Source organism: Pseudomonas sp. NFIX49 (assembly GCF_900115915.1).
Lineage (GTDB): Bacteria > Pseudomonadota > Gammaproteobacteria > Pseudomonadales > Pseudomonadaceae > Aquipseudomonas > Aquipseudomonas pharyngis.
In genome coordinates, this window is the sequence record NZ_FOYE01000007.1 from 339,943 (window position 1) to 453,303 (window position 113,361).

The window sequence follows — 113,361 nt, forward strand, 5'->3', positions numbered from 1 at the left end:
GCTGACATCGGTGTACGCCACTTTCAGGCGATTGGGGCCTTCGCGCAGGTCCATCGGGTAATCGTGATAAACCAGACCGGTCTGGATGCTCGAATCGTCGTCGATGTAGTACGTGGTCTTGTTGCCGATGAAGGTGCTGCCGGGTTGGTCGCGGCTGTCGTTACGCGTCACGTACGCCGGGTTGGCTGCGCGCGGATCGTGCTCGATGGAGTGTTTGGTCACCCGGCCGGCGAGGTCGTTGTCGGTCTCGCGGTGACGAATGTAGAAGCGGGTTTCCAGATTCGGATTGAAGCGATAACCGAAGTTGGCGATCACGCCCTGGCTCTTGCTGGCGGTGTGATCCTGATAACCGTCGGAATGCGCGTCGGTCATCGACAGGTAGTAATCGAAGTCACCCAGCACCTGGCCCGAGCTGACTTGCCGCTGAAAATAACCGTGGCTGCCCATGACATAGCGCACATTCAGCAGTGGCGCGTTATAGCCCGTGTGGCTGACGTAATCGACGGCGCCACCGAGGGCCAGCGCACCGCGATCAAAACCGTTGGCGCCGCGCAGCACTTCCACATGATCCAGCCACAGCGGCTCCAGCAGTTCATAAGGCGTGCCGCCGGGGCCGGTCAGCGGCAGACCGTCGAGCATCGTGTACAGCCCCGAGGCGTGAGCGCCGGGAGCGCGGTTGATGCCCGAGCCACGGATCGAGATTTTCGTCCCTTCGTTGCCCGCCGACTGGGCATAGACACCCGGTTGATACGCCAACACATCCTGATTGCTCGCGACCCGGCCCTGCAACGGCTGGCGCATATCGACCACGTTGCTGCCACCCGGCACCTGGGCGAGACGAGCCTTCGCCTCTTCCACCGACGCATCTTCACCGCTCTGATCCTCGGCCCCGATCAGCACTTGCCCCAGTTCCAGCCCCTGGGATTGCGCCTTGACCGGACAGACAAGGGCCAGCCCCAGCAAGGCAGCGGGCAGGGTTTTGAGCGAAGGCATCGGGTGAACTCCAGACAGGCGGGAACGGGCAGTGACAACTGCGACGTATGAAAGAACGAAGGAAACACATGGCGATTTGGTTTTTTGTCAGGTAAACAGGCGGCTGAAATGCCGGGCTGTGATTTGAACAAGGAGATGCAGGGATGGCCGAAGAAGTTCTGAAGTCGAAGATGGTCAACTTTCTGGTGACCGATGCTGAACTGAACTACGACGATGTGGGCGAATTCTACGAGGTCGTGGGGAGCGGCAATGTCGGCATACTGGCCGGGATGCTCGAGGGATTCAGAAATCACTATGGCGGATTGTGGGTGGGCGGCAGAGTCACCGTCACCGAAAACGCCGTTTACTTGAATGCCAATGCCATGAACCGCATGGTTCAGGACGGGACACTGGATGTCGAGATACCAATGCCGGCGATCCGCAAGGTCACCGTCGAAGGCGGTTTCGTGACAAAGATCGTCCGTCTCGACACAGACGCCTACAGTGTCAAATTCCGCTGCTACGGTGCCAAGGACGTTGCCTCACTGATCGCCAGACTGGCCCTTTCGCAGTCGTTGAAACGCGCGCGGTAGTGCTGGTCTGAAGACAACAGCGCCACCGGCCTTTGAGGTGGCGACTGGGTCCCCCGTCAATTCTTGCACTTGGCCAACACCACCTGACAGGTATCGGGCGTTCCGCCCGAACGTCCGGCATAGCGCACGCAGTTATTCATGGATTTTTTTTGCGCGATACCCAGGAAGTCGCTCCCCACGCGAGACCACCCTCCCCTGACGTCGGCACCGCTTTGGCATAGCAGCGATCACCGGTGCTCGCGTAATGAGCCTTGCTCGAACAGGACGCCGTCAGCGTCAGCAGGATCGCGCACAGGCCATACGAGCATCGGCGTACCCAGAATTCGCTCATCTCGTTTCACCTGCAGCAAGTGGGGCTGACCTGTTCAGTCTAGCCGCAATGACTCGCAAGCCGCTCATTGCTCTGTCGCCTGCCGGTACTGACGCGGGGTGAACCCGGTCGATGCCTTGAACTGGCGAGTGAAAGCACTGTGATCGGTGTAGCCGCATTGCAGCGCCACCTCGGTGATCGGCAGCTCGGTGTGCAACAGGCGATGGGCATGTTCCAGCCGCACTTTCTGGATCATCTGCCGGGGTGTCAGATGGAAGACCCGTTTGCAGTAGCGCTCCAGCTGTGCCACCGAAATACCGGCGATCCGGGTCAGTTCGCCCAACGTGACACGCCGATTGAAATGCGCGCGGATGTGTTCGTCGACCGCCGCCAGTCGCTGGAACGCCGGGTGGGTTTCGCTGGCCGATTGCAGATCCACCGAAATCCCCGCGAGGCCGATGATCTCGCCGTCGCGGTTGTACAGCGGACGCTTGTGCGTCAGGCACCAGCCCGGTTCGCGACTGCCGTACAGATGCAACTCCAGCTGATCCTCCAGCACCAATCCCTCTTCCAGCACCCGCCGATCCTGCTCGGTATAACCCGGCCCCAGTTGCGCCGGAAACACCTGCGCACTGGTTTTGCCGAGCAGCGGTTTCAGGTCTTTCAGGCCGCAGCGCTGCACCAGCGTGCGATTGGCCAGGACGTACCGCGCCTGCACATCCTTGATGAAAATCGCCGCGTTCGGAATCACGTCCAGCATCGGCAACAGCGGCGCCACCCCCGCCAGCAGCGCCTCGAGGGTGTAGGGACGATTGTGCGCATCGCCCTGGCTCAGGATCGCAAATGCGTTCTGCATGGTGACGGTTTTCCCCGGTGAGTGGATCGGGCTGAGGCGTTCGCGTGCAGATTGCAGCAACGTTTGCGGCGTGTCGAGCGCCGCTGGCTTTCTTCACAACTGTGCCGAATTCGTCATCCGCAGCTGCGCAAAACATCAATCGCCCGACGCCCGATGAGTTCACTGTTTAGCCGTTCCAGTGACTCACACCTGCCTATCCAATAACTCACAAGAAGGCGATGCCATGTCAGGCCAAGGCAAGTTCAAAAAACAACTTTCATTGATCGACCTCACCTTTATCGGGCTGGGGGCGATCTTCGGTTCCGGCTGGTTGTTCGCGGCCAGTCACGTGTCGGCGATTGCCGGGCCGGCGGGGATTTTTTCCTGGTTGCTGGGCGGGTTCGCCGTGTTGCTGCTGGGCATCGTTTACTGCGAACTGGGCGCGGCATTACCACGCGCTGGCGGTGTGGTGCGCTACCCGGTTTACAGCCACGGGCCGCTGCTCGGTTACCTGATGGGTTTTATTACGCTGATCGCGTTTTCCAGTCTGGTGGCGATCGAGGTGGTCGCTTCGCGCCAATACGCGGCAGCCTGGTTTCCGAGCCTGACCAAGGCCGGCAGCGGTGACCCGACCCTGCTCGGCTGGCTGGTGCAGTTCGGCCTGCTGTGCGTGTTCTTCCTGCTCAACTACCGCAGCGTGAAGACCTTCGCCAAGGCCAACAATCTGGTCAGCGTGTTCAAGTTCATCGTACCGCTGCTGGTGATCGGCGTGCTGTTCACCTTCTTCAAACCGGAAAACTTTCAGGTTCAGGGCTTCGCCCCATTCGGACTCTCGGGTATCGAGATGGCCGTCTCCGCCGGCGGTGTGATCTTCGCCTATCTGGGCCTGACCCCAATCATTTCGGTGGCCAGCGAAGTGAAGAACCCGCAACGCACCATCCCGATTGCGCTGATCCTGTCGGTGCTGCTTTCCACCGCGATCTACGTATTGCTGCAAACGGCCTTCCTCGGCGGCATCCCGACCGAACTGCTCGCCAATGGCTGGGCCGGGGTATCCAAGGAATTCGCCCTGCCGTACCGCGACATCGCCCTGGCACTGGGCGTGGGCTGGCTGGCGTATCTGGTGGTGGCGGACGCGGTGATCTCCCCCAGCGGCTGCGGCAACATCTACATGAACGCCACCCCTCGGGTGATCTACGGCTGGGCGCAGACCGGCACCTTCTTCAAGGTCTTCACTCACATCGACGCGAAGTCCGGCATCCCGCGTCCGGCGTTGTGGCTGACCTTCGCCCTGTCGGTGTTCTGGACTCTGCCGTTCCCATCGTGGGAAGCGCTGATCAACGTGGTGTCCGCCGCGCTGGTGCTGAGCTATGCCGTCGCCCCGGTGACCGTCGCGGCGCTGCGTCGCAATGCGCCCGACATGCCGCGCCCGTTCCGGGTCAAGTGCATGGGCGTGCTGGGGCCGGTGTCGTTCATCATCGCTGCGCTGATCGTTTACTGGTCGGGCTGGAACACCGTGTCCTGGCTGCTCGGCCTGCAAATCCTGATGTTCGTCGTCTACCTGCTCTGCGGCCGCTTCGTGCCGACCGCCCACCTCAGTCTGTCCCGGCAAGTGCGCTCGTCGGCGTGGCTGATCGCCTTCTACGCGGTGACCATCGTCCTGTCGAAACTCGGCACCTTTGGTGGTCTGGGCATCCTCACCCATCCGTTCGACACCCTGGTCGTCGCAGCCTGTGCGATGGGCATCTATTACTGGGGCGCCGCCACCGGCGTACCGGCACACCTGCTGCGTCTGGAATCGGAAGAGGATGAAAGCGAAGTCGCTTCGCCGCCCCCCGCCTCCGCCGCCAATCCTCGCGCTGCCGGCGCTTACTGAAATCACTCAACGGGACCTGTCCATGAAACGAATACACGTCATTGATTCCCACACCGGCGGCGAACCCACGCGTCTGGTGATGAAAGGTTTTCCCGACCTGCCGGGCCGCACCATGGCCGAGAAGCGCGATGCCCTCTGCAACCAGCATGACCAATGGCGCCGCGCCTGCCTGCTGGAACCGCGTGGCAACGATGTGCTGGTGGGCGCGCTGTATTGCGAGCCGGTTTCGCCGGACGCCACCTGCGGGGTGATTTTCTTCAACAACGCCGGTTACCTCGGCATGTGCGGCCACGGCACCATCGGCCTGGTCGCATCGCTGCAGCACCTGGGGCTGATCGCACCGGGGGTGCACAAGATCGACACACCGGTCGGCCCGGTCAGCGCAACGTTGCATGAAGACGGTGCCGTGACGCTCGGCAACGTGCCCGCCTATCGCTCACGCAAACAGGTGGCGGTGGAAGTGCCGGGGTACGGCCGCTTCCTCGGTGACGTCGCCTACGGCGGCAACTGGTTTTTCCTGGTCTCCGAACACGGCCAGACCCTGACGATGGACTACGTCGAAACCCTGACCGACCTCACCTGGAAAATGCTCAAGGCCCTCGAGGACCAAGGGATCCATGGCGAGGACGGCGCGCTCATCGACCACATCGAACTGTTCGCCGATGACGCCGAGGCCGACAGCCGCAACTTCGTGATGTGCCCCGGCAAAGCCTACGACCGCTCCCCTTGCGGCACCGGCACCAGCGCCAAACTCGCTTGCCTGGCCGCCGACGAAAAACTCGCGCCGGGCGAGCGCTGGGTGCAGGCGAGCATCACCGGCAGCCAGTTCGAAGGCCGCTTTGAATGGGAAGGCGATCGCATCCGCCCCTACATCACCGGCCGCGCCCACATGACCGCCGACAGCACGCTGCTGATCGACGAAACCGATCCGTTCGCGTGGGGCATCTGAGCCGCTGCGCTGCACTTCAAACCCCTCTGAATGACCGTTCCAAGGAGAACAATAATGAGCGACAACATCTTCACCGGCTGCATGCCCGCCCTGATGACCCCGTGCACCGCCGCGCGCAAACCGGACTTCGATGCGCTGGTGGCCAAGGGTCGCGAACTGATCGACATCGGCATGAGCGCGGTCGTGTATTGCGGCTCCATGGGCGACTGGCCGCTGCTCACCGAAGCCGAGCGTCAGGAAGGCGTGGCGCGGCTGGTGGCGGCCGGGATTCCGACCATCGTCGGCACCGGCGCGGTCAACACCCGTGAAGCGGTGTCCCACGCTGCCCACGCAGCCAAAGTCGGCGCGCGGGGCTTGATGGTGATTCCTCGGGTGCTGTCCCGTGGCGCTTCGGCGGCGGCGCAAAAAGCCCACTTCGCGGCGATTCTGCAAGCCGCGCCGAACCTGCCGGCGGTGATCTACAACAGCCCTTACTACGGCTTCGCCACCCGCGCCGATCTGTTCTTCGAGCTGCGCCGTGAATACCCGAACCTGATCGGTTTCAAGGAATTCGGCGGTGGCGCCGATCTGCGCTACGCCGCTGAAAACATCACCTCCAAGGACGATGACGTGACCTTGATGGTCGGTGTCGACACCCAGGTCGTGCACGGTTTCGTCAACTGCAACGCCACCGGCGCCATCACCGGCATCGGCAACGCCCTGCCCCGCGAAGTGCTGCAACTGGTGGCCCTGAGCAAGCAGGCCGCCAAGGGTGACGCCAAGGCCCGACGTCAGGCCCGGGAGCTGGAATCGGCGCTGGCGGTGCTGTCGTCCTTCGACGAAGGCACGGATCTGGTGCTGTATTACAAACACCTGATGGTGCTCAACGGCGACAAGGAATACACCCTGCATTTCAACGAAACCGATGCCCTTAGCGACTCACAGCGTCGTTACGCAGAAGCCCAGTACGCGCTGTTCCGTCACTGGTACGAAAACTGGTCGGCGGAACAGAACTTCGCCTGACCTGCCGCTGCGCTCCAGCCCGCCGCCACCCACGGCGGCGGGCCTTATTCGTGACCTGTTTTATTGATAAGGAATGCGCCATGACTCTGACGGGCCAACTGCTGATCGGTCAGCAAACCCTCACCGGCGACCGCGACGTCATCCACGGAATCAACCCCGCTACAAACTCGCCTTTGCAACCGGCCTACGCCGGCGGCTCTGCCGAACATGTCGAGCAGGCCTGCGCACTGGCCTGGGCGGCGCTCGACCATTACCGCGAGACATCGCTCGAGGCACGGGCCGAATTCATTGACACCATTGCGAGCGAAATCGAAGCGCTGGGCGACGAACTGATCGACCGCGCCCTGGCGGAAACCGGCCTGCCGCGCCCGCGCCTGCTGGGTGAACGGGGCCGTACCTGCCAGCAACTGCGCTTGTTTGCCCGCACCGTACGGGCCGGTGAATGGCTGGATGTGCGAGTCGACAGCGCGCAACCGCAGCGCCAGCCAATGCCGCGTTCGGATCTGCGTCAGCGCCAGATCCCACTGGGCCCGGTGGCCGTGTTTGGTGCGAGCAACTTTCCACTGGCGTTCTCGGTGGCGGGCGGCGATACCGCTTCGGCACTGGCCGCTGGCTGCCCGGTGATCGTCAAGGCTCACGGCGCCCATCCCGGCACCAGCGAACTGGTTGGCCGTGCCGTTGCGCGGGCGGTCAAGGCCTGCGGCTTGCCGGAAGGTGTGTTCTCGTTGTTGTACGGCTCCGGCCGTGAAGTCGGCATTGCGCTGGTCAGCGATCCACGGATCAAGGCGGTCGGCTTCACCGGTTCGCGCAGTGGCGGGCTCGCGCTGATCAAAGCGGCCCAAGCCCGGCCCGAGCCGATTCCGGTGTACGCGGAAATGAGTTCGATCAACCCGGTGTTGCTGTTTCCGGCAGCGCTGCAGAATCGCGCCGAGGCGTTGGCCCAAGGGTTTGTGGCTTCGCTGACGTTGGGCGCCGGTCAGTTCTGCACCAATCCCGGCTTGGTGATCGCCCGCAAGGGGCCGGTGTTGGACGCCTTCATTGGCGCCACCACCGAACTGATCCAGCGCAGCCCCGCGCAGACCATGCTGACGCCGGGGATTTTCAATGCCTATGAGTCCAGCGTGAATGCCCTCGCGGAAAATGCCCGGGCGCGTATTGCCGCTGTCGGCCAGCGCGCGACGGAACCGAATCAGGGCCAGGCTCATGTGTTCATCACCGACGCCGCCGACTTCCTCGCCGATCATTCGTTGCAGGCCGAAGCCTTCGGCGCCGCGTCCTTGATCGTGCAATGCGCCAGCGACGCTGAAATCCGTCAGGTGCTCGAACAGCTGGAAGGCCAGTTGACCGCCACGCTGCACTTGGATGACGAGGATCTGCAACAGGCCCGCGCCTTGCTGCCGACCCTGGAGCGCAAGGCCGGACGCCTGCTGGTCAACGGCTGGCCGACCGGCGTTGAAGTCTGCGATGCGATGGTGCATGGCGGGCCGTTCCCGGCGACCTCCGATTCGCGCACCACCTCAGTGGGCACGGCGGCGATCCTGCGTTTTCTGCGCCCGGTCTGCTATCAGGATTTTCCCGACAGCCTGTTGCCCATCGCGCTCAAACACGCCAATCCACTGTCGCTGCGTCGCTTGCTCGATGGCCAAAGGGAAACCGCGAAAAATGCCGAATAACCCGCACGACATCGCCGTGGTCGGCGCCGGTATCATCGGCGTCGCGAGCGCCATGCGCCTGGCCCGTCAGGGTTTGCGGGTGGTGGTGATCGATCCGCAGGAACCGGGCCACGGCGCCTCGTTCGGCAACGCCGGGCATCTGGCGACCGAGCAGGTGTTTCCGATTGCCGACAGCTCGATCCTCAAACGTCTGCCGGCCATGCTCATGGACCCGATGGGGCCGCTGCGCCTGGACTGGAAATACCTGCCCCGCGCCCTGCCCTGGTTTGCGCGGCTGTTGCTGAACCTGCGCTCGGCGCCGTTCCAGCGCACCGTTGCCGGATTGCGGGCACTCAATGAAAGCTCGCTCGACGCCTGGCACCGCTTGCTCAATGACATCCAGCTCCCCGAGCTGTTGAAGATGGAAGGTTCGCTGCTGGTGTTCGAACGACCCGACTCACACCCGGCACTCGAAGCACTGCAGCGACGCATGCAACAGCAACAAGTGCCAGTCGATTGGTGGCAGGCCAGAGCGGTACGCGAGACCGCGCCGCAACTCAGCGAACGGATTCAGGGCGGACTGTTTTTCCCGAACACCGGGCATTTCATCGATCCCTACCGCGTCGTGCGTGAGTTGGTGGAAGCGGCGAAAGCCAGCGGCGTGCAGTTTGTGAAGCAGGCGGTTCAGGGCGGGCAACTGCATGAGCATGGCGTCAGCCTGATGACCGGAACCGGCACCCTGTCCGCTCGCCAGGTACTGATCGCCTGCGGCGCCCACTCGGCAAAACTCACCGCTGCACTGACCGGCAAAAAAGTCCCGCTGGACACCGAGCGCGGCTACCACCTGATGCTGCCTCACGAACACAACCGGCTGCCCTTCCCCGTCACCTCGCTGGAACGCAAATTCATCATGACCCCGATGTCCGAAGGGCTGCGCCTGGCCGGTACCGTCGAATTCGCCGGCCTCGAAGCCCCACCGACCATGGCCCGAGCGTGGCAGTTGCATCGGTTGAGCAAGGGGTTGTTTCGTGATGAATTGAGTGTCGAGGCGGCCACACCGTGGATGGGGTTTCGGCCGTCGCTGCCGGATTCGCTGCCGGTGATCGATCGGGTGTGTGACGGGAAGGTGTTGCTTGCGTTCGGGCATCAGCATCTGGGGCTGACGCAGGCGGCGGTGACGGCGGAGATGGTTGAAGAGATGGTTTCACCATCGGCGCAGGACACGGCTCGTATTCTGCCGGTGCGCGAGCCCTATCGGCTGGATCGCTTTTGAGTGGCCGTCTATCGGGCGCCCTGCTGATATTCACGGGGCGTACACCCGAACTCTCGGCGGAACACCGTGTGCAGGTACTGCGCGGATTTGAAACCGCACGTGCGGGCAACGTCCGCAATCGCCGTGTCGGTTTTTTCCAGCCCGCGGGTGGCCGCCGCCAGTTTGAAACGCAGAATCTCGTCATGCACGCTGCAGCCCCGCGCCGCGCGAAAATGCGACTCCAGCGAGGAACGCGACACGCCGACATAAGCCGCCACTTGCGCGGTCTTGATGCCCTGGCAGGCATATTGGCGGATGAACAGCAGCGCCTGCATCACGTAGGGGTTGCCCAACGGTTGATGCAAGCTCGACACCTGGACGTTGATCGCTTCGGGCGGGATCAGGACATGCACGCCCGTTGACGGTTTGCCGTGGAGCATCTGGTGCAGCAGTTGCGCGGCGGTGCGGCCCATGGTTTCAGTGCCCTGGATCACCGAACTCAGGGGGACCCGGGTCAGGCTGCGGGTCAGCGGGTCGTTGTCGATGCCGATCAGCGCCACCTGCTCCGGCACGGCGATGCCGGCGGTCAGGCAGGCTTGCAGCAACTGCCGGGCGCGGGCGTCACTGACCGCGATGATGCCAATCGGCTTGGGCAGGCTTTGCAGCCAGGCGATCAACTGTTCGACGGCGCTGTCCCACAGTGGTGCGCTGGTGCCCATGCCGCGATAGACCTCGGCGTGCAAGCCGTCCCGTTGCATCAATCGTAGAAAGGCTTTTTCGCGCTCCTGAGCCCAACGATTGGCCTGCGCCTCAGGCAGGCTGAAGCAGGCGAACCGTTGCAGCCCGGCCTCGATCAGGTGCTCGTAAGCCATGGTGATCAGCGCGTTATTGTCGGTCGCAACGTACGGGATACCTTTGGGATAGGCCCGTTCATCCTGATAAGAACCACCCACCGCCACCACCGGCAACTTGATGTCGGCCAGCGCCTCGCCGATCAACGGGTCGTCGAAGTCGGCAATGATGCCGTCGCCCTGCCAGCGCTCGATGCCCTTCAAGCGGCAGAGAAAATCCTCTTCCAGAAACAGATCCCAGGACGCGCGCGTGCTGCTCAGGTAGTTGCCGATGCCGCTGATGATGCCGCGGTCATAGATCTTGCTCCCGTTGAACAACAGGGCGATACGGTGAACAGGCGGTACGGTTTTCATTGTTTTCAGGCTTGTTCCGGGCCCCTTGCCGTAGAGGCGGTCTGCACAGACTAGGCGCGCAGAGGGCGAATCTCAATACGCAAAATCGCACTGCGTGTTGGTGATTTTCGCAATCGGCAGGCACGGGGCCGTTGCTAGTATCGGGACACGCCCCAAGAACAACAACCGAGAACAACAACCAAGAACAACAAGGACATTGCCAATGCCGTACTTCCCCGATGTCGACCGGATTCGCTACGAAGGTCCTGCCAGCGATTCTCCCCTTGCCTTCCGTCACTACGACGCCGACAAAATCATCCTCGGCAAGCCCATGCGCGAACACCTGCGCATGGCCGCCTGTTATTGGCACACCTTTGTCTGGCCGGGCTCCGACGTGTTCGGCGCCGGGACGTTCAAGCGCCCGTGGCAACACGCCGGTGACCCGATGGAACTGGCCATTGGCAAGGCGCAGGCCGCGTTCGAATTTTTCTCCAAGCTGGGTATCGACTACTACTGCTTTCACGACACGGATGTCGCCCCCGAAGGCAATTCGCTGAAGGAGTACCGCAACCACTTCGCCCAAATGGTCGATCACCTGGAACGCCATCAGGAAGAAAGCGGAATCAAGCTGCTGTGGGGCACCGCCAACTGCTTCAGCAATCCGCGCTTTGCCGCCGGCGCCGCCAGCAACCCGGATCCTGAAGTGTTCGCCTGCGCCGCGGCCCAGGTTTTCAGCGCCATGAACGCGACTCAACGACTAAAGGGCTCCAACTATGTGTTGTGGGGCGGTCGCGAAGGCTACGAAACCCTGCTCAATACCGACTTGAAACGCGAGCGCGAACAACTGGGTCGTTTCATGCGCATGGTGGTCGAGCACAAGTACAAGATCGGCTTCAAAGGTGACCTGCTGATCGAGCCCAAACCGCAGGAACCGACCAAGCACCAATACGATTACGACAGTGCCACCGTATTCGGTTTTCTCCAGCAGTTCGGTCTGGAAAAGGAAATCAAGGTCAACATCGAAGCCAACCACGCGACCCTGGCCGGTCATAGTTTCCATCACGAGGTGGCGACGGCCGTCTCGCTGGGGATTTTCGGCAGCATCGACGCCAACCGGGGCGATCCGCAAAACGGTTGGGACACCGATCAATTCCCCAACAGCGTCGAGGAAATGACCCTCGTCACTTATGAAATCCTCAACGCCGGCGGCTTCGGCAATGGCGGGTTCAACTTCGACTCCAAGGTGCGCCGCCAGAGCCTCGACGAAGTCGATCTGTTTCACGGTCACGTCGGGGCCATGGACGTCCTCGCCCTGTCGCTCGAGCGGGCCGCCGCCATGGTCCAGAACGACCAGCTGCAACGGCTCAAGGACCAACGCTATGCCGGCTGGCAGCAGCCCTTCGGCCAGTCGGTGCTGGCGGGTGAGTTCAATCTCCAATCCCTGGCCGAGCACGCCTTCGCCAACGAACTGAACCCGCAGGCCGTCAGCGGTCGGCAGGAAATGCTCGAAAACCTCGTCAACCGGTTTATCTATCGCTGATCGCCAATGAGGACTGCGGACGCTGTGACATTTGCGCGACAAATCTGTAGTCCGTTTCGCCTGCTGATTCTCTACAGTTCCACCAGCCCGATATTCATCGTCAGGCCGTGTCTTTCAAACAAAAATAAAAGGACGCACCACCATGAAGAACGTAAAACGCACGCTGTTTGCCGGCGCCCTGGCGTTGCTTTCGCTGCCGGTTATGGCCGACGCCGCCCACCCGAAAATCGGCTTCTCCATTGATGACCTGCGGCTGGAACGCTGGTCCCGCGATCGGGATTACTTCGTTGCTGCGGCAGAAAAAATGGACGCCAAGGTCTTCGTGCAGTCGGCCGATGCCAACGAGCAGAAGCAGATTTCGCAAATCGAAAACCTGATTTCCCGTGGTGTCGATGTCATCGTCATCGTGCCATTCAACGCCACCGTGCTGACCAATGCCGTGGCCGAGGCGAAGAAAGCCGGAATCAAGGTCGTGTCCTATGACCGTCTGATACTCAACGCCGATATCGACGCCTACATTTCCTTCGATAACGAAAAGGTCGGCGAGATGCAGGCCAGCGGCGTGCTGCATGCAGCGCCCAAGGGCAATTACTTCCTGCTGGGTGGCGCGCCCACCGACAACAACGCGAAAGTGTTGCGCGAAGGTCAGATGAAGGTGCTGCAACCGGCCATCGACAAGGGTGATATCAAGATCGTCGGCCAGCAATGGGTGAAGGAATGGAACCCTACCGAGGCGCTGAGCATTGTTGAGAACGCCCTGACCCGCAACGAAAACAAAATCGACGGCATCGTCGCCTCCAACGACGCCACGGCCGGCGGCGCCATTCAGGCCCTGGCCGCTCAGCAACTGGCCGGCAAAGTACCGATCTCCGGACAGGACGCGGACCTGGCAGCAGTCAAGCGGGTGATTGCCGGCACGCAAACCATGACGGTGTACAAGCCGCTGAAACTGATTGCCTCCGAAGCCGCCAAACTCTCGGTGCAACTGGCGCGCAATGAGAAACCCGCCTACGGCTCGCAGTACGACAACGGCAGCAAAAAAGTCGACACCATCCTGCTAACCCCGACCCCGTTGACCAAGGACAACATCGACCTGCTGGAACAGGACGGCTTCTACACCAAGGCGCAGATCGCCGGACAGTGACACTCACTGAGTGATGCCCCCCGCAGGCGTTCTGCTCCTGCGGGTTCAGTCCCGTATCTGCCGCTTATGAGCCTCTGCCATGTCCGACTACCTGCTGCAAATGAACGGCATCGTCAAAACCTTCGGCGGTGTCAAAGCGCTCAATGGCATCGACCTCAAGGTCCGGCCGGGGGAATGCGTCGGGCTGTGCGGCGAGAATGGCGCCGGCAAGTCCACGCTGATGAAAATCCTGTCTGCGGTTTATCCCCATGGCACCTGGGACGGTGAAATCCTCTGGGACGGTCAGCCGCTCAAGGCGCAGTCGATCAGCGAAACGGAAGCCGCTGGTATCGTCATCATTCACCAGGAGCTGACGCTGGTTCCCGACCTCTCGGTGGCCGAAAACATTTTCATGGGCCATGAGCTGACGCTGCCGGGTGGGCGGATGAATTACCCGGCGATGATCCACCGCGCCGAAGCTCTGATGCGTGAACTGAAAGTGCCGGACATGAACGTTTCGCTGCCGGTTTCGCAGTACGGTGGCGGTTATCAGCAACTGGTGGAAATCGCCAAGGCCCTGAACAAACAGGCGCGCCTGCTGATCCTCGATGAACCTTCGTCGGCCCTGACCCGTTCGGAAATCGAGGTGTTGCTGGACATCATCCGCGACCTCAAAGCCAAGGGCGTCGCCTGCGTCTACATCTCCCACAAGCTCGATGAAGTGGCCGCTGTCTGCGACACCATCTCGGTGATCCGCGACGGCAAACACATCGCCACGACCGCCATGGAAAACATGGATATCCCACAGATCATCACCCAGATGGTCGGCCGGGAAATGAGCAACCTCTACCCCACCGAACCCCACGACATCGGCGAGGTGATTTTCGAGGCGCGCCACATCACCTGCTACGACGTCGACAACCCCAAACGCAAACGGGTCGACGACGTGTCCTTCAGCCTCAAACGCGGGGAAATCCTCGGCATCGCCGGGCTGGTCGGTGCCGGCCGCACGGAGCTGGTGACCGCGCTGTTCGGCGCCTACCCCGGTCGCCACGAAGGCGAAGTCTGGCTGGACGGCAAACCCATAGACACCCGCACGCCGCTCAAATCGATCCGCGCCGGCGTGTGCCTGGTGCCCGAGGACCGCAAGCGTCAGGGCATCATTCCCGACCTGGGTGTCGGCCAGAACATCACCCTGGCCGTGCTGGACAGTTTCTCGAAACTGACCCGCATCGACGCCGAAGCCGAACTGGGCAGCATCGATCGGGAAATTTCCCGCCTGCACCTCAAGACCGCGAGCCCGTTCCTGCCGATCACCAGCCTGTCCGGGGGCAATCAACAGAAAGCCGTGTTGGCGAAGATGCTGCTGACACGGCCCCGGGTGCTGATTCTCGACGAGCCGACCCGAGGGGTGGACGTCGGCGCCAAGTATGAGATCTACAAGTTGATGGGGATGCTGGCCGCCGAAGGCGTGTCGATCATCATGGTGTCTTCGGAACTGGCCGAAGTGCTCGGCGTTTCCGACCGCGTCCTGGTCATCGGCGAAGGCCAACTGCGGGGTGACTTCATCAACCATGAACTCACCCAGGAACAGGTGCTCGCCGCCGCACTCAGCCAGCCTGACAGCCATAACAATAAAGATCGGAAATCCGCGTAAATGAATCAGGTCAAACAACTTTTCACCCGCTACAAGATGCTCGCACTGGTGTTTGCCGTGGCGTTGATCTGGCTGTTCTTCAGCTGGCAGACCGAGGGCGGATTTCTGACGCCGCGCAACCTCTCCAACCTGCTGCGCCAGATGTCGATTACCGGGATCCTCGCCTGCGGCATGGTGCTGGTGATCATCAGCGGCGAGATCGATCTGTCCGTCGGCTCATTGCTGGGCCTGCTCGGAGGCGTGGCAGCCATTCTCGATGTTGTCTATCACATACCGCTGCTGGCGAATCTCAGCCTTGTGGTGGTGTGCGGACTGCTGATCGGCCTCGCCAACGGCTACATGGCGGCCTACCTGCGCATTCCGTCGTTCATCGTGGGGCTGGGGGGCATGCTGGCTTTTCGGGGGATTTTGCTGGGGATCACCGGCGGCACGACCATTGCGCCGGTGTCGCCGGAACTCGTCTACATCGGCCAGGGTTATCTTCCACATGCGGTTGGCGCAGGTCTGGGCGTCCTGCTGTTCGCACTGACGTTGTTCCTGACCTGGAAACAACGGCGCAATCGCGCCCTTCACGGTCTGGCAGCGCACTCATTGGTGCGTGACGTGGCACGCGTGTTGCTGATCGGCGCGGTGCTGGCCGGTTTCGTCCAGACCCTCAACAGCTATGACGGCATTCCCGTGCCGGTCCTGCTTCTGCTGATCCTGCTGGGCGGCTTCAGCTACGTGACCAGCCAGACCGTGTTCGGCCGACGCGTCTATTCCGTGGGCAGCAACATGGAAGCGACGCGCCTGTCCGGTATCAATGTGCAGGCCGTGAAACTGTGGATCTTCGGGATCATGGGCGTGATGTGCGCCCTCGCCGGCGTGGTCAACACCGCACGCCTGGCCGCAGGCTCACCCTCGGCCGGCAGCATGGGCGAACTCGACGCCATCGCCGCCTGCTTCATCGGCGGCACCTCGATGCGCGGCGGTTCCGGCACAGTCTACGGCGCCCTCCTCGGCGCCCTGGTCATCACCAGCCTGGACAACGGCATGTCCATGCTCGACGTCGACAGCTACTGGCAGATGATCGTCAAGGGCAGCATTCTGGTGTTGGCTGTCTGGGTGGATGTGAGTACGCGGACTGGGCGACGGTGACAGGCTGCTGCCATCCCAGGCCTTTATCCGGAGCGGGCCAAAGCCTAAATTGGCGTCCATGGCACCGGATCAAGTCGGTGCAATTTCATCGATAACCGAGGAAGTACAGATGGCACGCATTGTCAGGATTCATGAATACGGTGACGCGAGCGTCCTCAAACTGGAAAACGTCGACGTCCCGGCGCCCGCAGCGGACGAAGTGCAGATCGAGGTCAAAGCCTTTGGTCTGAATCGCGCCGAAGTGATGTTCCGCAATCACGCCTATCTGCAGGAAGCAGAGTTTCCCAGCCGTCTCGGCTACGAAGCTGCAGGCGTGGTGGTCGCGGTTGGCGCCAACGTCAGTGAATTCAACATCGGTGATGCCGTCAGCCTGATTCCGCCGCTGGACATCGCGCGCTGGGGTACTTACGGCGAACTGGCCAACGTGCCCGCCCACCTCACCGTCAAACACCCGCAAAACCTGTCGTTTGAACAAGCGGCGGCGTCCTGGATGCAATACGTCACCGCGTGGGGTGCGCTGGTCGAACAGGCCAAATTGCAAAAGGATGATTTCGTGATCGTCACCGCCGCCTCCAGCAGCGTCGGCCTGGCAGCCTTCCAGATCGCGAAAATGGTCGGCGCTACTTCGATTGCCGTCACCCGCACCCGCGCCAAGAAACAGGCCTTGCTCGACGCCGGCGCCGCGCACGTGATCGTCAGCGATGAAGAAGACATGGTTGCAGCCGTCATGGCGTTGACCGACGGCAAAGGCGCGCGGGTGGTGTTCGATCCGGTGGGCGGCCCGTCGTTCGAACCGCTGACCCAAAGCATGGCGCGCGGCGGCATCCTGCTGGAGTACGGCGCATTGAGCCCTGAGCCGACGCCGTTCCCGCTGTTCACCGTGTTGGGAAAATGCCTGACCCTCAAGGGTTACCTCTACTCGGAGGTCGTCTCCGACCCGGCCACCCTGGCACGCGCCAAGGTTTTCATCGGCGACGGGCTGGCTTCAGGTGCGCTGCAACCGATCATTGCCAGGACATTTGGTCTGGATGACATTCAGGAGGCGCATCGCTTTCTTGAGGCCAATCAGCAGGTCGGGAAGATTGTCGTCACGGTTTGAGGTGACGAGTCCCCTGCTCTACTGTTTGCGGTAGAAACGACGAAAGCCTGCTTTTTTCAAAGCAGGCTTTCCTCTGTTAGTAAGCATTAGTTTTTGGTTGGCTGCGAGCTTGCGTAACCGTTCATCAGGCTGTGGCAGTTCGGGATGCGCCGGCTGGAAAATCTGCGTGACCGGCGTCATGCTATGCTCAGAGCAAGTGAACAAGGGCTTTCATAATGACTAAACCAGCCACTGACAGCGTAGCAACCGAGGTTCGTCGGCTTGCCAAGGCACATCACGTTACCGCAGACCGTGACAGCATGAGCTGCATGGCGGTTACCATCACTCGTCTGGCAGGAGATGTTGTCGAGCTGGACGGCGTTGAGCAATTGCTCGTCAACCTCAAAAAGAAAGGTGTGCTGAACAAGTCCGAAATCATGTCGTACCAAGGACGCTACCTTATGGAAAAGAGGCGTTCGAAAAAGAAGCTTAGTGCATGACATTTGATCCTTTCGGCGATTTCGAAACAGCGGGTTACCTTCAAAACTCGCTCAAGCTCAAAGACCCCACTGAAGTAAAAGAGTCCGAGCATCTCGCCTTCGAAGCGAGTATCGAAGACGCTCTGGCCTATCTGGCCAAGAAAAAAACCATCGATTTCAAATCCGTTCTTAAGACACATGAAATCCTGTTCTCAGGTTTTTATCCCTGGGCGGGAAAAGACAGGAACGAACTGGTACCCCACCTCGCTGTTTTCAAGGGATCGAAAGAGGATCCTCACCACACCGTCTTTGAACGTCCCGACCTCATTAAAAGGTCCGTCGAGTACGCTCTTGAACTTGCAGCAAACAAGAAACGCTTCAGAGATCGTCCAGGGGAAGTGATGGGGCAGCTCGCCTCTGCTCACCCGTTTCTGGATGGCAATGGCCGCACAATACTGCTTGTGTACATGGAACTGTGCTATCGGACGAGGTTTGCCATCAATTGGTCAAAAACCAACAAGGACGAATATCTCCGCGCACTCAGCAATGAAATTCAAGATCCATTCAAAGGGCATCTCGACACCTACCTGTTACCTTTCGTCATCGACATCTCCAGCCGTGACGAATGGCCGGAGATGATCGGCGGCATAAAAGGATTGGATGGCCTGGACAAAGAAGGCATTTCGTATGGGAACCTTGATGATCCGGAGGTTCAGCAGCTCTATAAAATCTATAGAGCTCAGCTAATCGAATGACGAACGCGTCCGGAATAACGCAATAAAAACGAAAGCCTGCTTTTTTCAAAGCAGGCTTTCATCTATCCAGCATCCGGTTATTTCTGATGCGCCGTCAGTGCGGCATAGCCGTTCATCAAGTTGCGGTAGTTCGGAATGCGCTGGGACAGCAGGTTGCCCAGGCCTTCGATGTCGTTGCGCCAGTCGCGGTGCAGTTCGCAGGCTACCGAGAACCAGTTCATCATCTGTGCACCGGCCTGGGTCATGCGGTTCCACGCCGCTTGCTGCACGGTGGTGTTGAAGGTGCCGGAGGCGTCGGTCACCACGAACACGTCAAACCCTTCCGCCAGCGCCGACAGGGTCGGGAACGCTACGCACACATCGGTCACGACACCGGCAATGATGATCTGCTTGCGGCCGGTGGCCTTGATCGCCTTGACGAAGTCTTCGTTGTCCCATGCGTTGATCTGGCCTGGACGGGCGATGTATGGCGCGTCCGGGAACATTTCCTTGAGTTCCGGCACCAGCGGGCCGTTCGGGCCTTGTTCGAAACTGGTGGTGAGGATGGTCGGCAATTCGAAGAACTTGGCCAGATCGGCCAGCGCCAGCACGTTGTTCTTGAACTCGTTTGGCGAGAAGTCCTGAACCAGAGAAATCAGACCGGTCTGGTGGTCGACCAGCAGAACTACGGCGTCGTCTTTGTTCAGGCGGTTGTAGGTTGGAGTGCTCATGTGTGAATCCCTTTTTAATTGTGGAAGTTCGTTTGCGTTCAAGATGGGCACAGATTACTGACTCGCCTGAAAGCGATAAATCGTCTGAAAAGCGTTTCACCGTCAACTCAAAACGGACAATTCGCTCAAACTGCCGAGCAGATCACACAGCCAGCCCGACCTTCCCCCCGATCCTTGTCATACTGTTCACTCGCTCACAACGACAGCCAGGGAATGTTGATGCCCGGACGCAACACGCAAGCGCCCACCCCAGATGAAACACCGCGCGCGCCTCGTCAAGGCGTGAAGGCCGGTTCGACCTTTCGCCTGACCGTCAGTTTCATGCTGATGGTGGTCGTGGCTTTTCTGACCGTCGAGAGCTGGAGGACGTGGCGTGACTATCGTTCGGTCTTTGCTTCCGCGCGTGATTCGGTAACCAACCTCGCCCGCGCCACGGCGCAACATGCCGAGGACACCATCCGCCAGGTCGATGTGCTGACTGCGGGGCTAGCCGAACGGGTCGAAGGCGATGGTTTGCAGAACCTGGATGTGGCACGGATTCACAAGCTGCTCATCCAGCAGTCGAAAATCATGCCGCAGCTGCATGGCCTGTTCATCTACGGCCCGGACGGCCAGTGGATCGTGACCGACAAGGAGGTCACGCCCGAAACCGCCAACAACGCCGACCGCGATTATTTCCAGTACCACCGCACCCATGAAGACCGGCACGTGCGCATCGGTCAGGTGGTGGAAAGCCGTTCCACCCATGACCTGATCATTCCGATCTCGCGGCGTTTGAACAACCCCGACGGCTCGTTCGCCGGTGTGCTGCTGGGGACGGTCAAGGTCAGTTATTTCGTCGACTATTACGGTGACTTCCGCATCGATGATAAAGGCGCGCTGGTGCTGGCGATGCGCGACGGCACGATCCTCGTGCGCCGGCCGTTCATTGCCTCCGTGGTCGGCAAAAGCCTGGCGAACAGCGAGATCTTCAAGACCTACCTGCCCAATGCCAACCAGGGCATTGTCCAGATCAGGGCGGTGGTCGACGACACCGAACGCCTTTATGGCTATCGCGCGCTGACCACCTATCCGCTGGTGGTCGAGGCCGGTTTGTCCCGTGACTCCATCATCGCGCCGTGGCGCCAGGACCTGCTGAAAAACGGATTCGTGCTGGTGTTCCTGATTCTGGTCCTGGCCTGTTTCGGGCTCATCGTTCTGAGCCAGTTGCGTCAGCGGATGGCGATGGAACGGGAGATCCGTTCCGCGCACAAGACCATGCGCGACATGGCGCTGACCGACAGCCTCACAGGCCTCGGCAATCGCCGACGCCTGGACGCGGCGCTGACGGACGAGATTCGCCTGGCCCGGCGTCAGGGTTCGCCGCTGTCATTGATCATGCTCGATGTCGACTACTTCAAGCGCTACAACGACCAGTACGGTCATGCCGCCGGCGATGACTGCCTGATCGCGGTCGGCGACGGCATCCGCAAAGCGGTCAAACGCCCCTCGGATCTGGCCGTGCGCTACGGCGGCGAGGAATTCACCGTGCTGTTGCCCAACACCGACAACGCCGGGGCGATTCAGGTGGCCGAAGACATTCTGCAGACCATTCGTTCACTGGAGCTTGAACATGCCGGGCATCCACTGGGATACGTCACCGCGAGTGCGGGGATCACCACGCGCTATCCGGTTGACGATGCGGTGACCCCGGCCACTTTGCTCAAGTCGGCGGACACTTGCCTCTATCAGGCCAAGCAACAGGGCCGGAATCGCTGGTGTTCGGCGCAGGCATCCCGGCAAATACAGCCGATTGCGGCCATGCCGCGTACCGATCGCTGAGAGCAACTACCACCCGCCAATTCCAGCGTCCTTCAAGTACATAAGCAGCGTCCTACATCAGCCGTCCCTCACGCCTGATTACGTGGGCGCCCTCGCCTTCGATACCGTCTGCTGCCTGATCCGGACAGAACACAGACGATGCGAAGAAAAGGCAAAGGTACCGAACTCCGAAACCAAACGCTCAAATCAGAAGCCCGCAAACTTGCGCATGAAACACTTTCCATGGATCCAGGAGCTCTGGCAGCCGGGATTAATGCTCAGTTGCTCAGGATCGACCCGATCACGCCCTTGGCAATCAACGCATATCATCAGTGGAGCGGGCCCATTGGGTACCCATGGGATGATGTACTTGAGTGGAAAACAAAAGATGCAAAAGGTCTGGACTTGGCTTTCTGGTACGAAGATGAGCTGTGCGGTTTGTGCTATGCAACGCCACGAAAAAGCACAATCTGCATAAAAATCGTTCTTTTGCAGGGTCACACCTGCAAGGCCCATACCCTGCGAGGCTGGATCGCACCAATGGCACTACTGACAACAGAGTTCTATGCCCGAAAGCTGGGATGTACCGAAATTGAAGTTCAAGAACCTGACTCAGGTGCTATCTCCTACTACCAAACGCTTGGATTTTATTTTGACACGACTGACCGCCTTGTCTTTCCACTGGCCCCCCCATAAGATCGACTCAAGCAACCAGACACGAGAGGTGTCCATGAAACACAAGAAGCCAAAAGCTCAACCAGCGCTTGCTTCCAGACTTCGTGCCGAAGAGCCCGGTTTGCCCATCAGGGTTTCCGCTAGTCAGCGGCACTTTTTGAAAGTAGCCGCAACGTGTGGCAAAGAAATGGAGCCTGATGGTTGGCTCGCCGGTGGCAGAACCTGAATCCCGCTTTGAAAAAACCGCCTGATTGGCGGTTTTTTTCGCTTCAATATTGGCGCGCCCCGCGCCGGGCGCTCCAAAGACAGTGACGTGAAGCAAAAGCAGGAGAATTCCGAAAGCCCGCGCTTCATGATTTATTTACCGGCTCAACCTTGGAATCGGCCCACACTCCCTCATATCAAGGAACATCTGCGACCCATTCGAGAGGAAGGACATGCCATGACCACTCAAACCGAAACTGCGATTCTCGCCGGCGGCTGCTTCTGGGGCATGCAGGATCTGTTGCGCCGCTACCCCGGCGTGCTGCAGACGCGGGTCGGTTACACCGGCGGCGACGTGCCGAACGCCACTTACCGCAATCATGGCAATCACGCCGAAGCCATCGAAATCGTCTTCGACCCTGCCGTGATCAGCTATCGGCAGATCCTCGAGTTCTTCTTCCAGATCCACGACCCGAGCACACCCAACCGCCAGGGCAACGACCTCGGTCCGAGCTATCGTTCGGCGATCTACTACCTGAACGAGCAGCAACGCGATATCGCCGAAGACACCGCTGCCGACGTCGACGCATCAGGCCTGTGGCCAGGCCGGGTGGTCACCGAAATCGAACCGGCGGGCCCGTTCTGGGAAGCGGAGCCGGAGCATCAGGATTACCTTGAGCGCATTCCGAATGGCTACACCTGCCACTTCATTCGCCCGAACTGGAAGCTGCCGAAACGCGGTTGAGGTGCAGCGGGGTCTGTGTGCAACGCGGTATTGGTCGCGTTGTGCCTGATCCCTTTCTTCGTCGTACCTGAGGTGCGAGCACCAACAACCCCTCAGCTTGATCTAGCCTTGGAAATGCCCCCCTTCATATCTCTTTATGAGCAAGACCCGATGACCTCGAAGCTGACCGTCGCAAAACTTTTAGGCCCTTGGTCAGGAGATGCCCCGACAGGGCTCACGCAGCGCTGCAGAGAGGCCTGGGACACACCCATCGAGCAGTTGAGTGACCTGATGGTCGCGACTTTTCTGAATCAGGATATTGCTTTCGAGCAGATGCTCATTGAGGCGAAACGGCGCATGGACGCTGATGAGCGTGATGACACCGAATATTTTGATGGGCAGCTTTTGGAAGCAATGACACGAGTGCCAAAACCGTAAAGAAACACCAGTACTCCGGATCTGCCACCTGACCACCCGTAGATGGAATGCCTATGTATGGGGCGACGCAAAATGAAAGGGTCGTACACCGAGGGGCCTTCGGCGCGTCCCCCTTTTTGTGCTTGGTCCTTTGCTTGACGCTTGCAGCACCAGCCCAGGCTGACACCTGCCCCGCCGGCGAAAAACAAGTGTGTCTCGACAGCTGCATTTGCCTGCCGGACCCGGGGCGTCTGTCTGAAGACCTGTTCCTGATCGCGGCACCCGCTCTGGCGATGGGATTGACCCAGGCCCGCGCCGAAGCCGCCAGCACCGAGATCAAACCGATTCCCCCGCACATCCGGGAGCAACTGTTGCGCTGGTATGACCCCGGCGTCCTCGATGCCGTGCACTACAAAGTCACCAACGGCGGCCAATACAACGCCGCCACGGCCATCCTGCAAAACCCGGATGTCGGCGCGGTGACGCTGATCGACATCATCCTGTTCCGCGATGCTGAAACCGCAGAACACAACTTCGCGCTCTGGGCCCACGAACTGAAGCACGTGCAGCAGTTTCAGGAATGGGGAGTCGACGGGTTTGCGCAGCGCTACACGCAGGATTTCAATGCGGTCGAGGCACCGGCGTATGCGATACAGGGCGAAGTCAGACGTTGGCTGCGAGCCGAAGCCCGGTGATCGGACATCCCCTGCGTCCATGCCGGGGCCAGCCCCACCGTTCAAGCACCAGAAACACCTAGGCCTTGCCCGCTGAAACCGCCACCCTCGCCTGTCCATGCTGGCGCGTGGTCACCAGACCGATAAAGGAAATCGCCAGCGCCAGGCCGATGGTCGACGTCACTTCCAGACGATGCTCGGGCGTGACCATCATCACCGCCAGCGCGGCGCAGATGAACGCGATCACCAGCCACGTCAGCCATGGAAACAGCCACATGCGAAACGTCAGCTCGACGTTCTGCCGACGCAGCATCCGGCGCATGCGCAATTGCGAAACCGCGATCACCAGATAAACCAGCAACGCAATCGCACCGGAACTCGCGAGCAGAAACTGGAACAATCCGGCCGGCATGAAATAGCTGAACAGCGTCACCCCGGCACCGATCACGGTGCTGGCGATCACCGCCGACCTCGGCACGCCCGCCGCGGAGGTCACTTTCAGCGGTTGCGGAGCATCGCCACGACGACCCAGCGAGAACAGCATCCGCGAAGAAATGTAGATCGAGGAATTCATGCAACTGGCCACTGCGATCAGCACGACCACATCGACCAGGAATTTGGCGTTGGGAACGTTCATCAACTCCAGCGCGCGCTGGTAAGAACCGACGGACGCCAGCAGCGGATCGTTCCACGGCACCACGGAAATCACCACGAAAATCGACAGCAGATAAAACACGCCGATGCGCCAGATCACCGAGCGCGTGGCCTTGGCGATGTTCTGCGCCGGGTTGCTCGATTCGGCGGCCGCGATGGTCACCGCTTCGGTTCCGATAAAACTGAACATGATGGTGATGAACGCCCCGACCACCGCCGACAAGCCATTGGGCGCAAACCCGCCATGCTCTTCCATCAACCGGCTCAACCCGCTGGCCTCACGCTCCGGAATCCAGCCCATCAACACCGCGAAACCCAGCCCGATGAACCCGATGATCGCCACCACTTTGGCCATCGCAAACCAGAACTCGAACTCACCGTACTTGGACACGCTGAACAGGTTGGTCACCACCAGCAAAATGATCGACAGCAACGCAAACAACCACGCATCGACCTGAGGAAACCACTGATTCAAGACATGCCCGGCGGCCAGCGCTTCGATCGGAATGACCAGCACCCAGAACCACCAATACAACCAACCAATGGTGAACCCCGCCCAGCGGCCGATGGCCTGATCGGCATAGGTGGAAAACGATCCCGTGTCCGGGTGAGCCACGGCCATTTCACCGAGCATGCGCATGACCAGCACGACCAGCAGACCGGAGAAGAGATAAGCGAGCAAGACGGCCGGGCCGGCGGCGGCAATGGCGTGGCCGGAGCCGACAAACAGCCCCGCACCGATGATGCCGGCAATGGAAAGCATGGTGACATGACGCGGCTTGAAGCCCTGCGCCAACTGACCGTTCGAGTCCTTCGAGTTCAGGCTATTCATTGTTTTTGTTGTTCTCTGGTGATCGACGTTTGGGCGTACTGACGACGTGTCAGGCGATCATCATTTCTTCCTCTTGCCCTGCTCCAGAGCGGCGCACCTCAAGCGCTGCAGCGTTACAAATCGGTCGGACGACGACGCAGGGCGATGAAATGATGCGTCACCTTACGTGCCCGGCGTTGATCGCAAATAGCCTGGGAGCGGCACGACGGTGTCTGATTTCGACATGGTGAATAGCGTTCGGGCCCGTTCGAGAGCGCCTTCACAAAATTAAAAAAGGTAAAAAAGGGTAAAAAAGGGGACTGATTTATTTAGGAAAAATGACTAAAAAAGGGGACTAAAAAAGGGGACTGATTTATTTAGGAAAAATAGATCAGTCCCCTTTTTCACGTCCCCTTTTTCACAAGCCGATGTCGCTGAACAGTTGAGCGACCGCCGGCTTCAGCTCTTGGTCAGATCAACCAACGGTGTCTGCCGCACCTCGGTCTCCCGCCCGGCCTGAATGTCGCTCACCTGCTTCAAGGCCTTGTCCACGGCCGCCTTATCCGCCAACAAGCTGTAGCTGATGCGGAAGTTTTTGTGTTCCTTCGGCCCGATTGTCGGTACCAGGTTCAGTGGCCGCTGATAACGGCGGTTGTAGGAAAAACTCGTCCCCGGCTCCAGCCCGGTGACATAACCCTGGCGTTGGGTATCGGTGTTCTTCCACAGGGAAAACACCGGCAACGTCTGCGTATTGAAGCCAACCGAAACGCCCAGGCTGCCGGCCTTGTTATGCAACACGGTCAACGTATCGCCCTTGGCATCGGCATACGGCACGACGTTGTAAACAGTTTCGTCGTAGTCCTTGGTCGGTGCGCGGTAGGTTTGCCATTCGGGCAAATCGCCCTTGGCTTTGTCGTTGAACGGCGACACTTGTTTCACAGGCGCGGCGAAACGAGCGCCCTGCTCCAGAAACGGGGTGCTGAAGTTGCTGTGGTACAGCGCCTGGTATTCCTTCGGATAGTCACCGTTGTTGGTCAGAGTGTCGTTAAGCGCGAACACTACGCTGCCGGGTTCGGTGACCAGTTCGGTGGCGACGGAGAAGTCGACTTTCTTGAACGCCTGCTCTTTCAGCTCACCGCGCAGGGTAATGGCGTACGGTGGCGTTTCATCGATGTGCAGAGTGACTTTGTTCGCAGGAATGTTGGCGGCCCGGCCGTGCAGGGTCAGCAGTTCGCCGTTGTCGACGCCGGGGTGACCGACCCATTCGTATCCGCAGCGGGTCACCAGCTCATTGAAACCTTCGAGCCAGCCCAGACCACCGCGACCATTGAGTTCGATGAAGGACGGATTGACCACTTCCTTGACCGGCGAATCCCAGCCCATGCGCACGTCGCCGACCGAGGCCTGCAAGACATTCATTCCCCGCGTCGGCACCACCGAGAGTTTCATCGTGCCGTTATCGATGTCGACAATGCTGACGCCCTCCTGCCGACCACCATGCAAGGTGCGCAGGCTGACGCTGAAGGGTTTGTCGGTTTTCACGCCGAGTTGCTGGCTGGTGATCTGCCAGTTTTGAGCAGCTTTGTCGGTGTCGAGCAGAACGTAATCCCAGGCCATGGCATGGGAGGCAGCGGACAGTGCGCTGAGGGCAACAACGAGTTTGAGCGGGGTCATGGGAGCAGCCTTTCTTGGAGTTGTGTCGTTTTTATAAACCTGCTGAAACGATTCATCAAGCTTAAAAAGTGATGCGCGCTGGTAGGTGCCGAGAAAGAATGGGTACGGACTGGAAAATTGAAATCGATGTGATTGCGTTATCCCGCAGACTGGAATCCGCTTTCATTCAGGAGCGGCATGGGGTCTGATTTCGACATGGCGAGGGCAACGTGTTTAAGCGTTTTTTGAATGGTGTTTAGAAACGCCCGGCATTACTTCCCCACGGCTACAGCGTCTTGCGTCATTGCCTACGACTACGCCAGAATCCGCCGGCTTGTGCGTCTGGGGTGCGGGTTTTATCGTTTCCGGGTCACTGAAAAACAGTGATCGGGTTTGGTAGCCCGCAGCGCTGACGCATTGCGTCACCTATGCAGTTGCATTCATGCGACTGGATTTATGGTGGCCATGCTCAGGGCTTCTTCGGAAGCGCCGGTTCCAGTGCTCCGGTCTACCAACCTGCGTATGGTCGCCACCCCTCGTTTGGTAGCGAGAGTGGATGACTCCCATTTAATAAGTGCTGGAGATTCATCTATGTTCAAACCAACACCGAACCCACCGGAAACCGATCCGGTTTCCCCGTACAAATTTCCCGACTCCCGAACGCTCAACGAAGCGGCCGAACGCGCGCTCGATCACTACCTCACACCGCAGCAACGGATCATGGGCAGCCATCACAAACACGACCCCATGTACATGGCCAACCCGGCCTACAACACCGAATCACTCCTGGCCAACGCCAGCGAATCATTGGGCTCGGCCAGCGAGATGCTCAACAACTTCGCTGCGACGCTGGAGCCGGCCCATCGCAAGACTGCGATCGGGATTGCGCAGTTGGTGATGTTGAGTGAGTTGGCGGTGAACCAGGCGTTGGATCATGTTGAGGTTAAGAGCTAAACCCCTACCCTCTTAACGTCCGGATAGCACGCATCGACAGAGGGAGTGAGCGTTGCCAATAGCTGCCATGGTAAATGGCAGCTATTGGCCAAAAAGAGACAGTGGACATTACCTACGCCAAGGCGCTAGCGTCAGCCCCTTCAATGTGAGGGCTACAACATGGACGCTATTGCCGACTACTCAAATGAACACCATCGCCGTTGCGTCGTGGAACTCTGGCAAACCGTTTTCGGCTACGAAACCGCGCACAACACTCCCAGCCTCGCTATCGACAAAAAACTGGCCGCAGCGGATGGCCTTTTCTTTGTTGCCCTGTCAGGAAATGAAGTTGTTGGCACCGTTCTCGCCGGATACGACGGCCATCGTGGATGGTTGTACTCGGTGGCGGTGCACCCGTCGTACCGCAGAAAAGGCATAGGGATGAGTCTGGTCCGTCATGCAGAGGGGGCTTTGACGGCGCGAGGCTGCATGAAAATCAATCTGCAAATCGTCAGCTCAAATGAAAGTGTCAAAGCGTTTTATGAGTCTCTGGGCTACTCGACCGAACCTCGCATCAGCATGGGGAAGAAGATCGAGTCGAATATAGTGGTTCCTGAAGAGAAGCCCTTTTTTCGGTAAACGCCCGGTCAAGTCGCCTTGACTTAAGTGCCGGGAGAGAATGACGCTGACGCAGGTGTGAGCAGTGGCCATTTTTCTCGTCCCCATTTTTTCTAGCCGTTAGTTTCATCACACCCCATAAGGACATGCCCTTGCGAAGATTGCGCCTCAGTAACAAAAAACTCCGAAACATCCCCCGCCATCTCCGTGCATTGGAATACTGGGCCGCGAGTTTCAACGGTGAGTTCCATCCTCGCTTCGATGAGCACGAGCGCTACTCAAACTGGAAAATCCCGGTAATCAACACCCTCGTTCAAGGTCCGCAAGCACGTATCGAAGTGCAGGCCTTCTGTGTTCAGCAGTTGCTCGAAGCAGCAGCCCACCTTTCACGCGCGGCGGATCGCAGCCAAGGCTACTACCGCGTCGCCTGCTTATTGACTTGGCCCTGGTTACACCAGAGTGAAGTGACTGTGTTCTATGATCGTGAGTACTACTTGAGTTTTCTGGGGCAGCAGAACTCGCTTGCCCCGATACACTTGAGCGATAGGCTAGCCTTGGATTTGCCCGAGCAATTCATTGAGCATGGACATGATGTAACCCAGGACGATGATGAAGTTGACGTTCAGTGGTGGTGTATCGGGGAGCGTGCCTGACTAATGGCTCGATCCGACAACGGGGACTGCTTTGCTTCAGAAAAATAAATCAGTCCCCTTTTGTTCTTAGGTTCGGTCCCCTTTTGTTCGCTAGGCCTGATTCGGGTGATTGGGACGGGTAGTAGACAAGCTAATGGCAAAATAGTAGCTTCCGAACAGCACTGCCGACCAACCATACGGGTTCTACCCAGAAAGGATTTCAGATGGCTGATTTCGCCAAAAAGATTCAATCTAAATACATTGAAAAAAACCGGTATTCAAACTTCGGATCTAGTTTGAGGAAAGTCGTTATAGAAGGATTCAGGGGAATTTCATCGCTCGAACTCAACCTTGATTATCCGATTACTGTAATTTCAGGACTCAATGGAGCAGGCAAAAGCACTTTGGGGCAACTTGCTATTTGTGCATATAAGAAGCCTTCCACCGCAACCGATTACAAAAGGCAATACATCAAGGATTTCTTTCCGGTTTCACCAGCTGACCCAAAGCCAATATCTGATGACGCAAAAGTAACTTACTTCTATGAAACAGACGATCATAAAAAACCACAGGAAGTTTCTGTTGCCCGCGCCAAATCTGCGTGGTCAGGATATAAAAGACAACCGGAGCGACACTGTTATTATGTAGGATTTACCGTTTACATCCCAAAGGTTGAAAGACGAGACCTAAGCATTTACGGGGGCGCGCGATTACTGTTCACCGATAAAAGAGAGATAGAAGAAGACATCATAAAAAAAATGGCTAAAATCATAGGCCACAAATATGACGATGTTAACTTTCAAGGAATTTCTCACAAAGGAAAAGAGCTTGAAGTCGGGATCGCATCAAGGCTGGGATATTCTTACTCTGAAAACAATATGGGCTTTGGGGAAGGTCGCATACTTTACACGGTAGATGCATTAGAGACATCGCCAGAGCAAAGCTTGTTTATTCTTGAAGAGCCTGAAACATCATTGCACGAAAGTGCTCAGTACGAATTTGCGAAGTATCTTATAGATGTATGCAACAGGCGCCACCATCAAATTATCCTATCTACACACTCTAGCGTTATTATTGGAGCTCTACCATCTGAAGCAAGGAAATTGATTCTTAGAGACGAAAACGGAGTGGAAATAATCGATCGAATCTCATCCAATCAGGTGAGGTCTATTCTTTCATCGGGACATGTCCGTCAACTCGATATTTGCGTCGAAGATATTTTTGCTAAAGTTTTGTTAACAGAAGTCATCAGATTAAAACGGAAGGAATTATTAAAAACCGTTGCGATTCACGACATAGGAGATAAAGACGCTGTACGCGAAGCCGTTCGCGTTCTTCAAAAAACCGGCAAAAAAGCCATTGCCGTAAGAGATGCTGATGTTGGCAGCGCTCCTCAAGAAAGTTTGTACTCATTTCCTGGTAGCCGCCCTCCAGAAGTAGAAGTATTTCAGCACCCTGACATTCAAAACTTTCTAAAGAAGAAATATGGCCTGGACGTGAACTGGGTGCTTGAGAAAAACAGTATCACGGACCACCACAAATTCGCACAATGTTTAGCTGCAGAAGCAGAAACCGAAGAGAGTGTTATCAGAACAAATGCAATTGAACAGTATATTTTAAGAATCAGCGATGAGTTTGATACTTTAATAGAGAGCATTGAGCGCCACGTAAACTTGTGAAACCTAATTTGCGATAAAGTGGGGCCCACAAATCCCACACCCTTTTTAGATGATCCCAAGCAACTTGGAATCGTCCATGGCAGCTTCAACGTCGACATTGTTCAAAAAAAGGGGATGATTTATTCTTCAGAATTAAATCAGCCCCTTTTTTTTCGCTTTCAACAACTGGTTCTCACCAACAAACGCTATTGAAGGTGATCTTATTCTACCTAGAATTCTCCCGTAAACGGTCGTCCGCTCTTGGCCGTTAGCGATCACGTCTGACCGGCTGCGTGCCCCATTTCAAGCCATTTAGCGCCACTATCAACTGTTGTTCAGTGGGCATAACGTTACGAATCTTTATTGATTTCACTGGAATTCCGCAGCTTTTGGCCATTTTAATCTCCCATTGAACCCATTGGGATTGTTCAACAGATGCCGTTTCCAGTAGCAGTAATAGGCTTGAGTTCTGTAATTCGGATTTTACGCGAGCCTGTTTCATTGGGGAGTCATTATGGATAAGGTCAATAAAAGGTTTACCTAGTGTAGAAATGATGCTCAGCAATGATGCCAAGGACTCTTTATTTATGATCGAGTCCCGGGTCGTGTAGCTGACAAATATTTTGCTGTTTTTATTCGAGCATAAATCATGAGATTTTTTCATAAATAACGCCCCCAAAACTAAGTATCAATGCATAGAAGTACAGACTCATTGATCGATTAAAAAATGCGCTCCCCCAAGAGTTTTCAAGCTTTGAAACATGCTCTTGCTTGTTTGAGTTTCGGGTTCTTATTTGATCGACAAGTTTGTTTATTTTCTGTCTGTTCGCCCTCTGATAGTAGTACGCATTAGCATCGCACAACCAAAAACCAAAGCTTATTGCGGCGCATATATGCGAAATCGAACTCCAGCTTGTCGGGGTTCCGAATTTAAGCAACGCCGCGATAACAATTCCAATTACACCAACACAAAGTTTTTTATATTCAAAGCATTGATTACTTATTTGTAGAGTTGCTTCATGAAGCTGCTCAATTGATGACCAATCAAGTTCGTCTTCATGGCATTTTTTGTACTCATTTCTTTCCATTATACAAGCCTTGATATTTTTCGGCGAAATGGTAATCGCGACTAACGAAGGATAGCGATTTATGATTGCAGAAACGCATATGCCAAGCAATCAAGAAAGAGGCAAACTCGAATAACCTTGAATTCACCGAAAAAGTGCACAACTGTCTGCTTTTGGCCGATAGCATTCACTCGCAAGCACCGTCACTCCCACCCAAACCGCCCCACCGAAAACAACGAAAGATCCAGCTCACTCTCCCCCCGCAAACACCACTGCGCAAACGCCTCCCCCAGCGCCGCCGAGTGTTTGAACCCATGCCCGGAGCACGCAGACACCACCAACGTGTGCTGCAACCGTGGATGCTCATCAATGATGAAATGCCGATCCGGCGTAACGGTGTAGGCGCAAACCGCTGACTTCACCACCCGATCCGTCAGCCCGGCAATCCGCCCCTTCACCTGCTGTTCGTACATCTCGCGTTCTTCCTCGGCCGAGACTGTGCGATCCAGAGTTTCAGGCGTGGATGCGCTGTGATACTGCGCCGTCGCCACCTTCAAACTGCCCTCCCCCGGCAATGCGGGGAAGCCATAGAAATCGTCGTCCGGGCCGTGAGTGAAGATGAACGTGGGTGAGTGGCCGACCAGTTCCGCGTCGGGCTCGGTTTCGAACCAGAACAGTTTTTGCCGATAGACGCTGAGCAGTCTGTCGAACGGTGCGCCGAGCAAGCCGCCCGCCCAGTTGCCGGCGGTGACCACCAGTTTTTCCGCTCGCACGGTGCGCTGGTCGGTGGTGACGGTGACGCCCTGTTCGTCCGAGCTGATGTGGGTCACGGTCTCGCCCTTGTACAGCGTGGCGCCGTGTTGTTCGGCCAATCTGAGTTGCACGTCGATGCAGCGTTCGGGCCGTACAAAACCGCCTTCGGGCTCGAAGTAGCCAATGGCGTCGTCGCGCACCTGGGCAAACTGCGGGAAGCGCTGGCGGATCTGGGCGGCGTCGAGGACTTCGTGTTCGATGCCGTAGGTCTGTGCCAGGGCGATGGTGCGCAGGGTGAAGTCGGTTTCGTCGCCGGGATCGAAGTCGGGGCTGGAGGTCAGCACCAGCAGGCCGGACTGTTCGAACAGGGACTCGCCCGACAGCGCTTCCAGTTCGCGCCAGATGCGGTGGGAGTTGCGCACGATGGGCACGTACTGCGCGCCCTCGCCCACGGACAGCCGGGTGATGCGGGTGTCGCCATGGCTGGAGCCGAACGTGTGCGGCGGATGGTGGCGGTCGATGCCGACCACGTTGACCCCGGCCTTCGCCAGTTGATACACCGTGGCCGCGCCCATGGCGCCGAGGCCGATGACCAGTGCTTCGCATCGTTCCATGATTGATTTCCGCTCAGACAAAAGAGCCACAGTGAAGCGGATCAGGCGATGGAAAACAATCCGTTGAGCGCCGCGCCCAGGCAAAAATGCGGGAGCCGGGCTAATTCAATCAGGTTGTCTGTCGGTACTAACTGTAATCAAGCGAAATTTGAGGTTGGGAACCCGGGGAATGTCCTTTTGACCAGCCACTGATTGTCCTTTCGTCCATGCATCGACAGCCCCTCGCAAGGGGCTGCACGACGTTAACGAAGCAGGAAAATCGGGGCTGTAGGACGCGTCTCTAAAAACGTGGGGATTGTTCGACGTGAACGGATTGCATCTCGCCAACCACAGCCTCAATCACACACAACGCCGTCGGCGACAAGCTTCTACCCTGCAAACTCACCACCCCGATTTCAGAATGAAATCCCGGCCTGTCGACAACATGAAGCTCGATCAAACGCCCCACCCGAATGTCTTCAGCTACGGCGCCATGGATAACGCCGAGGATGGTGTCAGTCGAGCCGGCCACGGTCTTGAGCAACGCCACGTCATCACACTCCAGCACGATGGGCAGTGCCTGGCGGGTGGAGATGCCGAGGGTTCGGGCGGTCTCGAGCTTCACCACTTCCGGCAGGCGCGTTGTGGCGATGCCGTAGCCTTCCAGTTCGCCCATCGACACCTGGCGTCCGGCCAGCGGGTGCTCCGGTCGTACGAAAAAGCCTGCCGAGACTTGGCCCAGCGAACGGATCAGCAGGTCGGATACCGCCGTGAAGTTGCGGATATCAGCAACAAAGAATTCGATCGCCTCAGCGCGCAGTCGCGCTTCGAGAATCTGCCAGTTGTTCACTTCCACGCGCAGGGTGACCGCCGGGTGATCCAGGCGCAGTCGCGGCACTACTTGATGCATCAACATGGCCGCCGGGAACGGGCCGACGCCGAAGGCGAGGCTGCCCAGTTGGCGATCGCTGTAGAGCGCCATGTCCCGCTCCAGCGAACGGGCATCGAACAACAGCCGCCGCGCCCGCTCGATCAGAAACTCTCCCGCCGGTGTCGGGCGGACGTCGCCGGTGTCGCGATCGAACAGGCGCTGCCCGGTTTCGCTCTCCAGCGCCTGAATGCTGCGGCTCAGGGCCGGCTGGCTGAGGTGCACGCGCTCGGCCGCGCGGCCGAAATGGCGTTCATCGGCCAGTGCGAGAAGGTGTGACAGTCGTTTAAGGTCCATTCACGCGATGCTAGCGACGCATTATCCGGATGTAAACAATGCATTGGATACATCGCTGCCCTGCCCCTAGGCTGGAGCGCATTCGCCCCTCGGAGAACAACAAGAATGAAACCGACCCTTTACACGATCCTCGCCCTGACGCTGGTGTCCCTCGCCGGCTGCGACAACAAGCCCAGCATCGCAGCCGGCGACGCCACGCCCGCCACGGCCGCGCTGATCCAGGCGTCGATCAAGGGCCTGGATCTCAGCGACAACCGGGACATGGAAGATGCCCAGCGCGGTTTCATCGCCCGGCCCACCGGCAAGATCCTCGGCGCTGACGGCAATGTCCTGATCGATTTCGATGCGTACCGCTTCGTCGAAGGCCAGGCGCCGGCCACTGTCAACCCGAGCCTGTGGCGGCACGCGATGCTCAACGCACAGATCGGTCTGTTCAAGGTTCGCGACGGGATTTACCAGTTGCGCGGTTTCGACATCGCCAACATGACACTGATCGACGGGCAGACCGGCTGGATCGTGGTCGACCCGCTGACCTCCCGGGAATCTGCCGCAGCGGCGTTGGCATTTGCGCGCGAGCATCTGGGCAACAAGCCCGTCACCGCGATCATTTTCACCCACGACCATGCCGACCATTTCGGCGGTGTGCTGGGCATCACCTCGAGCAGCGAAGTGGCCCAGCGCAACATTCCCATCGTCGCGCCCGCCGGTTTCATGGAGGAAGCCACCAGTGAAAACATCCTGGCGGGGCCGGCGATGGCGCGGCGTTCGATGTATCAGTTCGGCAAGAACCTGACGCCGGGCGCCACCGGCATTGTCGACACCGGGCTGGGCAAGAACGTCGCTTACGGCAGCATGGGCATCCTGCCGCCGACGCAGATCATCGACCAGCCGATCCAGCCGCTGGTGCTCGACGGCGTCAGCTTCGTGTTCCACAACATGCCCGGCGCGGAAGCCCCGGCCGAGCTGACCTTTTCGATCCCCGCGCTCAAGGCATACGGCGGTGCGGAGCTGCTGACGCAGACCATGCACAACCTGCTGCCGATCCGTGGCGCCAAGGTCCGCGATGCGCTGCGCTGGTCCGACTACATGCAAATCGCCCTCGACGAACTGGGCGACACCGAGGTCTATTTCGGTCAGCACAACTGGCCGATCTGGGGCAACGAACGGATCCGCGAATTCATCACCAAGCACCGCGACGTCTACAAATACCTGCACGACCAGACCGTGCGCCTGATGAACGCCGGCTACATCCCCAACGAGATCGCCGACAAGATCCAGCTGCCGGATTCGCTGGCATCGTACTTCGGCACCCGTGGCTATTACGGCGACCTGCGCCACAACGTAAAAGCGATCTACCAGATGTACCTGGGCGCCTACGACGGCAACCCCGCCCACTTGAATCCGCTGGTGCCAAAGGAATCGGCAAAGCGCTACGTCGAATTGATGGGAGGCAATGCCAAAGTGATCGAAGCCGCCCGCGTGGCCTATGACAAGGGCGAATACCGCTGGGTCGCCGAGCTGCTGGATCAGGCCGTGCTGGCCAAACCCGACGACACGGCGGCCAAGGAACTGCTGGCCCGCGCGTACGAACAGATGGGCTATCAGGCGGAATCGGCAACCTGGCGCAACAGTTACCTGACGGCGGCCATGGAGCTGCGCAACGGCCCGCCGGCCAAGGGCGTCAAACGCTCCGACCTGATCGAGCTGATGAAGCAGACGCCCACCGAACGTTTCCTCGAAGCCATGGCTGCGAGCCTCGACGGGCCGGCGGCGGATGGCAAGCACTGGACGTTCAATCTGGTGCTGACCGATACGAATGAATCGTTCGTGCTGTGGATCGAGAACGCCGTGCTGCACTACCGAAAAGGCCCGACCGCGGCGAACGCCAACGCAACGCTGACCGTCACCAAGGACCTGTTCGTCCAGCTGCTGGGCGGCGCTGCCGGACTGAAGGAAGCGTTCACCTCCGATGATCTGAAGGTGGATGGCAGCAAGGTCGATCTCGTGAGATTCCTGGGGCTGCTGGAAAAGGCGTCGGGGAATTTTGCGATAGTCGCCCGGGCAGGAAACTGACCCACCGAGGCCATCGATTGATCAAACTCCCGGTCGATGGCCTCTGGACGCTTACCCAAGCAAAATCCAATGAAAACCGGAGGCTCGGTCAAAGCTTTCCATTGGATTGTTCAGCATCCTGCGCAACCCGATCGCCGCGAAGCCATCCAGCGTATGGACGTAGAACTTGCACCCGAGCGAAACCCCGAATCCATCGTTTTCATCATTGATGATGACGCTCCTCTACGTGAGGCGCTTGGCAGCCTGCTGCGCTCCATCGGCCTGCGCGTCGAGCTGTTCGGATCGGTCGCCGACTTCATGCAATACCAGCGACCTGACCTGCCCAGTTGCCTGGTGCTCGATGTGCGATTGCAAGGCACCAGCGGGCTGGTCTTTCAGCAGGCGCTCGCCGACGCCAACATCCATCTGCCGATCATTTTCATGACCGGGTACGGCGACATCGCCATGACCGTTCGCGCCATGAAAGCCGGTGCCGTCGATTTCCTGGAAAAACCGTTTCGCGAGCAGGCAATGATCGACGCCGTGGTCGCCGCGCATACGCGGGACAGGTCACGCCGCGAGTGCGAACGCCGCCAAAATGAATTGCGCACACGCCATGGGACACTCACGGTCAGAGAGCAAGCGGTGATGGCGCTGGCCGTCTCGGGTCTGATAAACAAGCAGATCGCCAGTGCCATCGGCCTGAGCGAGATCACCGTGAAGATTCACCGCAGCCAGGCCATGCGCAAGATGCGCGCGCAGTCGTTTGCCGATCTGGTTCGAATGGCCGAAAGTCTGGGCATTAACCATTAGATGTATCGCCCTTATGCGGCGCGCATAGAGTTGTTTATATACGTTGGTATGACTTCTCCATACGCTGGCAGGATAAAACCAAACTTATGCAACATGGTTGATCCCTACCGCCAACAGTAAAATCCCTCCATCAAATGCGACGGCCGGCAAAGTTATTGACTTCGTGGTTTCCTCGCGCGCCGACACTTGTCGATCCACTCATTGACTCAGGGATGACTGATCAACATGTATGACTTTTTTGAAGACTCGTACCGCGTGCTGAAGTTGTCCCACGTGTTGCTGGCCGGTGGCCTGGGCATGTTGATGGTGGGGATTTTCCTGGCTTATGTGTTTGACGCTCACTTGAACTTGCCCACGCTGGTCGGCGCGCACGGGATGACGATCCTCGGGCCGACCGCGATCAAGCTGGGCTACGTCATGCGCTTGATTGCGTACAACCGTATTCGCCTGGCAGCACAGGAACATGGAGTTTCCCATTAGAAGTATTCGATTGAGTTCAGACCTGTCTGGTTGCAACCGGAAGTTCATTAACGAAATCCCACTACGACTCAGGATGATCATGATGAAAACTATTGGATTGGTATTACCCGTCGCCATTGTTTCAGCCACCTGGATAGTTGCCACTCATGCATTCGGCGCAAGTTGCCTGCCCGATATGCCGGTGGCGAACAGGCAGGAAACCAGTGCTCCGGATTCAGAAACTTCATCAGTGCAACAGCACCGGGCCAGAAAGGCGCCGACCCAGATTGCTGAAGGGGGGGCGGATCGGCTGATGGAGCGTCGTGTTGCCGAGGGCGGTTCGGATCGCCTGATCGAACGCCGGGTGGCCGAAGGCGGCTCAGATCGCCTGCTCGAACGCCGGGTAGCCGAAGGAGGCTCAGATCGCCTGATCGAACGCCGGGTAGCCGAAGGAGGCTCAGATCGCCTGATCGAACGCCGGGTAGCCGAAGGAGGCTCAGATCGCCTGATCGAACGCCGGGTAGCCAGCAATCAGTACGATGCCGCGATGAACATGCAAATGCATTTTTCGATGGATTGATTGGCCGGCTGAGCCCTTACTCCGGCAACCCCGCCAACCGCAAACCTTCGGCAAACCGGGCAATGTCTTCAGGTCGTTGAATGGGCAACCACGCGCGCAGGCTGGACACCCGCAACGTCGGGTCCAGCTGACGCACCCGTTCCATGGCCTGCCCGGCTTTGTCGGCTCGTTCATTGAGCGCGTGGCTGGCGGCGATCAGGGCCGCCGCTACCAGCAGACTGGGCAGGTTTCCCTGCGCTTTCTCGGCCCAGGAAACCGAACATTCGAAGCGACCGGCGAAGAAGTGCGCCAGCGCCATCCCGACCTGCATGCGGAACATTTCCGGATCCAGCGGGCTCAGGCGTACGGCATGTTCAAGGTTGGCAATGGCGGCTTCGGTTTCGCCACCCAAGGCGCGCAGGATGCCACCCAGATACCAGGCCGGCGCCAGATTGGGGTTGAGCAATCGAGCTCGATCAAGCAGGGCGATGCCGCAGTCGACATCCCCGGTCAGATGGGCCAGGGCATGACCGCAACGGGTCAGCGCCACGGCGTCATCGCGCCCCAGTTCCACACCCATGCGCGCCAGCCGCGCACCTTCGGCGATTTCCCGGGGCCGGTCGGTCATCCAGCCGTTGAGCTTGCGCCAGAAGTGGCACCACGCAGCCATGCCATACGCCGAGGCAAATTCCGGATCCAGTTCGATTGCCCGGTAGAACAGCGCCAGTGACTGCTCGATCGCCTCTTGAGTGCCGATGTGCAGCTTGGCCGTGCCCCGCAGGTAGTAATCGTAGGCATCGAGGCTGTCGGTGGGCTTGCGTTTGGCCCGCTCGATTTCCGCGCGCTCGAGCTGCGGCGCGATGGCGCCCACAACGCTTTCGGCCACCTGATCCTGGAGTTCGAAAATATCGTCGAGCAGGCCTTCGAAGCGCTCGGCCCACAGATGCGTGCCGCTGCACGCATCAATCAACTGGCCGGTGATGCGGATCTTGTTGCCGCACTTGCGCACGCTGCCTTCCAGCACGTAACGCACACCCAGTTCCTGTCCCACGCCCCGCGCGTCGACCGCCCTGCCCTTGTAGGTGAAGCTGGAGTTGCGGGCGATGACGAACAGCCAACGCAGGCGCGACAGCGCGGTGATGATGTCTTCGACGATGCCGTCGGCGAAGTAGTCCTGCGCGGGGTCGCCGCTGAGATTCTGGAACGGCAGGACGGTGATCGACGGCTTTTCCGGCAGGACAAGTGTCGTGGCCACTTCGGGTATCGCAGGCGCTTCGGGCGCATTGACGGGGCTGTCGCTCAAGGTGATTTCGCCGACGAAGCGATAGCCCTTGCGCGGCACCGTACGCACCATGCGCTGCTGCTCACCGGTGTCGCCGATGGCCTTGCGCACGGCGTTGATGTGGCTGGTGATGGTTGATTCGGAAACGATTCGGCCACTCCACACGACGCTCAATAGTTCGTCCTTGCTCACCACCCGCTCACGGTTGCTGACCAGTAACAGCAACAAGTCAAAGACCTGCGGCCCGACAGTCACGACTTGCCCGCGCCAGGTCAGTTCCCGGCGCTGCTGGTCGAGCAGGTAGTCTTCAAACACAAATTGCACGGTGGCTGTTCTCTGGTCTGGCGCCCCCGACTCCGTGTCCGAGCGGGCGATTGTCGTGCGCCCAATGATACGGCAGACCCTGGGCCGTCGCACCGGTCTGGGCATTGGTCTACGCATCTGCCGACGGATTGGCCTGTCTGGACAAAAAACCAAGGCAAATCCAAGGTCATCACAAGGATTTGCCCGAGCGCCGCAAGCATGCTCAACCCACATCGACAGCAACGGTTGCGGTCGGCAAGTGGAGAGATGCCATGAAGATAGTCGTAATCGGAGGCACCGGCCTCATCGGATCGAAACTTGTGAACAATCTGCGCGAACGCGGCCACGATGCCCGCGCCGCCTCCCCTAATACCGGCGTCAACAGCATCACCCGCGAAGGCCTGGCCGAAGCGATGGACGGCGCCCAGGTGGTGGTCGATGTGTCCAACGCCCCTTCGTGGGAAGACCAGGCCGTACTCGACTTTTTCGAAACCTCCACCCGTAACCTGCTCGCCGCCGAAGCCGCCGCCGGGGTTCGCCATCACGTGGCGCTGTCGATCGTCGCCAGTGAGCGCTCGCCTGCCAACGGCTACTTCCGTGCCAAGGTCGCGCAGGAAAACCTGATCAAGGCCTCGAGCATTCCGTACACCCTGCTGCGGGCCACGCAGTTCTTCGAATTTGTCGGCGGCATTGCCCAGTCCGCCACCGTCGGCGAGGAAGTGCGCCTGTCGCCGGCGCTGATCCAGCCCATGGCTTCTGACGACGTCGCTGCTGCGCTGACGGATGTGGCACTGGCAGCGCCGATCAACGGCACACAGGAAATCGCCGGTCCCGAAGCCATGCCGCTCGACGAGTTGGTCCGGCGTTTTTTCCGCGCCACCCACGACACCCGCAAAGTGATCCCGGACGTCCACGCCCGCTACTTTGGCGGCGAGCTCGACGACCAGTCGCTCACCCCCGGCAGCAGCAACCCGCGCCTGGGCCCGACGCGCTTTGAAGACTGGCTGGCGAAATCGACCCAGCACTGAAACACCCCACCTATTTCAAGGAGTATTGCCATGTTCAGCCGAATCCTGCTGGCCGCCACGTTTGCGGCCCTTTCAATCTCATCCGTCTCGGCCGCCGAGCCGCAGGCAGGCAAGGTCACCGTGGTGTTCGACCGCGCCCTGCCGAACGTTCCGGGAAAATCCATGAAGGGCGTGCTGGTGGAATACGCACCCGGTGGTTCTTCGCCGGCGCACTTTCATCCGAAGTCCGCGTTCATCTACGCCACGGTGCTTGAGGGCGCCGTGCGCAGCAAGGTAGGCGACGGGCCGGAGAAGGTCTACAAGGCCGGGGAAAACTTCGTCGAACAACCGGGCGACTTCCACGCGGTGAGCGCCAATGCCAGCACCACCGAACCGTCACGTCTGCTGGCAGTGTTCGTGCTCGACAGCAACGAGACCGACCTGGTCAAACCGGTCAAGCCGTAACCGATCCATACGCCAAACCACCTCCGGCAGCGCGGCTGCCGGAGAGCACCGCTAAGGGGCGCGTTCAAGGTCGGCGTTGCAAAACATGGCCGATCAAAACATTGATCTTTCGCCCCACACCCAGTAAAAAACCGTCTTCCCTTTCCGCCCTTGCAAGGAGCAGCGGATGCTCGAACTCGCCACGCAACGCCTGGACCTGCGCACGATGGTCGAATCCGACTGGCCGCTGTTCCTCAGGCTGCATTCCGAGCCGCAGACCATGCAGTACGTGTTCGGTGAAATTGCCGAAGAACAGGTACGCAAAGGCTTCGAGCATCGGCTTCCGGCCTGGGGGCCGCAGTCGGATCACTGGTTGTGTCTGGTGGTGACCGACAGGGCCAGCGGGCAGGAACTGGGCGTGACCGGTTTTCGTATCCTGTCGCCAGGGCATGCCGAGGTGGGTTGCCTGCTGTTGCCCGAGCATCAGGGCAAAGGCTTTGGCACCGAGTCGCGGCAGGCGATCATCGACTATGCCGCCGCCATCGGCCTGGACTCATTGGAGTCGACCGTGACCGACGGTAATATCGCGTCCTGCAAGGTTTTGGAGAAATGCGGTTTTGTATTCGAGCGCCGCGTGCCGCAGGCCTATCAGATTGGAGATCGGTGGTTTGACGACCTGATCTACCGCTATCAAATCAGTTGACCCCGTTTTATCAGCGACCGCCAAGGAGGCCCTCGTCGTGAATCCTTATCAATGCCTGCCACCCCGCGCTTTCTGGCGCACCGCCGTGGCTGACAAGCCCGCGCTGAACATCGATCAACTGTGGACGCCGCAGTTCGAGATCGGCAACAAGGACGCCATCGTCACCGCCGGCTCGTGTTTCGCCCAGCACATCGGCCGGGCGCTGGGCGAACGCGGCATGAACTGGCTGGATGCGGAACCGGCCCCGGCCGAACTGCCCGCAGCCGACTGGAAGGCCCACAACTACGGGGTGTTCTCGTTCCGCACCGGCAATCTGTACACCCCGGCGATGCTGTGCCAATGGCTCGAATGGGCCTTGGGCGTGAGCCTGCCACCCGACGAAACCTGGGCCCATGACGGGCGTTTCTTCGACCCATTCCGCCCCGCCGTGGAGCCCGACGGCTTTGCCAGCGAGGACGCGCTGTTCACCTCGCGCGAAGCCACCCTCGACGCCATTCGCAGCGCCCTGCGCCGAGCCAAAGTGTTCGTGTTCACCCTCGGTCTGACTGAAGCCTGGCAGAACCGTCAGACGGGTCTGGTGTATCCCGTGTGCCCCGGCACCGTGCGTGGCACTTTCGATCCGCAGCTGCACCGTTTCTGCAATTTCGGCTTCATGGACACCTATGGCGACATGGTGCGGGCGCTGGAATTGATGCGTTCGATCAACCCGCAGCTGCGCCTGCTGCTCACCGTGTCACCGGTGCCCCTGACGGCGACGGCCACGGGCGAACATGTGCTGAGCGCCACCACCTATTCCAAATCGGTGCTGCGCGCCGTCGCCGGGCAGCTGTGCGAAGACCTGCACGACGTCGACTATTTCCCTTCTTACGAAATCATCACCGGCACACCGTTCAAGGGCGCGTTCTACCAGCCCAACCAGCGCGAGGTCACGCCCGAAGGCGTGGCGTTTGTCATGCAGCAGTTTTTTGCCGGGCTCGATGCGGTTCAACCGGTGCAGACGCCGGTCAGCGTGCCCTCCACCTGCGTGTCCAGCGAGGAGCTTGTCTGTGAAGACGCCGTGCTCGATTACTACGCCTAGGTTTCTGCTGCTGGGCGACTCCCATGCCGGGGTCATCGGCAAAGCCGCGCAGGCCCGCGAGTTGCCGTTCAGCGGCGGCCCGCTGGGCACCGGCAGGGATTTCGCGGTGGATTTTTTCAGCCTGACCCGCCATGACGTGCTGTTTCGGGACGCCGAGATGGAACGTCTGTATCGCCAGGCCCTGGCGCCTTTCGAAGTGCCGCAGCTGGCGAAGGTCGGGGTGCCGCTGGTCAGCACCCTCGGCCTGAGCCTGCACTACCTCGCCACCGCGCCGAACTGGACGTGCTACCAGACACCGGACGGCGAATTCGACGAAGGTTTTCTCGCAGGTCCCCTGTTCGAATCCATCGTCGACACCTTGTCCAAACCTGCGCTGGCGTTCTATGAACAGGCCCGGGCGATGAACCTCAAGGTGTTCGCCGTGCTGCCGCCGCAGCGGGTGCCAGAGTTGTCCGATCCGCGGGTGTTCATGGCCGCGCAGGCGCTGCTGATCGAGCGCCTGCAAGGGCTCGGCATCGAGCTGATCGACGTGCGCGCGGCGGCGAACGATGAGCAGGGTTTTCAGCTTCCGGCGTACTGCGAAGTGGATGACCCGTTGCACGGGAATCTGGCGTTTGGCGAGCTGATCGTCGAGCAACTGCTCAAACAAGGTCTGTAAATGAGCGGTGGGAACGGCCCCCGCTCCCACCGTTTTTTTAGACTCAAGCCTTTGGCTGCGTCCCCAGAATCGTCACCCGCTCGCCATACCGCGAGTGCGGGAAATAATCCCAGACCGCATGGTGTTGGGTGCAGCGGTTGTCCCAGAACACCAGACTGTTCGGCGCCCAACGCACGCGGCAGCTGAGGACCGGCTCACGGGCCACCAGATCGAACAGCATGTTCAACAGCACCTGACTTTCGCCGCCAGACAACTGGACGATGTGCGAGGTGAACCCGGAATTGACGAACAGTGTTTTACGCCCGGTTTCCGGGTGGCGAACCACCACCGGGTGCTCGGTTTTCGGCAGGTTGGCCGGCGCCTCATAGCCCTTCCACGGAATCGCACCGTCATGGATCGCGGTCAATTCGCCGAGAAACTGCTGCATCGTCGGCGACAGCATTTCCAGCGCCAGGTGCATGTTGGCGAACAGCGTGTCGCCGCCGGTGCCGATGGCCGGGGTTTCCTTGACGTACAGCATCGAGCCCATGGACGGCGCCAGATCGGCGGTGCCGTCGGTGTGCCAGGTTTCGCCGGCCACATAGCGCGATTGCGCATTGGCGCGGATCACCACCAGCTCCGGGTCATCGCCGTCGATGTCCTCCACCGGCAGCGCCCGCAGCTCACCGAACAGCCGGCCAAACGCCTTGTGTTCGTCCACCGTCAGGTGCTGATCGCGGAACACCACCACGTGATTCTCCAGAAAGGCCCGGCGGATTTCCGCGAGCTGCTCGTCGCTCAGCGGCTGCGAAAGATCGACGCCGCCGATCTCGGCGCCGATGATCGGCGTGATCCGCTCGACCGTGATGTGTTGATACGGCGCGCGCCGTTCGGCGGCGATGCGCTCGATTGCCTTGAGTGCCAACTGATCCATGTTCCCTCACCCTTTTTATTGGAACGACGCTGATGACTGCTCGCGCAGCGAACGCGGGCGCATGTCGATCCAGTGTTCGTTGATGTAATCCAGACAGATTTGGCGTTCGCCGCGCATCCCCGCCTCGCTCCAGCCGCTGGCCATCGGCTTGCCCGCCGGCCACAGGGAATACTGGCCCTGAGCGTTGATCACCACATCGAATTGCAGGTGTGCGTCATTCATGTCGTTCTCCTGTTGAACGGGATTGCAGCGTGGCCAGACTCCGGTCGAGCCCGGCGGCGAGATGGTTGAGTGCGGCCTGCCGCTGTTCGTCGCTCGAAGCGCAGGCCCCGACGTAAACCCGCACGGACGCCCCGCAGACCTGAGCGCAGGTGTCTGCATCGTCGTCCGCGAAAGCCCGGGCCGACACCTCGGCATTGGCGCTGGCATGAGCCTGGGCAAACGCGGTGGCGGCCGCCTCGGTATTGAGTTGCGCGTAGTACTCGGCGAACGCCTCGGCATCGCCGAAGTGCTCGGCAATCATGGCGATGTTGGCCGGTGCGAGGCCGTAGGCCAGCGCACTGGCGTGAGCCTTGGCATACGCCGCGTTATAGGCGTAGGCCTTGCGATACAGCGCCAGCAACACCGGTTTGAGCGTGGCCCGCCATTCGCCCTGACGCCCGAGCACGCCGAGCGCCGCCCGCTGATGCAGGCTTTGCAACGCGAGCAGCGCCTGCCGGTGTTCCGGCAAGGCTTCGCCGAGCATCGGCATGACCACGTCGGCCTGCCAGCGATGAAACAGCTGAAACGGCACCTGACCCTGCAGTTGCCTCAAGCGCAAGGCCGCGTTCGGCTCGGCTTCGCACAACACCTTGGTCAAGGCCAGCCACCATTGCGGCATCGAGATCGGTTCATTCATGGCGCCGGCTCATCCGTACCGATGACTTCGGCCATCAACCGCGCCCAGCGGCCCGCGACGATGCCGTAGTGATCGGTGTCGAGGGTTTGCCAACTGCGCAACTGCGGCAGCAAGGCCTGCCAGTTGCGTTGCAGGTCATCCGGATTCCAGGCATTGCCCAGCCCGTAAGGATTGGCGTGCCCGGCGATGAACAACCGCACCGCTGTGGTCGCCAGCTCTGGCGGTCGGAAGACGACCATGCTGGCCATGTTATTGCGGCAGCACACGGTCAGCCGTTGCAGATACGCCTGACGTTCCTCGGCCATGCCCTGCCCTTCGACCTCCGGCCAGCGCTGGGCGAACTCGCGCTGGAACACCTGCTCGATGGTCTGCTCGTCGATGCCGGCCAGTTGCGCCCCGGCATCCGGCGCGGGTGGGTCGATCAGGTACAACAATGGCTGCCTGAAGCCGTCGACCTGGGCCTGTTGACACAGCGCCTGCGCCACCCATGCGCCGAACGACCAACCGGCCAGACGCCAGGTGCAGCCGTGCGGAAGATGGACCTTGATCGCCGCCAGATACCAGCGTGCACGCTCCTCCACGCTGATGTTCGGCAACTGCGGCAGGCGCAGCGCCGGGTCGGCGATCACGCAAACGCCCAGCTCCGCCGGCAGCGCCGAGACCAGTTCCCGATAGGCCTGAACATCGCCACCCACCGGGTGGATCAGGTACAGCCAATCACGGCCGGCACCGGCATGCCACTGATCGATCCGCACCGCGTCGTGCCAGCCGTGCGGTGCAGCAGGGGGCGCCTCTTCAACCGTGGCGGTCGAGACCAGCCCCAGCACCTCGCTCAGGCTGACCTTGTGGCTGAATTGCGACAGCTGGAATACCTCACCCGTGGCCGCTTGCAGCTCGTCGATCAGGTCGAGCAGCGTCAGCGAATCCGCGCCCAGGTCGTACAACGAATCGTCATCTTCCAGCTCGGCCACACCGAGCCACTTGCACAGGCACTCACGCAGGCGCGCCGACAGATCCACGCCCTTCGGCGCCTCGACCGCTGCGGCCACGGCACCGTGGCGAACCGGATAAAACCGCCGCGCCGTGTCGATGCCGGTGGTGGAGATCAGCAACTGAGGCAACTGCGTCGCCATCGCCAGATCGAACACCCGACAGCCCTCTTCCGCCGACAGGCCAACCGTCAGATGCTCCAGATGCGCGGCGTCTCCACCGTTGCTGGTGGTGGCCATGCCGATGTCGCGCCAGATGTCCCAGTTGATCCCCAGTCGCAAGCAAGTGTCGGCGGGGTTCGGGCAATAGTGAGTGAAGCCGTCAAGTACCCCGCTGGCCGCCGCGTAGTCCAGATGCCCCGCGCCGCCGAACAGTGCCGACATTGACGAGCAATACAGGACAAAACCCGGTGTCAGGTGTTCGATCAACGCCTCGACCGCCAGCATGCCGCGAGTCTTGGCGGCCATGGCCTCGGCCATTTGTCGGGCATTGCGGAGGCGAATCAGACTGCCCGCACCGACGCCCGCCGCATGAATCACCCCGCTCAGACGACCGTAACGAACGGCCAGTTGATCGAGTACCTGCGGCCAGCGCGGCAGGTCGGCGATGTCCGCTTTGATGCAGTCGATCCGCGAAGCGTAAGCCGTCAGAGACGCAGGCAGTTGCCCCTGACGCGAGAGCAGCACCACTCGGCGTGCAGGCGCCTGCAGCAGGTGTTCGCACAAGGTCCGGCCGATGCCGCCGCTGCCGCCCAGCACGAGAAACGTGCCGTCTTCCGGCAGAAGCCCTGATGTCGTTGCTGGGCCGGTCAATGGCTGAGGCAGCAAGCGTGGCTGCCACAGGTAACCATCGCGCACCGCCATTCGCCGAGGCAATGAAACCGGATCGGCAAGCAACGCTGCCAACTCGCCGGCCTGCGTTTCGAGGCGTGACGAAGGCCAGTCCAGCCAGTGGCAACGCACCGGGTATTCCTGCGGCACCACTTCAGTGATGCCGGCCAGCGCTGCCAGTTCGGGGCGCTGAACCTCGCCGTCCACCGGGCATGCCTGCCATGACATCAACCACAACCGCAGCCGTGTCGTGCGCGGTGTTTGCCCCCAGACCTGCATCAGCGCACTGACCGTGTCCAGACAGGCCCACTGCGCCAGATCCAGCGATTGCTCGTTGACCGCGCCCGACACCGCCAGCGGCAAGGCATGCAGCCAGTCGAGTTCGCCGAGTTCAGGTTCTGCGACCTCGGCGAGCACGCGGTTCAGGGCTTCGATGTCCAGCGGATCAAGCTCGAAACGGTCCGGGCTCAAGCGCTTGAAGCCATTGCCCGCGCGCACTTGAATCACGCGTCGATAGACAGTGTGCAGGCTCGCCAGCAACGTCGATTCCGGCGTTTCATGGCTGCACAGAATCAGCACCTCACGGGATTGCGCCGTCGCTGTCGCGCTCAGGCGCCGGGTGCGCACCCATTGTCGTTGGTGAAACCAGTCCGCCAGCGGTTGTCGCGCAAGGGCTGGCGCTTCAGGTTCAGCAGCCACAGGCGTCTGGAAACGATAGGTCTGAAGATCGAACGATGACGGCGGCAAATCCCACGGCGGCGGTGCCGAGCGTTGCGGCCACTGGATATTCACACCTTCGTACCAGGCGTCCAGCAGATCCTGCGGCGATTGATCACGCGAGATCAACTGCGCACTTGAGACCGTGACCTCTTTGATCGCTGTTGGCTGCAACGGAATGTCGTCACCCGGCCGGCAGACCATCGCGAAGCGCCAGCGCAATTGCCGGCGACCTGACTGCAAGTGCCGCAGCAACGCGGTGTGCTGCTCAGGATTGGTTTGCAAATATTCACGAATCACCGCGATGTCACGCAGCAACTCCGCTCGGCTGTGAGCCGAAATCATCAGCAACGGCAGCGTTTCCTCGACCCCTTCCTGAGCCTTGGGCGCAGCACCAACGATGACATGCGCATTGGTCCCGCCAATCCCGAAACTGCTGACACCGGCCAATCGTCGCCGCCCTTGCGGCCATGGCCGGGACGTGGTCGGCACATAGAACGGCGAATGTTCCAGATCGATCTGCGGGTTGATCCGGCCAAAACCAAGGTTCGGCGGCAGCACGCCATGGAACACCGCGAGGCTGGCGCGAATCAGCCCGACTACCCCCGCCGCCGCGCCCAGATGACCGATCTGGCTTTTCACCGAGGCCAGCGCGCAATGGCCGGCAGGTGCGTCACCGAAAGCCTTGGTCAACGCCGCGACTTCGATCGGATCGCCCAGCAAGGTGCCGGTGCCGTGGGCCTCGATGTAGCCGATGTCGGCACCGGTCAACCCGGCCCGGTTCAAGGCATCGCGGATGACCGCGCTCTGCCCCGCCACCGACGGCGCGGTGTAACTCATCTTGGCCCGGCCATCGTTGTTCAACGCCGAGCCCTCGACCAACGCATAGATCCGGTCACCATCGGCCCGCGCCTTGGCCAGCGGTTTGAGCACCACCACGCCGTAGCCACTGGCGCCGAGGGTGCCGCTGGCGTCATCGCTGAATGGACGGCACAGACCGTCGGCGGAAAAGATGTGCTGCGAGCGATGCCGATAGCCCTCGGTCAGGGTCGGATCGATCAGCACCCCGGCCGCGAGCATCACGTCGCTGTCGCCCTGGCGCAGCATCGAACTGGCCAGGTGCACGGCGATCAGCGAACTGCCACACGCAGCCTGCACGCTCAGGGCCGGGCCGTTGAGGTCCAGGTGATACGCGGCTTTGGTCGCCAGAAAATCCTTGTCGTGGTGCAGCGCCAGTTGAAAACCGTCCGGCAGATCGTCGTCGGCGGTTTCGCGCAGCATCTGCTGGAAGTACGTGGTTTCGCCGCAACTGGCGATCAGACCGATGCGCGGACCATCCGCCGACGGGACGATGGCCGCGTGTTGCAGGGCCTGCACGCAGGCCATCAGCAGATGCCGCTGTTGCGGGTCCATCAGCCGTGCTTCCTGACGGCTGATGCCGAAGTACTCGGGATCGAAATCGAGCATGCCCGCCAGTTGGCTGCGGGCACCGACCAGGCCTTCTTCGGCAGCAAAGTGCTCGATGCCCAGCTCATTGCCTTGCACCATGGCCCAGAATTCGGACAGATTCTGCGCCCCGGCCACATTGACCGCCATGCCGATGATCGCCATCGGCTGATGGCCTGCATCGGTCTGCCGTATACGCTCCGCCGCTGCCACCGGCGCCGTCGACAGGTGCGCAGCCAGACGCCGCACCGTGACGTGTTCGAACAGATCGGCCATCGTCACCTTGTGCGGCAGTTCTTCGGCGTAACGGCCATGCAAACGCATGAGGCCGAGGCTGGTGGCGCCGGCCTCGAAGAAGGTCTGTTCCGGCTCGATGTCACGGCCGATCACAGCCTGGAACAACTCGCTGAGTTGCCGTTCCAGTGCACTCAGTTGAACAACCGGTTGTGGCGTGCTGCGCCGCTCCATCGCCTCGCCCAGATTCGGCAAGGCCTTACGGTCGATCTTGCCGCTGGGGGTGCGTGGCCAGAGGTCGATCCGCCGGTATTCATCGATTCGCACATGGGCCGGCAGCCACCGTGCAACCTGACGATCCAGCTCGCCGGATGTCGCAGGTTGACCATCGAGTTGCAGCCAGGCAATCAGCCGTGGCGGATCGGCCTGCACCGCGACCACCGCGTTGACCACTTCCGGCATCTGCATCAGCGCCGCCTCGATCTGCCCCAGTTCCAGACGATGGCCGCTGAGTTTGATCTGCTGATCGTCACGCCCCAGGTAATGCAGGCAGCCCCGGGCATCGGCCCACGCCAGATCGCCGGTGCGGTAGTACAAACAGCCGTCTGCCAGCTCGACAAACCGTGCGGCGTTCAGGGCAGGATCGGCCAGATAACAGCGGGCAACCATCGGCCCGGCCACCAACAGATAGCCGCGACTGCCGATCGGCACCGGGCGGTCGTGCTCATCCACCAGCAGCAACCGCGCATTGCCGACGGCATGGCCGATCGGCGCGCGCAATGGCCAGTCCCGCGCCACGGGCGGCAGGCGCAAGGCGCTGACCACGTGGGTTTCGGTCGGGCCATAGTGGTTGAACAGCGACGCGTGCGGCATGCCGTCGAACCAGTTGCGCAGCGCGTCGGTGCAGAGCAATTGCTCGCCGGCCGTGATCACCTCACGCAACGCCAACGGGTAAATGCCCCGACTCACGGCGGTTTGCGCCAGATGCTGCAAGGCCACGTACGGCAGAAACAGGCGCTCGATTCGCGCCTCGACCATGTAATCCAGCAACGCCTCGGCGTCCTGACGCCAGCGCGGCGTGATCAGGTGATAACAGCCGCCGCCGCACAGGGTGCTGAAAATCTCCTGGAACGACACATCGAACGACAGCATCGAGAACTGCAGGGTCACCGCTTTCGCCGGCAACTGCCCTCCGGTGCGCTGCCATTGCAGCAGGTTGCACAGGGTGCGTTCCGACACCTTCACGCCTTTCGGTGTGCCGGTCGATCCGGAGGTGAACAGCGTGTACAGCGGCCGTTCGCCAGCGTGGCGTGGACGCTCGAACGTTCCGGCATCGGCGCGCAGATCGACCCGATGGGTGGCGAATCGTCCGGCGTTCAGGTCATCCAGTGCAGCCTTGGTCGCGTCGCTGAACAGCACACACAGAGGCTGCGCCTGCTCCAGCACCTGACGCTGGATCGCCACCGGATAAGCAGGGTCGAGCGGCACGGCGGTCAGGTTGAGTTTGGCCAGCGCCAGCAAGGCGACGATGTGTTCTACCGAGGCATCGAGGAACAGCACGACATGCAGCGGCGCGTTCCCGGTCGCCAAGGGATGACGCTCGATCAGGGTGGCCGCCAGAGCATCGGCCAGCGCATTCAGCTCGCTGTAGTTGAGGCGGTGCTGGCCTTGAACCAGCGCGACCGCCTCCGGCATGGAATGCACTTGATGCTCGAACCCATCGGCCAATGTGTTGAACGGCAGCGCAATCTGCGGACCTTCGCTGGCGGGTGGCAGGCTGCGTCGATACGGACCGAGCAAATCTTCGAGGTTGGCCGCCGGGTTTTCCAGCAACAGATCCAGACCCCGGCGGAACAGCGCGTTCAACGCCCGCATCTGTTCGGCATCGAAATAGCTGCACTGATATTCCCACCAGCACTCCAGCTGCGAACCGCTGCCCACCATCAACAACGTCAACGGGCACTTGGCATGTAACTGCTCGTTGAATGCCAGCGTGGCGCGCAGGTTTGAGTCGGCCAGTGCGGCGTAGTCAGTGTTTTCCAGCACGAACATGAAGTCGAACAGCGAGGGGCTCGACGACAGCCGCAGGTCTTCCACCAGATCCGCCAGCGCCACGTCCTGCAACGCCAGCACTTCACGCACGGTGGCAGTCTGTTTGCGCAACTGCTCGCTCAGGGGCAATGCATTTTCAACGGCGGTGGGGATCAGCACGGTATTGGCAAACATGCCGACGGTGTCTTCGAACTCCGCCAGTGGCCGGTTGGACACCGGGCTGGCGATCCGTGGCCGCTCGCACCCGGTCAGGGCGTACAGGCTCCAGGCGAAGACACTGAACAGCACTTCGAAACGGGTCAGCCGTTGTTGGGTGCAAAAGCGCTCAAGAGCCGCACTGCGCAGGGTGCCCAAGGGTTCGCGGTGCAACCGGGCGTCCGGGCTGAGTTCGCGCATTGGCATCAATGCAGGCGACGGTTCTTCCTGACGGCGATGCAACTCGGCGAGGGCGCGGCGCTGGGCGCGATAATGCGGATCGACGCTCCACTGACGCTGCCACTGGCCAAACTCCAGCGTCGTCAATCGGGCGGCCGGTTGCAGGCTGTCGCGGCCTTGCAGGGCATCGGTGTAAAGCTGCGCCAGATCCTCGAACAACAGGTTCACCGACCAGCCATCGACGATGATGTGATGCAGGTTCAGCAACAGCCGGCAACTGCCATCGGCGAACGGCAACAGCCAGGCCTTAAACAGCTCCCGGGTGGTCAGATCGAACGGCGCGGCGAACACCAGCTCGGCGAAGGCCTGCCAGTTGTTCTCGGTGAAATGCCCGACCGCGAAGGTGCGACAGGTCGACCCCTGCTCGGCGATTACCTGATCCAGTCCATCGGCACCCGCCACAAATGCCGTGCGCAACCCCGCATGACGCTGCACCAGACGCCCCAAAGCCTCGGCCAGTGCCGCAACTTCGACACCTGCCGCCAGATGCAGAATCAGCGGCACGCTGTAGGCGGTCGAGGTCGGCGAGCGCTGTTGCAACAGCCACAGGCGGCGCTGTTCGGCGGTGGCCGGCAGGCGTCTGGCGCTGCTGATCGGAGGCGCGGGTGGGTAAATCGACTCGCCGTTCGTCTCACCGCTCAGTTGTGCGGCCAATGACGAGAAAGGCTCGTTGAGCAACGTGTCGATGGCGATCTCTCGCTGCCAGCGGACACGGATCGCCGAACGCAGGCGCAGGGCCTTGAGCGAATCGCCGCCACTGCCCAGCCAGTCGTCCTGCGCGCTCAGGGCCGGTTGGCCGAGCAGCGAGCGGGCCTGACTCAGCAACCAGTCCAGCGCCGGTGAAGCGTTTTCGTTATCCGTAGCCGCCAGGACTGGATGCCACGGACTCAACCCTTGGGCCAGCAAGCCATCACGATCAATCTTGCCATTGGCCGTCAGCGGCAGGCGCTCCAGCAGAAACAACTGGTGCGGCCGCATATACGGCGCCAGTTGTGCCCGCAGATGGTTTTCGAAGGCGTGATAGTCCAGATCCCCGCGCGGCACGATGAACGCCAGCAACTGATGATCTTCAGCCGCCTGACGCCGGGTGCAGACGTACACCTGCGCCACGCCTGGATGCTCCAGGATCCGTTGCTCCACCTCCCCCGGTTCGATCCGGAAGCCGCGAATCTTCACCTGCCGGTCGACCCGCCCCAGGTACTCGATCAAGCCTTCGGCATTGCGTCGCACCAGATCGCCGGTGCGGTAATGCACCTGCGCGCCACCGTCGAGGTCGGGCAAACGGACGAACTGGCGAGCAGTTTCTTCGCGCCGGTTGCGATAGCCACGAGCGACACCGCTGCCACTCAAATACAGCTCGCCGACTTCGCCCGCCGGCACCGGCCGTTGCTGTTCATCCAGCACCAACACGCCAGTGTCCGGCAACGGTCGGCCAATGGGCGCCGAGTCACCGGCAAAATCGCGGCTGATCGGCCAGCACAGGGCAAACGTGGTGCATTCGGTGGGGCCGTAGACGTTGAAGATCCGGCAGCGGCTCTCAGGGTTGGCCCGATACCAGCCGCGCACGGCGGCAGCGCTGATCTGCTCACCGCCGATCAGCACCTGACGCACGCTGGAAAAACACGACGGCCACTCGGCAATCAACGTATTGAACAGCGACACGGTCATGAACAGATTGTCGACCTGGGTGCGCTCCAGCACCTCGGCCAGTTGACGCGCATCCAGCACGTCCTCGTCGGCGATCATCACGCAGCAACCGCCGTTGAGCAGCGCTGCCCACAGTTCGAAACTGCACGCATCGAACGCCGGGTTGGACAGGCAGGCAAACCGGTCCGTCGGGCGAATCTCGATATAGCCGTCGGTGTGCGCCAGACGCAGCAGGCCGCGCTCACCCACCTCGACTGCTTTTGGCGTGCCGGTGGTGCCCGAGGTGTAGAACAGGAACATCACCTCGGCAAAGTCTTCGGCCAGTGTTTGCGGCGGAGCGTCCGGCTGATCGAGCAAGGCCTCGACACTGGTTTGCCACAGTGACGGCGACCACAGCGGTTCTTCGTCCAGGGTAATCAGGCCGACACACGCCGCATCCGCCAGCATCAGTTCCCGGCGTTTGCGTGGGCTGGCGCGATCCAGCGGCACCACCACCGCGCCGACTTTCAGGGCGCCGAGAATCGCCGCCAACCATTGCCAGCAACGCGGCATGCACAACGCCAGCGACTGGCCGGGTTCGACACCGCGCGCCAGCAATCCTCGGGCGATACGTTCGCTCGCGCTGGCCAGTTCCGCGTAAGTCAGCGTGACCGACTGATCAATCACCGCCGGCGCTTGCGGATTACGCCGCACTTGCTCGGCGAAACGCACTAGCAACGGCATGTCTTTGGACGCACTCATCATTTCGCCTCCTGCGCGTCGAAGCGTTGCAGCTCCCGACGGATGATTTGCGAGACCCGGTGGATTTCCGCGCTTTCGAGCATGTCCCAGTGCCCGCCGCTGACCAGTTTCGCCAGATAGCCACTGCCCGCGCGGCGACGCCAGAAGCCACGCAATTCATGCAACTGATGGCGGCTGAAATCTTCCCGCGCCTGGATCAGCACCACGCGGCCGGCGCGCGGCGCGCACTCATAGGCGGCCATGGCCAGGCGGTTATGGTTGTAGATGTTGAAGTAGCGCTCGACCTGCGCGTCTTCGATGCCGGGGTACATGCCGTTGAAACGCACCAGTTTGTCGCGAAACTCGGCCATGTCCACGGTGCCGATCTGCTCGCGGAAACCGGGGTCGTCACTGCCCTGGGTGTCGAGCAGCACCACCGTCACCTGACGATGCCCCGCCGCCGTCAACCGCCGCGCCATTTCATAGGCCACCAGGCCGCCGAACGACAGCCCGGTGAGGATCAGCGGTTGCTCCGTCAGCGGTTCGATCTGGCGCAAGTAAGCCTCTGCCATCGCTTCGACCGTCGGCTCGGTGCTCTCCCCCGGATTCAGTCCCGGCGATTGCACCCCGTACACGCCGGTTTCATCCGGCAGCACCTTGGCCAGCGACAGGTAACAGAACGCCGTACCGCCCGCCGGGTGAATGCACACCACGTTGTGCTGGCCGCTGCCGCGACGGAATTCGATCAGGTTGCTCTGGGCCAGCGCCGGATTGGCCCCGACCCGCAGCCAGCCCCCCAGCGCTTCAATGGTCGGGTAGCTGAGCACCACGCGCACCGGCACTTCGACCGCGAACTGCTGGCTGATTTCATGAGCCATCTTGATCGCGGCGATCGAGGTGCCGCCGACGTTGAAGAAGTTGTCGCGAATGCCGATTTGCGGCGCCAGCAACAGGCTTTTCCAGATCTGGTACAGCGCCAGCTCGACGTGATCGCGCGGGCTGCTCAGGTTGACCTGACGGTTGACCATTTCTTCGTCCGCCAACGTGGTCAGCGCGGCGCGATCAACCTTGCCATTGGCGGTCAGCGGCAGCGCGTCGAGCCACAGATAGCTGCCGGGGATCACCGCTCTGGGCAGTGTCGTCGCCAGATGGACGTGCACCGCTGCTTCGTCCACGGTCTCGGCCACCACGCAACAGGCAACCAGCCGCTGGTCCTGCGCCGCTTCGCCGACCATCAGCACCACGGCGCTGCGGATACCCGGAAACGCTTCGAGCCGGGCTTCGATCTCGCCCAGCTCCAGGCGTACGCCGCGCAGCTTGACCTGAAAATCGTTGCGACCGAGAAACTCCAGCTGACCGTCCGGGCGATAACGCGCCAGATCGCCGCTGCGATAGAGCCGATCGCCTGCGACAAAGGGGTTGTCGATAAAGCGCTCGGCACTCAGTTGCGCCAGCCCCAGATAACCACGGGCCACGCCGACGCCGCCAATGTGCAGATGCCCGGTCACGCCCACCGGCACCGGCTGGTCGCGGTCATCGAGTACGTAAAAACGGTTGTTGGCAATCGGCCGACCGATCGGCAGTTGCCGGGCCGGCACCTCGGCGCCGGGCTCCAGGGTCCAGATGCTGTTGATCACCGTGGTTTCGGTCGGGCCGTAGACGTTGTGCAGCCGCGCATGGGGCAGACGCTCCTGAAAGCGCCGCGCCAGGGCTGGCTGCAGTTCACCGCCGCCGCTGAACACATCGGTCAGCGACACACACTGGCTGACCTCGTCGACTTCCAGAAACAGCTGCAACATCGCCGGCACGAACACCAGCGCCGTGACCTTCCGTTCGCGCACCTCGCGGGTCAGATACGCCGGTTCGTAATGCCCGCCGGGTCGCGCAATAACCAATCGCCCGCCGGTTGCCAACGGCCAGAAGGTCTCCCAGGCCGAAGCATCGAAACCGAACGGGATCTTGTGCAGCATCGCCCCTGCTTCGCCGCAGACCTGCAAACACCACAGCAGCAGATTGCTCAAGCCACGGTGGGCGACCATCGCGCCCTTGGGCAACCCGGTGGTGCCGGAGGTGTAGATCACGTAGGCGAGATGGTCCGGGGTGACGCCGACATGGCGCGGATCAAGATTGTCGGCCGCCAACGACGCCCAGCTCGCGGCATCTTGTTCAAGGTCGAGGATCGGCGCTTCCCAGTTCGAACCCTGCACGGCCTGACGCAAGATTCCGTGCGCCGAACCAAGGGTCAGCAGCACCGCCGGCGTGCTGTCGCCGAGCATATGACTCAGGCGCCCCAACGGATAATCCGGATCCAGCGGCACGTAAGCGCCGCCGGCCTTGAGCACCGCCAGCAGCGCCACCGGCAACTCCAGCGAACGCTCGATGCACACCGCCACGCGCACATCAGGGCCGACGCCCAAGGTGCGCAAGTGCCGCGCCAGCCGATTGGCTTGGGCATTGAGTTCGGCGTAGCTCAGGGATTCGCCCTCGAAGACCACTGCGCAGGCCTGAGGGTTGCTCGCGGCCTGCGCTTCAACCAGTTGATGCACGCAGGGCGCCGTTTGCGTCAGCGGCGCGGCGCGGTTGAAGTCCACCAGCACCTGCTGGCGCTCAGCCTCGTTCATCAATGGCAAGGCATTGATCGGTTGCTTGGCGTCGGCGGCGATCTGTTCGAGCAGATGTCGGTAGTGCCCGCTCAGGCGTTGGATGGTCGCGATGTCGTAGAGGTCGGTGTTGTATTCCACCAGCAAGTCCAGCCGCCCTGCCCGCTCGACCCATTCGAACGCCAGATCGAACTTGGCCGTGGCGCTGCTGGTGCCGTACGGCGCGAGTTCCAGGCCGGGCATCTGCACCGCGTTGCCCGGTGTGTTCTGCAACACCAGCATCACCTGGAACAACGGCGAATGACCGGGATCGCGCGGCGGGTTGACGGCTTCGACCACGCGGTCGAACGGCACGTCCTGATGGGCGTGGACGTCGAGCATCTGGCCACGCACCTCGCGCAGCAGTTCGGCGAAGGTCTGCTGTGGATTCAGGCGCTGACGCAGCACCAGCGTGTTGACGAAATGGCCGATCAGCGGCTCGACTTCCGGGCGATTGCGGTTGGCGAACGGTGTGCCGATGCACAGATCCTGCTGACCGCTGTGGCGCCACAGCAGCACCGCTAAAGCACCGAGCAGTACGTTGAACAGCGTGCCTTGGGTCTGCCGGGCCAGCGCCGTGAGTTCACGCAAGGTGCCGCCATCGACGGAGGAACTGAACGTGGCCCCGACATAGCGCTGCGCCAACGGGCGCGGCCGGTCGGCGGGCAAGGTCGACAACAGCGGCGCGTCGTCCAGGGTGCGACGCCAGTAATCGAGTTGTGCATCCAGCGCCGCACCGCCGATGCGCTGCTGCCAGCAGGCGTAGTCGGCGTATTGCACCGGCAACGGCGCAAGCGTCGGGGTTTCGCCACGCAGATAATCGCCGTACAGCGTGGCGACTTCGTGCAGGATCACGCCCATCGACCAGCCGTCGGCGATGATGTGATGCACGCTGTAAAGCCAAAGGTATTCATCGTCGGCCACGCGCAGTAACGATGCCCGCAACAATGGGCCGGTGGCCAGATCGAATGGCGCCCGGGCATCCTGTTCGACGGCGAATCGCACCTGTTGCTCACGCTCGTCGGCAGGCAATTGGCGCAGATCCGTCACCGACAACGACAGCGGCATCGACGAATGCACCACCTGACGCGGTTCACCGTCGACGCGGCAAAACGTCGTGCGCAGGACTTCGTGGCGGGCCACCAGTTGGTTCAGCGCCCGCTCCAGTTGCGCGACGTCCAACTGCCCTTTCAGCGTTACCGCCGTCGGCACGTTGTAGAACGGGTTGCCGGGTTCCAGTTGATCGAGAAACCACAATTGCCGCTGCGAGAAGGACAACGGCCAGGACGTGTGCGTGCCGGATCGGCGGGGAATCGCCGCGTCATCGTGCCCGCCGAGCAAGGCGATCAGTTCCTGTTTGTGACGTTTGAGCGCCTGGGTCAGCTCTTCGGTGAGAAACCCGCGCGGCGCCTTGCAGCGCAGCCTGTCACCGTCCACTTCGAGCACCACGCCATGGCGAGCGAACAACGCCAGCAATTGATCGGCATTCATACTTCGAACTCCTCCATGTCTTCGTCGTCCAGACTTGCGGTCACAGGCTCGATGGCAAACGCCTCGACCGGCGCGCGGTGTTGTTCATCGGCCGTGCGCAGCCCGCCGATCATCGAGTAGATCAATTCATGGCTAGGCCCGAGGTCGAACAGTGTCGTCAGTTGCTGCTCCTCGACCGAGCCGATACCGCAAAGGCCCAGGCCGTGCTCGACGGCGGTCATGCTCAGCAACTGGGCCATGGCGCCGCTTTCGATGTGGCAGAAGTCGCGGCTGCGCTCGCCATACAGCGGGCGAATCGCCGCCATGTCGGCGATGAAAAACAGCGAGAACGCGGCGTTCTCATACACCGGACGGTTGACGAAATAGTCGTAGGTGTCCGGGTCGAGCGCTCCGCTCTGGAGCGCCAGCAGACGATGCTGGCGGGGATCGTAGTAATACGCGCCGCCAGGCACGCCGAGCACGCGATCCGCTTTGATGTAGAGGTAGGCCTGAATCGGGTACAGCCCGCCCGCCGACGGGAACTGGTATTTCACTTCGCCGTCGAGTTGCCCCTGGGCCAGCGCTGCCAGTACGTGGGCGAAGGCCTGGGTGGCGATCGGTTGCCGATCGTATTGACGCACCGAGCGGTAATCACTCAAACGCCGGGCGAAGGCCGGGTCCTGCGGCAGATCCAGTGCCACTGCCGGCAAGGCTTGAGCAAAGTCACGACGCCCACGCTGTTCGGCTTTGAACTGCGCCCGCTGCTGGGGATCTTCGATGATGTCCTGCGCGGGCTCCGGGGCCTGCTGCACGTTGCCGAGCAGATCCTGCCGCGCCCGATTCTGTCGATACATGCCGAGCAGATGCAGCAACGTCGGCTGGGCCAGCAGTTGCGCCACGTGCGGGCGGAACTGCAAGGCGCCGGACAAGGCGTTGCTGATCCTGACGATATCGATCGACGTTGCGCCGAGGTTCAGCAGATTGGCGTTGGCGGCAATGGAATCGCGCTTGAGCACGTCCTGCACGATTTCCACCAGCCGTTGCTCCTGCGGGCCCTCGACTTCGAGCGCCGGCCCTTGTTCCTCGATCTGCTCCGGTTCCGGCAGGCGTTTCTTGTCGACCTTGCCGTTGGACGACAACGGCCAGGCTTCAACAAAGGTGAACGACGGCGGAATCATGTAGGCCGGCAGCTTGTCGCTCAGGTACGCGCTGAAATCGCTGGCCTGCAACGCCGGATCGGCCTTGAGCACGTAACCCGCCAGACGCTTCTCGCCCAGCGTGCTGCCGAGAATCCGCACCACCGCGCTCTGCACGCCGGGATGGCGATTGAGCGCGGCTTCGATCTCGCCCAGCTCGATGCGATAGCCCTGGACCTTGACCTGATTGTCTTCGCGACCGAGGAATTCGATGTTGCCGTCCGGCAGCAAGCGTCCCAGGTCGCCCGTGCGATACAGCCGCTCGCCGGTCAGTGGATGATCGAAGAAACTGCCAGCGCTGAGTTTTTCATCGCGCCAGTAACCTTTCGCCAGACCGATACCGCCGATGTACAGCTGCCCCGCGACCCAGGTCGGGCGCACTTGCAGCGCTTCGTCCAGCACATAGAAGCGCTGGTGATCGAGGGCCTTGCCGTAGGGAATGCTGCGCCAGGCCGGGTCGACGTGCTGTACCGGGTAACAGATCGACCAGATCGACGCTTCGGTGGCACCGCCCAGGCTGATCAACTGCAAATCCGGCTGCAAGGCCCAGGCCCGTTCGGGCAGGGTCAACGGGATCCAGTCGCCGGACAACATCGCCACCCGCAGGCTGGCGGGCAACGTGCCGCCCTCGCCCTCTACGTACTCGACCAGCATGCCGAGCAGCGCCGGCACCGAGTTCCACAGGCTGACCCGATGACGTTCGATCAACGCCATCCAGTGCGCCGGATCCAGCGACAGTTGCGGTTCGAGGATGACCACCGCCGCGCCCACAGCGAGGGTGCCGAAGAAGTCATAGACCGACAGATCGAAGCTCAGCGACGAGATCGCCAATACCCGGTCAGTCGGGCCGACGGCAAAGCGCCGGTTGATGTCGAGCAAAGTGTTGACCGCACCGCGATGGTCGATCACCACGCCTTTCGGCTGGCCGGTGGAGCCGGAGGTGTAGATCACGTAGGCGAGGTCGCTTTCGTTCACCTGCACCGGTTGCAGTGGCAGTTCATCGTTCGAGATTTCATCGGCCACCGCGATGGCCGTCACCTGCGCCGGCCATTCGACTTTGTCGAGCAGCGCCGGTTGGGTCAGGGCCAGACTCGCCTCCGCCCGTTCCAGAATATGCCGCAGCCGTTCCGCCGGCTGAGTCGGCTCGATCGGCAGGTAAGCGCCGCCGGCATACAGAATCGCCAGCGTTGCGACCACTTGCTCCCAACCGCGCTCCATCACCACCGCCACCAAGCGGTTCGGCAGGACACCCTGCGCTTGCAGTCGGGCGCCGAGTTGCCGGGCCTCAAAGCGAAGCTGGGCGTACGTCAGTTGCCGCGTACCGATCACCGCCAGGGCATCCGGTGTGGCGCGGGCCTGACGTTCGAACAGTTCGTGCATCAATGGCAGCGTTTGCTGACGGTCGACCGGTGCCGGCAAGCGTGCCTGCGGCAGCAGTTGTGGCGTATTCGCGCCCCAGGCTGCCGGCTCGCAAAGGCTGTCGAGCAGGGTGTTATAGGCGACGAACATCTGCTCGATCATGCCTTGCGGGAACAGTTCGTCGATGCTGTCCCAGTTGAACAGCAGGCGCCCTTCCAGCTCCAGCAACGTGTGGTCGAGCCACACTTGCGGGGTCTGGGTGATGCTGTGCATGTGCCGCGCGTTCAACGCGTCGGCGAGGTTGAATTCGGCCAGTTCCGGCGCCGCTTCCGAGAGCGTGCTGTTGAACACGATCGGCATCGCCGTCTGCTGCACGCCCCGGGCCTGGGACAATTCGCGCAGTACCCGCACGCCGCTGACCACCGAATGGTCGATGTCGCGCCACAGTTGCGCCTGCACCGCGCGGGCCTTGTCGGTGAAGCTCTGCGAACCGTCGATACCGACTTCCAGCAGCACCAGCGAGGTGAAGTCGCCAATGATTTCGTCGACATCGCTGTGCAGCGGCATGCGGTTGAACAGCGGCAGGCTCAGGGTGAAACGTGGGGTGCGGCTCCACAGCGCCAGCACTTCGCTGAACGCGGTCAGCAGCATCACCGATGGCGTCACGGCAAACTGTTTGGCCACGGCTTTGAGCTGCGTCCACTGCGCCGCCGACATGTCGCGGTCGCGGCGGGTGAAGTGCGGGTTGGCGATGCTTTCCGGCTGGCGTACCAGCGGCAGGTCCGGCGCCGGGGCCAACGTGGTCACCCGCTCACGCCAGTAGCCCAGCGCCTGCTCGTAGCGGCGGCCATTACGCAGCTGCTGTTCGGCCAGCACATAGTCGCGGAAAGTCAGGCCCGGTTCAGCCAGCTCGAGCGCGGGATCGAGGTAGAACGCCATCAGTTCGCGGGCGAGAATCTGCGTGCTCGCGGCGTCGACGATCAGCGCGTCGAGGCTGATGTGCAAATGGGTGATGCCGTCATCGAGTAGCGACAGGCTGAACTCGAACAGCGGCCAGCGACTGGCGTCCAGCACCTGATGGGACTGACGTTCGCGGGTCGCTTCCAGCGTGCGCTGCGCCACATCGGCGGGCAACCCGCGCAGGTCGCTGCGGGGCATGCGATAGGTCGGCACCTGCGCCAGCACTTGCTGGGTGCCGTCGCTGAGGAACACCACACGCAGCATGTCGTGGCGCTGGATCATGCGGTTCAGTGCACGCTCGAAACGCTCGGCGTCGAAGTCGGGAATGCGCAGTTCTTCGTAACCGTGGGCACTGACGCCACCGAGGCTGACCGTGGCCTCGCGACCGAACCAGTAGGCTTGCTGGATATCGGTCAGGGGGAATGGTTCATGTCGATTAGCGCGATCCGGTTCGATCTGAATGAACGCCGGTTCAACGCTATGCTCTTCACGCGACACCTGCGCCGCCAGATCCAGCAACACCGGGGTCTGGAACAGGCTGCTCAGGGACAGTTGCGCGCCCATGCGCTGGTTGATCGCGTAGATCATCCGCGTCGCCAGCAGCGAGTGGCCGCCGAGGTCGAAGAAGTTGTCGTGAATACCAACCCGCTCGCACTTGAGCACTTCGGCCCAGATCTCGGCCATTTGCCGTTCAATGTCGTTGCGCGGCGCCTCGTAAGTCGCCCCGGCGCTGCGTTCAGGTGCCGGCAGCGCCTGGCGGTCGAGCTTGCCGTTGCGGGTCAGCGGCAATTGCGACAGGCGAACCCAGGCACTAGGGATCATGTGTTCGGGCAACTGGCGTTGCAGTTCGGCACGCAGGCATTCAGGGGTCGCGGTGCCGACCACATAGGCCACCAAACGCTTGTCCCCGGCCACGTCTTCGCGCAGCAACACGGCGGCTTCCTGCACACCGGGTTGTTGATGCAACAGGCTGTCGATCTCGCCGAGTTCGATGCGGAAGCCGCGCAATTTCACCTGTTGGTCGATGCGTCCCAGGTACTGCACGTTGCCATCGGCCTGGAATTTCGCGAGGTCGCCGCTGCGGTACATCCGTGCGCCCGGCTCGGCGCTGAACGGATCCGGCAGGAAACGTTCGGCGGTCAGGTCCGGACGGTTCAGATACCCTCGGGCCAGGCAGGCGCCAGCGATGTACAACTCGCCCGCCACACCGACCGGGACCGGATTCAAGTGCTCGTCCAGCACGTACAGCCGCGCGTTGGCGATGGGACGGCCAATGGGCGGCGCGTCCGGCCAGAACTCGGCCTCGTTGCAGTCAAGGCTGAACTGGCTGACCACATGGGTTTCGGTCGGCCCGTACTGGTTGTGCAACTGCGCGCCACCGAGCCCACGGACAAAACCGCGCAGCTCGTCGTTGATTTGCAGGGCTTCACCGGCGGTGATGATTTCGCACCCACCAAGCGGCATCGGTGCATCGGCCTCGGTCAGGCCGGCGAGTTGCTGCAACACGGCGAACGGCAGGAACGCCCGCTGCACGCCTTCGGCCACCAGAGTCGGGCGCAGCGCGGCGAGGTCCTTGCGGCTGTCTTCGGTCATCAGCAACAGGCTGCCGCCCTGACACAGCGTGCTGCAGATTTCCTGGAAGGAGACGTCGAAGTTCAGCGAGGCGAATTGCAGGACGCGCTGCGGTGCCGTGGCTTGATCGAGCTGCCAGCCAATCAGGTTGTCCAGCGCACGACGGCTGTGGGCCACGCCTTTCGGGCGTCCGGTGGAGCCGGAGGTGTAGAGCACGTAGCCGAGGTTTTCCGGGCTCACCGTGACTTGCGGATCATCCGTCGGGTGTTGTGCCCATTGCGCTGCGTCTGTGTCCAGGCAGCAGACTTTCGCCTCGTTGGCCGGCAGCCCGGTCATCAGGCTCGACTGGGTCAGCAGCAGGGTCGGCGCCGCATCGCTGAACATGAATGCCAGACGCTCGCTCGGGTAAGCCGGGTCAAACGGCACGTACGCCGCACCGGCCTTGAGGATCGCCAGCAGGCCGATGACCATGTGCGGCGAGCGTTCCAGGCACAGGCCGACGCGATGTTCGGGGCCGACACCTTGTTCGATCAGGTAATGCGCTAGGCGGTTGGCCGCGCGATTCAGTTCGCCGTAACTCATTTGCTCACGGTCGGCGAGCAGCGCCACGGCGTCGGGCGCCTGCCGGGCAAGGGTTTCAAAACGCGCCACGCAACCGGGCAACGACACGGTATCCCACGCGGTGCGGTTCCAGTCATGAACGATTTGCTGGTGCTGCTCGGCGTTCAGCAGCTTGATCGCGGCCAGCGACTGCTCGCTGTCCTCGACCATCTGCGTCAGCACTCGGCGCAAGTACTCGCCGAACTGCTCGACGGTGCCGCGCTCGAACAGGCCCGAGGCATATTCAAGACCGCCGACGATCTGCCCGTCGCGCTCATGGAGCGCCAGTTGCAGATCGAACTTGGCCACGTGATGGCTGCTCTCGACCGGCGTAACGTCGAGCCCGGTCAGCAGCAGATCGGAATCCTGATCCTGTTCCCAGGCAAACAGCACCTGGAACAGCGGACTGTGGGCCAGGCTGCGCGGCGGGTTGAGCAATTCCACCACTTGCTCGAACGGCAGGTCCTGATGTTCCTGAGCCTCCAGCGCCACTCGCCGTGCCTGTTGCAGCCATTGCCCCACCGACGGCGTCCCGGACTGAGTCATGCGCAGCGCGAGGGTGTTGACGAAGAAACCGATCAGCCCTTCCAGTTCCTGCTGCGGGCGGTTGGCCGATGGCACGCCGATCACCACGTCGCCTTGCCCGGAAAGACGCGACAGCAACAGCGAAAAACCGGCCAGCAGAGTCATGAACAGCGTGGTGCCTTGCTGCATGCCCAAGGCTTTCAGGCGTGCGGTCAGGGCGGCATCGAAGACCAGCGGGACAAAGCCGCCGAGATAATCCTGCACGGGTGGGCGCTTGTGATCGGTCGGCAACTCCAGCAGCACCGGCGCGCCGGTGAGGGTTTCGCGCCAGTAACGGCTTTGCTGCTCCAGCACGTCGCCGGACAGCCATTGCTTTTGCCACACCGCGTAATCCACGTACTGCACCGGCATGGGCGGCAGCGGATCGTCGCGATCCTGCAACGCCGCTGCGTACAGCTGACCGAGCTCGCGGGTGAGCACACCCATCGACCAGCCGTCAGAAATGATGTGATGCTGGGTCAGCAGCAAGACATGGTCATCCGCCGCCAGCCGCAGCAGGCTGACCCGCATCAGCGGGCCCCGGCTCAGGTCGAAGGGTCTGGCGCCTTCCTCGTCGATCAAGCGGCTCAGGCGTTCTTGCGCATCGAGCCCCTGCACGTCAGTCACCGTCAGCCGGACACTGTGCGCAGGCGGCGCAACCCATTGCCGCCCTTCCCCTTCAACGGCGATGAACGTCGTGCGTAACGCCGCATGGCGCGCCACCAGTTGATTGAAGCTGCGTTCCAGTGCCGGCACGTTCAGCGAACCGCGCAAACGCAGGTTCAGCGGCATGTGATACGCCGCATTGCCCCCCTCCATCTGTGCCAGAAACCACAGGCGCTGCTGAGCAGACGACAACGTTTGCGCGCCCGTGCGTTCAAGGGCTGTGATGGCCGGGCGAGCCGCGGCCTGACTGGCTTGCAGCCGTTCGGCGAACGCCGCCAGAACCGGTGCGGCAAACAGCGTCGAAGGCGCCACTTCCAGCCCCAGCGCATGACGAACCTGCGCCAGCACGCGCATCACCAGCAGCGAGTGACCACCGAGGGCGAAGAACTGATCCTGACGCCCCACCCGCTCGACGCCGAGCACGTCGGCCCAGATTGCGGCGAGCGCGGTTTCCAGCGGGCCTTGTGGTGCCTGGTACTCCTGCTGATCGAACGCCTCAACGTCCGGCGCCGGCAGATTTGGCCGATCGACCTTGCCGTTGGCGGTCAGCGGCAGTGCATCGAGACGCACGAAGGCGGTTGGCACCATGTAGTCCGGCAGGCTGATTTGCAGTTGTTCGCGCAGTGAGCGCGGGCTCAGCGTTGAGTCTGGTTTTTCGCAGTAGTAGGCGACCAATCGCGGTTCACCGGGACTGTCCTGGCGCAGCAACACCACGCATTCGCGCACGCCCGGAATGTCCGCCAACCGGGTTTCGATTTCCCCCAGTTCCAGACGCAGGCCGCGCAATTTGGCCTGGGAATCGTTGCGGCCGAGGAATTCCAGTTGGCCGTCGGCCCGGTAACGCGCCAGATCGCCGGTGCGATACAGACGCTCGCCCGCCACGAACGGGCTGTCGATGAAACGCTCGGCGGTCAGTTGCGGCAGGTTCAAATAACCGCGCGCCACGCCGACGCCACCGATGTACAGCTCGCCCGCGACACCCTCGGCAACCGGTGCGCCGTCAACGTCGAGCAGGTAAATCCGGGTGTTGGGCAGTGCCCGGCCGATGGGCAGCACTGGGTCGATCTGGCTGTTTTCGGTGAGCTCGAAACAGGTGCTGTCGATGCTCGCTTCAGTCACGCCGTAGGCCTGGACGATCTGCACGCGATCACCGCACAGCCTGCGCAATTGCCGCGCGCTGTGGGCGGTCCAGATGTCGGAGCCGCAGACCACGGTGCGCAGGAACGACAGGTCGTGGCCGGTCTCTTCGACCCACGCCAACAGTGGATTGAGCAGCGCCGGCACGAAGTCGGCAAAGCCAATCTGCGACTCGCGCATCAGCCGATACAGAGCCGGCGGATCCATCAGAGTGTCCCGTGGGCAGAGCACCAGCGTGCCGCCAAAACCCAGCGCACGGATCAGGTCGGCGCTGAACACGTCGAAGGAAAAACCGGCCATTTGCAGGTGTTTGATCGGCTCGCCCAACTCATAGAGTTGCGCCCAGTCAGCGCTCACCGCAACCAGTCCGCGGTGCTCGACCATCACGCCTTTCGGGGTGCCGGTGGAGCCGGAGGTGTAGATCACGTAAGCCAGGTGCCGGGGTGTCAGGCCGATCGTGTGAGGATCGGGGTTGTCTGCCGGGAGCGAAGCCCAATCACTGGCGTCGGCCAGATCCAGCAGCGTCGGGGTGGTCGCCGACTGTTGGAGCGCCGCCCGCAAAACATCGCGCGCGTGGCCGTGGGTCAGTACCACCGGCGGTGCGCTGTCGGCCAGCATGTGCGCCAGCCGCGCCTGCGGATACGCCGGGTCCAGCGGCACATAGGCGCCGCCGGCCTTGAGCACCGCGAGTACGCCGACCAACATCTCCAGCGAACGCTCCAGACACAGTCCGACCGGCACGTCCGGCCCGACCCCGAGCTTGCGCAGGTGATGGGCCAACCGGTTGGCGCGGGTGTTCAGTTCACGATAACTGAGCGCCTCCTGCTGCCAGCGTACGGCGATGGCCTCGGGGTTGCGCCGCACCTGCGCTTCAAACAGGCCGTGCACGCACAGGTCTGCATCGAACGGTTTCAAGGAGCAAACGTCGGGCTGCGCGGGATTCGTCCCACGCAAGGAAGTGTTATCGAGCATCGGAGGCTACCGTCCATGACTACTTTATTTTTGTGATCAGGCCGGGACAAAAATGCCCCGCCAGTCAGGCCCCGGCATCAGATGCCGGCACGGTCATTCGAATTCAGGAGGATGGCGCGGCGCGCGCGTGCAGACTCGCGTTGAACGCGGGCACACGGAGAAATTCGGGGGGAGACAGGCTGGAGAAAAACGCCGCCGCGCGGTCGGCGCAGGCAACTGGAAAGTGGGCCGGATCATTGGCGACAGACGTCGCCCCGTTCATTGCATCGACGATTGCAAACCGCGTGACCAATTGAAACCTCGACTTCCATTTGAGGGTCAACGACGAGGAACAACCTGCGCGGGGATGACAGCGCCAGGGTGGTCCCGATCGGCTGCGACTGCCGGGTCTGTAGACACACGGCAATCTTCTGGCGCCGGGTTTGTGACCCGAAGCGCCGGCGGATAATAACCACGTTTTTTGTTAGGGAGGCAAACAAAATGTAGGAAATTTGCTAAATAAATATCGGACGTTTCCTACATGGTTGTGACGATGGCAAAGGGACAGGGATGTCAAAAATGCTCGTACACCGTACCGCCGTTTCCTGCAGGCCAAGGGCATCGAAAACCGCTGCAGCGTCTTGAGTGGCCAGCGAAAAAGTCACCGCGCGACCTACCTCGATAGCCGGGCGCTAACAAGCGCTAACAACGCATAACTGGCAGTCATTCGGCTGTGAAGGCAGGCTTGAATCTCACCGCTGAACGCCGGGCCACCTGCAAATCTTTCCGGCAGCCGCGCTCAGTCGAACGATGGTTTTGCGAGGGATTCGACCATGGCTGAAGGTTATCGCAACACTTGCCTGTGCGAGTCAGACCGGCTCGGCAACGACGAATTGTATGCCTTGGTCGCGGGCGCCGTCCGGCATGGCCGGGGTGAGGCGCAACAGCTGTTCGCGACGGTGACACCGTTGCTCATCGCCTTCTACGAAGGTCAGGTGCAGGCTGGGCGGATCCGTCGCGAAGACACCGGCAGCCTCGTCCAGCAAGCCTTCAGGGCGCTCTACCAGGAACAGGCCGCCCATGACCCGAGCTTTCCGTTTCGCGCCTGGCTGATCGAAATCGCCCGCTCGACCCTGCTCGACAATCTTGGCCATCGCGGCGCTGATGCCGTGGCCACGGCCGACGCGCTGGCGGGTGCATCTGCACGGGAATGTCATGAACCCACGCGGGCCACATGAACCGCCCTCCACGCTGTGAAATGCTTTTCAGGGAATGCCCATGATCGATATCGAAAAAACCCTCTACTCCGCACATACCTGCACCACAGGCGGCCGCGAGGGCACAGGACGCAGTGACGATGGCCGACTGGATCTCAAGCTGTCGCCCCCGGGTGCGCCCGGCTCCGGAACCAACCCCGAGCAATTGTTCGCCGTGTGCTGGTCGGCCTGTTTCCTCGGCTCACTGCGCCACGCCTGCAATGCGCGCAAGATCGTTTTTCCGGCCATGGCCGGGGTGGATGCTCAAATCGACCTGGTCCACGGGGAACAAGGTTTTTTCCTTAAGGCTCAACTGGCTGTGTCACTGCCGGATATCGAACCGCAAGTGGCGCTCCAGCTGATCGACGCAGCGCACCAGAACTGCCCCTACTCCAAGGCCACGCGCAACAACATCAAGGTCAGCATCACCCTCGCCTGATCCGTCTTTTGCCGACAGCAAAACGCCCAATCTTCCAACCACACCTTCGTACTATCCGGCGACACCAAGGTGCAATAGATCGCGCCCAAGGCTTTTGATGTGATGGCGGGAAACCGACAAAAGCCAGGAGTTGCGCATGAACAAGCTGACGACTGCCGCGGGCGCGCCCGTGGTTGATAACAACAACGTACAGACCGCCGGCCCCAGGGGCCCGATGCTGTTGCAGGACGTATGGTTGCTGGAAAAACTGGCGCACTTCGATCGGGAGGTCATTCCGGAGCGGCGCATGCACGCCAAGGGTTCCGGTGCGTTCGGCACCTTCACCGTCACCCATGACATCAGCCGCTTCACCAAGGCCAGGCTGTTTTCCAGCGTGGGCAAGACCACCGATGTGTTCGTCCGTTTCTCGACCGTGGCCGGTGAACGTGGCGCGGCGGATGCCGAGCGCGATATCCGTGGATTCGCCATCAAGTTCTACACCGAACAAGGCAACTGGGATCTGGTGGGCAACAACACGCCGGTGTTCTTTCTGCGCGACCCGTTGAAATTCCCCGACCTCAACCATGCGGTCAAACGCGACCCGCGCACCAACATGCGCAGCGCGCGCAACAACTGGGATTTCTGGACCTTACTGCCGGAAGCGCTGCATCAGGTCACGATTGTCATGAGCGATCGTGGCCTGCCGCGCACCTACCGCCACATGCACGGTTTCGGCAGCCACACCTTCAGTTTCATCAGCCCGGCGAACGAACGTTTCTGGGTGAAGTTCACCTGGAAGACTCAACAAGGCATCGAGAACCTGACCGATCAACAAGCCGCGACACTGATCGGCGATGACCGCGAAAGCGCCCAGCGCGACCTGTACAACGCCATCGAGGAAGGCCACTTCCCGCAATGGAAGCTCTACGTACAAGTGATGCCGGAGCTGGACGCCGAGACCTACCCAATCAACCCGTTCGACCTGACCAAAGTCTGGCCCCACGCGGATTACCCGTTGATCGAAGTCGGCGTGCTCGAGCTCAACCGCAACCCGGACAACTACTTCGCCGACGTCGAACAGGCGGCCTTCAACCCGGCCAACGTGGTGCCCGGCATCAGCTTCTCACCGGACAAAATGCTTCAGGCCCGGCTGTTCTCCTATGGCGATGCCCAGCGCTATCGCGTCGGCGTCAACCATCATCAGATCCCGGTGAACGCGCCGCGCTGCCGGGTCAACAGCTATCACCGGGACGGCCAGATGCGCACCGATGCGAACGCGGGAAGCACAATCGGCTACGAGCCCAACAGCTATGGCGAGTGGGCCGAGCAACCGGATTTCAGCGAACCGCCGCTGGCCCTCAAAGGCAGCGCCGGGCACTGGAATCACCGCGAGGACGACGACTACTTCTCGCAACCGGGCGCACTGTTCCGGGCCATGTCCCCCGCCCAGCAACAGGTCTTGTTCGAGAACACCGCGCGCTCGATCCATGGCGCCAGCGCCCAGACCCGGCAACGCCACATCGATAACTGCACCCAGGCCGATCCGGCATACGGTGCGGGTGTTGCACAGGCCATCGAAGCACTGGGCTGATCCGCAATGGCGTAAGCAAGGCAAGCAGGACAAGCAGGATTGATCCTGTTTGCCCTGCTGCCGTGGTCAGTCCTCTACGATGCTTTTCGCTTCAAGAAACGCCTCCAGCCCGGACACGCCAAATTCCCTGCCGATCCCCGACTGTTTGACCCCGCCAAACGGCGCCAGCAGCTCCGGTGCGATCCGGTTGATCAACACCGAACCGGCCTCCAGCCGCGCAGCGATGCGTCGGCCCCGTTCCGCCTCGCGGGTGAACACATACGCCTGCAATCCGTAGACACTGGCATTGGCGATGCGGATGGCGTGTTCTTCATCGTCATAAGCGATGATCGACAGCACCGGGCCGAAGATCTCTTCCCGGGCAATATCCATGTCGTTGCTGACGTCGGCAAACACCGTGGGCTTGACGAAATAGCCCTGGCTCAGCCCGGAAGGCCGGCCCTCCCCGCCGACGATCAATCGCGCGCCCTGCTCCAGCCCGCGCCGGATAAAACCCTGCACGCGATCAAACTGCGCCTGGTTGACCAACGGGCCGATGACCGTCGCCGGATCATGGGGATTACCGACCACTATGGCGTCGACCAAGCCTCTTACCCGTTCGATCACCTGCGGCAGGAGCGCGCGCGGCACCAACAGCCGCGTGCCGGCGACACAGGCCTGACCGTTGTTCATGAAGGCGGCATTCAGGGCCATGGGGATGGCCGCCTCGAGATCCGCGTCGTCGAGCACGATGGACGCCGACTTGCCGGTGAGCGACAGGCTCACCCGCTTCATGGTCTCGATACCCGCGCGGGCAATGAGTTTTCCGGTGGCGGTGGAACCGGTGAACGAAATCTTCGCGATGTGCGGGCTGGTGCTGATCTCGTCGCCCACTTCGCCGCCACGGCCCAAGACAATATTGATCACCCCGTTTGGCAGTTCCGCACGGTGCAAGGCGAGCGCGAGCACCTGGGTCTGCAACGGGCTGAGTTCGCTCGGCTTGATGACCGAGGCGCAGCCGCCGGCAATCGCCGCCGCCAGTTTGCTGCACACCGTACCGGCGGTGCTGTTCCAGGGGGCGAACAACGCGGACACCCCGACCGGTTCCATCACGACGCTTGCACGACCCACAGGCCGCACCAGCTCGTAGTTTTCGAGAATCTGCGCCGCGTTGGCGAAGGATTGCGAGGCGTACTGGCTGACCCATTGCGCACGGGCCAACGGTGCGCCGTATTCCTCGATAGCGGTGTCGCGTATCTCTTCGGTGCTCTCCAGCACCGCCGCCTGCAGGCGCTTGAGCATGTCGATGCGCTCGGCTTTCGAGGTGCGGCCCATCGTGACTTGCGCACGCTGGGCGGCGGCGATGGCTTGCCTGGCATCCTCGCGATTGGCCAGGGTGACCGTTCCGATGACGGACTCCGTCGCCGGGTTGATGCATTCGATCGTTTCGCGGCCCTGAACGGGCACGAACGCACCATCGATGTAGCTGTGCTTGATAGTCCACATGGCGATTTTCCCAAGGGTTGAAACAGCAACGCCCGGAACATCCGGGCGTTGATCAGGGCGACGGTTCAGTCGGGTAATGACTCGCGGCTGAAGGCTTGCACCTCCTGGACCAGACCACGAGCGGCCATTTCCACCAGTTGCCGGCCTTTTTCCGGCGAAGCCTGGGCCGGGTCCGAGCCCATGCGGCCGTCCGGGTGACGGGCACGGAAATCCGCCGCTTCCCGGATCGGCCCCCAATTGGCGATCTGCGGCGAATAGTCGGCCGACTTGATGGAATCGGGGTAGGCCCATTGGGTCACGGCGATTTCCGAAGGCGTGGCATGAATGCCGTGGCCGGTCGGGAACTGGTCACGGGCCAGCTCGTTCACCCCTTCCAGATCCCACCAGTTGCACAGCTTCAGGGCGAACCCGGCCTTGCGGCGGGCGAAACTCGCTTCGGCGTACAGCTCCGAAAATGCCGCTTCGATTGACGCGATGTTGCCGCCGTGGCCATTGAGGAAAAAGATCTTTTCAAAGCCGTGGGCGGCCAGCGAACGGGTCCAGTCGGCGATGGCGGCGATGAACGTCGAGGGCCTGAGCGAGATGGTGCCGGGGAAGCCGAGGTGATGTTGCGCCATGCCGATGTTGAAGGTCGGGGCAATCAGGATATCGGCGTTTTTCTGCGCTTCATGGGCGATGATTTCCGGGCACATCCAGTCGGTGCCCAGCAGGCCGGTCGGCCCGTGCTGTTCGTTGGAACCGATCGGGATGACGATGGTGCGGCTGCGTTCGAGGAATTGGGCGATTTCGGACCAGGTCGATAGGTATAAAAGCATCAGGATTCTCACTCTTCGAAGGTTCCTCGCGGAACGAGGCTGGGTGTTCAGTGCACCTGCAACAGCAGTGTCATTGATACCACCCGCCTCCCTTCGACGACAGAATACGAAGGTATCGGAATCGCCGAAACGCGCTAATCGCGAACGAGAAATTCACGGGGCGATTCGCCCATCACTCGCCTGAACATCGCACTGAAGGCACTCTGGCTGGCGTAGCCCAGATCCCGGGCAATCACCCCGACGGATTGCCCCTTGTCGAGCCGATCGATAGCGGTCGCCAGCCGTACCTGCTGCAGCCAGTGGCGGAAATTCAGACCGGTTTCATTGACGAACAGGCGTATCAGCGTGCGCGAACTGGCGCCGACCCGGTCAGCCCAGTAACCGATCGAATGGTCTTGACCGGGGTCTTGCAGAATCGCCTCGCACACAGTGACCAGACGCCGGTCGAGCGGCCACGGCACTTCGATCGGCAACGTCCGCGCCGCCTGCAACTCACTGAGTATCAGGGCCACGATGTGTGCGTTACGGCCCTCCTGCGGGTATTCGATCGGTTGCTCGGCCAGGGCCAGAATCAACTCGCGCAGCAGTCCGGGGATCTCCAGTACTTTGCAGTGATGGCCCAGCTCTGCGCAGGCTTGCGGCTCGATGTAGATCGAGCGCATCTTGACCGCGCTCAGCATCAACTGGTCGTGGATCATTCCGGGCGGAATCCACAGCGCCCGTTTCGGCGGCAGGATCCACAAGCCGCGCTCGGTGGCCACCCGCATCACGCCGTTCGAGGCATACAGCAACTGCCCGTGCCGATGCACGTGCGGCTCGTTGTATTCGCCGGTGGCCTGATCACGCACCAGCACGGTCATCACTCGCGGCACGTCCTGATAATCGGGATAACGTTCGCTGCGCGGCGCGGAATCACGCTGGGCGATGATCTTGCGCACCTCCTGCTTCATCGCTGGAGTCTCCTGAAAACAGACCTTGATCGTGTTAAAGCGGCGATTGTCACTTTGGCGACAAACCCTGGCATTTGCCATGGCCGGTCCATTGTTAGCCTTGCGCTCATTGTTCATCAATGAGGCCTTTCCCATGGCAATCACCCGCAATCTCTCCGGCCACCAGCAGAGCGTCACGGCGGTGATCGGCCTGCTGATCCTGTCCATCGCCCTGCGGCCGCCGATCATTTCGGTGGGGCCGATTCTGCTGTTGATCCAGCAGCACTTCCAGTTGAGCTACACCCAGGCCGCGCTGCTGACCTCGATTCCCGACGTCTGCATGGGCGTGTTCGCGCTGGTGGTTCCGAGCCTGGCCCGGCGCTTCGGGATCGATCGCAGTGTGGTTGTCGCCCTGACGTTGTTGGGCGCCTCGACCTTGTTGCGGGCGATCTCGCCGAATGCATTCTTCCTGCTCGGCAGTACGTTCTTCGCCAGCATCGGCATTGCGGTTGCCGGCGCGATGACCGGCGCGTGGATCAAGACTCACTTTGCGCAACGCCCGGCGCTGTTCATGGGCATCTATGCCGGCGGCTTGAGTCTGGGCGCGACCCTCGCGGCGGTGCTCAGCGCACCGATTGCCGAGCTGGCGCAAGACTGGCGAGTCAGCGCCGGAGTCTGGAGCGTGCTGTGCCTCACCGCCATCGCCAGTTGGGTGTGGATGGCACGGCGTTTTGCGACACCGGCGCCCACCGTGAAATCGCCATCGAGCCCGAGCAAACGCCTGCCCTGGGGCAATCCGCAGGCCTGGCTGATCGCGTTGAATTTCGGTGCCGGGCAATTCGTGGTCTACGCCCTCTTCGCCTGGATGGCGCCCGCCTCGGTGGAAGCGGCCACATCGAGTGTTTCCCCGGGCGTCCTGCTGGGCATTTTTACTGCAGTGTTCGCTGTGGCCAGCGTGGGTGCGGGGCTGATTCCGGGCAAGGCCCACGACCGGCGCGGTTTGCTCGGGTTGTCGGCGTTGCTGGCCCTGCTCGGGGTGGGCGGGATGGCGTTCCTGCCGGCGTACTGGCCGATGCTGTATGTGGTGCTCGCGGCCATCGGCCTGGGCATGGGCTTCACCGTGGCCATGACCTTGCCGCTGGATCACGCCCGCACCAGCGAACAGGCCGGATTGTGGACGGTGTTCATGTTGTTCATCGGTTACCTGATCGCCGCGCTCGGGCCGTTGCTGTTCGGTGCCCTGCGCGAATACGCCGGACACTATGGCCCGGCGTACACCTTGCTGTTCGCGGTACTGCTGTTGATGCTCGGCATCACGCCCCTGCTCAGACTGGCACCGGCAACTTCGCCGCAGGTGTCCGTTGCCTGAGCGGGGGGTGACAGACCTGCGACGCGCCTCGGCACGTCGCAGGGTTTCAGTTGGCGGCCGCGGCTTTTTCAATCAGCCGCGCCACCGGTGCCGGATTCGACACCATCACCACGTGCGAGGCGCCCTTCACCACCTCAACGGCCTTGGCATCTGCACGCTTGGCCATGAACGCCATCGCCTGGGGCGGGATGTTCTTGTCCTTGTCGCCGTAGATGTACCACGACGGAATGTGCTTCCAGGCAGGTGTTCCGGCCTGCTCGTTCAGCGCCGCTTCGGTGACCGGACGTTGAGTAGCCGCCATCAGCGCCGCTTGTGCAGCCGGGACGTCGGCGGCGAATTGATCGTGGAACTTGCTCTGCTGGATGTACAGGTCCTTGCCGCCGTCGGCCAGCGCAACGGGTGGTGCCAGCGTTGGTCCGAGGGTGCTGCCGGGAAACTTGCCGGCCAGCCCGGCAACGGTTTCACCGGCCTCTGGGGCAAACGCGCTGACGTAGACCAGCGCTTTGATATTGGCATGATCGTTGGCCGCATCACTGATGACGTTGCCGCCATAGGAATGACCGACCAGCACCACCGGCGACTGGATGCTGCTGAGCAACGCCGATACCGCTGCGCCATCGCTCTTGACGCCGCGCAGCGGATTGGCGGCGGCGATCACCGTGTAGCCGTCCTTCTCGAGAATCTTCGCCACGCCGTTCCAGCTCGACGCGTCGGCAAATGCGCCGTGCACCAGCACGACCGTGGGTTTGGCGGTTTGGGCGAAGGCATTGGCGCCCAGGCACAGGCCCGCAGCGATGCTCAGTGCAATCAGTGTTTTTTTCATCTGGATGTTCCTCGTATGACGGATTCAGGGGGCGTATCGGGTGAAGACAAAATCGTGGTTCTGCACCCGCGCCTGATGGCAGGCAAAGCAGGTCTGGTGCTGGGCTTCGTCGGCGGGTTTGCCGTTGATGAAACGGCCGAATCCCCAGCCACCGGTCGAGGCGTATTTGCGCGAGTCCTTGACCATCACCTGAACGGTGGTGGCCGCCCCTGGAATCGAGGCCGGTTCGAATTCCGGCGACTGCACGTGTTTCCACGCCAGCTTCACCAGCACCGTGCCGTCGGGAAACGGCAACGTCGCGCTCTGGTAAGCCTTGATCGCCCGGTCATTGCCCAGCACCGCACGCAGTTCATCCAGCGGCGCGGCTTCCTGGGCCGGGGCAATCAGCGTCCACTGCCGATAGTTTTTCGGCAGCTTCACGCCGTAGATCGGCGAGGCATCGCCGTCATCGGCCTCGCCCAACGCGACACCGGTGGCCGCCAGTGCCGCGAGCGCAATGGCCGCTGGCAGCACGGCCCAATGGTTGAATTTCATGGTCGGATCCCCTTCGGCCGGCAATCAGAGATGATCGGCATCGATCACCGCCTGGGCGAACGCTTGCGGCGCTTCCTGCGGCAGGTTGTGGCCGATGCCGCCGCTGATCAGCCGGTACTCGTACTTGCCGGTAAAGCGTTTGGCGTAGGCCTCGGCCGGTGGGTGCGGCGCACCATTGGCGTCGCCTTCGAGGGTGATGGTCGGCACGCTGATCGAGGGGAATGCCGCCAGTTTTTTCTCCAGCGGATCGTATTGCGCTTCCCCTTTGATCAGCCCCAGGCGCCAGCGGTAGTTGAAGATCGACACGGCGACGTGATCCGGGTTCTGCAACGCGGCGGCGCTGCGCTCGTAAGTCGCGTCGTCGAAGTTCCACTTCGGCGAGGCCAGCTGCCAGATCAGTTTGGCGAAGTCGTGGGTGTTCTTTTCGTAGCCCAGACGACCGCGTTCGGTCGCAAAGTAAAACTGATACCACCACTGCAACTCCGCCGCCGGCGGCAGCGGCGTCTTGCCCGCTTCCTGGCTGCCGATCAGGTAACCGCTCACCGCCACCAACGCCTTCACCCGCTCGGGCCAGAGCGCGGCGACGATGTCGGCGGTGCGCGCGCCCCAGTCATAGCCGCCAAGCACGGCCTGTTTGATCTTCAGGGCGTCCATGAAGTCGATCAGATCTTTGGCCAGCGCCGCCGGCTGGCCGTTGCGCACGGTTTTGGCGGACAGGAAACGCGTGTCGCCATAGCCGCGCGCGTAGGGAATCAGCACCCGATAGCCTTTCTGCGCCAGTGCCGGCGCCACGTCGGTGTAGCTGTGAATATCGTAGGGCCAGCCGTGCAGCAGGATGACCACCGGACCGTCGGCCGGACCGACTTCGGCGTAGGAAACGTCCAGCAGTCCGGCCTTGACGTGTTTCAGCGCGCCGAACGAAACATTCGTGCCGGCGGTAATGGCGTCAATCTTGCCGGCGGGCACTCCGGCGGCGCTGGCGTATGCCGAAGCGATGCCCAGCGCAAGCGCCAGGATCGAACCGGCGAGCACGCGCCGGGATGGGGTTACAGCGTTAAAGTCAGTCATGCCGAGTCTCCCTCGTGAACCGCCGGGCGGCGGTTCCGGGCTTTGTGGTCAAGGGCTTAGGGTTGAAGGGCTTGCGGATTGAAGGGTCAGCGGGCTGCCTGCGCAGCGGTTTTCTGCGCAGCCGCGCGCAGTGGCCGGAAGGCTTCGCGCAGTTCTTCGCTGAACAGTTGCGGTTGCTCCCATGCCGCGAAGTGACCGCCCTTGCTGACTTCGCTGAAGTAGGCCAGCGACGGATAGGCGCGCTGCGACCAGACTTTCGGCGCGCGGTAGATTTCGTGTGGGAACACGGTGATCGCCACCGGCACCTTGATGTCGGCAGTCTTCTGCGCGGCGGCGCTGAAGTTATTGTTGTTGTTCTCCCAGTAGAAACGGGAGGACGACGCCCCGCTGTCGGTCAGCCAGTAGAGGCTGATGTCATCGAGCATTTCATCGCGGCTCAGGACTTTCTCGGGCTGACCGTCGCTATCGGTCCACGCGGCGAATTTTTCATACATCCACGCTGCCGTGCCGGCAGGCGAATCGGCCAGCAGATAACCGATGGTCTGCGGTCGGGTCACCATCATTGCGCCGTAGGCGGCGTTGCGACCGAAGAACTGGCTGAGCGAATTGAAGGCCGTCACCTCCGGCGCGGTCAGCCCTGCCGGGGCCGGATCGCCGCTGTTGATCGGCTTGACCAGTTCCGGCGGCACGGTGGCCGGCATGTTCAGGTGGATACCCAGCAAACCGGGCGGCGCCAGGCGACCCAGCGCATCGGAAATCACCGAGCCGTGATCGCCGCCCTGGGACACGTAATGGCTGTAGCCCAGACGTTTCATCAACACATCCCAGGCCTTCGCCACCCGGTCAGGCCCCCAGCCGAGCTCGGTCGGTTTGCCGGAAAAACCATGGCCGGGAATCGACGGGATCACCACATCGAACGAGTCCTCGACCTTGCCGCCATAGGCCACGGGATCGGTCAGCGGGCCGATGGTCTTGAGAAATTCGAACTGCGAACCCGGCCAGCCGTGGGTGAGGATCAGCGGCATCGCATTGGGATTGCGCGAACGCACGTGGATGAACTGGATGTCGACGCCGTCGATGGTGGTCACAAACTCCGGCAAGGCGTTGAGCTTCGCTTCAGCCTTGCGCCAGTCATAGCCGTCGCCCCAATACTTCACCAACGCCTGGACCTGCGCCAGTTGCACTCCCTGGGACACGTCGCCGACCGTTTCCTTATCCGGCCAGCGAGTGTCGGCGATGCGTTTGCGCAGGTCGCTCAATTTCGCTTCGTCCACATGGATGGTGTACGGGCGAATGGCTTGCGCCGGATCCGCTGCCGGGGTCGCGGCCCAGACGCCGCTGCTGCCAGCGAGTACGGCAACGCCGAGCGCGCCGCCCCTGATGGATGACGCCAGGCAATGGCGCCAGGTAAGACCGGACGAAACCGCAACCATGATGGATCTCCTTGTAGTCATTATTCGAAAGGCATCGCCAATCGGATCAGACCACTGCGCTGGCACCGGGGCGATTACACGATGGTGTCGGTCGATACCTTGGTATGACGCGCTGGCCCGGCGCGCAAAAACGCGCTCGAACTCAGCAGCGGTTAACGGGCAGAATGCGGCGGGGAAACGGCCCAATTGAATGACAGACCTGAACAAGGATTGCGGATGCGTGGGGAAACAGCGCTCGAACGCCTGAGCAGTACGCCATCGACCACTTCTCCGTGGTGGGTGATCGGGCTGTGCATGCTGTTCAACGTGATCGACGGACTCGACGTGATGGCCATGGCCTTCACCGCCAGCCGGGTTGCGGCGGAGTGGGCGTTGAGCGGCGCGCAACTGGGCCTGTTGTTGAGCGCAAGTCTGGTCGGGATGGCGCTCGGTTCGCTGCTGGCCGCGCCCAGGGCCGACCGCTTCGGGCGCAGGCCTTTGTTGCTCGCCGGCCTGCTGCTCAGCGGCCTGAGCATGTTGCTGTCGTTCTGGAGCCCGGATCATCACGTGTTGATGTTCCTGCGTTTGCTGACCGGCATCGGCACGGGGGCAGTGCTGGTGGGGGCGAACGTGCTGACGTTCGAACACGCCGGTCCGCAGCGACGCAATCTGGCGATCGCACTGCAATCCCTCGCCTTTGCGATGGGCGCCAGTCTGGGCGGTGTGCTGGCCCATGTATTGAATGATTTGATGGGCTGGCGGTATGTCTTTCTGGCCGGGGGTTGCATCACGCTGGCGGCGGCATTGGTCGGTGTCTTCTGGCTGCGAGAATCGCCGTCATTTCTGGCACTTGAACACCGCGCGCCTATTCCTCCACTGTCGCCTGACGACGTCAGCCGGCCGTTTTCGCCCGGTCAATGGCAACAGACTCTATCGCTGGCACTGGCACTCTTTCTGTTGATGTTCTGCTTTTACTTCGTGATGAGCTGGACGCCGGCCCTGTTGGTCGACAATGGCTTTACCGACCAACAAGGCGCCCGGATCGGGATGCTGTTGGCGCTGGGTGGCATGCTCGGCGCCCTGCTGCTGGGACTGGCGGCCAATCGTTACGGCTGCCGACGTTTGCTGTCGGGTTTTCTGCTGCTCAACGCCGCCCTGCTGCCATTGATGCTGCCGGCCACTCGCGTCCCCGGTCTGGCGACACTCGTGGCGGTCACGCTGGGGCTGATGCTCAATGGTGCAGTCGCGGCTCTGTATGTGCTGGCCCCTCAAGCGTTCTGCACGTCGGTCCGCACGACCGGCGTCGGAGTGGTGCTGGCGACGGGGCGTCTGGGGGCGATCATTTCGCCGGTGGTCGCCGGGTTTCTGCTGGATGCCGGATGGACCGCACAACACCTGTTCACGTTTTTCGCCGGTAGCCAGGTGTTGGCGGCCCTGCTGATCTGGCGTGGCGTCAAGGGACGATGATCAGCTTGCCCGTCGTGTTGCGCGACTCGATATCGCGATGGGCCTGTTGCGCATCATCCAGTGAATAACGCTTGCCGATCACGGCTTTCAGTTTGCCGGCACTGACCCACGCGAACAGTTGCCGGGATTTTTCCAGCAGCACCTCGCGGTTGCGCACGTAGTGCATGACCGAGGGATACGTCAGCTTGATGCTGCGCGGCATGCTGAAGATATCGATCGGCGGGATCGGGTTCATGAACGGTCCGTACAAGGCCAGGGTGCCGAAATAATCCAGCATCTCCAGCGAATCGGCGAACCCTTCCGCGCCGGTGCCGTCGTACACCACATTCACCCGCTGCCCGTCGGTCAGGCGCATGACCTGGGCGGCAATGTTTTGCGCTCGCCCGATCACCACATAGTCCGCCCCCGCCGCGAGCACCGCCTCGACCTTGTCGGCATGAGAAACCCGGCCTATGACCTTGCCGCCCAGCAGCTTGATCAACTGGGTCAGCATCAGCCCCACGCCCCCCGCCGCCGCATGCACCAAGGCTACGTCGCCCGGCTGGATCGCGTGCACCTTGTCCACCAGATTGCTGGCGGTCAGGCCCTGCATCATCAGGCTGGCGGCGGTGGCGAAGTCGATCTCATCGGGCAACGGCACCAACTGGCTGACCGGGGCGATCACCTGTTCGGCGTAGCTGCCCGGCACGTAATGCCAGGCCACGCGGTCACCGACAGCGAACTCCGTCACCTGCGGGCCGCTGGCCAGGACGACGCCGGCGCCTTCTGCACCCAGCGTCAGCGGCAGTTCCCAGGCAGCGCCGAGCCCGCGTCGGGCACCGGTGTCCATGAAATTGATACCCGCCGCCATGACCTTGACCAGGACTTGCCCGGGCCCCGGTTCTGCCAGTTGAATGTCCTGCACCGTCAACACTTCGGGCCCGCCAAAGGCCTGGATAACCACTGCTTTCATCATGTTCTGCCCTGTCATCGGGACGACCGGTCCTGCTGCCTTTCGGGTGGCAGGAGCGCGGACGTCACGTTGCTTTCACTCAACGTCGAAGGACGTTGAAACCAGGGCCAAGGCTGCGCGGCGGATGTATCCCGGCGGTTTCGCCAACCCGGCGCTGTGCATGCTTGTATGGCTAGAGGGGCGGTAGATACAGTGGCTTACAAAAGCGCCACTGTGATGCCCATCGCAGTGTGCAATGTCGGCCGATATTCGCCACGGGCGACACCAAAGTATGATGGGCGAGTGCCATCCGAAGGCGCATCTTTGTTCAACGGTGACTGCACACAATGAGAATCGGTATGACGAACGAGCAGGAGCGCGTCATCGAGGACGGTCCAGGCCGCGCGGGTGACGCGGTCATGCCGGCGCCGGGGATCGACTCGATCATCGACAGCATCCCGGCCATGGTCGCCTTCATGACGCCGTCCGGTGAGCTGGAACAGGTGAACCGGCAAATCATGGAGTACATCGGCGCCCCGCTGCATGAACTGAAAAACTGGCAGGCCAGCGAGACCGTGCACCCGGACGACCTGCCCTCGGTCATCGCTGCCTGGATGCACTCGGTCAGTACCGGCACGCCCTATGAAAACGAGCACCGGATTCGCCGCGCCGACGGTGTCTATCGCTGGTTCCATGTGCGCGGCCTGCCGATCAGAGACAGTGCAGGCACCATCACCCGCTGGTGCGTGCTGCAGGTCGATATCGATGAGCGCCGGCGGGACAAGGCCTTGATCGCCAGTGCCCTGGCCGAAGTCAGCGCGTCGGAAGAACGTCTGCGCGGGATCATCGACGCCGTTCCCGGTTTTGTCTGGAGCGCCTCGCCGGAAGGCAACGTCGGCTTCGTCAATCAGCGCTGGTGCGACTACACCGGCATGTCCGTCGAACAAGCCTGCGGTGACGGCTGGACGGCGTCCATCCACCCCGACGACGCACCGGGCCTGGCGGTTTATTGGCAAGGGATTCTGCAATCGGGCAACGCCGGTGAATACGAGGCCCGACTGAGACGCTTCGACGGCGTTTACCGCTGGTTCCTGATCCGCGCCGTGCCCCAGCGTGATGACACGGGGCGGATCGTGCGCTGGTACGGCGAGAACACCGATATCGAAGACCGCAAACGGGCGGAAGTCTTTCTGGCCAAGGCCCAACGCCTGAGCGCCACCGGTACGTTTTCCTGGCGGGTGAGCACCGACGAGATCACCTGGTCGGACGAGGTCTACCGCATCCTTGAACTGGACCCGGACACGCCGCCCGGCTTCGAGGCGATCTATCGCCGCGTGCATCCGGACGACATCTCCAGCCATCGGGAAATGATCAAGCGCCAACGCCGCAAGGGGCGCGACTTCGAACACGAGCACCGGCTGCTGATGCCCGACGGCACGGTGAAATACGTGCGGCTGGTGGCGCACTCGATCGCCCATGCGCCCGATGGCTTCGAATACATCGCCGCCCTGCAGGACATCACCCAGCGCCGGCTCGCCGAAGAGGTCTTGAGCAAGGCGCGCTCGGAACTGACGCACCTGGCCAGGGTCGCCAGCCTTGGCGCGGTCACGGCGTCGATTGCCCACGAGGTCAATCAACCGCTGGCCGGCATCATCACTAACGCCAGCACCTGCCTGCGCATGCTCGGCGCCGACCCGCCGAATGTCGATGGCGCCAGGGAAACCGCGCGCCGCACCATTCGCGACGGCAACCGCGCGGCCGATGTGATCAATCGACTGCGGGCGCTGTTCTCGAAGAAAAGCATCACCCTTGAAAACGTCAATCTGAATGACGCGGCACGGGAAGTCATCGCCATGCTGCTGGGCGAGCTGCAACGCAACGGCGTGGTGCTGCATCCGCAATTTGCCGAAGCGCTGCCGCTGGTCAGGGGCGACCGGGTTCAGCTTCAACAGGTGATCCTCAACCTGATCATGAATGCCGCCGAGGCCATGAGCGCGATCCACGACCGGCCCCGACAATTGATCGTCAGCACCGGTCTGGGCTCGGACGAGAGCGTTTACCTGGCGGTGAAGGACAGCGGCAACGGCGTCGATCCACAGGACATCGAACGCATTTTCAACGCTTTCTACACCACCAAAAGCTCGGGCATGGGCGTCGGTCTGTCCATCAGTCGCTCGATCATCGAGCGCCACGATGGGAAGCTGTGGGCCAGCGCCAACGACGGCCCGGGTACGACGTTTACCTTTGCCATCCCGCATTCGACGGACTTGCCGCAAACCGATAACCGCGACCTCGCCGATCGCACCGTGGAGAATGATTGATGGGTACGCATTTGCTCGTATCGGTGGTCGATGACGACGAATCGGTTCGTGAATCACTGCCTGACCTGATCAAGGAGTTCGGCTTCGCCGTCCAGGCGTTTGCCTCGGCGCAGGCGTTTCTGGCATCGCCCTATCTGGACCTGACCCATTGCCTGATTCTCGACGTTGCCATGCCCGGCATGTCGGGACCTGATCTGCAACGGGAGCTGCTTCGGCGTGACTATCGCATTCCGGTGATTTTCATCACCGCGCACGGCGACGCCAGCGAACAGGCGAAGCTGCTGAACAGTGGCGCCGTGGAGTGCCTGTTCAAACCGTTCAGCGAAGCCCAATTGCTCAAGGCCCTGAGCGCCGCCCTGCCCCTCGATTGAGCGTGAAGCCGAACAGAACAAGGAATCGACATGTTGAACGCGAACAACGCAATCGCCCCTTCCCGTGGAGCATTACCGATGAGTGATGTCACGCCCGTCGTATTCGTTGTCGATGACGACATTTCCGTGCGCGAGTCGCTGGAGCTGATGATCCGCTTCGCCGGATGGCAGCCACGGCTGTTCGAGTCCGCGCAGGACTTTCTCGACGCGCCCCGGGCGCTGGTGCCCAGTTGTCTGGTGCTGGACATCAACCTGCCCGACCTGAACGGCCTGGATCTGCAGACCGCCCTGGCCGATGAGCGCCACAACATGCCGATCATCTTCATCACCGGCTACGGCGATATTCCGCGCACGGTGCGGGCCCTGAAGGCCGGCGCGGTGGAGTTTCTGACCAAACCGTTCAACGACGAGGTGATCCTCAGCGCCATGGCCGATGCGCTGCAAAGCAGTCGCGTGGCGCTTGAGGGGGAAAAGAATCTGCGCGCACTGCTCGAGGCCTACAAGACCCTGACGCCGCGCGAGCAGGAAATCATGGCCTCGGTGGTCAGCGGACGGCTGAACAAGCTGATTGCCGCCGATCTCAACATCAGCGAAATCACCGTCAAGGCCCATCGCGGCAAGGTGATGCGCAAGATGAAGGCCCGTTCGCTGGCGGACCTGGTGAAAATGGCCGCCCTGATTACGCCGGAGTAGCGGGCAGGCTCTGCCAGAAGCTTTCCAGCCGACGCAGATCAAGGCTGTCGAAGCCTTCCGAAGCCCGCTCGCGACAGGCGCCGAGCAACGTCCGGGCCTGATCCGGCTGACCCTGTTCAAGCCAGAAACGGGCCAGATCCATCGATGACCGCAACTCCCACGCCCACGCGCCCTGCTCGCGGCTCAGCGCAATGGAATCCTCAAGAACCGCCAATATGGCCTGCTCATCATCGGCCTGGATAACCTTAAGAATACCGGCCTTGATTCGCAGTAATTCCGGCAGCGCAAAGGCATCACCGCTTCGGCGGCAGTGATCGATGGTGCTGTCGACCAGGGTCAGTGCCTTTGGGTGTTGACCCACCAGCATCAGGCCTTCGGCCAGTGCGATTTCGAATGAGGTCGTGAGCAGTTCGTAACGCATGCCCCGCAACCGCGCCAGACTTTCCTCCAGCATGGCAACTGCTTCGCCGGGTTCCTCGGCGCGGATGGCGATCGCCGCGCGCAACCCGTGGCAGGCGGCAATGTAAGGGCCGAGTGCGTTGGTTTCGGCGATGGCGCTGAACCGCTCGAGGCTCGCGGTGGCCTTCGCCAGATCACCGGTCCAGATATAGATGCACAAGATCCAGACCATGGCGATGCAGTAAGTGACCGGATGCTGCAGCGCGAATGCTTCGGCCTCGATCTGCTCGGCCAAGCGCCGGGCCTGATCGGGATAGCCCTGCAGCCAGAGTGACCGCGCCAGCGCCAGGCCCGTGCGATTGCGGTGATCGAAGCCGTAGTAAATCGTGTTGCTGGGATGGGATGGCAAGCTGTTGCGCAGCGAGCTTTCCAGTTCCTGGCGGGCCAGACGCTGATTGCCGAGCAGATGATGGGAGATGCCGGTCAGCGATGCGGCAATCGCGATGGCGGCGGGCTCGTTGAGGATGTTGCCGACCACCGCGGCCTGCTCCGCCCAGGCCAGCGACGACGGGAAATCACCGATGCGCTCGTAGAATATCTGCAAGCGGCCCAGCAACCTCAGCTGAGATCCGTAGTCGTTCAGCGCGACGGCAATGTCTTGGGCTCGGAGCAAGGCTTTTTCGGCGGCTTCACTGTTGCCTCGGGTGAACATCAGGACCAGACCGAGCGCGGCTTGCAGTTCCATTTCGGTGGGCGTGCCGTAGTACCCCAGTTCCAGCAGTTCCACCGCCCGGGAGCACCAGGTGCGGCACTCGACCAGCAAGGAAAAATGCAGGAACAACGGCGCGCTCGCAGCCGCCAGCGGCAACGCCAGTCCCGGATCACCGTGGGGCCCGAAGCTCCATTCCAGCGCACCGCGAACGTTGCCCAACTGGCTGGCCAGACGCGCCGAGTGGCGGAAAATTTCGTCGGGCGCAGTCCCCAGATGGCCGAGCAGATCCATGTAAAACGCCGCGTGCCGGAACGCCAGCGCATTGACCTCGGCTTCTCCCCGCGCCGCCAGTTTTTCCCGGGCGTAGGCACGCGTCATCTCGAGCAAGCGATACGAATCCGTCGAGTCGCTGTGATCGACCGTGACCAGCCCCTTGCACACCAGATCATCAAGGATCGCCGCCGCCGTGGCGCTTTCGTGTTGCGACTCGGCCACCACCTGAGCGGCGGCTTCCTGGGAGAACGGCCCGACGAAGACCGAAAACCGCTCCAGCGCCAGGCGCTCTTGCTGCGACAGCAGGTCATAGCTCCAGTCGAGCATGGCGCGCAGGGTCTGATGCCGTGGCACGGCAGTTCTGCGCCCCGACCAGCCCAGCGAAAAACGCTCGCCGAGCAGCGCGTGGGTGGCCTTCAATCCGTGGCTCGCGACCCGCATCGCCGCCAGTTCGATCGGCAGCGCCATGCCCTCCAGCCGCTGGCAAATGTCCGCAATCATTTGCCCTCCGCCCGCTTCCAGCAACAGCGCGGCATTGCTCGACGACGCGCGTTCGACAAACAGCTTGATGGCCGGAAATGCCAGCAACTCCGCAACCGAGAGGTGTTGCGGCTCACGGGGAAACTCCAGCGGATTGAGCCAGTGCACGTATTCGCCACGCACCCGCAGCGGCTCGCGACTGGTGGCCAGAACCCCGACCTGCGGCGCGGTGTCGCTGATCTGCTCCAGGAGCGTCGACACCGCGTCGATAAGGTGTTCGCAGTTGTCGATCACCAGCATCAGCCGCTGCTCACGCAAATGCGCGAGCAGTACAAACATCGGGTCTTCCGCCTGCACCGGGATGTCCAGCGATCGGGCCAGCGCCGACGGCACCAGCGCGCAGTCTTCCACTTGCGCCAAATCGACGAAACTGACGCGCTCATAACCCTGGGCGGCGATGCGGTGCGCCACTTCGATGGCCAGGCTGGTCTTGCCGACGCCGCCGGGGCCGACGATGGTAAACAGCCTCGGTTGCTGCATGTGGTCGATGACCAGTTGCAGATCGGTCTCGCGGCCGATCAATTTTGCCCGTGGCGGCAGACTGCAAACGCCATCAGTGGCTCGGGGCGCGATGGGCGCCGGTTGAACAGCGGTCTGTTTTCTTTCCAGCGGCGCGACGAAGGCATAACCCACGCCGACCTGGGTCGCGATGTAACGCGCCTGTTCCTCGCCATCCCCGAGAATCCGCCGCAGGCCGGTCATGTGAAAACGCAGGCTGCCTTCGGCCACCACGCTGTCGGGCCAAACCTTGTCGATCAGGTCGTATTTGGACAGCACGCGCCCCGGTTGCTCGAGCAAGGCGATTAGCAGATCCAGCGCCCGCCCGCCGATCTCGACCGCCACCCCGTTGCGGGTCAGCAGCCGTTTGCCTGGAACGACACAGAACGGACCGAAAATGAATTGGGTCGTGAGGGATTCGTGCAATGCGTCCGGAAAAGACTCCACGAGGATCGATCTCTCTAAAAAACGTAGGGGGCGGCGCCGGTTACAGACAGCCGGCGCAGGCCCTTTGCATGATAGGAGTTTTGCATGGTCGTTCAAGCACGGCACCGGCAGAGAGAGAACCTCACCCCTTTATTTCCCCTTTGCGAATGGCAATTTTGATGGCCTGAGCGGTGGTGGCCACGCCGAGATGCCGACGGGCCGAACGCAGGTGATTTTCCACTGTACGGCCGGACAAGCCGAGCGTGGCAGCAATGTCGGCCTGTCGCCGACCGGCGGCGACCCACGCCAGCACTTCGCGCTCACGGGTCGAGAGTTTCCCGGCTGTCTCGTCCAGCGGCGCTTCGAGCAAGCGTCGTGCCGAGTGAAACGCCACCGTGGCGAGCATGCCCAACGCCAGACGAACCCGCGCCGAGGCATCGATCTGTTCGCCTCCCAGGCTCATGGCGCCTTCAAGCCCTTGCGGGCCGAAGACCGGAATCTGCAATCCATGCACGCCCGGGCCACTGGGCACGCGAACCAGCCGATAAAGTTCGCCGCTCTCCTCCTGCACCTTGCTCCAGAAGAACGATTCGCGGGCGTCCAACAGGTGGCGAGTTACTGGGCAGCGCTGAACGTAGGTTTCGGCGTCGACGCCAGTGCCATCACCAAACCAGTCGCCCTCCACCCAGTAAATGCGCTCGACCACGTCCTCCGACGCCGAGGTGGCGGAGAACAGGACGAATCGATCGTAACCATAGGCCCCGGCGAAACCGCGAACGGCCTTCTGGATCGCCACTAGCGTGGGCGCCGCCTCGATGTCGAGGGCGGCGCGCAAGAGTGCCTCGGCAGGTCCGGAGCTCACCCCGACGTGACCTCTTTGAGGAGCGCGGCCGCCGCCAGTTTGCCCAGCGCGTTGCCCGCCAGCGGACTGTCACCGGTCAGCAGTTTGCGATCCTGAAGCGTGGCCCCGGAAATGTCCTGGTTAGTGATTTCCACACCGAGCGCCTGCAACTGCTCGCCGAACTTCCAGGTCAGGTGGCCGGGCATGTAACCGATGTCGGGGGTTGTCGCGTCCAGGACATCGGGAAAGGCGCAAATCCGGTAGCCATTGAAGATGCATGAATCTTTTGTTTCACCGAGGCCGGCCGCCAGCAGCGCCGCCGGGCCGTGGCACAGAGTAATGACGAATTTGTCCTTGGCGACGGCCCATTGCAGGACTTTCTTCACGTCCTCGCTTTCCGGCAGGCCGATCAGCGCACCGTGGCCGCCGGGAATGAACACGCCGATGTAATCCGAGTCCTCGCCCAGCGCTTCTTCGATCACTTGGGACAGCTTGAGCGGACGCTTGAACTGATCACGATATTGCTCATAGAAGCCCTTCACTTCGGCGTCTTCGGAGGGCATGGCCCAGAATTCGAACTTGACCGGATTGCCCGACAGCGTCGCGACGTCGAAGCCGAAACCGGCCTTGTCCAGGTGATACATCGGCAGCAGGGTTTCAACCGGGTGATTGCCCGTGGAAAACATGGTGCCGTTGTCGGTCAATAGATAGCGCTCGTCCGCGCCGATCATCAGGACCTTCCAGCGCCCGCCCTTGTAACGGTTGGGGTACTCGGCATCACTGAGATCGGATTTGGGCGAAGTGAACTGGCTGAGGGAATACGGCGAGGGGAAAAACGCGTTGTCCTCAGCCGGATCGGGGGTTGGGCGCTTGTCGTCAGTCTGCGTGGTAGCCATGGTGCTCTCCATCGAGTGGGTCAACGTCGGAGTTCATGCTAGTAAGGCGTCAGCGTTACAACAATGAGGGTTTTCCCTCAAAAGATCATGCACTGAACCTGCAGCCCCTCAATGTGATCGATAAGTGGCAGAATCCCCGCAACTGATGAATTCGGAGACCCCCAATGCTTCGCCTGTTTGAACAACGGCTCGACCCCTTCCCGCCCGACGAAGCGCCGCCACCGCCGGTCGGTCTGGCGCGGTTCCTGTGGGCCTGCACCCGTGGCGCTCGCGGTTATATCCTCGCGCTGGCGCTGCTCAGTGCCGGTGTGTCGATCTACGAGGCCTGGTTGTTTTCCTTTCTGGGTCAGGTCGTGGACCTGCTTTCGGCCTGGCAGGCTGGCGGCGATGTGAACGGCCAGGAGAGCCGCGTGCTGTGGGGCATCGGCCTCGTGCTGCTGACCAGTGTCGGGCTGGTGGCGCTGCGCACCATGGTTCAGCATCAGGTCTTGGCGATCAATTTGCCGTTGCGCCTGCGCTGGGATTTTCATCGGCTGATGCTGCGGCAGAGCCTTTCATTCTTTTCCGACGAGTTTTCCGGCCGGGTCACGACCAAGGTGATGCAGACCGCACTGGCCGTGCGCGAAGTGCTGTTCACCGTCATCGAGATCGCACCGGGCATTGGCGTCTATTTCATTGCGATCATCGCCCTGGCCGGCGGTTTCGCCCTGAAACTCATGCTGCCGTTCATTGCCTGGGTCGCGCTGTTCGGGCTGGCGATGCTGTACTTCGTGCCCCGTCTGGGCCAGGTCGGCCAGGAACAGGCCCACGCGCGATCATCAATGACGGGGCGGGTGTCGGACGCCTACACCAACATCACCACCGTCAAACTGTTCTCCCACTCCAAACGTGAAGCGCACTTTGCACGGGCGGCGATGGAGGATTTCAAACAGACCGGCTTCCGTCAGATGCGTCTGGTCAGCCAGTTCGAGATCGTCAATCAGGCGCTGGTGGTCGGGCTGATCATGGGCGCCGGCGGCTACGCCTTGTGGCTGTGGCATCAGGGCGAAGTCGGCACCGGGGCCGTGGCGGCGATCACGGCCATGGCGCTGCGCATCAACGGCATGTCGCACTGGATCATGTGGCAGATGACGTCGCTGTTCGAGAACATTGGCACGGTGCAGGACGGCATGGACACCCTGACCCGAGGCCCCAAGGTGCAGGACGCGCCGGACGCCGGCGTGCTGGTGCCTTCCGGCGGCGCCGTGGAATTCGACAACGTCAGCTTCAACTACAACGGCGAACGCCAGGTGCTCGACGGCTTGAGCCTGAGTATCCAGCCGGGCGAGAAGATCGGTCTGGTGGGACGTTCCGGTGCCGGTAAATCCACGCTGATCAACCTGCTGCTGCGCTTCTATGACGTCGATCGCGGCGAGATTCGCATCGACGGTCAAAACATCGCAAAGGTGACGCAGGACAGCCTGCGCAGCGCGATCGGCATGGTCACTCAGGACACCTCCCTGCTGCACCGCTCGATTCGCGACAACATCGCCTACGGCCGACCGGACGCCACCGACGAACAGATCCAGCGCGCGGCGGCCAATGCCCAAGCCGACGGCTTCATCAACCAGCTCAGCGACCGTCAGGGCCACACCGGCTATGACACGCTGGTGGGCGAACGCGGCATCAAGCTTTCCGGTGGCCAGCGCCAACGCATCGCCATCGCCCGGGTAATGCTCAAAAACGCGCCGATCCTTCTACTGGACGAAGCGACAAGCGCCCTGGACTCGGAAGTCGAAGTCGCCATCCAGGAAAGCCTCGATGAAATGATGCAGGGCAAGACCGTGATCGCCATTGCCCATCGACTGTCGACGATTGCCGCGATGGACCGACTGATTGTCATGGATGAGGGGCGCATCATCGAGCAAGGCACCCACACCGAACTGCTGGCCAAGAACGGCACCTATGCGCGGCTTTGGCAGCATCAGAGTGGCGGGTTTCTGGGTGAGGATCAGGGGCTGACCGAGGCGATGGATCAGGCGTAAACGGTGCTGCCCCGGTACTGCCGGGGCAGAAGACGAAGGCTCAGGCGCTCGGGTGGGTGTGGTAGATCTTGCTGACGATCGTCCACTTGCCGTCTACCTTCAGCAGGTTGAAGAAGTCGGTGAAACGGAACCCCGACACGTTGTCGGTATCGACCCGGGCACTCGCGGCCGTGCCGACGATGTCGATGCGAACGATGGCGGCTTCGGCTTCGGGGGATGGACGAAACGCGCTGTCGATGACGTCATACAGATTCTGGATCGCGCCGCCGACGAGCTTGCCGTCGTCAACCCCGAACATGGTCGCCTGCGCATTGAACGCGGGCTTCATCAAGGCGCTGTCAGCCTTTGCTCCACCTTCGTTGTACTGGCTGAGCACTTCGACGATTGCGTTGTATTCCTGCACGTAAGTTGGATGACTCATGATGAACTCCTGTTCGCTGTGAATGTTTTTTCAATCAATCCGCCCTGCGCCGATCCGGTTCAGGGCGCACAAATCAATGGTCAGCCGTTGGCCAGTCGGTGTAGCCCTTGGCGCCGCCGCCGTAGTAGCTCTCGCGTGGCGCGATGGTCAGTTCGGTGCCCCGACGCAGGCGCTCCACGAGGTCGGGGTTGGAAATGAACAGGCGCCCGAACGCCACCGCGTCAATCCGGCCCTGCGCCCGGCGCTTCAGTGCCATCTCGAGGTCGTAGTTGTTATTGCCTATGAAGGGGCCTTCGAACTGCGCGCTCAATGCATCCAGATCAACGCCATCAGGAACCGTACGCGAGGTCGCGGTGGCGCCTTCGACGAAATGCAGATAGGCCAGATTGAGTCGGTTGAGCTGCTGAATCAGATATCCGTAAGTCGCCATGACATTGCTGTCGGGAGGCGTGTTTCCGGCATCGGGCGTTACCGGCGAAAGACGAATGCCGACGCGGTCGCTGCCCCAGATCGAAATCACCGCTTCAGTGACTTCCAGGGTCAGTCGGGCGCGGTTCTCAATGGTGCCGCCGTACCGGTCAGTGCGCTGATTGGTCGAGTCACGCAGAAACTGGTCGAGCAGATAGCTGTTCGCCGAATGAACCTCCACGCCATCAAAACCGGCACGCCTGGCATTTTCAGCGGCGCGCTTGTATTGCTCAATGATGCCGGGAATCTCCGAAGTCTCCAGCGCCCGGGGCGTCGACACTTCGACAAAGCCGTTCTCGGTGTAGGTGCTGCCTTCTGCCTTGATCGCCGAGGGGGCAACGGGAGCAGCACCGTCGGGCTGTAACTCGACGCTGGAAAAACGCCCCACGTGCCACAACTGGCTGACAATCCTGCCACCTGCGGCATGGACGGCGTCCGTGACTTTTCTCCAGCCCGCCACCTGCGCGTCCGACCAGATCCCCGGCGTCATGGCGTAGCCGCGCCCCTGCGCCGAAATGTTTGTAGCTTCGGCAATGATCAAGCCGGCAGTCGCGCGCTGTGCGTAGTAAGTAGCGTGCAGTTCGTTCGGAACACCGTCTTCAGCCATCCGGCTGCGAGTCACGGGCGCCATGACAATCCGGTTGGCCAATTGCAGGGCGCCCATTTGCATGGGAGAAAAAAGATCCGTGTTGCGACTGTTATCAATCATGTTGCATACCTTCAATATCAGACCGGTCGTCTAGTAACTTGATGAAAAAAATCGCCTGTACATCAGCAGGCGTTTACTCGTGCAGCGCCGCCAGCGCTCCTTATGATCGTCAGGCCTTTTGTACGTCCGGGCGGGTACGCGAAGACTCAAGAGTCACCCTCTCCCATTTGGCGATCACCAGGGGCGCGATCGCATTGCCCAACACATTCAGGGTGGTGGTGCCGCTGTCGATAATCCTGAAGATGCCGGCGATCAGTGCCACGCCCTCCAGCGGGAGACCGGCAGACGCCAACGTGGCCGACAGGATGACGATGGCGAATCCAGGCACCCCGGCAGCACCTTTGGAGGTCAGCACCATGGTCACCACCAGCAGGATTTCCTGAGAAAGCGACAGATCGATTCCATAAAGCTGGGCGATGAAAATTGTCGCCACGCCGAGGAAGATCGACGCTCCATCGAGGTTGAACGCGTACCCCACTGGCACCACAAAACTGACAATGCGCCGTGGTACGCCGTAGTTCTCCAGCTTGCTCATCAACTGCGGCATGACCGCTGCAGAGGCAGCACTGGAGAACGCAAGAATCAACTCGTCGCGGAAATACCTGATCAACTTGAAGATGTTCTCGCCGATCAGGTAACTGATTCCTCCGAGCACTACCAATGCGAAGACGATCAGCGCCAGATAAACCACACCAATCAACTTGAGCAGGGGCAACAACGAGGCAAAACCGAAGGTAGCGACGGTCGCACCGATCATGCCGAACACCCCTATCGGGGCATAGGCCATGACGATCGAGACGATCCTGAACATCGCATCCGAAATGCCTTGGACCAGCGCAACCACAGGTGCACTTTTCTCCCTGGGCAATGCGTTGAGCGCGACACCGAACAACACCGCGAAGAACAGCACAGAAAGCAACTTCGCCTCGGACATCGCCACCAGAACGTTATCCGGAACGATGTTTTGCACAATCACGAGCGCGCCCTTCGAAGGCTCCATCGTGATGGCGGCAGCACCGTGTGCGATGCCCGAAATATCGGTGCCCGTACCGGGTTCGAAGAGGTTCGCGAAACACAGGCCGATCACGATGGCCAGGCCGGTGATCGCAAAGAAATAGCCCAGCGACTTGATGCCCATCCGGCCGAACGACTTGTTATCCCCGCCACCGGCGATACCCAGGATCATGCAACAGAACACGATGGGCACGACCACCATCTTCATCATCTTGATGAAGATATCGCCAAGTGGTTTCAGGATCTCCGCACTGACCCACGACTGATACTGCGGATGGGTGTTGAAGTACCAACCAACGAGCACGCCAAGCAACAGCCCGGCAACGATTTGCCACACCAGGGGAATACGTTTCATGTCTAGCCTTCTTGTTGGAATGAAAGGACTGCATCAATTCGGCAGTTGCTAGAGTCATGAGCTTCCAGCTCATTTGAGATCAAATGGCACAACGCCGTTGTGCCATTGCGTTTCTTACTTGGCGAAGAGCTGGCTCATATCCTTGAAGGCCTTGAATTCGAGGGCATTGCCGCAAGGGTCGAACAGGAACATCGTGGCTTGCTCGCCAACCTGTCCTTTGAATCGAATGTAAGGTTCGATCACAAATTCGGTACCGAAAGACTTGAGGCGCTCTGCGAGCGCTTCCCACTCTTCCCATCCCAGGATGATGCCGAAGTGAGGAACAGGAACGTCGTGCCCGTCGACCGGGTTGCTGTGAACGCTTTCCTGAGACGCGGTTTTCGGGTGTTCGTGAATCACCAGTTGATGCCCGTAAAAGTTGAAATCGACCCATTGGTTACTGGAACGCCCCTCTTCCAGGCCAAAGACCTCACCGTAAAAAGTGCGGGCTGCAGCCAGGTTGTAAACGGGGATGGCGAGGTGGAATGGCGAAAGGCTCATCAGGACTCCAATACGGTTTTTGTGGTTGGTGAGCACATCGTAGGGCGACACTGACAGCAAAAAAATCAATATATATTTCTCAGAAACACAACTAATATTTGTGAATGATCAAAGAACTCAAGACCCTCATTGCCGTCGCCCGGGAAGGCACTTTCGCGGCTGCCGGCAACCGGATAGGCCTCACCCAGGCGGCGGTGAGCGCCCAGATTCAACGTCTGGAAGCCGAGCTCGGCATTGAAATATTCGACAGAAAAGGACGCACGGCCCACCTCAACAGGATGGGCCAGCAAGTCCTGCTTCAGGCGCAGGAGCTGCTTCGTCTTTACGACAACCTGGGATCGACCACCGTCGGTCTTTCCACCCGCATTCTGGTCAACGTCGGCGCAATCGCCTCAGTCCAGCGATCGTTTCTCCCGGACGCACTCGCCAGGTTTCACCAGCAGTGCCCGGAATGCCGAACGCGTGTCGTGCCCGGTCTTTCCATGGAGCTGGTGAACCTGGTGGACACCGGCGAAATCGACATGGCAGCGATCATTCGGCCACCCTTCTCGCTTCAAAGCGATCTGCGCTGGACCACGCTGGCGCTTGAACCCTACCGTCTGATCGTGCCCAAGGACGTACCGGGAGAAGACTGGATCGAACTGCTCTCAAGCCTGCCGTTCATTCGCTATGACCGCTCCTCCTTCGGCGGCAGGCAGGTCGATCGTTTCCTGCGACAGATGCATTTCACTTTGCGTGAAGTCTCTGAGCTGGATGAGCTGGAGGCCATCATCAGGCTGGTGGAAAATGGCGTAGGGGGCGCGCTCGTGCCGCAGACGGCCACCCATCAGCAATGGCCGTCAGGTGTGCGGGCGCTTGATCTCGGCCAACACACGTTCCATCGTGATATCGGACTGGTGCACAGGCCTCGGCGAAGTTTCACCGAGCCTGTCAGGACGTTGGCTGAACTTATTCTCGAGCAATTCAAGGTGGCGGCTTGTTGAGGGTCGATGGCTCACCCCTCAACAAGCCGCCCCGCAACCCACGCACGACTATACCCAAGCACTTTCCCCGCCAACCCCAGCGGAAAATGAATCACCCCATGTGCGGTTTCCGGCAAGAGGTGCACCTCCACTTCCGCCGCCCTGCCCCAACGTTCAGCCAACTCAAGCGTGTCATCCCTGAGCGGATCCAGTTGCGCAGCGAACATCAATGCTGGCGGAAAACCGGTGAAGTCACCGTACAGCGGTGACAACGGCGCCTGCCGGCGTTCTTCATCGTTCAATCCCGGAGTGAGCATTTGCAGCGCTTCAACCATCCCCGGCCCGTCCAGCAGCAAGGTATCGGGCCCGGCGCTGCGTACGCTGGGGGTTCCGGTCAGGTCGTAGACGCCGTAATACAGCAGCGCCCCGCTCACCCGTTCGAGCAGGTCCGGCCACTGTTTGAGTTGCAACAGGGTCGCGACGGCGAGATGGCCGCCTGCCGACTCGCCCACGACGATGACGGGCAGGTTCGCAAACTCGCGGCAGTCATCGCTCAGCATCCAGCGGGCCGCCGTGAGGCAGTCCTGCATGGCGCCCTCGATCGGAGTCGAGACCACAAGCCGATAGTCGACCGAAACCACTGCCACGTCGCAGGCTTTCACCATGGCGACGTTGAGGGGGTCGTTCATCTGCGCGTTGCCGATGACCCAGCCTCCACCATGAATATCCAGCACCACACCTTTGGCCTTTGTCTTTGGCCGAATAATCCGCACCGGCACTGATGCGCCGTCGACACCCACCACTTTTCGTTCAGCCTCGAGCCCGTGCTTGAGCAACTTTCTTGCGCCGCCCAATTGGCTTAGCCGCAACAGCAACTGAATCGCCCGTGGGGTGATGCGATTGCGGATGCGAAAGCGCGGCAGCCGGGCAAGCTTGCGGTTGAACGCGCGCAATTGCTCCAACTCGTTAGCGTCTGCGGGCCAGTCCATTGATTTCTTCATTTCGTCCTCTTTATTCGCGAGCGTTGCGCAGAATGGAAAAATATCAGCACATTGGATCTGTTGCTGCCTGAATGCCCGGAGCAACGCAAAAAGCTCTTTGGCCGTTTGTCGCCCCGTTGATAGGAATAGGCAATGATCAAAGACAAACCGACATAGGTGAGTGTTTCTTCGATGGATACCATGAGCTGAAACAGCATTAACGGGAGCCCGTCATGACCACCACCAGAACCCTCTTCATCACCGGCGTCAGCAGCGGCTTCGGCCACGCGCTGGCCAAGGAAGCGCTGGGCGCCGGCCACCGCGTCATCGGCACCGTTCGCAACGAAGCCGATCTGCAAGCCTTTCAGGCGCTGTCCAGCGGCAACGCGTACGGCGTGCTGCTGGACGTCACGGACTTCGACCGGATTGAGGGTGTCGTGGCAACTGTGGAAGCGACCCACGGTCCGGTCGATGTGCTGGTCAACAACGCCGGCTACGGCCACGAAGGCATTTTCGAAGAGTCGCCGCTGGAGGACATCCGCCGCCAGTTCGACGTGAATGTGTTCGGCGCGGTCGCGGTGACCAAGGCGTTTGTGCCGTTCTTTCGCCAGCGGCGGGCGGGTCATATTCTCAATATCACGTCGATGGGCGGCACAATCACCATGCCGGGTATCGCGTACTACTGCGGCAGCAAGTTTGCGCTCGAAGGCATCTCCGATACCCTGAGCAAGGAGCTGGCGCCATTCAATATCTTCGTGACCGCCGTCGCACCAGGTTCATTTCGGACCGACTGGGCCGGTCGCTCGATGCAGCGCACACCGCGCAGCATCGCCGACTATGACGCCAGCTTCGATCCGGTGCGCAAGGCCCGCGAAGACAAGAGCGGCAAGCAGCTCGGCGATCCGCGCAAAGCGGCACAGGCGATGTTGCAGATCATCGCCAGCCCTGCTCCGCCAGCGCATCTGTTGCTGGGCAGCGATGCATTGAACCTGGTGCGCGACAAGCTGAAACGCGCCGCCAGCGAGATCGATCAATGGGAAGCGCTGAGCCGTTCCACCGACCATTGAACGGCCCACAGAGAGAACCCGATGAAACAGGCCGACCCAAGCACTTCGCGCATGGTGCAGCTCATGGAGACGCTGGCTCCGGTCGAGGGCTATAACCTCAGTGCGTTGGAGGGCGTGCGCTTCCTGCGCTCGAACCGACCACTGACCCGCACGCCGGTGCTGTACGACCCCGGCATCGTGATTCTCTGTCAGGGCCGCAAACGCGGGTATCTGGGCGATGACGTCTACGTCTATGACGCCCAGCATTACCTGGTGGTATCGGTTCCGATCCCCTTCACCATGGAGACCGATGCCTCTGAAGACGAGCCAATGCTCGCGATCTACATGCAGCTCGATTTCCAGGTGGCCAGCGAGTTGATGCAGCAGGTGGATGAGGTTCACGGCCCGAGTGATGCGCGACCCAAGGGCATGTTCGCCTCGCCGATGGACGACCGCCTACGCGCATCGACACTGCGCTTTCTCGAAGCCATGAGCGTTCCGTGTGAGGCGCAGATATTGGGGCCGTCGCTGTTGCGGGAAATCTACTACCGCATCCTGACCGGCGAACAAGGCGGCTCGATGCGCGCCGCACTCAATCGACAGGGCCACTTCGGCAAGGTGACGCGGGCGATCCGCAAGATCCACAGCAGCTATCAGGAGCGTCTGGACGTCGAGCAACTGGCGCGCGAGGCGAGCATGAGCGTGCCCAGTTTTCACCTGCATTTTCGCAGCGTGACGGACGCCTCGCCCATGCAATACCTGAAATCGACGCGCCTGCATCAGGCGCGACTTTTGATGTTGCGCCATGCCATGACTGCCTCAGCGGCGGCGTTCAGTGTCGGCTATGAAAGCGCTTCGCAGTTCAGCCGCGAGTTCAAACGTTTTTTCGGCCGAACGCCGCAAGCGGAGATCGAGTGGATGAAGGCAACGTATGCGTTGCCTGCGCCGACGTCGGCCTCTGATTATGTTTCGTCGCATTAGCCGATCAGGCCTCTACAGGTGACTGCGGGCTGTCGGGGTCCAGTTGCCGACGGCGGAACTGTCCAGGTGGCTGGCCGTGGATCTGGCGAAAACGTCGGGAGAAATAAGCTTCATCCGCAAAACCACACAGCCTCGCCACCTCGCCCACTGGCCGGGTTCCATTGAGCAGGTAATTGCGTGCCGCGTGCATTCTGCGCTCCAGTACCAGCTCGGTGAAGGTCTTGCCGATTTCCTTGCGCAGCCAGTGCGTGAGATAGGTCGGTGACAGATAGGTCGCCGCCGCGACCTTGATCAGATTGAGATCGGGGTCGGCAATGTTCTTGCGCAGATACTCGAACATCCGGCTCAGTGCATCCCGTCGACTGGCCTGTGCTGCGTTTTCTTCCGCCAGGCGCTTGAGCGGTTCGGCATACAGGACGCACACCTTGCCCACCAGTTGCAGCAGCAATCCCTTGAGCACTTCGCGTGTACCGAACTGACGATTCTCGTCCAGGCTGCGCATCTGTTCGATCAGGCCACAGACCTCGTTGAAATCCTCATTCCCCAGAATGAAATCCAGATGTTCCTGAAAGCGGAAAGGCGACAGTTCGGGCGCCAGGAGAATCGATACCTCCTCCAGATCCATCGGGTCACACTGCAAATGCGGCAACAGAAAGGTCTGGGAAAAGTTGATCACCATGAAATTGCTGTCCGCCGGATGCGGGATCACGTGCACGCGGTGCGGCAGGATGAATGCCAGTGCGTTACGCGGAAACGGACGAACCGCGTTGCCAATGTGCTGCACCGTGTCGCCGCCGAGGTTGATCTGGATCTGGAAGTATTCGTGTCGATGCGGGCCGGTTTCGGCGCGGCGACCTTTTTTGTCACGAATATAGAAGTCCATCATCTCGCTGCGTTGCTGCATGACGTAGGTGGGCACACGGCATTGTGACGTCATTTCTTGAAAATCCTCGACAGGTACTCGGGCAGGTTTTCCTGGCGTTGCCGAGTAATCGGCGTGGTTCATCTTGAAGGTTCGTCGCCGACCCTTCAAGCGGTCATACGATGACAACCAGGTCAGTTTTTTTCTACACCGCCGCCGCTAATGATCACTGTCCAAAAATAGCGACTGCAATGTCATTAATTTTTACGTTTAAAAACAATCAGATAGAAAGTAAACCAGCGAGCATCTGGAAAATTCACGGTGTGGATTTTTTTGGACAGGTTTATCCGACGCGCCCTTCTCCGGAAAAAATGATCTAACACCCTGATTGATTTCAAGAGGTTGTACGACCACTGTATTTCCCACGCCCAACCTCTTTCAAAAACAACAGAAGGTGCGCACGTCATGAATCCGCTATTGCTCCCCGCCGCCCCTCCCCACCCTTTACCGACGATGCCAGCCGGAAGACGTCCCTGAACGTCTGACCCTGGCCGTTTGTGCCATTCGTTTCAACTGCGATTGCCTTGCCCCCGGACTGCGGGCAACGGCGTCGGCTGTCCGCAAACAACTCGACACTTCTAACAATAACGAGGTCCACTCATGTCGAATTCACACACCTCCCCCACCACCGCCCCGCCGTTGATTGCCGGCGACAGGGACGCCATCTCTTCCCGGCGGCTGCCGACACGACGGCGCTGGTTCATGCTCTCGCTGCTGCTGATTGCGACGATCATCAATTACATCGACCGGGTGAACATCTCGATCGCCGCCCCGTTCATGGCCAAGGACCTGGGCCTGGACAAGATTGAAATGGGGCTGATCTTCTCTGCCTTTGCCTGGACCTACGCACTCGCTCTGGTGCCGGCCGGATTTATCGCCGACCGCTTCGGCTCACGCTTCACCTACGGGGTTTCCCTGATCAGTTGGTCGACCGTCACGGTGTTTCAAGGCTTCGCCACGGGATTCGCTTCGCTGTTCGGCTTGCGTCTGGCCGTCGGGGCGATGGAAGCGCCGGCATTTCCGGCCAACAGCCGTGCGGTGACCGTATGGTTTCCGGCGCGGGAACGGGGACTGGCCAGCAGCATTTACGTCTGCGGGCAGTACTTGGGCACGGCACTGTTTACCGGCGCCCTGCTGTGGCTGGCCACAACCTTTGACTGGCGCCATGTCTTCTACAGCACCGGCGCGCTCGGCATCGTCTTCGGTGTGCTGTGGCTGTATCTGTATCGCGATCCGCTGAACTGCAAGAAAGTCAGCAAGGAAGAGTTGAAATACATCGAGGCCGGTGGCGGACTGGTCAAGAGCAGCCAGGAACGCACTCGTTTCAACTGGCGGCAGATCGCCGAGCTGTTCAGCTATCGCCAGGTCTGGGCCATTTGTATCGGCAAGTTCGCCAGTACATCGGCGCTGTACTTCTTCCTCACCTGGTTCCCGACCTATCTGATTGAAGAACGCCATCTGACCACAATCAAGGCCGGGATCTTTGCCGTGATGCCCTTCGTGGGCGCAACGGTCGGCATCCTGCTCGCCGGCATCGTCTCCGACCTGCTGATCCGTCGTGGCTACTCAATGTCCTTCGCTCGGAAACTGCCGCTGGTGGTCGGATCGATGCTGGGCATGTCGATCGTGCTGGTGAATTTCACCGACTCGAACGTCATCTGCATCGCCGTGTTGACCATTGCCTTTTTCGCTCAGGGCATCGCGTCGTCCTCGTGGGCGGCGGTGTCGGAGGTGGCGCCCAAGGAACTGATCGGGCTGACCGGCGGGATCACCAGCCTGGCCGCCAACATTGGCGGGATCGTCACCCCGATCGTGATTGGCACCATCGTCCACGCCACCGGCTCGTTCGCCTGGGCGTTCTGGTTCATCGGCGCCGTGGCGCTGATCGGCACTCTCTCCTACTCATTGCTGCTCGGTCGCCTGTACCGCATCGAGTTGAAAACGCGCTGAAGCCAGAACAACTGTTTTCTCCAATTGGAGGCGGCTTTCGTCCAACTTCGCCAGCGATTGCCGCCGTACGCTGCACTCTCACACAGGACTTCCAGCAGGATGAACATGACCGAATACGTCTTTACCCCGGATCTGCCAGTGACCTTGCCAATTGTCGGCAGCGAGCAACGCTTTCCCGTCGGACGCGTCTTTTGCGTCGGCCGCAACTACCCGTGGCCGGACACCCTGGGCCAGCCGCGCCAGCCACCGGTGTTCTTCATGAAACCGGCCAGCAGTGTCGTCGACGCTGCCGGCGAAGTGATCTTCCCGTCGCTGACCGAAGAGTTCGCCCATGAAATCGAGCTGGTCGTGGCCATCGGCGAAGGCGGCGCGCAGATCCCCGAGAGCCAGGCGCTGGCCTATGTCTGGGGCTACGCCGCCGGCCTGGATCTGACCCGTCGTGACGTACAGCGCCTGGCCAAGCGCGACGGTTTGCCATGGGAAGGTGCCAAGGTGTTTGACGGCGCCGCACCGATGACCGCCATTGTGCCGGTCACTCGGACCGGTCGGCTCGAAGGGGAATTATGGTTGAGCGTGAACGGTGAAGAACGCCAGCGCGATCGTCTCGACAGCCAGATCTGGTCGGTGAGTGAAGTCATCAGCCGTATCTCGCAATCCGTAACACTCAAGGCCGGCGACCTGATCATGACCGGCAGCCCCGCCGGCGTCGATGTCTTGCAACCCGGCGACGTCATCAGCGCCGGGATCGACGGCATTGGCCAACTCGAAATGCGCGTCGGCCCACGGCCTTGAGTCTGTCCTTAAGTGATTGGAAAAAAGGAGAACAACAAGATGTCTGACACTCAATCCTTGAAAGTGGCCCTGGTGACCGGCGCCGGCAGCGGGATCGGCCGTTCGGTGGCACTGGGCCTGCTGGCCGACGGATACACCCTGGTGCTGGCCGGACGCCGGCCCGAACCCTTGCAGGCGTTGGTCGATCTGGCGGCCGGCGAAGGCCGCGAAGCGATGGCGGTGCCTACCGATGTACGCGACCCCGCCAGTGTCGATCAGCTGTTTGCAACCATTGCCGAAGTCTACGGACGCCTGGACGTGGTCTTCAACAACGCCGGGGTCAACGCCCCCGCCGTGCCGCTGGATGAGCTGACGTTCGAGCAGTGGCGAAACGTGATCGACACCAACCTCAACGGGGTTTTTCTCTGCGCCCGTGGCGCGTTCGGGCTCATGCGCCGGCAACAGCCCCAAGGCGGACGCATCATCAACAACGGTTCGATTTCGGCACACACCCCGCGTCCTTTCAGCAGCGCGTACACCGCAAGCAAACACGCGGTGCTGGGGCTGACCAAGTCACTGGCGCTGGATGGTCGGGAATTCAATATCGCCTGCAGCCAGATCGACATCGGCAATGCCTTGACCGAAATGTCGGTGCGCATGACCAAAGGCGTGCGCCAGGCCAACGGCAGCATCGCCGTGGAGCCGATGGTCGACGTCAAGCATGTCGCCGACGCCGTGCGCTACATCGCCGGTCTGCCCCTGTCGGCCAACGTCCTGAACATGACCGTCATGGCCACTGCCATGCCGTTTGCCGGCCGTGGTTGAGCCGGCTTTTTTATTGCGTAAGTGAGGTTTACATGAAGCCAGAAGTCTTGCAGCTCAGCCCGATCCTGATTCCGCAAATCAATGCCCGTCTCGGCGAACTGTTCACGATCAGGCGTTATTTCGAGCAGGCCGACAAAGCGGCGTATTTGCAGGAACACGGCGCCAACATTCGCGGCGTGATCACCGGTGGCCACACGGGCATCAGCCAGGCGCTGATGGCGCAACTGCCCAAACTGGAAGTGGTGGCGGTCAACGGTGTCGGCACCGATGCGGTTGATCTGGCCTACGCCCGGGATCGCGGAATTCGCGTGACGGCGACCATCGGCGCACTGACCGAAGACGTGGCCGACCTGGCCATCGGTTTGCTGATCGCCGTGTGTCGCGGGCTGTGTACCAGTGACCGTTACGTTCGTTCGGGCCAGTGGCCGCAAAGCCTGACCCCATTGGCACCGCTGCCTTTGGCGCGGCAAGTGTCCGGCATGCGGATCGGCATCGTGGGCATGGGCCGGGTCGGCCGAGCGGTCGCCACCCGGGCAGCCGCGTTTGGCTGTCCGATCAGTTACACCGACCTGCAACCGATGAGCGATGTCAGCCACACCTTCATCGCCGACCTCAAGCAACTGGCCCGCGACAGTGATGCGCTGATTCTCGCGGCGGCCGCCGACAAGGCCGAGGCCATCATCGATGCCTCGGTGCTGCAGGCCCTGGGCAAGGGCGGCTACCTGATCAACGTGGCGCGCGGCAAACTGGTCAATGAAACCGATCTGGTGGCGGCCCTGACGGCCGGTGAGATCGCGGGTGCGGCGCTGGATGTTTTCGTCGATGAGCCCAATGTACCTGAAGCCTTGTTTGCCCAGGAACAGGTGGTGCTGCAACCACACCGCGCCAGCGCGACCCTGCAGACCCGCACCCGCATGGGCGAGATGGTTGTGGCGAGCCTGGTGGACAGTTTTGCCGGAAAGACTCCGCAAGGGTGCGTGACCGGCTGAGCCTTACAGTCATCGGGGGCCGCAGCCCCCGATGACAGATTCCAGACCCCGACTACAACGTGTAAGAAATGCCGACCTGCACCGTTCTCGGTGCCCCCGGATAGGCGTAGACGTTACCGAATGCACCCTCGTCATAGTCACGGTCAAACAGGTTCTTCAGGTCGAGGTTGAGGCGTACCTTGTCATTGACCTTGTAGTAGCTGAGCAGGTCGACAACGGTATAGCTGCCCATCGAGAACGCGGTGTTCGCCGTTTGACCGGCGCGCTCATCGACATATTTGAGGCCTGTTCCCAGACCCAGACCACTGAGGGCACCGTCCTGGAACTCATAGACATTGAGCAGGCTGAAGCTGTTTTTCGGGATGTTCATCAGTCGCGTGCCGGAGCGGATCACGTTGTCCTTGGTCACCTCGGCATCGACGTAGGCGTACCCCCCGATGACACGCCACTCGGGGGTCAGGTTGCCGGCGACATTGAGGTCAAACCCCCGGCTGCGCACTTCCCCGGCAGCCACGCTGAAAGTCGAATCCACCGGGTCAGTGGTCAGGACATTGCGCTTTTCAATCTGATAGATCGCCGCGTCAACGCTCAACTGATGATCCAGCGCTTCCCATTTGACGCCCATCTCCCAGGACTTGCCTTTCTCCGGTTCAAAGCCCCCGCCCTGTCGGCTCGCGCCGGTATTGGGCTTGAATGAACGCGCGGTGTCCGCGTAGACCGCGAGGGTGTCGGTCAGGTCGTAGGTCACACCGACGCGGGGCGTGACGGCATTGTCGCTGGCCTGCCAGTTTTTGCCGCCGGGCACGTAGGTTTCATAGTCGTGCTCAAAGCGCTCGAAACGTGCGCCGGCCAGGACTTTCAGCCGATCGGTCAGGGCCACCTGATCCTGTACGAACGCGGCGTAGGTCTTGAGATTTTCCTTGTCGTGGGTCGGGGTGCGCGTCAGTGCCGGACGGGGCTGCCCATACACCGGATTGAAGATATCGATCGGATAGGCACTCACCGCGCCGCTGGAGCGCTGGATGATCGACTGGTAGTCGTAATCTTCGTATTCGATACCGGTCAGCAATGTGTGCTGCAGGCCGCCGGTGGAGAAGTGACCGGTCAGGTTGAGTTGGGTGTCCTTGTCCGTCCACTCCAGCTTGCGGTAGTTGAAATTTCGTCCCAGGGTCCGGCCGTCGGCGGCAATGCCGTTGGCTTCAATGGCATTGCCCTGCAAGGTTCCGTCGAGCCACTGGAAGCCACCGCCAAGCGTCCAGTCTTCATTGAGCACATGCTCGAAGCGCAATTGCGCCATGTTGTTGTCGTTGTGCAACTTGCCGGCGTCCGGTTCACCGAAGAAGGTGTCGCGGGAGGCGGTGCCGATCTGCCGGGGATAACGCGTCGCACCCCGGTCCAGCGGATGGTTGTTGCGCATGAAGTCGCCCTCGAAGATCACTCGGGTGTCATCGCTGGCTTGCCAGGTCAGTACCGGGGTCACGCCGTAGCGTTCGGTTTCGACGTGATCGCGGAAGGTATCGCCGCCCTCGCCCACCACGTTCAGGCGATAGGCCAGACGCCCCTCTTCATCAAGCGGGCCGGAAGCATCCAGCGTACCCCGCCGCATGCCTTGGTCATTCAACTGGCTGCCGAGTGTGATCGTGCGCTCGGGCAACGGTTGTTTGGATACGACATTGAAAGTACCGCCCGGATCACCACGGCCGTAGAGCATGGTCGCCGGCCCGCGCAGGACTTCCAGACGCTCGATGGTGTTGGCATCCGGCATGTTCGGATAGCCGCGGTTGATCGGGAAACCATTACGGTAGAACTCGCCGGTGGTAAATCCGCGCACGGTGAACGTGGTCAGTCCCTGGCCGCCGAAATTGTTGGCTCGCCCTACTCCGCCCGCATAATCCAGTGCATCCTGCAGCCGAGTGGCGCCGATGTCTTCGACCGCATCTTTGGTGACGACGCTGATCGACTGCGGGGTTTCATGGATCGAGGTATCGGTTCGGGTGGCGCTGGCCGAACGGGTCGCGCGATATCCGTGTACCGGGCTGTCTGCCCTTTCGTAATCCGCGGTACCGACCACATCGGTTGCCTCCAGCTCCAGCACTGACGCCGTTGAATCGGATGGCTCGGCCCACGCAAAGGGAGACAACGTTTGCAACACACAGATGGACAGCAGAGTTCGACGCATGGGGGGAGAACCTCACAGATAGGCCAGAACGAAGGGGATAACTGCCAGCAAAACGCGGCGGATGGTATACCACCCGCCGCGCAATTGATAGGCATTCCCATTCGTTTGTGCGGCTGACTCTCGACCGCTTGCGTCTACTGCTTTCTCACACGCTCAGAAGGCGCTTCGTGGTCGCCATCGACGTACCCAACGATTGCCCCGTGCGTTGCAGTTTGTTCAGCAGACTGGCCCCCAGCCAAAGCTGATACAGGGTTTCAGCCAGTTGCCGAGCATCGCCCTCAGGCAAGCTTTTTTCGACCTGGCCCTGTTCGATGCACTCGGTGATGCGCGCCACCACTCGCTCTGCACCATCACGCAAGGTCAGGCGCATGGTTTCGGAAAGGTCAGCCACCTCGGCACTGAGTTTCACCACCAAGCATTCGTCGCCATGGCCTTCCAGAGTGCAGCGATCCTGCCAGCCCTGCCAGTAATCCATCAGCCGCTCATGGGCGCTCAGGCCGGGCAGCGTCAAGCGTCGCTCCATGTCCGCCAGATAGTCGACGAAGTAATCCTCGAGCAAGGCCTGGCCGTACAGTTCCTTGGATTTGAAGTAGTGATAGAACGAACCCTTGGGCACGCCGGCGGTCTGCAGGATCTCGTTCAGGCCGACACTGGTGAAGCCTTTCTCGGCCATCATCCGGTGGCCGGTGTCGAGCAAATGTTGGCGGGTGTCGTCGTAGGTCGGTTTCATGGGGCACGAATTACCAGGCAATAGACCAGTCGTTTATCTCAAAGGAACGCGAGTTTGCCACACCTGCCCATGAAAAAGCTTCAGAGAAAAAAATTACTAGACGACTGGTCTAATTGGAAACTATGCTGCGCCCCGACAAACTTTTTCCCGGTGCCGATCCTGTGCGAATCCCTTGCTCATGAACGCTGCCAGACCAACCCAGGGTGCTCTATGAAAATCTTGATGGTTTTGACTTCCCACGATCAACTCGGCAACACCGGCAAGAAAACCGGCTTCTGGCTCGAAGAGTTCGCCGCCCCCTACTACGCCTTCAAGGACGCCGGCGCCGACGTCACCCTGGTTTCGCCCGCCGGCGGTCAGCCACCGCTGGATCCGAAGAGCGACGAGCCCGATGCTCAGACGGCTGAAACCGACCGTTTCCGCCAGGACCCCACCGCGCAGCAGGCACTGGCGAACACCGGTCGCCTGGCCGACGTCCGCGCCGAAGATTTCGATGCGGTGTTTTATCCAGGTGGCCATGGCCCGCTCTGGGACTTGGCCGAAGACAAGCATTCGATTGCCCTGATCGAAGCCTTCGCGCGCAGCAACAAGCCCCATGGCTTCGTCTGCCATGCGCCGGGGGTACTGCGTCATGTGGTCGATACGGACGGTAAACCGCTGATCCAGCATCGCGAAGTGACCGGTTTCACCAATTCCGAAGAAGCAGCCGTCGGTTTGACGGACGTAGTGCCGTTCCTGATCGAAGACGAGTTCCAGCGTCTTGGCGGTCGCTATTCCAAAGTTGCCGACTGGCAGGTTCATGTAGTGACTGATGGAAAACTGGTGACCGGCCAGAATCCTGCCAGCTCGGCAGCTGTCGCCGAAAAACTGCTGAAGCTGCTGGGCTGAAGCTTTCCGCTACATCCTCGAACAACTGATCCGGACACCGTGTGTGCGTTGCACGGTGTTCTTTTTTCGTCACTAGAATAGTCGACTGGTCTAATTAGGCCATGAACAAGGTATTTCCATGAACCACAGCAGTTTCTTTACACCCGTCACCTTGGGCCGCCACACCCTGAAAAACCGCATCGTCCTGCCACCCCTGACTCGTCAGCGCAGCACTCAACCGGACAATGTCGCCAATGAATTGATGGCCGAGTATTACCAGCAACGTGCCGGTGCCGGTTTGCTGGTGACTGAAGGCACCCAGATCGAACCTCGTGGCCAGGGATACGCCTGGACCCCGGGCATTCATACACCTGAGCAAATTGCCGGTTGGCGCAAGGTCACCGAGGCCGTTCACGCCAAAGAGGGGGTGATCTTCGCCCAGCTCTGGCACGTGGGACGCGTATCGCACAGCGCTTTGCAACCCGATGGTGCCGCGCCAGTAGCGCCCTCCGCCGTCGCCACCGATCGGGTCAGCGTTTTCATCGAGACCGGGCCGGGCATGGGGGCTCTGGTGCCGCCATCCACACCGCGCGCACTGACCACCGATGAAGTCCAGGAACTGGTTCAGCTCTACATCCAGGCGGCGCGCAATGCCATGGACGCCGGTTTCGACGGTATCGAACTGCATTGTGCCAATGGTTATCTGGTGAACCAGTTCATCTCAGCCCACAGCAATCTGCGCACCGATCAATACGGCGGTTCGCTGCATAACCGTCTGCGCTTTCTGCGCGAAGTGGTGGGCGGCGTCGCCGAATGCATCGGCAAGGAAAAGGTCGGCGTGCGCTTCGCGCCGCTGTTCTCCACCACCGATGAAGCGCGGACTTATCTGGGCATGGTCGAGGATGACCCGCACACCACCTACATCGAAGCGATCAAGGTGCTGCAGGACGTGGGCATTGCCTACCTGTCCATCGCCGAAGCGGACTGGGACAACGCGCCAGTGATGCCGGAAACCTTCCGTCGAGCGGTACGCGACACCTTCAGCGGCGCGATCATCTACGCGGGCCGCTACAACGCCGAAAGCGGTGCGCGGTTGCTTGAATCCGGACTGGCGGACCTCGTGGCTTTCGGTCGCCCGTTCATGGCCAACCCGGATCTGCCCGCGCGGATCGCCAATGGCTGGCCGCTGAACTCGCTGAACCCGGCCACGGTGTATGGCGGCCATGCCGAAGGCTATGTGGATTACCCGGTGTACGGAGAGTAGCTTTCGCTGGCGACACTGTTGGCGAGCTGATTGCGGCCCGCCCCTTTGGCTTGATACAGCGCCTGATCTGCCGCAGCGATCAGGCCTTGTACCGTGTCCAGTTGCGACCCGGTGGCGGCCGCGATGCCGATACTCACACTCACTCGGCCGAATGGACTGGTCCGGTGAGCGATAGGCTCTTGCGCCAATCGTTTCAGAATCATTTGCGCCACGACCGCTGCGCCGTCACTGTCGGTATCGGGCATGATCACCGCCATTTCTTCCCCTCCGTAACGCGCCACCAGGTCCGATGGCCTGCGCACGCAGGTCTCAAGCACCTTGGCCACCTGCTGCAGACAAGCGTCGCCGGCAATGTGCCCTTCGGCGTCGTTGAACAGTTTGAAATAGTCGAGATCAATCATCAGCAACGCCAACGAAGTTGCGTCACGCTTCGCCCGGCGCGCTTCCATCGCCAGGGTCTGATCGAAACATCGCCGATTGGCCAGGCCTGTCAGCGCATCCTTCATTGCCAACAGCTCAAGTTGCCGGTTCGTGCCGAGCAACTGTTGTTGGGTATCGCGCAACTCTCCTTCTACCTGCGTCCGGCGACGAATATCCAGGATCAGGAACCAGCCAATGACGCCGGTGAGCCCCAGCAATGTGGTAACCACACCGATCGACAGCAGCGCTTCAAATCGCCACGCCGCCAGGGCTTCGCGCTTACCGAGCGCAACCGTAGTGATCAGTGGCAACGTTTCACTCTTGCGAAAGGCATAGAGCCGTTCCACGCCGTCCAGACTGGACGTGAAGGATGCAGTGCCAACCGATTTGTCCACCAGGTACTTCGCATAGATCGGCGAATTGGAGAAGTTGCGCCCCATGTCCTGTTCACGGAAAGGGTAACGGACCAGCAGCGTGCCATCGGTGTAGGACAAGCCAATGGCGCCCTCCTGCCCAATATCGAGCTGGCCGAACAGACGCAGAAAGTTTTCCACCCCCAGGGTGACCGACACCACACCGGCAAACTCTCCGCGATCGTCATTGAAACGCCGGCTTATGGTAATCACCCACTCCTGATTCGAACGACTGCGGATGGGCGGGCCGATGAAGGGCTCGCGAGATGGATCGTCACGGTGATGAATGAAATAGGCACGGTCACTGCTGTTGGCACCGACAGGAATCGGCCGGTTGGATGACATCAACCAGTGACCTTTGTTGTCGTAAATAGTGATGCCACTGAGCTGCGGCATCAGCGGTCGCTGCCGGTTGATCAAAGTCTTGAGCCGTTCGATTTGCGCTGGGCCACTGCCTTCGGTTTCCAGACGTTCGACGAGTCCGAGCAGAAGCAGCGAGCTCTGCCGGACAATGCCTTCGGAATACGTCGCAAGTGCCTGCGTCAGGTTCAACCCGTGGACATTGACTTCATCCAGTGCTCGATCCCGAGAGCCCATTATCTTCCAGATGGTCAGCGATGCCAGGGAACAGCCGATTACCAACAGCAAGAGCATTACAAGGTGAGTATCACGCTTCACTTCAGTACCTATGGAAAGTCCGGTTTCCGTCACCGCTATTATTTGATCGGGGCATTACATCGACCGCGCGTCCGCCGCGGTGCTGTTCTGGTTTTGCGCAAGAATCCGAAGTGTCTGGTCGACGGCAGGCGACGCGAGGGCATCCTGCCGTCCCTCTCTCGACTAGACGATTTTCAAAGCCTTGAGAATCACCAGCGTACTCTCGGCAAACGCTTGAGCCTGCGCGGTCAATTCGGCAAGGTTTTCTTCCGCGGTGGTCAGGGCCTTGCCGTCCTTGAGGAGACCTTCGCCCTGGCCGCCGATGATGCCCCATGCCAGTTGTGCCCATTCAGCCGGGTGTTTTTTGCCTTGTTTGATCGATATCAGGAACAACTGCTGGAAGCGACTGACCGTCACCCCACCTCCGGTCACCGGACTCGCCAGGGTCTGTATCTTGTGGCCATACAACGAACGCTTGCAAAGCTGCAGGTTGAGGGTATTGCAGCGGGCCTGCACCAGTTTTTCGGCTGCTTCGCTCTGACAGGGCGCCACGGCCCCCATGCCGATCAACACGTTGAGGGCCTGTTCCACATCGCCATAGGCCAGCGAGGGCAAAAGATCCAGCAAATGCCGCAAGGTCTTCGGCACATAGGCGTCATCCGCCAGTGCTGCGAGTACCGGGCCGTAAATCTCTGCCTGCAGCGTAGCTGCGCCTGCCGGACCGGTGACGTTGGCCGGCACGCTGTCGGCTGCCTGCAACAGGACGAAGCGCGTGCTGAGCATACGCTCGCGGTGCTCGGTAGCAGATAGTCTGTTGGCGCCGCGCACATAAAGATCCCGGCGGAAACTCTGGTTCACAAAATAGTCGCGCGCCTGCTCACGCATGACCGGGTGCTCAATGCCTTCCAGAAAGTCCATGCCTTCGGCGGTCAGGTTGAGCGGATCGACGGAGTCCAGCGGCACGGCTGTCGTGGCGTAATCGAGTTTGGCGGGCGCCAGGGCATCAACCACGTCGGTGAAATACATGCAGTTCCAATCGCGGTTGAAATACTCATGGGCGACGTACTGGCGATCCTGGCCCTTGATGCTCTGCAGCTTGGCGTCCAACCCTGGCGCCGAGTTGGCATATTTGGGATTTGCAGCCAGCAGCGCTTCTGAAAACTGCAGCGCAGCGTCGATACGTTGATCAGGACGTGCAGAGGCCTGACTGGCGAAGCGGTCGTGCAGGCTGAACAGTTGGCGCAAGGGTGCCTGGGGCGACCAGCCCGGGAAGCAGTTGTAGCTGACGTACAGCAGACCACCAGGATTGAGATGACGACGGGCGAATTCAACGATCAACTTGTGGTTATCGCGGCTGACCCAGGTCCAGATGCCATGCAGGCTGATACTGTCGAACTGAGGCAAATCATGACGGGCCAGCAACTGCTCGAAGCTGTCGTCATACAGTCGCGCATCGCTGCCCCAGTCGCTGGCCAGAGCAATGGCATGGGACGCCTGACCTGGGTGAAAGTCGGTGCCGACATAAGAGCCCGGATTACCCGCCGCATGGATGTTGATCGAAACACCCTGACCAAAACCAAGCTCACAGTGGTAGCCGTCGCTACTCTCCAGCGTGGCGAATCCGCGCAACAGCAGACAATAACGCTGGAAAACCGGATTGATTTCCCGGCTATAACTGTAGGTGTAGCCTTCGTCCGTGAAATATCCCTCGTTCCAGGCATTGCTCATGCGTGCACCCTTTTTCTTATATCGGAAGTGAAAGTCGCTCTTATACGGGGTAGCCATGGCGTATCACAAGAGGAAAGTGATCAGGCAAACGCCCTACTGGATAAACACCTACAGCGTCGCTTCCTCAAGAATCTAAATCGAGAATTGGCCGAGCCTTTTCCTGCAGGCAAAACAAAACCCCAACTGCTTTCGCAATTGGGGTTTCGGAATTTAATCTTGACGATGACCTACTCTCACATGGGGAAACCCCACACTACCATCGGCGATGCATCGTTTCACTTCTGAGTTCGGGATGGGATCAGGTGGTTCCAACGCTCTATGGTCGTCAAGAAATTCAGGTACTGACTCGTGACCAGATGGCCTCGCTTCAGCAAATTGGGTATGTGACAGCTGTCGGTGTTTTGTGAGCGTCGAACTTTCGGTTCATTGCGTCTTCACACACCGCAATCTGATGCTCTTTCGAGTCTACAGATTGCTTGGGTGTTATATGGTCAAGCCTCACGGGCAATTAGTATTGGTTAGCTCAACG

The 113,361-nt window shown here is 61.1% G+C and carries 87 protein-coding genes, 1 rRNA gene and 2 pseudogenes (1 of these 90 only partly in view); 49 read left to right on the forward strand and 41 right to left on the reverse strand.

What is annotated here, in order from left to right:
• Nucleotides 1-993, reverse strand: the 5' end (the start) of a protein-coding gene (locus tag BMZ46_RS21705; RefSeq protein WP_074690757.1) for a TonB-dependent receptor family protein. Its footprint begins 1,134 nt before the window's first position; the window shows 993 of its 2,127 coding nt (coding positions 1-993); it begins with the start codon at nt 991-993; the stop codon falls past the left edge of the window.
• A 143-nt stretch (nt 994-1,136) separates the two neighbouring features.
• On the opposite strand from BMZ46_RS21705, the gene BMZ46_RS21710 reads away from it, so the two are divergent.
• Nucleotides 1,137-1,565: a hypothetical protein gene (locus tag BMZ46_RS21710; RefSeq protein WP_074690756.1), complete on the forward strand. Its 429-nt coding sequence runs from the start codon at nt 1,137-1,139 to the stop codon at nt 1,563-1,565.
• Between the two features lie 56 nt (nt 1,566-1,621).
• Here the strand turns inward: BMZ46_RS21710 and BMZ46_RS29610 are convergent.
• Nucleotides 1,622-1,896: pseudogene (locus tag BMZ46_RS29610) on the reverse strand (hypothetical protein).
• A 64-nt stretch (nt 1,897-1,960) separates the two neighbouring features.
• A complete protein-coding gene (locus tag BMZ46_RS21720; protein WP_074690755.1) occupies nt 1,961-2,731 on the reverse strand; it encodes an AraC family transcriptional regulator in 771 nt (256 codons plus the stop codon).
• A 223-nt stretch (nt 2,732-2,954) separates the two neighbouring features.
• On the opposite strand from BMZ46_RS21720, the gene BMZ46_RS21725 reads away from it, so the two are divergent.
• From BMZ46_RS21725 to BMZ46_RS21745, 5 genes are all read left to right on the forward strand, one after another.
• Entirely contained in the window at nt 2,955-4,586 is a 1,632-nt protein-coding gene (locus BMZ46_RS21725; protein WP_074690754.1) for an APC family permease, read from the forward strand.
• A gap of 22 nt (nt 4,587-4,608) precedes the next feature.
• The gene (locus tag BMZ46_RS21730; RefSeq protein ID WP_074690753.1) at nt 4,609-5,535 is read left to right on the forward strand and encodes a 4-hydroxyproline epimerase; all 927 of its coding nucleotides are present in this window, start codon (nt 4,609-4,611) and stop codon (nt 5,533-5,535) included.
• A 54-nt stretch (nt 5,536-5,589) separates the two neighbouring features.
• The gene (locus BMZ46_RS21735; protein WP_039771114.1) at nt 5,590-6,537 is read left to right on the forward strand and encodes a dihydrodipicolinate synthase family protein; all 948 of its coding nucleotides are present in this window, start codon (nt 5,590-5,592) and stop codon (nt 6,535-6,537) included.
• A gap of 80 nt (nt 6,538-6,617) precedes the next feature.
• On the forward strand, nt 6,618-8,210 hold the full coding sequence (locus BMZ46_RS21740; RefSeq protein WP_074690752.1) for an aldehyde dehydrogenase (NADP(+)): 1,593 nt from the start codon (nt 6,618-6,620) through the stop codon (nt 8,208-8,210).
• Nucleotides 8,200-9,462: an NAD(P)/FAD-dependent oxidoreductase gene (locus BMZ46_RS21745; protein ID WP_074690751.1), complete on the forward strand. Its 1,263-nt coding sequence runs from the start codon at nt 8,200-8,202 to the stop codon at nt 9,460-9,462. The genes BMZ46_RS21740 and BMZ46_RS21745 overlap by 11 nt, the downstream gene beginning before the upstream one ends.
• Nucleotides 9,463-9,470: 8 nt before the next feature.
• On the opposite strand, the gene BMZ46_RS21750 is transcribed toward BMZ46_RS21745, so the two are convergent.
• Nucleotides 9,471-10,646, reverse strand: a complete 1,176-nt coding sequence (locus BMZ46_RS21750; RefSeq protein ID WP_074690750.1) for a XylR family transcriptional regulator — start codon at nt 10,644-10,646, stop codon at nt 9,471-9,473.
• Between the two features lie 202 nt (nt 10,647-10,848).
• Between BMZ46_RS21750 and xylA the strand changes: the two genes are divergently transcribed.
• From xylA to BMZ46_RS21775, 5 genes are all read left to right on the forward strand, one after another.
• The gene (gene xylA / locus BMZ46_RS21755; protein WP_074690749.1) at nt 10,849-12,165 is read left to right on the forward strand and encodes a xylose isomerase; all 1,317 of its coding nucleotides are present in this window, start codon (nt 10,849-10,851) and stop codon (nt 12,163-12,165) included.
• A gap of 142 nt (nt 12,166-12,307) precedes the next feature.
• A complete protein-coding gene (xylF, locus tag BMZ46_RS21760; protein ID WP_039771102.1) occupies nt 12,308-13,309 on the forward strand; it encodes a D-xylose ABC transporter substrate-binding protein in 1,002 nt (333 codons plus the stop codon).
• 79 nt (nt 13,310-13,388) lie between these two features.
• The gene (gene xylG, locus BMZ46_RS21765; RefSeq protein WP_039771100.1) at nt 13,389-14,945 is read left to right on the forward strand and encodes a D-xylose ABC transporter ATP-binding protein; all 1,557 of its coding nucleotides are present in this window, start codon (nt 13,389-13,391) and stop codon (nt 14,943-14,945) included.
• Complete coding sequence (locus BMZ46_RS21770) at nt 14,946-16,082, forward strand: sugar ABC transporter permease (protein ID WP_039771099.1); 1,137 nt, start codon at nt 14,946-14,948, stop codon at nt 16,080-16,082.
• Nucleotides 16,083-16,191: 109 nt separating this feature from the next.
• Nucleotides 16,192-17,181: a zinc-dependent alcohol dehydrogenase family protein gene (locus tag BMZ46_RS21775; protein ID WP_074690748.1), complete on the forward strand. Its 990-nt coding sequence runs from the start codon at nt 16,192-16,194 to the stop codon at nt 17,179-17,181.
• Between the two features lie 18 nt (nt 17,182-17,199).
• Here the strand turns inward: BMZ46_RS21775 and BMZ46_RS29400 are convergent, their stop codons facing one another.
• Nucleotides 17,200-17,361, reverse strand: a complete 162-nt coding sequence (locus BMZ46_RS29400) for a hypothetical protein (protein ID WP_170844935.1) — start codon at nt 17,359-17,361, stop codon at nt 17,200-17,202.
• A gap of 35 nt (nt 17,362-17,396) precedes the next feature.
• On the opposite strand from BMZ46_RS29400, the gene BMZ46_RS21780 reads away from it, so the two are divergent.
• Nucleotides 17,397-17,660, forward strand: coding sequence for a hypothetical protein (locus BMZ46_RS21780; protein ID WP_074690747.1), 264 nt, complete (start codon nt 17,397-17,399; stop codon nt 17,658-17,660).
• Complete coding sequence (locus tag BMZ46_RS21785; RefSeq protein ID WP_074690746.1) at nt 17,657-18,394, forward strand: Fic family protein; 738 nt, start codon at nt 17,657-17,659, stop codon at nt 18,392-18,394. Before BMZ46_RS21780 ends, BMZ46_RS21785 begins: the two co-directional genes overlap by 4 nt.
• Nucleotides 18,395-18,471: 77 nt before the next feature.
• Here BMZ46_RS21785 and ycaC read toward each other — a convergent pair whose 3' ends face one another.
• Entirely contained in the window at nt 18,472-19,104 is a 633-nt protein-coding gene (ycaC, locus tag BMZ46_RS21790; RefSeq protein ID WP_007958138.1) for an isochorismate family cysteine hydrolase YcaC, read from the reverse strand.
• 219 nt (nt 19,105-19,323) lie between these two features.
• Between ycaC and BMZ46_RS21795 the strand changes: the two genes are divergently transcribed.
• The 5 genes from BMZ46_RS21795 (at nt 19,324) to BMZ46_RS21815 (ending at nt 23,619) form a co-directional block, all read left to right on the forward strand.
• Nucleotides 19,324-20,925 carry a sensor domain-containing diguanylate cyclase gene (locus BMZ46_RS21795; protein ID WP_074690964.1) on the forward strand — a complete coding sequence of 534 codons (1,602 nt, stop codon included), beginning with the start codon at nt 19,324-19,326 and terminating at the stop codon, nt 20,923-20,925.
• Nucleotides 20,926-21,063: 138 nt separating this feature from the next.
• Nucleotides 21,064-21,600 carry a hypothetical protein gene (locus BMZ46_RS21800; RefSeq protein WP_039771094.1) on the forward strand — a complete coding sequence of 179 codons (537 nt, stop codon included), beginning with the start codon at nt 21,064-21,066 and terminating at the stop codon, nt 21,598-21,600.
• Between the two features lie 421 nt (nt 21,601-22,021).
• A complete protein-coding gene (msrA, locus tag BMZ46_RS21805) occupies nt 22,022-22,528 on the forward strand; it encodes a peptide-methionine (S)-S-oxide reductase MsrA (protein ID WP_011333723.1) in 507 nt (168 codons plus the stop codon).
• Between the two features lie 150 nt (nt 22,529-22,678).
• Entirely contained in the window at nt 22,679-22,945 is a 267-nt protein-coding gene (locus tag BMZ46_RS21810; RefSeq protein ID WP_134333823.1) for a hypothetical protein, read from the forward strand.
• A 47-nt stretch (nt 22,946-22,992) separates the two neighbouring features.
• Complete coding sequence (locus BMZ46_RS21815; RefSeq protein WP_254778444.1) at nt 22,993-23,619, forward strand: eCIS core domain-containing protein; 627 nt, start codon at nt 22,993-22,995, stop codon at nt 23,617-23,619.
• Nucleotides 23,620-23,677: 58 nt separating this feature from the next.
• On the opposite strand, the gene gabP is transcribed toward BMZ46_RS21815, so the two are convergent.
• Together gabP and BMZ46_RS21825 are read right to left on the reverse strand one after the other, a co-directional pair.
• Entirely contained in the window at nt 23,678-25,084 is a 1,407-nt protein-coding gene (gene gabP / locus BMZ46_RS21820) for a GABA permease (RefSeq protein WP_074690743.1), read from the reverse strand.
• A gap of 438 nt (nt 25,085-25,522) precedes the next feature.
• A complete protein-coding gene (locus tag BMZ46_RS21825; protein WP_074690742.1) occupies nt 25,523-26,737 on the reverse strand; it encodes an aldose 1-epimerase family protein in 1,215 nt (404 codons plus the stop codon).
• A 570-nt stretch (nt 26,738-27,307) separates the two neighbouring features.
• Between BMZ46_RS21825 and BMZ46_RS21830 the strand changes: the two genes are divergently transcribed.
• From BMZ46_RS21830 to BMZ46_RS21845, 4 genes and pseudogenes are all read left to right on the forward strand, one after another.
• Entirely contained in the window at nt 27,308-27,670 is a 363-nt protein-coding gene (locus tag BMZ46_RS21830) for a DUF6124 family protein (protein WP_074690741.1), read from the forward strand.
• Nucleotides 27,671-27,838: 168 nt separating this feature from the next.
• Nucleotides 27,839-28,288 (forward strand): annotated as a pseudogene (locus tag BMZ46_RS21835) (GNAT family acetyltransferase); the annotation flags it as partial.
• A gap of 125 nt (nt 28,289-28,413) precedes the next feature.
• A complete protein-coding gene (locus BMZ46_RS21840) occupies nt 28,414-28,920 on the forward strand; it encodes a DUF3916 domain-containing protein (RefSeq protein ID WP_256574569.1) in 507 nt (168 codons plus the stop codon).
• A 203-nt stretch (nt 28,921-29,123) separates the two neighbouring features.
• Entirely contained in the window at nt 29,124-30,578 is a 1,455-nt protein-coding gene (locus BMZ46_RS21845) for an ATP-dependent nuclease (protein ID WP_074690740.1), read from the forward strand.
• A gap of 247 nt (nt 30,579-30,825) precedes the next feature.
• Here the strand turns inward: BMZ46_RS21845 and BMZ46_RS29165 are convergent, their stop codons facing one another.
• From BMZ46_RS29165 to BMZ46_RS21855, 4 genes are all read right to left on the reverse strand, one after another.
• A complete protein-coding gene (locus BMZ46_RS29165; RefSeq protein ID WP_139184878.1) occupies nt 30,826-31,221 on the reverse strand; it encodes a TIR domain-containing protein in 396 nt (131 codons plus the stop codon).
• Complete coding sequence (locus BMZ46_RS29170) at nt 31,205-31,645, reverse strand: hypothetical protein (protein WP_074690738.1); 441 nt, start codon at nt 31,643-31,645, stop codon at nt 31,205-31,207. Before BMZ46_RS29170 ends, BMZ46_RS29165 begins: the two co-directional genes overlap by 17 nt.
• 182 nt (nt 31,646-31,827) lie before the next feature.
• Nucleotides 31,828-32,991, reverse strand: coding sequence for an N-methyl-L-tryptophan oxidase (gene solA, locus BMZ46_RS21850; protein WP_170844936.1), 1,164 nt, complete (start codon nt 32,989-32,991; stop codon nt 31,828-31,830).
• Between the two features lie 280 nt (nt 32,992-33,271).
• On the reverse strand, nt 33,272-34,195 hold the full coding sequence (locus BMZ46_RS21855) for a LysR family transcriptional regulator (protein WP_074690737.1): 924 nt from the start codon (nt 34,193-34,195) through the stop codon (nt 33,272-33,274).
• Nucleotides 34,196-34,300: 105 nt separating this feature from the next.
• On the opposite strand from BMZ46_RS21855, the gene BMZ46_RS21860 reads away from it, so the two are divergent.
• The 4 genes from BMZ46_RS21860 to BMZ46_RS21875 all read left to right on the forward strand — a co-directional run bounded on the left by BMZ46_RS21860 (nt 34,301) and on the right by BMZ46_RS21875 (nt 38,099).
• Nucleotides 34,301-36,268: an alkyl/aryl-sulfatase gene (locus tag BMZ46_RS21860; RefSeq protein WP_074690736.1), complete on the forward strand. Its 1,968-nt coding sequence runs from the start codon at nt 34,301-34,303 to the stop codon at nt 36,266-36,268.
• A 153-nt stretch (nt 36,269-36,421) separates the two neighbouring features.
• Nucleotides 36,422-37,060: a response regulator transcription factor gene (locus BMZ46_RS21865; RefSeq protein ID WP_074690961.1), complete on the forward strand. Its 639-nt coding sequence runs from the start codon at nt 36,422-36,424 to the stop codon at nt 37,058-37,060.
• Nucleotides 37,061-37,285: 225 nt separating this feature from the next.
• A complete protein-coding gene (locus tag BMZ46_RS21870) occupies nt 37,286-37,540 on the forward strand; it encodes a transmembrane sensor/regulator PpyR (protein ID WP_074690735.1) in 255 nt (84 codons plus the stop codon).
• A gap of 82 nt (nt 37,541-37,622) precedes the next feature.
• Nucleotides 37,623-38,099 (forward strand): phage infection protein, encoded by a 477-nt coding sequence (locus BMZ46_RS21875; protein WP_254778441.1) that lies wholly within the window; start codon nt 37,623-37,625, stop codon nt 38,097-38,099.
• A gap of 16 nt (nt 38,100-38,115) precedes the next feature.
• Here the strand turns inward: BMZ46_RS21875 and BMZ46_RS21880 are convergent, their stop codons facing one another.
• On the reverse strand, nt 38,116-39,684 hold the full coding sequence (locus tag BMZ46_RS21880) for a winged helix-turn-helix domain-containing tetratricopeptide repeat protein (RefSeq protein ID WP_074690733.1): 1,569 nt from the start codon (nt 39,682-39,684) through the stop codon (nt 38,116-38,118).
• 251 nt (nt 39,685-39,935) lie between these two features.
• Between BMZ46_RS21880 and BMZ46_RS21885 the strand changes: the two genes are divergently transcribed.
• The 5 genes from BMZ46_RS21885 (at nt 39,936) to BMZ46_RS21905 (ending at nt 43,553) form a co-directional block, all read left to right on the forward strand.
• Nucleotides 39,936-40,691, forward strand: a complete 756-nt coding sequence (locus BMZ46_RS21885) for an SDR family oxidoreductase (RefSeq protein ID WP_074690732.1) — start codon at nt 39,936-39,938, stop codon at nt 40,689-40,691.
• A 30-nt stretch (nt 40,692-40,721) separates the two neighbouring features.
• Entirely contained in the window at nt 40,722-41,135 is a 414-nt protein-coding gene (locus BMZ46_RS21890) for a cupin domain-containing protein (RefSeq protein ID WP_074690731.1), read from the forward strand.
• Nucleotides 41,136-41,301: 166 nt separating this feature from the next.
• Nucleotides 41,302-41,817 (forward strand): GNAT family N-acetyltransferase, encoded by a 516-nt coding sequence (locus tag BMZ46_RS21895; protein ID WP_039771072.1) that lies wholly within the window; start codon nt 41,302-41,304, stop codon nt 41,815-41,817.
• A 37-nt stretch (nt 41,818-41,854) separates the two neighbouring features.
• Nucleotides 41,855-42,895 carry a GSCFA domain-containing protein gene (locus BMZ46_RS21900; RefSeq protein ID WP_074690730.1) on the forward strand — a complete coding sequence of 347 codons (1,041 nt, stop codon included), beginning with the start codon at nt 41,855-41,857 and terminating at the stop codon, nt 42,893-42,895.
• A complete protein-coding gene (locus tag BMZ46_RS21905) occupies nt 42,864-43,553 on the forward strand; it encodes a hypothetical protein (RefSeq protein WP_074690729.1) in 690 nt (229 codons plus the stop codon). Before BMZ46_RS21900 ends, BMZ46_RS21905 begins: the two co-directional genes overlap by 32 nt.
• A 43-nt stretch (nt 43,554-43,596) precedes the next feature.
• On the opposite strand, the gene BMZ46_RS21910 is transcribed toward BMZ46_RS21905, so the two are convergent.
• The 6 genes from BMZ46_RS21910 to BMZ46_RS21935 are packed head-to-tail and all read right to left on the reverse strand — an operon-like array spanning nt 43,597 to nt 67,570.
• Entirely contained in the window at nt 43,597-44,466 is an 870-nt protein-coding gene (locus tag BMZ46_RS21910; RefSeq protein ID WP_039771066.1) for a TauD/TfdA dioxygenase family protein, read from the reverse strand.
• A gap of 15 nt (nt 44,467-44,481) precedes the next feature.
• Complete coding sequence (locus tag BMZ46_RS21915; RefSeq protein ID WP_074690728.1) at nt 44,482-44,688, reverse strand: MbtH family protein; 207 nt, start codon at nt 44,686-44,688, stop codon at nt 44,482-44,484.
• Complete coding sequence (locus BMZ46_RS21920; RefSeq protein WP_081353136.1) at nt 44,681-45,364, reverse strand: hypothetical protein; 684 nt, start codon at nt 45,362-45,364, stop codon at nt 44,681-44,683. The genes BMZ46_RS21915 and BMZ46_RS21920 overlap by 8 nt, the downstream gene beginning before the upstream one ends.
• Complete coding sequence (locus tag BMZ46_RS21925) at nt 45,361-54,456, reverse strand: hybrid non-ribosomal peptide synthetase/type I polyketide synthase (protein WP_074690727.1); 9,096 nt, start codon at nt 54,454-54,456, stop codon at nt 45,361-45,363. The genes BMZ46_RS21920 and BMZ46_RS21925 overlap by 4 nt, the downstream gene beginning before the upstream one ends.
• Nucleotides 54,456-58,565, reverse strand: coding sequence for a non-ribosomal peptide synthetase (locus BMZ46_RS21930; protein WP_074690726.1), 4,110 nt, complete (start codon nt 58,563-58,565; stop codon nt 54,456-54,458). The genes BMZ46_RS21925 and BMZ46_RS21930 overlap by 1 nt, the downstream gene beginning before the upstream one ends.
• Entirely contained in the window at nt 58,562-67,570 is a 9,009-nt protein-coding gene (locus BMZ46_RS21935) for a non-ribosomal peptide synthetase (RefSeq protein WP_074690725.1), read from the reverse strand. The genes BMZ46_RS21930 and BMZ46_RS21935 overlap by 4 nt, the downstream gene beginning before the upstream one ends.
• A gap of 812 nt (nt 67,571-68,382) precedes the next feature.
• Between BMZ46_RS21935 and BMZ46_RS21940 the strand changes: the two genes are divergently transcribed.
• The 3 genes from BMZ46_RS21940 (at nt 68,383) to BMZ46_RS21950 (ending at nt 70,814) form a co-directional block, all read left to right on the forward strand.
• Nucleotides 68,383-68,787 (forward strand): hypothetical protein, encoded by a 405-nt coding sequence (locus BMZ46_RS21940; protein WP_074690724.1) that lies wholly within the window; start codon nt 68,383-68,385, stop codon nt 68,785-68,787.
• Nucleotides 68,788-68,827: 40 nt separating this feature from the next.
• Entirely contained in the window at nt 68,828-69,244 is a 417-nt protein-coding gene (locus BMZ46_RS21945) for an organic hydroperoxide resistance protein (protein ID WP_074690723.1), read from the forward strand.
• Nucleotides 69,245-69,380: 136 nt separating this feature from the next.
• The gene (locus tag BMZ46_RS21950; protein ID WP_074690722.1) at nt 69,381-70,814 is read left to right on the forward strand and encodes a catalase; all 1,434 of its coding nucleotides are present in this window, start codon (nt 69,381-69,383) and stop codon (nt 70,812-70,814) included.
• Between the two features lie 66 nt (nt 70,815-70,880).
• Here the strand turns inward: BMZ46_RS21950 and BMZ46_RS21955 are convergent, their stop codons facing one another.
• From BMZ46_RS21955 to BMZ46_RS21965, 3 genes are all read right to left on the reverse strand, one after another.
• A complete protein-coding gene (locus tag BMZ46_RS21955; protein ID WP_074690721.1) occupies nt 70,881-72,299 on the reverse strand; it encodes an aldehyde dehydrogenase family protein in 1,419 nt (472 codons plus the stop codon).
• 65 nt (nt 72,300-72,364) lie between these two features.
• Entirely contained in the window at nt 72,365-73,114 is a 750-nt protein-coding gene (locus BMZ46_RS21960; RefSeq protein WP_039771048.1) for a creatininase family protein, read from the reverse strand.
• A gap of 134 nt (nt 73,115-73,248) precedes the next feature.
• Nucleotides 73,249-74,064, reverse strand: a complete 816-nt coding sequence (locus BMZ46_RS21965; protein ID WP_039771046.1) for an AraC family transcriptional regulator — start codon at nt 74,062-74,064, stop codon at nt 73,249-73,251.
• Nucleotides 74,065-74,197: 133 nt separating this feature from the next.
• On the opposite strand from BMZ46_RS21965, the gene BMZ46_RS21970 reads away from it, so the two are divergent.
• On the forward strand, nt 74,198-75,412 hold the full coding sequence (locus BMZ46_RS21970; protein WP_074690720.1) for an MFS transporter: 1,215 nt from the start codon (nt 74,198-74,200) through the stop codon (nt 75,410-75,412).
• Between the two features lie 46 nt (nt 75,413-75,458).
• Here BMZ46_RS21970 and BMZ46_RS21975 read toward each other — a convergent pair whose 3' ends face one another.
• The 4 genes from BMZ46_RS21975 to BMZ46_RS21990 form a co-directional block, all read right to left on the reverse strand.
• Nucleotides 75,459-76,235: an alpha/beta fold hydrolase gene (locus BMZ46_RS21975; protein ID WP_074690719.1), complete on the reverse strand. Its 777-nt coding sequence runs from the start codon at nt 76,233-76,235 to the stop codon at nt 75,459-75,461.
• A 24-nt stretch (nt 76,236-76,259) separates the two neighbouring features.
• Entirely contained in the window at nt 76,260-76,769 is a 510-nt protein-coding gene (locus BMZ46_RS21980; protein WP_074690959.1) for a cytochrome P460 family protein, read from the reverse strand.
• Nucleotides 76,770-76,793: 24 nt separating this feature from the next.
• Nucleotides 76,794-77,837: an alpha/beta fold hydrolase gene (locus tag BMZ46_RS21985; protein WP_074690718.1), complete on the reverse strand. Its 1,044-nt coding sequence runs from the start codon at nt 77,835-77,837 to the stop codon at nt 76,794-76,796.
• Between the two features lie 86 nt (nt 77,838-77,923).
• Nucleotides 77,924-79,270, reverse strand: coding sequence for an epoxide hydrolase family protein (locus BMZ46_RS21990; protein ID WP_074690717.1), 1,347 nt, complete (start codon nt 79,268-79,270; stop codon nt 77,924-77,926).
• Nucleotides 79,271-79,486: 216 nt separating this feature from the next.
• Here BMZ46_RS21990 and BMZ46_RS21995 point away from each other — a divergent pair, with 216 nt between their 5' ends.
• The gene (locus BMZ46_RS21995; protein ID WP_074690716.1) at nt 79,487-80,716 is read left to right on the forward strand and encodes an MFS transporter; all 1,230 of its coding nucleotides are present in this window, start codon (nt 79,487-79,489) and stop codon (nt 80,714-80,716) included.
• On the opposite strand, the gene BMZ46_RS22000 is transcribed toward BMZ46_RS21995, so the two are convergent.
• Nucleotides 80,703-81,668, reverse strand: coding sequence for a quinone oxidoreductase family protein (locus BMZ46_RS22000; protein ID WP_074690958.1), 966 nt, complete (start codon nt 81,666-81,668; stop codon nt 80,703-80,705). The two genes, BMZ46_RS21995 and BMZ46_RS22000, sit on opposite strands and share 14 nt — an antisense overlap.
• Nucleotides 81,669-82,006: 338 nt before the next feature.
• Between BMZ46_RS22000 and BMZ46_RS22005 the strand changes: the two genes are divergently transcribed.
• The 3 genes from BMZ46_RS22005 (at nt 82,007) to BMZ46_RS22015 (ending at nt 85,032) form a co-directional block, all read left to right on the forward strand.
• Nucleotides 82,007-83,968, forward strand: coding sequence for a PAS domain-containing sensor histidine kinase (locus BMZ46_RS22005; protein WP_254778439.1), 1,962 nt, complete (start codon nt 82,007-82,009; stop codon nt 83,966-83,968).
• On the forward strand, nt 83,968-84,339 hold the full coding sequence (locus BMZ46_RS22010; RefSeq protein WP_039771030.1) for a response regulator: 372 nt from the start codon (nt 83,968-83,970) through the stop codon (nt 84,337-84,339). The genes BMZ46_RS22005 and BMZ46_RS22010 overlap by 1 nt, the downstream gene beginning before the upstream one ends.
• A gap of 78 nt (nt 84,340-84,417) precedes the next feature.
• On the forward strand, nt 84,418-85,032 hold the full coding sequence (locus BMZ46_RS22015) for a response regulator transcription factor (RefSeq protein ID WP_064595622.1): 615 nt from the start codon (nt 84,418-84,420) through the stop codon (nt 85,030-85,032).
• Here the strand turns inward: BMZ46_RS22015 and BMZ46_RS22020 are convergent.
• The 3 genes from BMZ46_RS22020 to hchA form a co-directional block, all read right to left on the reverse strand.
• A complete protein-coding gene (locus BMZ46_RS22020) occupies nt 85,019-87,901 on the reverse strand; it encodes an ATP-binding protein (protein WP_074690714.1) in 2,883 nt (960 codons plus the stop codon). The genes BMZ46_RS22015 and BMZ46_RS22020 overlap by 14 nt on opposite strands.
• Before the next feature lie 121 nt (nt 87,902-88,022).
• Nucleotides 88,023-88,742 carry a PA1136 family autoinducer-binding transcriptional regulator gene (locus tag BMZ46_RS22025; protein ID WP_039771025.1) on the reverse strand — a complete coding sequence of 240 codons (720 nt, stop codon included), beginning with the start codon at nt 88,740-88,742 and terminating at the stop codon, nt 88,023-88,025.
• A complete protein-coding gene (gene hchA / locus BMZ46_RS22030) occupies nt 88,739-89,617 on the reverse strand; it encodes a glyoxalase III HchA (protein WP_074690713.1) in 879 nt (292 codons plus the stop codon). The genes BMZ46_RS22025 and hchA overlap by 4 nt, the downstream gene beginning before the upstream one ends.
• 164 nt (nt 89,618-89,781) lie before the next feature.
• On the opposite strand from hchA, the gene BMZ46_RS22035 reads away from it, so the two are divergent.
• Complete coding sequence (locus BMZ46_RS22035) at nt 89,782-91,641, forward strand: ABC transporter ATP-binding protein (protein ID WP_074690712.1); 1,860 nt, start codon at nt 89,782-89,784, stop codon at nt 91,639-91,641.
• A gap of 40 nt (nt 91,642-91,681) precedes the next feature.
• On the opposite strand, the gene BMZ46_RS22040 is transcribed toward BMZ46_RS22035, so the two are convergent.
• The 4 genes from BMZ46_RS22040 to BMZ46_RS22055 form a co-directional block, all read right to left on the reverse strand.
• Complete coding sequence (locus BMZ46_RS22040; protein ID WP_039771019.1) at nt 91,682-92,062, reverse strand: nuclear transport factor 2 family protein; 381 nt, start codon at nt 92,060-92,062, stop codon at nt 91,682-91,684.
• 73 nt (nt 92,063-92,135) lie between these two features.
• Nucleotides 92,136-93,239, reverse strand: a complete 1,104-nt coding sequence (locus BMZ46_RS22045) for an alkene reductase (RefSeq protein ID WP_074690711.1) — start codon at nt 93,237-93,239, stop codon at nt 92,136-92,138.
• A 109-nt stretch (nt 93,240-93,348) separates the two neighbouring features.
• Complete coding sequence (locus tag BMZ46_RS22050; protein ID WP_074690710.1) at nt 93,349-94,608, reverse strand: cation:dicarboxylate symporter family transporter; 1,260 nt, start codon at nt 94,606-94,608, stop codon at nt 93,349-93,351.
• Nucleotides 94,609-94,722: 114 nt separating this feature from the next.
• Nucleotides 94,723-95,148, reverse strand: a complete 426-nt coding sequence (locus tag BMZ46_RS22055) for a VOC family protein (protein WP_011333668.1) — start codon at nt 95,146-95,148, stop codon at nt 94,723-94,725.
• Between the two features lie 104 nt (nt 95,149-95,252).
• Here BMZ46_RS22055 and BMZ46_RS22060 point away from each other — a divergent pair, with 104 nt between their 5' ends.
• Nucleotides 95,253-96,131 (forward strand): LysR family transcriptional regulator, encoded by an 879-nt coding sequence (locus BMZ46_RS22060; protein WP_074690709.1) that lies wholly within the window; start codon nt 95,253-95,255, stop codon nt 96,129-96,131.
• A gap of 11 nt (nt 96,132-96,142) precedes the next feature.
• Here the strand turns inward: BMZ46_RS22060 and BMZ46_RS22065 are convergent, their stop codons facing one another.
• Nucleotides 96,143-97,111, reverse strand: a complete 969-nt coding sequence (locus tag BMZ46_RS22065) for an alpha/beta hydrolase (RefSeq protein ID WP_074690957.1) — start codon at nt 97,109-97,111, stop codon at nt 96,143-96,145.
• A 212-nt stretch (nt 97,112-97,323) separates the two neighbouring features.
• On the opposite strand from BMZ46_RS22065, the gene BMZ46_RS22070 reads away from it, so the two are divergent.
• Together BMZ46_RS22070 and BMZ46_RS22075 are read left to right on the forward strand one after the other, a co-directional pair.
• The gene (locus tag BMZ46_RS22070) at nt 97,324-98,157 is read left to right on the forward strand and encodes an oxidoreductase (protein ID WP_074690708.1); all 834 of its coding nucleotides are present in this window, start codon (nt 97,324-97,326) and stop codon (nt 98,155-98,157) included.
• A gap of 21 nt (nt 98,158-98,178) precedes the next feature.
• Nucleotides 98,179-99,117, forward strand: a complete 939-nt coding sequence (locus BMZ46_RS22075) for an AraC family transcriptional regulator (protein ID WP_074690707.1) — start codon at nt 98,179-98,181, stop codon at nt 99,115-99,117.
• A gap of 4 nt (nt 99,118-99,121) precedes the next feature.
• On the opposite strand, the gene BMZ46_RS22080 is transcribed toward BMZ46_RS22075, so the two are convergent.
• Nucleotides 99,122-100,054 (reverse strand): helix-turn-helix transcriptional regulator, encoded by a 933-nt coding sequence (locus tag BMZ46_RS22080; protein WP_074690706.1) that lies wholly within the window; start codon nt 100,052-100,054, stop codon nt 99,122-99,124.
• Nucleotides 100,055-100,639: 585 nt separating this feature from the next.
• On the opposite strand from BMZ46_RS22080, the gene BMZ46_RS22085 reads away from it, so the two are divergent.
• From BMZ46_RS22085 to BMZ46_RS22100, 4 genes are all read left to right on the forward strand, one after another.
• Nucleotides 100,640-101,989: an MFS transporter gene (locus BMZ46_RS22085; RefSeq protein WP_074690705.1), complete on the forward strand. Its 1,350-nt coding sequence runs from the start codon at nt 100,640-100,642 to the stop codon at nt 101,987-101,989.
• A gap of 99 nt (nt 101,990-102,088) precedes the next feature.
• A complete protein-coding gene (locus BMZ46_RS22090) occupies nt 102,089-102,781 on the forward strand; it encodes a fumarylacetoacetate hydrolase family protein (RefSeq protein ID WP_039771001.1) in 693 nt (230 codons plus the stop codon).
• A 39-nt stretch (nt 102,782-102,820) separates the two neighbouring features.
• Complete coding sequence (locus BMZ46_RS22095) at nt 102,821-103,585, forward strand: SDR family oxidoreductase (RefSeq protein ID WP_039771000.1); 765 nt, start codon at nt 102,821-102,823, stop codon at nt 103,583-103,585.
• Nucleotides 103,586-103,617: 32 nt separating this feature from the next.
• Complete coding sequence (locus BMZ46_RS22100) at nt 103,618-104,574, forward strand: 2-hydroxyacid dehydrogenase (RefSeq protein WP_039770998.1); 957 nt, start codon at nt 103,618-103,620, stop codon at nt 104,572-104,574.
• 52 nt (nt 104,575-104,626) lie between these two features.
• On the opposite strand, the gene BMZ46_RS22105 is transcribed toward BMZ46_RS22100, so the two are convergent.
• Together BMZ46_RS22105 and BMZ46_RS22110 are read right to left on the reverse strand one after the other, a co-directional pair.
• The gene (locus tag BMZ46_RS22105; protein ID WP_074690704.1) at nt 104,627-106,753 is read right to left on the reverse strand and encodes a TonB-dependent siderophore receptor; all 2,127 of its coding nucleotides are present in this window, start codon (nt 106,751-106,753) and stop codon (nt 104,627-104,629) included.
• Between the two features lie 145 nt (nt 106,754-106,898).
• On the reverse strand, nt 106,899-107,483 hold the full coding sequence (locus tag BMZ46_RS22110) for a TetR/AcrR family transcriptional regulator (RefSeq protein ID WP_074690703.1): 585 nt from the start codon (nt 107,481-107,483) through the stop codon (nt 106,899-106,901).
• 210 nt (nt 107,484-107,693) lie between these two features.
• Here BMZ46_RS22110 and BMZ46_RS22115 point away from each other — a divergent pair, with 210 nt between their 5' ends.
• Both BMZ46_RS22115 and BMZ46_RS22120 read left to right on the forward strand, forming a co-directional pair.
• Nucleotides 107,694-108,371 (forward strand): type 1 glutamine amidotransferase domain-containing protein, encoded by a 678-nt coding sequence (locus BMZ46_RS22115; protein WP_039770993.1) that lies wholly within the window; start codon nt 107,694-107,696, stop codon nt 108,369-108,371.
• Between the two features lie 118 nt (nt 108,372-108,489).
• Nucleotides 108,490-109,614 carry an alkene reductase gene (locus BMZ46_RS22120; RefSeq protein WP_074690702.1) on the forward strand — a complete coding sequence of 375 codons (1,125 nt, stop codon included), beginning with the start codon at nt 108,490-108,492 and terminating at the stop codon, nt 109,612-109,614.
• Here BMZ46_RS22120 and BMZ46_RS22125 read toward each other — a convergent pair.
• The 3 genes from BMZ46_RS22125 to rrf form a co-directional block, all read right to left on the reverse strand.
• The gene (locus BMZ46_RS22125; protein ID WP_074690701.1) at nt 109,593-111,125 is read right to left on the reverse strand and encodes a sensor domain-containing diguanylate cyclase; all 1,533 of its coding nucleotides are present in this window, start codon (nt 111,123-111,125) and stop codon (nt 109,593-109,595) included. The two genes, BMZ46_RS22120 and BMZ46_RS22125, sit on opposite strands and share 22 nt — an antisense overlap.
• A gap of 162 nt (nt 111,126-111,287) precedes the next feature.
• Nucleotides 111,288-112,832, reverse strand: a complete 1,545-nt coding sequence (locus BMZ46_RS22130; protein ID WP_074690700.1) for a methyltransferase regulatory domain-containing protein — start codon at nt 112,830-112,832, stop codon at nt 111,288-111,290.
• A 214-nt stretch (nt 112,833-113,046) separates the two neighbouring features.
• Nucleotides 113,047-113,162: ribosomal RNA gene (gene rrf, locus BMZ46_RS22135) — 5S ribosomal RNA — on the reverse strand.
• Between the last annotated feature and the right edge of the window lie 199 nt (nt 113,163-113,361).

Coding starts and splice junctions, on each gene's coding strand:
- BMZ46_RS21710 (WP_074690756.1), top strand. CDS start 1,137: ATGGCCGAAGAAGTTCTGAAGTCGAAGATGGTCAACTTTCTGGTGACC.
- BMZ46_RS21720 (WP_074690755.1), bottom strand. CDS start 2,731: ATGCAGAACGCATTTGCGATCCTGAGCCAGGGCGATGCGCACAATCGT.
- BMZ46_RS21725 (WP_074690754.1), top strand. CDS start 2,955: ATGTCAGGCCAAGGCAAGTTCAAAAAACAACTTTCATTGATCGACCTC.
- BMZ46_RS21730 (WP_074690753.1), top strand. CDS start 4,609: ATGAAACGAATACACGTCATTGATTCCCACACCGGCGGCGAACCCACG.
- BMZ46_RS21735 (WP_039771114.1), top strand. CDS start 5,590: ATGAGCGACAACATCTTCACCGGCTGCATGCCCGCCCTGATGACCCCG.
- BMZ46_RS21740 (WP_074690752.1), top strand. CDS start 6,618: ATGACTCTGACGGGCCAACTGCTGATCGGTCAGCAAACCCTCACCGGC.
- BMZ46_RS21745 (WP_074690751.1), top strand. CDS start 8,200: ATGCCGAATAACCCGCACGACATCGCCGTGGTCGGCGCCGGTATCATC.
- BMZ46_RS21750 (WP_074690750.1), bottom strand. CDS start 10,646: ATGAAAACCGTACCGCCTGTTCACCGTATCGCCCTGTTGTTCAACGGG.
- xylA (WP_074690749.1), top strand. CDS start 10,849: ATGCCGTACTTCCCCGATGTCGACCGGATTCGCTACGAAGGTCCTGCC.
- xylF (WP_039771102.1), top strand. CDS start 12,308: ATGAAGAACGTAAAACGCACGCTGTTTGCCGGCGCCCTGGCGTTGCTT.
- xylG (WP_039771100.1), top strand. CDS start 13,389: ATGTCCGACTACCTGCTGCAAATGAACGGCATCGTCAAAACCTTCGGC.
- BMZ46_RS21770 (WP_039771099.1), top strand. CDS start 14,946: ATGAATCAGGTCAAACAACTTTTCACCCGCTACAAGATGCTCGCACTG.
- BMZ46_RS21775 (WP_074690748.1), top strand. CDS start 16,192: ATGGCACGCATTGTCAGGATTCATGAATACGGTGACGCGAGCGTCCTC.
- BMZ46_RS29400 (WP_170844935.1), bottom strand. CDS start 17,361: ATGACGCCGGTCACGCAGATTTTCCAGCCGGCGCATCCCGAACTGCCA.
- BMZ46_RS21780 (WP_074690747.1), top strand. CDS start 17,397: ATGACTAAACCAGCCACTGACAGCGTAGCAACCGAGGTTCGTCGGCTT.
- BMZ46_RS21785 (WP_074690746.1), top strand. CDS start 17,657: ATGACATTTGATCCTTTCGGCGATTTCGAAACAGCGGGTTACCTTCAA.
- ycaC (WP_007958138.1), bottom strand. CDS start 19,104: ATGAGCACTCCAACCTACAACCGCCTGAACAAAGACGACGCCGTAGTT.
- BMZ46_RS21795 (WP_074690964.1), top strand. CDS start 19,324: ATGCCCGGACGCAACACGCAAGCGCCCACCCCAGATGAAACACCGCGC.
- BMZ46_RS21800 (WP_039771094.1), top strand. CDS start 21,064: ATGCGAAGAAAAGGCAAAGGTACCGAACTCCGAAACCAAACGCTCAAA.
- msrA (WP_011333723.1), top strand. CDS start 22,022: ATGACCACTCAAACCGAAACTGCGATTCTCGCCGGCGGCTGCTTCTGG.
- BMZ46_RS21810 (WP_134333823.1), top strand. CDS start 22,679: ATGACCTCGAAGCTGACCGTCGCAAAACTTTTAGGCCCTTGGTCAGGA.
- BMZ46_RS21815 (WP_254778444.1), top strand. CDS start 22,993: ATGCCTATGTATGGGGCGACGCAAAATGAAAGGGTCGTACACCGAGGG.
- gabP (WP_074690743.1), bottom strand. CDS start 25,084: ATGAATAGCCTGAACTCGAAGGACTCGAACGGTCAGTTGGCGCAGGGC.
- BMZ46_RS21825 (WP_074690742.1), bottom strand. CDS start 26,737: ATGACCCCGCTCAAACTCGTTGTTGCCCTCAGCGCACTGTCCGCTGCC.
- BMZ46_RS21830 (WP_074690741.1), top strand. CDS start 27,308: ATGTTCAAACCAACACCGAACCCACCGGAAACCGATCCGGTTTCCCCG.
- BMZ46_RS21840 (WP_256574569.1), top strand. CDS start 28,414: ATGCCCTTGCGAAGATTGCGCCTCAGTAACAAAAAACTCCGAAACATC.
- BMZ46_RS21845 (WP_074690740.1), top strand. CDS start 29,124: ATGGCTGATTTCGCCAAAAAGATTCAATCTAAATACATTGAAAAAAAC.
- BMZ46_RS29165 (WP_139184878.1), bottom strand. CDS start 31,221: ATGAAAAAATCTCATGATTTATGCTCGAATAAAAACAGCAAAATATTT.
- BMZ46_RS29170 (WP_074690738.1), bottom strand. CDS start 31,645: ATGGAAAGAAATGAGTACAAAAAATGCCATGAAGACGAACTTGATTGG.
- solA (WP_170844936.1), bottom strand. CDS start 32,991: ATGGAACGATGCGAAGCACTGGTCATCGGCCTCGGCGCCATGGGCGCG.
- BMZ46_RS21855 (WP_074690737.1), bottom strand. CDS start 34,195: ATGGACCTTAAACGACTGTCACACCTTCTCGCACTGGCCGATGAACGC.
- BMZ46_RS21860 (WP_074690736.1), top strand. CDS start 34,301: ATGAAACCGACCCTTTACACGATCCTCGCCCTGACGCTGGTGTCCCTC.
- BMZ46_RS21865 (WP_074690961.1), top strand. CDS start 36,422: ATGGACGTAGAACTTGCACCCGAGCGAAACCCCGAATCCATCGTTTTC.
- BMZ46_RS21870 (WP_074690735.1), top strand. CDS start 37,286: ATGTATGACTTTTTTGAAGACTCGTACCGCGTGCTGAAGTTGTCCCAC.
- BMZ46_RS21875 (WP_254778441.1), top strand. CDS start 37,623: ATGAAAACTATTGGATTGGTATTACCCGTCGCCATTGTTTCAGCCACC.
- BMZ46_RS21885 (WP_074690732.1), top strand. CDS start 39,936: ATGAAGATAGTCGTAATCGGAGGCACCGGCCTCATCGGATCGAAACTT.
- BMZ46_RS21890 (WP_074690731.1), top strand. CDS start 40,722: ATGTTCAGCCGAATCCTGCTGGCCGCCACGTTTGCGGCCCTTTCAATC.
- BMZ46_RS21895 (WP_039771072.1), top strand. CDS start 41,302: ATGCTCGAACTCGCCACGCAACGCCTGGACCTGCGCACGATGGTCGAA.
- BMZ46_RS21910 (WP_039771066.1), bottom strand. CDS start 44,466: ATGGATCAGTTGGCACTCAAGGCAATCGAGCGCATCGCCGCCGAACGG.
- BMZ46_RS21915 (WP_074690728.1), bottom strand. CDS start 44,688: ATGAATGACGCACACCTGCAATTCGATGTGGTGATCAACGCTCAGGGC.
- BMZ46_RS21920 (WP_081353136.1), bottom strand. CDS start 45,364: ATGAATGAACCGATCTCGATGCCGCAATGGTGGCTGGCCTTGACCAAG.
- BMZ46_RS21925 (WP_074690727.1), bottom strand. CDS start 54,456: ATGAGTGCGTCCAAAGACATGCCGTTGCTAGTGCGTTTCGCCGAGCAA.
- BMZ46_RS21930 (WP_074690726.1), bottom strand. CDS start 58,565: ATGAATGCCGATCAATTGCTGGCGTTGTTCGCTCGCCATGGCGTGGTG.
- BMZ46_RS21935 (WP_074690725.1), bottom strand. CDS start 67,570: ATGCTCGATAACACTTCCTTGCGTGGGACGAATCCCGCGCAGCCCGAC.
- BMZ46_RS21940 (WP_074690724.1), top strand. CDS start 68,383: ATGGCTGAAGGTTATCGCAACACTTGCCTGTGCGAGTCAGACCGGCTC.
- BMZ46_RS21945 (WP_074690723.1), top strand. CDS start 68,828: ATGATCGATATCGAAAAAACCCTCTACTCCGCACATACCTGCACCACA.
- BMZ46_RS21950 (WP_074690722.1), top strand. CDS start 69,381: ATGAACAAGCTGACGACTGCCGCGGGCGCGCCCGTGGTTGATAACAAC.
- BMZ46_RS21955 (WP_074690721.1), bottom strand. CDS start 72,299: ATGTGGACTATCAAGCACAGCTACATCGATGGTGCGTTCGTGCCCGTT.
- BMZ46_RS21960 (WP_039771048.1), bottom strand. CDS start 73,114: ATGCTTTTATACCTATCGACCTGGTCCGAAATCGCCCAATTCCTCGAA.
- BMZ46_RS21965 (WP_039771046.1), bottom strand. CDS start 74,064: ATGAAGCAGGAGGTGCGCAAGATCATCGCCCAGCGTGATTCCGCGCCG.
- BMZ46_RS21970 (WP_074690720.1), top strand. CDS start 74,198: ATGGCAATCACCCGCAATCTCTCCGGCCACCAGCAGAGCGTCACGGCG.
- BMZ46_RS21975 (WP_074690719.1), bottom strand. CDS start 76,235: ATGAAAAAAACACTGATTGCACTGAGCATCGCTGCGGGCCTGTGCCTG.
- BMZ46_RS21980 (WP_074690959.1), bottom strand. CDS start 76,769: ATGAAATTCAACCATTGGGCCGTGCTGCCAGCGGCCATTGCGCTCGCG.
- BMZ46_RS21985 (WP_074690718.1), bottom strand. CDS start 77,837: ATGACTGACTTTAACGCTGTAACCCCATCCCGGCGCGTGCTCGCCGGT.
- BMZ46_RS21990 (WP_074690717.1), bottom strand. CDS start 79,270: ATGGTTGCGGTTTCGTCCGGTCTTACCTGGCGCCATTGCCTGGCGTCA.
- BMZ46_RS21995 (WP_074690716.1), top strand. CDS start 79,487: ATGCGTGGGGAAACAGCGCTCGAACGCCTGAGCAGTACGCCATCGACC.
- BMZ46_RS22000 (WP_074690958.1), bottom strand. CDS start 81,668: ATGAAAGCAGTGGTTATCCAGGCCTTTGGCGGGCCCGAAGTGTTGACG.
- BMZ46_RS22005 (WP_254778439.1), top strand. CDS start 82,007: ATGACGAACGAGCAGGAGCGCGTCATCGAGGACGGTCCAGGCCGCGCG.
- BMZ46_RS22010 (WP_039771030.1), top strand. CDS start 83,968: ATGGGTACGCATTTGCTCGTATCGGTGGTCGATGACGACGAATCGGTT.
- BMZ46_RS22015 (WP_064595622.1), top strand. CDS start 84,418: ATGAGTGATGTCACGCCCGTCGTATTCGTTGTCGATGACGACATTTCC.
- hchA (WP_074690713.1), bottom strand. CDS start 89,617: ATGGCTACCACGCAGACTGACGACAAGCGCCCAACCCCCGATCCGGCT.
- BMZ46_RS22035 (WP_074690712.1), top strand. CDS start 89,782: ATGCTTCGCCTGTTTGAACAACGGCTCGACCCCTTCCCGCCCGACGAA.
- BMZ46_RS22040 (WP_039771019.1), bottom strand. CDS start 92,062: ATGAGTCATCCAACTTACGTGCAGGAATACAACGCAATCGTCGAAGTG.
- BMZ46_RS22045 (WP_074690711.1), bottom strand. CDS start 93,239: ATGATTGATAACAGTCGCAACACGGATCTTTTTTCTCCCATGCAAATG.
- BMZ46_RS22050 (WP_074690710.1), bottom strand. CDS start 94,608: ATGAAACGTATTCCCCTGGTGTGGCAAATCGTTGCCGGGCTGTTGCTT.
- BMZ46_RS22055 (WP_011333668.1), bottom strand. CDS start 95,148: ATGAGCCTTTCGCCATTCCACCTCGCCATCCCCGTTTACAACCTGGCT.
- BMZ46_RS22060 (WP_074690709.1), top strand. CDS start 95,253: ATGATCAAAGAACTCAAGACCCTCATTGCCGTCGCCCGGGAAGGCACT.
- BMZ46_RS22065 (WP_074690957.1), bottom strand. CDS start 97,111: ATGAAGAAATCAATGGACTGGCCCGCAGACGCTAACGAGTTGGAGCAA.
- BMZ46_RS22070 (WP_074690708.1), top strand. CDS start 97,324: ATGACCACCACCAGAACCCTCTTCATCACCGGCGTCAGCAGCGGCTTC.
- BMZ46_RS22075 (WP_074690707.1), top strand. CDS start 98,179: ATGAAACAGGCCGACCCAAGCACTTCGCGCATGGTGCAGCTCATGGAG.
- BMZ46_RS22080 (WP_074690706.1), bottom strand. CDS start 100,054: ATGACGTCACAATGCCGTGTGCCCACCTACGTCATGCAGCAACGCAGC.
- BMZ46_RS22085 (WP_074690705.1), top strand. CDS start 100,640: ATGTCGAATTCACACACCTCCCCCACCACCGCCCCGCCGTTGATTGCC.
- BMZ46_RS22090 (WP_039771001.1), top strand. CDS start 102,089: ATGAACATGACCGAATACGTCTTTACCCCGGATCTGCCAGTGACCTTG.
- BMZ46_RS22095 (WP_039771000.1), top strand. CDS start 102,821: ATGTCTGACACTCAATCCTTGAAAGTGGCCCTGGTGACCGGCGCCGGC.
- BMZ46_RS22100 (WP_039770998.1), top strand. CDS start 103,618: ATGAAGCCAGAAGTCTTGCAGCTCAGCCCGATCCTGATTCCGCAAATC.
- BMZ46_RS22105 (WP_074690704.1), bottom strand. CDS start 106,753: ATGCGTCGAACTCTGCTGTCCATCTGTGTGTTGCAAACGTTGTCTCCC.
- BMZ46_RS22110 (WP_074690703.1), bottom strand. CDS start 107,483: ATGAAACCGACCTACGACGACACCCGCCAACATTTGCTCGACACCGGC.
- BMZ46_RS22115 (WP_039770993.1), top strand. CDS start 107,694: ATGAAAATCTTGATGGTTTTGACTTCCCACGATCAACTCGGCAACACC.
- BMZ46_RS22120 (WP_074690702.1), top strand. CDS start 108,490: ATGAACCACAGCAGTTTCTTTACACCCGTCACCTTGGGCCGCCACACC.
- BMZ46_RS22130 (WP_074690700.1), bottom strand. CDS start 112,832: ATGAGCAATGCCTGGAACGAGGGATATTTCACGGACGAAGGCTACACC.